General features: G+C 60.0%; 107 protein-coding genes, 1 pseudogene and 1 riboswitch (1 of these 109 cut by a window edge). Of the genes and pseudogenes, 60 read left to right on the plus strand and 48 right to left on the minus strand.

The window, feature by feature from the left end:
• Positions 1-164: 164 nt before the first annotated feature.
• Positions 165-1,028, minus strand: coding sequence for a glutamate racemase (gene murI / locus ACJ8J1_RS23690; RefSeq protein WP_025921004.1), 864 nt, complete (start codon positions 1,026-1,028; stop codon positions 165-167).
• Entirely contained in the window at positions 973-2,844 is a 1,872-nt protein-coding gene (gene btuB / locus ACJ8J1_RS23695) for a TonB-dependent vitamin B12 receptor BtuB (RefSeq protein ID WP_033645223.1), read from the minus strand. Before btuB ends, murI begins: the two co-directional genes overlap by 56 nt.
• Before the next feature lie 69 nt (positions 2,845-2,913).
• Positions 2,914-3,126: riboswitch (cobalamin riboswitch) on the minus strand.
• A 122-nt stretch (positions 3,127-3,248) separates the two neighbouring features.
• Between btuB and trmA the strand changes: the two genes are divergently transcribed.
• Entirely contained in the window at positions 3,249-4,352 is a 1,104-nt protein-coding gene (gene trmA / locus ACJ8J1_RS23700; RefSeq protein ID WP_033645222.1) for a tRNA (uridine(54)-C5)-methyltransferase TrmA, read from the plus strand.
• A 34-nt stretch (positions 4,353-4,386) separates the two neighbouring features.
• Here trmA and ACJ8J1_RS23705 read toward each other — a convergent pair whose 3' ends face one another.
• On the minus strand, positions 4,387-4,758 hold the full coding sequence (locus ACJ8J1_RS23705; RefSeq protein WP_025304650.1) for a YijD family membrane protein: 372 nt from the start codon (positions 4,756-4,758) through the stop codon (positions 4,387-4,389).
• A gap of 15 nt (positions 4,759-4,773) precedes the next feature.
• Entirely contained in the window at positions 4,774-5,406 is a 633-nt protein-coding gene (gene fabR / locus ACJ8J1_RS23710; protein ID WP_004931044.1) for an HTH-type transcriptional repressor FabR, read from the minus strand.
• Positions 5,407-5,624: 218 nt separating this feature from the next.
• Here fabR and sthA point away from each other — a divergent pair, with 218 nt between their 5' ends.
• The gene (gene sthA, locus ACJ8J1_RS23715) at positions 5,625-7,022 is read left to right on the plus strand and encodes a Si-specific NAD(P)(+) transhydrogenase (RefSeq protein ID WP_004931047.1); all 1,398 of its coding nucleotides are present in this window, start codon (positions 5,625-5,627) and stop codon (positions 7,020-7,022) included.
• On the opposite strand, the gene oxyR is transcribed toward sthA, so the two are convergent.
• Positions 7,005-7,922 carry a DNA-binding transcriptional regulator OxyR gene (gene oxyR, locus ACJ8J1_RS23720; protein ID WP_015379402.1) on the minus strand — a complete coding sequence of 306 codons (918 nt, stop codon included), beginning with the start codon at positions 7,920-7,922 and terminating at the stop codon, positions 7,005-7,007. The genes sthA and oxyR overlap by 18 nt on opposite strands.
• A 151-nt stretch (positions 7,923-8,073) precedes the next feature.
• Between oxyR and ACJ8J1_RS23725 the strand changes: the two genes are divergently transcribed.
• The 3 genes and pseudogenes from ACJ8J1_RS23725 to ACJ8J1_RS23735 form a co-directional block, all read left to right on the plus strand.
• Entirely contained in the window at positions 8,074-8,805 is a 732-nt protein-coding gene (locus ACJ8J1_RS23725) for a glutathione peroxidase (RefSeq protein WP_015379403.1), read from the plus strand.
• 72 nt (positions 8,806-8,877) lie between these two features.
• A complete protein-coding gene (locus tag ACJ8J1_RS23730; RefSeq protein ID WP_033645220.1) occupies positions 8,878-10,326 on the plus strand; it encodes a dihydrolipoyl dehydrogenase in 1,449 nt (482 codons plus the stop codon).
• Between the two features lie 208 nt (positions 10,327-10,534).
• Positions 10,535-10,615 (plus strand): annotated as a pseudogene (locus ACJ8J1_RS23735) (toxin-antitoxin system HicB family antitoxin); the annotation flags it as partial.
• A gap of 33 nt (positions 10,616-10,648) precedes the next feature.
• Here ACJ8J1_RS23735 and argH read toward each other — a convergent pair.
• The 4 genes from argH to argC all read right to left on the minus strand — a co-directional run bounded on the left by argH (position 10,649) and on the right by argC (position 15,136).
• Positions 10,649-12,022 (minus strand): argininosuccinate lyase, encoded by a 1,374-nt coding sequence (gene argH, locus ACJ8J1_RS23740; protein ID WP_004931059.1) that lies wholly within the window; start codon positions 12,020-12,022, stop codon positions 10,649-10,651.
• 69 nt (positions 12,023-12,091) lie between these two features.
• Entirely contained in the window at positions 12,092-13,312 is a 1,221-nt protein-coding gene (locus ACJ8J1_RS23745) for an argininosuccinate synthase (protein WP_004931061.1), read from the minus strand.
• A gap of 25 nt (positions 13,313-13,337) precedes the next feature.
• Positions 13,338-14,111: an acetylglutamate kinase gene (gene argB / locus ACJ8J1_RS23750; RefSeq protein ID WP_033645219.1), complete on the minus strand. Its 774-nt coding sequence runs from the start codon at positions 14,109-14,111 to the stop codon at positions 13,338-13,340.
• Positions 14,112-14,131: 20 nt separating this feature from the next.
• On the minus strand, positions 14,132-15,136 hold the full coding sequence (gene argC, locus ACJ8J1_RS23755; RefSeq protein ID WP_033645218.1) for an N-acetyl-gamma-glutamyl-phosphate reductase: 1,005 nt from the start codon (positions 15,134-15,136) through the stop codon (positions 14,132-14,134).
• 216 nt (positions 15,137-15,352) lie between these two features.
• Here argC and argE point away from each other — a divergent pair, with 216 nt between their 5' ends.
• On the plus strand, positions 15,353-16,498 hold the full coding sequence (argE, locus tag ACJ8J1_RS23760; RefSeq protein ID WP_442520433.1) for an acetylornithine deacetylase: 1,146 nt from the start codon (positions 15,353-15,355) through the stop codon (positions 16,496-16,498).
• Positions 16,499-16,759: 261 nt separating this feature from the next.
• Positions 16,760-19,396, plus strand: a complete 2,637-nt coding sequence (gene ppc, locus ACJ8J1_RS23765; RefSeq protein WP_004931070.1) for a phosphoenolpyruvate carboxylase — start codon at positions 16,760-16,762, stop codon at positions 19,394-19,396.
• Positions 19,397-19,502: 106 nt separating this feature from the next.
• Here the strand turns inward: ppc and metF are convergent, their stop codons facing one another.
• From metF to metB, 3 genes are all read right to left on the minus strand, one after another.
• Entirely contained in the window at positions 19,503-20,399 is an 897-nt protein-coding gene (gene metF / locus ACJ8J1_RS23770) for a methylenetetrahydrofolate reductase (protein WP_033645217.1), read from the minus strand.
• A 228-nt stretch (positions 20,400-20,627) separates the two neighbouring features.
• Positions 20,628-23,063, minus strand: coding sequence for a bifunctional aspartate kinase/homoserine dehydrogenase II (locus ACJ8J1_RS23775; RefSeq protein WP_033645216.1), 2,436 nt, complete (start codon positions 23,061-23,063; stop codon positions 20,628-20,630).
• A 2-nt stretch (positions 23,064-23,065) separates the two neighbouring features.
• Entirely contained in the window at positions 23,066-24,226 is a 1,161-nt protein-coding gene (gene metB, locus ACJ8J1_RS23780) for a cystathionine gamma-synthase (protein ID WP_033645215.1), read from the minus strand.
• A gap of 304 nt (positions 24,227-24,530) precedes the next feature.
• Here metB and metJ point away from each other — a divergent pair, with 304 nt between their 5' ends.
• On the plus strand, positions 24,531-24,848 hold the full coding sequence (gene metJ / locus ACJ8J1_RS23785) for a met regulon transcriptional regulator MetJ (protein WP_004931076.1): 318 nt from the start codon (positions 24,531-24,533) through the stop codon (positions 24,846-24,848).
• A gap of 77 nt (positions 24,849-24,925) precedes the next feature.
• Here the strand turns inward: metJ and rpmE are convergent, their stop codons facing one another.
• Complete coding sequence (gene rpmE / locus ACJ8J1_RS23790; protein ID WP_004931078.1) at positions 24,926-25,141, minus strand: 50S ribosomal protein L31; 216 nt, start codon at positions 25,139-25,141, stop codon at positions 24,926-24,928.
• Between the two features lie 200 nt (positions 25,142-25,341).
• Between rpmE and priA the strand changes: the two genes are divergently transcribed.
• The 7 genes from priA (at position 25,342) to rraA (ending at position 33,410) form a co-directional block, all read left to right on the plus strand.
• On the plus strand, positions 25,342-27,537 hold the full coding sequence (priA, locus tag ACJ8J1_RS23795; RefSeq protein ID WP_033645214.1) for a primosomal protein N': 2,196 nt from the start codon (positions 25,342-25,344) through the stop codon (positions 27,535-27,537).
• 291 nt (positions 27,538-27,828) lie between these two features.
• Positions 27,829-28,857: a DNA-binding transcriptional regulator CytR gene (gene cytR / locus ACJ8J1_RS23800; RefSeq protein ID WP_025304661.1), complete on the plus strand. Its 1,029-nt coding sequence runs from the start codon at positions 27,829-27,831 to the stop codon at positions 28,855-28,857.
• A gap of 65 nt (positions 28,858-28,922) precedes the next feature.
• Positions 28,923-29,855, plus strand: a complete 933-nt coding sequence (gene ftsN, locus ACJ8J1_RS23805) for a cell division protein FtsN (protein ID WP_033645213.1) — start codon at positions 28,923-28,925, stop codon at positions 29,853-29,855.
• A gap of 102 nt (positions 29,856-29,957) precedes the next feature.
• Entirely contained in the window at positions 29,958-30,488 is a 531-nt protein-coding gene (gene hslV / locus ACJ8J1_RS23810; protein WP_004931085.1) for an ATP-dependent protease subunit HslV, read from the plus strand.
• Between the two features lie 12 nt (positions 30,489-30,500).
• The gene (gene hslU / locus ACJ8J1_RS23815) at positions 30,501-31,835 is read left to right on the plus strand and encodes an HslU--HslV peptidase ATPase subunit (RefSeq protein ID WP_033645212.1); all 1,335 of its coding nucleotides are present in this window, start codon (positions 30,501-30,503) and stop codon (positions 31,833-31,835) included.
• Positions 31,836-31,931: 96 nt separating this feature from the next.
• Positions 31,932-32,849, plus strand: a complete 918-nt coding sequence (locus tag ACJ8J1_RS23820; protein ID WP_033645211.1) for a 1,4-dihydroxy-2-naphthoate polyprenyltransferase — start codon at positions 31,932-31,934, stop codon at positions 32,847-32,849.
• Positions 32,850-32,924: 75 nt separating this feature from the next.
• Positions 32,925-33,410, plus strand: a complete 486-nt coding sequence (rraA, locus tag ACJ8J1_RS23825) for a ribonuclease E activity regulator RraA (protein WP_004931090.1) — start codon at positions 32,925-32,927, stop codon at positions 33,408-33,410.
• A gap of 60 nt (positions 33,411-33,470) precedes the next feature.
• Here rraA and zapB read toward each other — a convergent pair whose 3' ends face one another.
• On the minus strand, positions 33,471-33,710 hold the full coding sequence (zapB, locus tag ACJ8J1_RS23830) for a septal ring assembly protein ZapB (protein ID WP_004931092.1): 240 nt from the start codon (positions 33,708-33,710) through the stop codon (positions 33,471-33,473).
• Between the two features lie 524 nt (positions 33,711-34,234).
• On the opposite strand from zapB, the gene ACJ8J1_RS23835 reads away from it, so the two are divergent.
• The 3 genes from ACJ8J1_RS23835 to glpX all read left to right on the plus strand — a co-directional run bounded on the left by ACJ8J1_RS23835 (position 34,235) and on the right by glpX (position 37,771).
• On the plus strand, positions 34,235-35,080 hold the full coding sequence (locus ACJ8J1_RS23835; protein ID WP_004931095.1) for an MIP/aquaporin family protein: 846 nt from the start codon (positions 34,235-34,237) through the stop codon (positions 35,078-35,080).
• Between the two features lie 42 nt (positions 35,081-35,122).
• Positions 35,123-36,631: a glycerol kinase GlpK gene (glpK, locus tag ACJ8J1_RS23840; protein WP_025304664.1), complete on the plus strand. Its 1,509-nt coding sequence runs from the start codon at positions 35,123-35,125 to the stop codon at positions 36,629-36,631.
• A gap of 129 nt (positions 36,632-36,760) precedes the next feature.
• Positions 36,761-37,771, plus strand: a complete 1,011-nt coding sequence (gene glpX, locus ACJ8J1_RS23845; RefSeq protein ID WP_033645210.1) for a class II fructose-bisphosphatase — start codon at positions 36,761-36,763, stop codon at positions 37,769-37,771.
• A gap of 193 nt (positions 37,772-37,964) precedes the next feature.
• Here the strand turns inward: glpX and emrD are convergent, their stop codons facing one another.
• Positions 37,965-39,149, minus strand: coding sequence for a multidrug efflux MFS transporter EmrD (gene emrD, locus ACJ8J1_RS23850; RefSeq protein WP_033645209.1), 1,185 nt, complete (start codon positions 39,147-39,149; stop codon positions 37,965-37,967).
• Between the two features lie 298 nt (positions 39,150-39,447).
• Here emrD and ACJ8J1_RS23855 point away from each other — a divergent pair, with 298 nt between their 5' ends.
• Complete coding sequence (locus ACJ8J1_RS23855; RefSeq protein ID WP_033631328.1) at positions 39,448-40,059, plus strand: helix-turn-helix transcriptional regulator; 612 nt, start codon at positions 39,448-39,450, stop codon at positions 40,057-40,059.
• A gap of 3 nt (positions 40,060-40,062) precedes the next feature.
• A complete protein-coding gene (gene fpr, locus ACJ8J1_RS23860; RefSeq protein WP_033645208.1) occupies positions 40,063-40,809 on the plus strand; it encodes a ferredoxin--NADP(+) reductase in 747 nt (248 codons plus the stop codon).
• 11 nt (positions 40,810-40,820) lie between these two features.
• Here fpr and ACJ8J1_RS23865 read toward each other — a convergent pair whose 3' ends face one another.
• Positions 40,821-41,240, minus strand: coding sequence for a DUF805 domain-containing protein (locus tag ACJ8J1_RS23865; protein ID WP_016929710.1), 420 nt, complete (start codon positions 41,238-41,240; stop codon positions 40,821-40,823).
• Positions 41,241-41,439: 199 nt separating this feature from the next.
• Between ACJ8J1_RS23865 and ACJ8J1_RS23870 the strand changes: the two genes are divergently transcribed.
• Together ACJ8J1_RS23870 and tpiA are read left to right on the plus strand one after the other, a co-directional pair.
• Positions 41,440-42,024 carry a DUF1454 family protein gene (locus tag ACJ8J1_RS23870; RefSeq protein ID WP_033645207.1) on the plus strand — a complete coding sequence of 195 codons (585 nt, stop codon included), beginning with the start codon at positions 41,440-41,442 and terminating at the stop codon, positions 42,022-42,024.
• Between the two features lie 127 nt (positions 42,025-42,151).
• Positions 42,152-42,919, plus strand: a complete 768-nt coding sequence (tpiA, locus tag ACJ8J1_RS23875; RefSeq protein WP_004931113.1) for a triose-phosphate isomerase — start codon at positions 42,152-42,154, stop codon at positions 42,917-42,919.
• Positions 42,920-42,984: 65 nt separating this feature from the next.
• On the opposite strand, the gene ACJ8J1_RS23880 is transcribed toward tpiA, so the two are convergent.
• From ACJ8J1_RS23880 to cpxP, 4 genes are all read right to left on the minus strand, one after another.
• Positions 42,985-43,974 (minus strand): sulfate ABC transporter substrate-binding protein, encoded by a 990-nt coding sequence (locus ACJ8J1_RS23880; protein ID WP_033645235.1) that lies wholly within the window; start codon positions 43,972-43,974, stop codon positions 42,985-42,987.
• A gap of 183 nt (positions 43,975-44,157) precedes the next feature.
• Positions 44,158-45,120, minus strand: a complete 963-nt coding sequence (gene pfkA, locus ACJ8J1_RS23885; protein WP_004931116.1) for a 6-phosphofructokinase — start codon at positions 45,118-45,120, stop codon at positions 44,158-44,160.
• Positions 45,121-45,351: 231 nt separating this feature from the next.
• Positions 45,352-46,254, minus strand: coding sequence for a CDF family cation-efflux transporter FieF (gene fieF / locus ACJ8J1_RS23890; RefSeq protein WP_033631333.1), 903 nt, complete (start codon positions 46,252-46,254; stop codon positions 45,352-45,354).
• A gap of 131 nt (positions 46,255-46,385) precedes the next feature.
• Positions 46,386-46,865, minus strand: coding sequence for a cell-envelope stress modulator CpxP (cpxP, locus tag ACJ8J1_RS23895; RefSeq protein WP_004931122.1), 480 nt, complete (start codon positions 46,863-46,865; stop codon positions 46,386-46,388).
• 148 nt (positions 46,866-47,013) lie between these two features.
• Here cpxP and cpxR point away from each other — a divergent pair, with 148 nt between their 5' ends.
• From cpxR to ACJ8J1_RS23920, 5 genes are all read left to right on the plus strand, one after another.
• A complete protein-coding gene (gene cpxR / locus ACJ8J1_RS23900) occupies positions 47,014-47,712 on the plus strand; it encodes an envelope stress response regulator transcription factor CpxR (protein ID WP_004931124.1) in 699 nt (232 codons plus the stop codon).
• Complete coding sequence (cpxA, locus tag ACJ8J1_RS23905; protein ID WP_015379421.1) at positions 47,709-49,103, plus strand: envelope stress sensor histidine kinase CpxA; 1,395 nt, start codon at positions 47,709-47,711, stop codon at positions 49,101-49,103. Before cpxR ends, cpxA begins: the two co-directional genes overlap by 4 nt.
• Before the next feature lie 43 nt (positions 49,104-49,146).
• Positions 49,147-49,620 carry a tRNA (uridine(34)/cytosine(34)/5-carboxymethylaminomethyluridine(34)-2'-O)-methyltransferase TrmL gene (gene trmL / locus ACJ8J1_RS23910; RefSeq protein ID WP_033645205.1) on the plus strand — a complete coding sequence of 158 codons (474 nt, stop codon included), beginning with the start codon at positions 49,147-49,149 and terminating at the stop codon, positions 49,618-49,620.
• Positions 49,621-49,681: 61 nt separating this feature from the next.
• Positions 49,682-50,455, plus strand: a complete 774-nt coding sequence (locus ACJ8J1_RS23915; RefSeq protein ID WP_103101909.1) for a CHAD domain-containing protein — start codon at positions 49,682-49,684, stop codon at positions 50,453-50,455.
• 104 nt (positions 50,456-50,559) lie between these two features.
• The gene (locus ACJ8J1_RS23920; RefSeq protein WP_033645203.1) at positions 50,560-51,231 is read left to right on the plus strand and encodes a DUF3313 domain-containing protein; all 672 of its coding nucleotides are present in this window, start codon (positions 50,560-50,562) and stop codon (positions 51,229-51,231) included.
• Positions 51,232-51,292: 61 nt separating this feature from the next.
• On the opposite strand, the gene cysE is transcribed toward ACJ8J1_RS23920, so the two are convergent.
• The 5 genes from cysE to ACJ8J1_RS23945 all read right to left on the minus strand — a co-directional run bounded on the left by cysE (position 51,293) and on the right by ACJ8J1_RS23945 (position 54,479).
• Positions 51,293-52,114 (minus strand): serine O-acetyltransferase, encoded by an 822-nt coding sequence (cysE, locus tag ACJ8J1_RS23925; RefSeq protein ID WP_025304676.1) that lies wholly within the window; start codon positions 52,112-52,114, stop codon positions 51,293-51,295.
• A 106-nt stretch (positions 52,115-52,220) separates the two neighbouring features.
• On the minus strand, positions 52,221-53,240 hold the full coding sequence (gene gpsA, locus ACJ8J1_RS23930) for an NAD(P)H-dependent glycerol-3-phosphate dehydrogenase (RefSeq protein WP_033645202.1): 1,020 nt from the start codon (positions 53,238-53,240) through the stop codon (positions 52,221-52,223).
• Positions 53,240-53,710: a protein-export chaperone SecB gene (gene secB, locus ACJ8J1_RS23935; RefSeq protein WP_004931139.1), complete on the minus strand. Its 471-nt coding sequence runs from the start codon at positions 53,708-53,710 to the stop codon at positions 53,240-53,242. Before secB ends, gpsA begins: the two co-directional genes overlap by 1 nt.
• Before the next feature lie 57 nt (positions 53,711-53,767).
• On the minus strand, positions 53,768-54,016 hold the full coding sequence (gene grxC, locus ACJ8J1_RS23940) for a glutaredoxin 3 (protein ID WP_004931142.1): 249 nt from the start codon (positions 54,014-54,016) through the stop codon (positions 53,768-53,770).
• Positions 54,017-54,044: 28 nt separating this feature from the next.
• Positions 54,045-54,479 carry a rhodanese-like domain-containing protein gene (locus ACJ8J1_RS23945; RefSeq protein ID WP_033645201.1) on the minus strand — a complete coding sequence of 145 codons (435 nt, stop codon included), beginning with the start codon at positions 54,477-54,479 and terminating at the stop codon, positions 54,045-54,047.
• A 297-nt stretch (positions 54,480-54,776) separates the two neighbouring features.
• On the opposite strand from ACJ8J1_RS23945, the gene gpmM reads away from it, so the two are divergent.
• From gpmM to ACJ8J1_RS23960, 3 genes are read left to right on the plus strand one after another with little or no spacing between them, the layout of a single operon-like run.
• Entirely contained in the window at positions 54,777-56,321 is a 1,545-nt protein-coding gene (gene gpmM / locus ACJ8J1_RS23950; protein WP_033645200.1) for a 2,3-bisphosphoglycerate-independent phosphoglycerate mutase, read from the plus strand.
• A 9-nt stretch (positions 56,322-56,330) separates the two neighbouring features.
• On the plus strand, positions 56,331-57,665 hold the full coding sequence (envC, locus tag ACJ8J1_RS23955; protein ID WP_028128084.1) for a murein hydrolase activator EnvC: 1,335 nt from the start codon (positions 56,331-56,333) through the stop codon (positions 57,663-57,665).
• A 2-nt stretch (positions 57,666-57,667) separates the two neighbouring features.
• Positions 57,668-58,621, plus strand: coding sequence for a divergent polysaccharide deacetylase family protein (locus ACJ8J1_RS23960; RefSeq protein ID WP_033645199.1), 954 nt, complete (start codon positions 57,668-57,670; stop codon positions 58,619-58,621).
• A 40-nt stretch (positions 58,622-58,661) separates the two neighbouring features.
• Here the strand turns inward: ACJ8J1_RS23960 and tdh are convergent, their stop codons facing one another.
• Entirely contained in the window at positions 58,662-59,687 is a 1,026-nt protein-coding gene (gene tdh, locus ACJ8J1_RS23965; RefSeq protein ID WP_033645198.1) for an L-threonine 3-dehydrogenase, read from the minus strand.
• A gap of 9 nt (positions 59,688-59,696) precedes the next feature.
• Positions 59,697-60,893 (minus strand): glycine C-acetyltransferase, encoded by a 1,197-nt coding sequence (gene kbl / locus ACJ8J1_RS23970; protein ID WP_033645197.1) that lies wholly within the window; start codon positions 60,891-60,893, stop codon positions 59,697-59,699.
• Between the two features lie 240 nt (positions 60,894-61,133).
• On the opposite strand from kbl, the gene rfaD reads away from it, so the two are divergent.
• From rfaD to ACJ8J1_RS24000, 6 genes are read left to right on the plus strand one after another with little or no spacing between them, the layout of a single operon-like run.
• On the plus strand, positions 61,134-62,063 hold the full coding sequence (gene rfaD, locus ACJ8J1_RS23975) for an ADP-glyceromanno-heptose 6-epimerase (RefSeq protein WP_033645196.1): 930 nt from the start codon (positions 61,134-61,136) through the stop codon (positions 62,061-62,063).
• A 22-nt stretch (positions 62,064-62,085) separates the two neighbouring features.
• The gene (gene rfaF, locus ACJ8J1_RS23980; protein ID WP_033645195.1) at positions 62,086-63,132 is read left to right on the plus strand and encodes an ADP-heptose--LPS heptosyltransferase RfaF; all 1,047 of its coding nucleotides are present in this window, start codon (positions 62,086-62,088) and stop codon (positions 63,130-63,132) included.
• A 2-nt stretch (positions 63,133-63,134) separates the two neighbouring features.
• The gene (rfaC, locus tag ACJ8J1_RS23985; RefSeq protein WP_033645194.1) at positions 63,135-64,100 is read left to right on the plus strand and encodes a lipopolysaccharide heptosyltransferase RfaC; all 966 of its coding nucleotides are present in this window, start codon (positions 63,135-63,137) and stop codon (positions 64,098-64,100) included.
• On the plus strand, positions 64,097-65,263 hold the full coding sequence (locus tag ACJ8J1_RS23990; protein WP_033645193.1) for a glycosyltransferase: 1,167 nt from the start codon (positions 64,097-64,099) through the stop codon (positions 65,261-65,263). Before rfaC ends, ACJ8J1_RS23990 begins: the two co-directional genes overlap by 4 nt.
• 28 nt (positions 65,264-65,291) lie before the next feature.
• The gene (locus tag ACJ8J1_RS23995) at positions 65,292-66,533 is read left to right on the plus strand and encodes an O-antigen ligase family protein (RefSeq protein ID WP_033645192.1); all 1,242 of its coding nucleotides are present in this window, start codon (positions 65,292-65,294) and stop codon (positions 66,531-66,533) included.
• Complete coding sequence (locus ACJ8J1_RS24000; RefSeq protein ID WP_033645191.1) at positions 66,530-67,510, plus strand: glycosyltransferase; 981 nt, start codon at positions 66,530-66,532, stop codon at positions 67,508-67,510. The genes ACJ8J1_RS23995 and ACJ8J1_RS24000 overlap by 4 nt, the downstream gene beginning before the upstream one ends.
• Positions 67,511-67,546: 36 nt before the next feature.
• On the opposite strand, the gene ACJ8J1_RS24005 is transcribed toward ACJ8J1_RS24000, so the two are convergent.
• Both ACJ8J1_RS24005 and ACJ8J1_RS24010 read right to left on the minus strand, forming a co-directional pair.
• On the minus strand, positions 67,547-68,641 hold the full coding sequence (locus ACJ8J1_RS24005) for a glycosyltransferase family 9 protein (RefSeq protein WP_033645190.1): 1,095 nt from the start codon (positions 68,639-68,641) through the stop codon (positions 67,547-67,549).
• A gap of 8 nt (positions 68,642-68,649) precedes the next feature.
• Positions 68,650-69,606, minus strand: coding sequence for a polysaccharide deacetylase family protein (locus ACJ8J1_RS24010; RefSeq protein ID WP_033645189.1), 957 nt, complete (start codon positions 69,604-69,606; stop codon positions 68,650-68,652).
• A gap of 210 nt (positions 69,607-69,816) precedes the next feature.
• Here ACJ8J1_RS24010 and rfaQ point away from each other — a divergent pair, with 210 nt between their 5' ends.
• From rfaQ to ACJ8J1_RS24025, 3 genes are read left to right on the plus strand one after another with little or no spacing between them, the layout of a single operon-like run.
• The gene (rfaQ, locus tag ACJ8J1_RS24015; RefSeq protein WP_033645188.1) at positions 69,817-70,899 is read left to right on the plus strand and encodes a putative lipopolysaccharide heptosyltransferase III; all 1,083 of its coding nucleotides are present in this window, start codon (positions 69,817-69,819) and stop codon (positions 70,897-70,899) included.
• Complete coding sequence (locus ACJ8J1_RS24020; protein ID WP_033645187.1) at positions 70,896-72,023, plus strand: glycosyltransferase family 4 protein; 1,128 nt, start codon at positions 70,896-70,898, stop codon at positions 72,021-72,023. Before rfaQ ends, ACJ8J1_RS24020 begins: the two co-directional genes overlap by 4 nt.
• Positions 72,024-72,025: 2 nt before the next feature.
• Positions 72,026-73,126, plus strand: a complete 1,101-nt coding sequence (locus tag ACJ8J1_RS24025; RefSeq protein ID WP_033645186.1) for a glycosyltransferase — start codon at positions 72,026-72,028, stop codon at positions 73,124-73,126.
• A gap of 44 nt (positions 73,127-73,170) precedes the next feature.
• Here ACJ8J1_RS24025 and ACJ8J1_RS24030 read toward each other — a convergent pair whose 3' ends face one another.
• Positions 73,171-74,184, minus strand: coding sequence for a glycosyltransferase family 9 protein (locus ACJ8J1_RS24030; RefSeq protein WP_033645185.1), 1,014 nt, complete (start codon positions 74,182-74,184; stop codon positions 73,171-73,173).
• A 125-nt stretch (positions 74,185-74,309) separates the two neighbouring features.
• On the opposite strand from ACJ8J1_RS24030, the gene waaA reads away from it, so the two are divergent.
• Genes waaA through coaD form a run of 3 tightly spaced genes read left to right on the plus strand, consistent with a single transcriptional unit; the run spans position 74,310 to position 76,850 of the window.
• A complete protein-coding gene (waaA, locus tag ACJ8J1_RS24035) occupies positions 74,310-75,587 on the plus strand; it encodes a lipid IV(A) 3-deoxy-D-manno-octulosonic acid transferase (RefSeq protein WP_019452200.1) in 1,278 nt (425 codons plus the stop codon).
• Positions 75,588-76,361, plus strand: coding sequence for a glycosyltransferase family 2 protein (locus tag ACJ8J1_RS24040; protein ID WP_033645184.1), 774 nt, complete (start codon positions 75,588-75,590; stop codon positions 76,359-76,361). It abuts the gene before it with no gap.
• Positions 76,362-76,364: 3 nt separating this feature from the next.
• A complete protein-coding gene (gene coaD, locus ACJ8J1_RS24045) occupies positions 76,365-76,850 on the plus strand; it encodes a pantetheine-phosphate adenylyltransferase (RefSeq protein WP_033645183.1) in 486 nt (161 codons plus the stop codon).
• Positions 76,851-76,853: 3 nt separating this feature from the next.
• Here the strand turns inward: coaD and mutM are convergent, their stop codons facing one another.
• The 4 genes from mutM to radC form a co-directional block, all read right to left on the minus strand.
• A complete protein-coding gene (gene mutM, locus ACJ8J1_RS24050; protein ID WP_033645182.1) occupies positions 76,854-77,669 on the minus strand; it encodes a bifunctional DNA-formamidopyrimidine glycosylase/DNA-(apurinic or apyrimidinic site) lyase in 816 nt (271 codons plus the stop codon).
• 81 nt (positions 77,670-77,750) lie between these two features.
• Entirely contained in the window at positions 77,751-77,918 is a 168-nt protein-coding gene (gene rpmG, locus ACJ8J1_RS24055; protein WP_002442576.1) for a 50S ribosomal protein L33, read from the minus strand.
• An 11-nt stretch (positions 77,919-77,929) separates the two neighbouring features.
• On the minus strand, positions 77,930-78,166 hold the full coding sequence (gene rpmB / locus ACJ8J1_RS24060) for a 50S ribosomal protein L28 (protein WP_004931195.1): 237 nt from the start codon (positions 78,164-78,166) through the stop codon (positions 77,930-77,932).
• A 262-nt stretch (positions 78,167-78,428) separates the two neighbouring features.
• The gene (radC, locus tag ACJ8J1_RS24065) at positions 78,429-79,112 is read right to left on the minus strand and encodes a RadC family protein (protein WP_016929682.1); all 684 of its coding nucleotides are present in this window, start codon (positions 79,110-79,112) and stop codon (positions 78,429-78,431) included.
• Between the two features lie 183 nt (positions 79,113-79,295).
• Between radC and coaBC the strand changes: the two genes are divergently transcribed.
• The 3 genes from coaBC (at position 79,296) to slmA (ending at position 81,797) form a co-directional block, all read left to right on the plus strand.
• Positions 79,296-80,513: a bifunctional phosphopantothenoylcysteine decarboxylase/phosphopantothenate--cysteine ligase CoaBC gene (gene coaBC, locus ACJ8J1_RS24070; RefSeq protein WP_033634306.1), complete on the plus strand. Its 1,218-nt coding sequence runs from the start codon at positions 79,296-79,298 to the stop codon at positions 80,511-80,513.
• Positions 80,491-80,949 carry a dUTP diphosphatase gene (gene dut / locus ACJ8J1_RS24075; RefSeq protein ID WP_033645181.1) on the plus strand — a complete coding sequence of 153 codons (459 nt, stop codon included), beginning with the start codon at positions 80,491-80,493 and terminating at the stop codon, positions 80,947-80,949. Before coaBC ends, dut begins: the two co-directional genes overlap by 23 nt.
• Before the next feature lie 251 nt (positions 80,950-81,200).
• Positions 81,201-81,797, plus strand: a complete 597-nt coding sequence (slmA, locus tag ACJ8J1_RS24080; protein WP_025304700.1) for a nucleoid occlusion factor SlmA — start codon at positions 81,201-81,203, stop codon at positions 81,795-81,797.
• Positions 81,798-81,828: 31 nt separating this feature from the next.
• Here the strand turns inward: slmA and pyrE are convergent, their stop codons facing one another.
• Together pyrE and rph are read right to left on the minus strand one after the other, a co-directional pair.
• Positions 81,829-82,470, minus strand: a complete 642-nt coding sequence (gene pyrE, locus ACJ8J1_RS24085) for an orotate phosphoribosyltransferase (protein ID WP_004931204.1) — start codon at positions 82,468-82,470, stop codon at positions 81,829-81,831.
• A gap of 96 nt (positions 82,471-82,566) precedes the next feature.
• Entirely contained in the window at positions 82,567-83,283 is a 717-nt protein-coding gene (rph, locus tag ACJ8J1_RS24090) for a ribonuclease PH (RefSeq protein WP_025160305.1), read from the minus strand.
• 126 nt (positions 83,284-83,409) lie between these two features.
• Here rph and ACJ8J1_RS24095 point away from each other — a divergent pair, with 126 nt between their 5' ends.
• Complete coding sequence (locus ACJ8J1_RS24095; protein WP_015379441.1) at positions 83,410-84,273, plus strand: YicC/YloC family endoribonuclease; 864 nt, start codon at positions 83,410-83,412, stop codon at positions 84,271-84,273.
• Positions 84,274-84,327: 54 nt separating this feature from the next.
• Here ACJ8J1_RS24095 and ACJ8J1_RS24100 read toward each other — a convergent pair whose 3' ends face one another.
• Positions 84,328-84,717 carry a hypothetical protein gene (locus ACJ8J1_RS24100; RefSeq protein ID WP_033645180.1) on the minus strand — a complete coding sequence of 130 codons (390 nt, stop codon included), beginning with the start codon at positions 84,715-84,717 and terminating at the stop codon, positions 84,328-84,330.
• Positions 84,718-85,091: 374 nt separating this feature from the next.
• Between ACJ8J1_RS24100 and ACJ8J1_RS24105 the strand changes: the two genes are divergently transcribed.
• Positions 85,092-86,276, plus strand: a complete 1,185-nt coding sequence (locus ACJ8J1_RS24105) for a NupC/NupG family nucleoside CNT transporter (protein WP_004931212.1) — start codon at positions 85,092-85,094, stop codon at positions 86,274-86,276.
• Positions 86,277-86,310: 34 nt separating this feature from the next.
• Here the strand turns inward: ACJ8J1_RS24105 and ACJ8J1_RS24110 are convergent, their stop codons facing one another.
• Entirely contained in the window at positions 86,311-86,745 is a 435-nt protein-coding gene (locus ACJ8J1_RS24110) for a DUF3574 domain-containing protein (RefSeq protein WP_033645179.1), read from the minus strand.
• A 253-nt stretch (positions 86,746-86,998) separates the two neighbouring features.
• Between ACJ8J1_RS24110 and ACJ8J1_RS24115 the strand changes: the two genes are divergently transcribed.
• The 6 genes from ACJ8J1_RS24115 to recG all read left to right on the plus strand — a co-directional run bounded on the left by ACJ8J1_RS24115 (position 86,999) and on the right by recG (position 93,690).
• Complete coding sequence (locus ACJ8J1_RS24115) at positions 86,999-87,616, plus strand: trimeric intracellular cation channel family protein (RefSeq protein WP_033645234.1); 618 nt, start codon at positions 86,999-87,001, stop codon at positions 87,614-87,616.
• A gap of 211 nt (positions 87,617-87,827) precedes the next feature.
• On the plus strand, positions 87,828-88,451 hold the full coding sequence (gene gmk, locus ACJ8J1_RS24120; protein ID WP_033636481.1) for a guanylate kinase: 624 nt from the start codon (positions 87,828-87,830) through the stop codon (positions 88,449-88,451).
• Between the two features lie 54 nt (positions 88,452-88,505).
• Positions 88,506-88,781 (plus strand): DNA-directed RNA polymerase subunit omega, encoded by a 276-nt coding sequence (gene rpoZ / locus ACJ8J1_RS24125; protein ID WP_004931221.1) that lies wholly within the window; start codon positions 88,506-88,508, stop codon positions 88,779-88,781.
• Between the two features lie 18 nt (positions 88,782-88,799).
• On the plus strand, positions 88,800-90,911 hold the full coding sequence (spoT, locus tag ACJ8J1_RS24130) for a bifunctional GTP diphosphokinase/guanosine-3',5'-bis pyrophosphate 3'-pyrophosphohydrolase (protein ID WP_015379445.1): 2,112 nt from the start codon (positions 88,800-88,802) through the stop codon (positions 90,909-90,911).
• 5 nt (positions 90,912-90,916) lie between these two features.
• Positions 90,917-91,612, plus strand: a complete 696-nt coding sequence (gene trmH, locus ACJ8J1_RS24135; RefSeq protein WP_004931227.1) for a tRNA (guanosine(18)-2'-O)-methyltransferase TrmH — start codon at positions 90,917-90,919, stop codon at positions 91,610-91,612.
• Positions 91,609-93,690 carry an ATP-dependent DNA helicase RecG gene (gene recG / locus ACJ8J1_RS24140; RefSeq protein WP_033645178.1) on the plus strand — a complete coding sequence of 694 codons (2,082 nt, stop codon included), beginning with the start codon at positions 91,609-91,611 and terminating at the stop codon, positions 93,688-93,690. Before trmH ends, recG begins: the two co-directional genes overlap by 4 nt.
• A gap of 42 nt (positions 93,691-93,732) precedes the next feature.
• Here the strand turns inward: recG and gltS are convergent, their stop codons facing one another.
• Positions 93,733-94,944: a sodium/glutamate symporter gene (gene gltS / locus ACJ8J1_RS24145; RefSeq protein ID WP_033645177.1), complete on the minus strand. Its 1,212-nt coding sequence runs from the start codon at positions 94,942-94,944 to the stop codon at positions 93,733-93,735.
• 240 nt (positions 94,945-95,184) lie between these two features.
• Between gltS and ACJ8J1_RS24150 the strand changes: the two genes are divergently transcribed.
• Positions 95,185-96,585: a nucleobase:cation symporter-2 family protein gene (locus tag ACJ8J1_RS24150; RefSeq protein ID WP_033645176.1), complete on the plus strand. Its 1,401-nt coding sequence runs from the start codon at positions 95,185-95,187 to the stop codon at positions 96,583-96,585.
• A 128-nt stretch (positions 96,586-96,713) separates the two neighbouring features.
• Entirely contained in the window at positions 96,714-98,375 is a 1,662-nt protein-coding gene (locus tag ACJ8J1_RS24155; RefSeq protein ID WP_033645175.1) for an AsmA family protein, read from the plus strand.
• 37 nt (positions 98,376-98,412) lie between these two features.
• Here ACJ8J1_RS24155 and fabY read toward each other — a convergent pair whose 3' ends face one another.
• The 5 genes from fabY to typA form a co-directional block, all read right to left on the minus strand.
• Entirely contained in the window at positions 98,413-99,360 is a 948-nt protein-coding gene (gene fabY, locus ACJ8J1_RS24160) for a fatty acid biosynthesis protein FabY (RefSeq protein ID WP_004931235.1), read from the minus strand.
• A 21-nt stretch (positions 99,361-99,381) separates the two neighbouring features.
• Entirely contained in the window at positions 99,382-99,819 is a 438-nt protein-coding gene (gene dtd / locus ACJ8J1_RS24165; RefSeq protein WP_016929644.1) for a D-aminoacyl-tRNA deacylase, read from the minus strand.
• Entirely contained in the window at positions 99,816-100,709 is an 894-nt protein-coding gene (locus tag ACJ8J1_RS24170) for a virulence factor BrkB family protein (RefSeq protein ID WP_025304713.1), read from the minus strand. Before ACJ8J1_RS24170 ends, dtd begins: the two co-directional genes overlap by 4 nt.
• 51 nt (positions 100,710-100,760) lie before the next feature.
• A complete protein-coding gene (gene yihX, locus ACJ8J1_RS24175) occupies positions 100,761-101,351 on the minus strand; it encodes a glucose-1-phosphatase (protein ID WP_033645174.1) in 591 nt (196 codons plus the stop codon).
• A gap of 166 nt (positions 101,352-101,517) precedes the next feature.
• The gene (typA, locus tag ACJ8J1_RS24180) at positions 101,518-103,341 is read right to left on the minus strand and encodes a ribosome-dependent GTPase TypA (protein WP_004931243.1); all 1,824 of its coding nucleotides are present in this window, start codon (positions 103,339-103,341) and stop codon (positions 101,518-101,520) included.
• Between the two features lie 370 nt (positions 103,342-103,711).
• Between typA and glnA the strand changes: the two genes are divergently transcribed.
• The 4 genes from glnA (at position 103,712) to ACJ8J1_RS24200 (ending at position 108,022) form a co-directional block, all read left to right on the plus strand.
• Positions 103,712-105,121, plus strand: coding sequence for a glutamate--ammonia ligase (glnA, locus tag ACJ8J1_RS24185; RefSeq protein WP_033645173.1), 1,410 nt, complete (start codon positions 103,712-103,714; stop codon positions 105,119-105,121).
• Between the two features lie 194 nt (positions 105,122-105,315).
• Positions 105,316-106,365 (plus strand): nitrogen regulation protein NR(II), encoded by a 1,050-nt coding sequence (glnL, locus tag ACJ8J1_RS24190; RefSeq protein WP_004931246.1) that lies wholly within the window; start codon positions 105,316-105,318, stop codon positions 106,363-106,365.
• Positions 106,366-106,373: 8 nt separating this feature from the next.
• Positions 106,374-107,786, plus strand: coding sequence for a nitrogen regulation protein NR(I) (glnG, locus tag ACJ8J1_RS24195; RefSeq protein ID WP_025304716.1), 1,413 nt, complete (start codon positions 106,374-106,376; stop codon positions 107,784-107,786).
• A 113-nt stretch (positions 107,787-107,899) separates the two neighbouring features.
• On the plus strand, positions 107,900-108,022 hold the full coding sequence (locus ACJ8J1_RS24200; protein WP_015379453.1) for a YshB family small membrane protein: 123 nt from the start codon (positions 107,900-107,902) through the stop codon (positions 108,020-108,022).
• 34 nt (positions 108,023-108,056) lie between these two features.
• Here ACJ8J1_RS24200 and hemN read toward each other — a convergent pair whose 3' ends face one another.
• Both hemN and yihI read right to left on the minus strand, forming a co-directional pair.
• Positions 108,057-109,430 (minus strand): oxygen-independent coproporphyrinogen III oxidase, encoded by a 1,374-nt coding sequence (gene hemN / locus ACJ8J1_RS24205; RefSeq protein ID WP_033645172.1) that lies wholly within the window; start codon positions 109,428-109,430, stop codon positions 108,057-108,059.
• Between the two features lie 182 nt (positions 109,431-109,612).
• Entirely contained in the window at positions 109,613-110,155 is a 543-nt protein-coding gene (gene yihI / locus ACJ8J1_RS24210) for a Der GTPase-activating protein YihI (RefSeq protein ID WP_015379455.1), read from the minus strand.
• A 734-nt stretch (positions 110,156-110,889) separates the two neighbouring features.
• On the opposite strand from yihI, the gene yihA reads away from it, so the two are divergent.
• Entirely contained in the window at positions 110,890-111,534 is a 645-nt protein-coding gene (yihA, locus tag ACJ8J1_RS24215; protein ID WP_004931258.1) for a ribosome biogenesis GTP-binding protein YihA/YsxC, read from the plus strand.
• 278 nt (positions 111,535-111,812) lie between these two features.
• Here yihA and ACJ8J1_RS24220 read toward each other — a convergent pair whose 3' ends face one another.
• Both ACJ8J1_RS24220 and polA read right to left on the minus strand, forming a co-directional pair.
• On the minus strand, positions 111,813-111,860 hold the full coding sequence (locus ACJ8J1_RS24220; protein ID WP_071892919.1) for a spot 42 RNA, inhibition of DNA synthesis: 48 nt from the start codon (positions 111,858-111,860) through the stop codon (positions 111,813-111,815).
• A gap of 191 nt (positions 111,861-112,051) precedes the next feature.
• Positions 112,052-114,322 carry the 3' portion of a DNA polymerase I gene (gene polA, locus ACJ8J1_RS24225; protein ID WP_033645171.1) on the minus strand. 528 nt of this gene lie beyond the right edge of the window, so 2,271 of the gene's 2,799 nt are visible here — the last part of the coding sequence; the start codon falls outside the window, past its right edge; its stop codon occupies positions 112,052-112,054.

Raw genomic sequence — 114,322 nt, forward strand, 5'->3', positions numbered from 1 at the left:
TCACCCGGAGAGTCAAGCGTTTATTTCGCTTTCTTCTCGCTGACCCGGCGGCTTGTCAGTCGTTGTTCCCGGTCAGTGGAGGCGCATTATAGGGAGTTCTCGGCGGGCCGCAACCCCTATTTTCAATATTTTTTCCGACCGTTGAATGTTTAACCAAAACACCGTTAAAGCGGCAGTTTTTTCAACGATTTAAAGCCGTAGCCCTGCAAAACGGGCAATAAAGCGTCAGTATCTTCATTTAGCGCCATGCAATACGCCAGATTCTCTTCCTGGCTCGAGACCAGATTTTCCTGCGTAGAGATGAGCCAGGCGGTGCGACGGGCAATCGCCGCGCCGGAATCCACCAATCGGGTGCCTTCCGGCAACACCTGCATCAGCTCTTCAGCTAATAGAGGGAAATGGGTGCAGCCCAGCACGACGGTATCCGGCGGCTCGCGCATGCTCAGCCACGGATGCAGGATCTTCTTCAGCACCGGTAGCGGCACGGCTTCGCCATGCAGCTTGGCTTCCGCCAGCTCCACCAGTTCTGAAGAGCCCAGCAGTTCAATCTTGCAGTCGGTGGCGAAACGGGAAATCAGTTCGTGGGTGTAGCTGCGCTGTACGGTACCGCGGGTCGCCAACAGGCCGACAATGCCGTTAACGGTAAGACGGGCCGCCGGTTTGATGGCGGGCACCACGCCCACGACAGGGAAACTGAAACGCTCGCGCAGGGCCGGCAAGGAGACCGTGCTGGCGGTGTTGCAGGCGATGACGACAATCGCCAGAGGATGACGCTGCTGCACCGCGCCGACAATCTCCAGCACGCGCTCAACGATAAACTCTTCTGACTTCTCGCCGTAGGGGAACGCCACGTTGTCGAACGCGTATATATAGTGGAGATCCGGCAGCAACTGCCGAATCTCTTGATACACCGACAGCCCGCCGACGCCGGAATCGAAAACCAGCACCGTCGGGCGAGGTGTGGCGGTGCTGTTAGAAGGTATAGCTTCCAGTGAGGTAGTATTCTCTTCCTGGAGTAGCGTAGCCATAGGCCGTCTCATAATCTTTATCAAACAGGTTGGCAATTCTACCACGAACTGTCAGATGAGATGTGACCGGATACGAAACTGCGAGATCCCACAGGCTCACGCCGCCGAGTTTAACGCTTTGTTCCGGATAGGTACTGTAATCCTTGTCATAACGTTGACCCAGATATTGATAAGTCACCGCCCAGTCAAAGTCATACAGCTGCCAGTCCAGCTCATATTTCACCTGCTGCTTGGCGCGCCGCAGCAGCACTTCATTGGTCTTGGCGTTGCGAGGATCGACATAGTCATAACCAATCTGATGCGTCAACGGGCCGGTATCAAACGAGGCCGTAGCTTCAATCCCTTTGATGGTCGCCTTACCCACGTTGTAATAGACGTAGTTGGTTTCCCCCGTGGAATCGATCAAATTGTCGATGTCGTTGCGATAACCGGAGATGCGCCAGGTCACCGGGCCGGTCAGCCCTTCAAAGCCACCTTCCCACTGCTTGCTTTCTTCCGGTTTCAGATCGGTGTTGTTACCGAAGTTGCCGTATAGCTGGCTCATATTCGGTGCTTTGAACGCCGTGCCATACGATGCGATAAAACGGTATCCCTCGACGAATTCCCAGGCCGCGCTGGTTTGCCAGGTGCCATGCCAGCCAAACTCGGAATGATCGTCACCTCGAACCGCACCTTCCAACGTTACCGGGCCAACCAGTTGCTGCGCAGTCAGATAGATGCCTGCATCACGTTGGCTTTTTTCACCCTTCACGGTGGTGGAATCCGGTTTGATTTTCTGTTGCTGCCAGTCGACGCCAGAGCTTACGGTACCCTGTCCAACCTGCAGCGTATTGCCCCACTGCAGGTTGTACTGTTCGGAATCCACCAGGCTGGCCGAGCTGTCATGCATGCCGAGGCGAGGATCGTAATCGTAATCCTTGCTATGGCTGTAGCTGCCAATCACTTGTGTTGCGTAAATGCCTTCTTTATAGCGCAATCCGGTATCCCAGGTTTGGCTATACAGTTTGCGCGTATCCAGCAGAGGGCTGGTCGGTGAGGAATAATAACTATCATACGCCGTGCGGTTGTCGTAACCATACCCGCGCACAAAACCGCTGACCGATTCGCTGAACTGGTGCTCAAGCGCACCATACAGCGACTTACTCATAAAGCCATCGCGATCCTGTTGGCTTTGCATGCCGGTGCTGCCGTAGGCCACCACGTCATACCCTTTGGTGTAGGTGTAGTCACCCGCCACCGTCGCCACGGTGCTGTCGCCCAACTGCTGTTGAGTCGACGCGTCATAGGATTGATAGCCGTTGGAGCCGACGCCGGCTGAGAGCGTAGTACCGTTCTTTTCGCGGGTGGTAATAATGTTGACCACGCCGCCGATGGCGTCGGAACCGTATACCGCCGAGCGCGGGCCGCGGATGTATTCGACTTTCTGCACCAACGAAATCGGGATTTGGCTAAGGTCAGAAGAGCCGCTGACGCCCGCCTGATTAAGGCGAATGCCGTCAATTAGCACCAGCACGTGGCTGGAGTTGGTGCCGCGAATAAACAGCGAGCTCTTTTGCCCCAACCCGCCGTTTTGGCCAACGTCCACGCCCGGCAAACGGCGCATCACGTCGGTCAGGCTCTTGGCCTGCCAGCGATCGATATCGTTGCGGGTGACGATGGTGGTCGGCGCCAGCACGGAAGAAACCGGCTGCGGGAAACGGTTGGCGGTAACCACCAGGTTATCGCCATTCGTGGCTGTGGTGTTGTCTTGCGCCCATCCAGAAAAAGCCGTGACGGAAGAGACCACCGCCAGCAGCGTATTTTTTGTAATTGTCATGAGAAAAGCATCCAAACTTAATTGGCGGATGCCGCAGGATCATGGCCGGTAGTTCGCGACGGCCACGGACATTGCGACGTAACACCGGCAGGTCTTCGGGCTTGGGATTTGCGGGCCGCAGGGCGCGACCGGCAACGGGCGATGACTTCCCATCCTGCAGTGGACAGTGTCTGCGTCGAAACGCTATCGCCGTGACTTCCCCTTACCGCTGCGCGTCAGCTCCGGATTCACACCGGATTCCCTTTTCACTCGCTGCTTGAGGCCGGACGGCAATGCTACGATCAATGCAAATAGATGTCTAGACTGCCATTAATGTTACAAATAATAAACGCGACAAAACTGGACTTCACGGGCTGATTCCCTACAATCCCCGCTGATCAAATTTGCCTGACGAGAAGAAACACATGACGCCCGAGAATTTGCCTATTGAACGTTACGATGACCAACTGGCGGAGAAAGTCGCCCGCCTGAAGACGTTGATGTCACCGTTCGCGGCGCCCGAGCCGGAAGTGTTCCGCTCGCCAGTCGACCACTACCGCATGCGCGCCGAATTCCGCATCTGGCACGACGCAGACGACATGTATCACATCATGTTCGATCAGCAGACCAAGCAGCGTATTCGCGTCGATCAGTTCCCGGCGGCCAGCGAGCTGATCAACCGCCTGATGACCGCCCTGATCGCCGCGCTGAAACCGGAGCCGATCCTGCGCCACAAGCTGTTCCAGATAGATTATCTGTCGACGCGAAGCGGCAAAATCATCGCTTCGCTGCTGTATCACCGCAAGCTGGATGACGTTTGGCAACAGCGCGCCGAGCAGTTGCGCGACGAGCTGCGCGCGCAGGGTTTCGACCTGCAGCTGATCGGCCGAGCGTCGAAGACCAAGATCATGCTCGACCAGGATTATGTTGACGAAGTGCTGCCGGTCGCCGGCCGCGACATGATTTATCGCCAGGTGGAAAACAGTTTCACTCAGCCCAACGCGGCCATGAACGTGCAGATGCTGGAGTGGGCGTTGGCGGTCACCGCCGGTTCCAAAGGCGATTTGCTGGAGCTGTACTGCGGCAACGGCAACTTCTCGCTGGCGCTGGCGCGCAATTTCGAGCGCGTGCTGGCGACCGAGATCGCCAAACCGTCGGTGGCGGCGGCGCAGTACAACATCGCCGCCAACCATATCGACAACGTGCAGATCATCCGCATGGCGGCGGAAGACTTCACTCAGGCGATGAATGGAGTACGCGAATTCAACCGGTTGAAAGGCATCGATCTGAGCGGCTACAACTGCGAGACGATTTTCGTCGATCCGCCGCGCAGCGGGTTGGACGATGAAACGGTGAAGATGGTGCAGGCTTACCCGCGCATTCTGTATATTTCATGCAATCCGGAAACGCTGTGCGCCAACCTGGAAACGCTGCAGGCCACCCACCGGGTCAGCCGTCTGGCGCTGTTCGATCAGTTCCCGTATACCCATCACATGGAGTGCGGCGTGTTGCTGGAAAAGCACCGCTGATATGACAGGGGCGCCATGATGGCGCCCCGTTTCATTACGATTCTTGAGTCGGCGCATCCGGCGCCTTGCGCGCCTTCAGTTTCATGCCGATCCACAGCACCAGCGCCACGCAGATCACCGACGGCAGGAAGTTGGAGCCGATCTGCGGATACTCGGCGCGCACGATGGCGCTGTACAACAGCAGCCCCAGCAGGAAACAGGCCGCCGCCAGCTTCGGCATGCCATCCGGCATGGCGCGGTTCAGGTAACGCTGATGCAGGCAGTACACCGCCAGCACCAACGCGATCAGCGGGAAGATCGAAAACGGCACCACCGAGCTGAACAGCGCGGCAAAGGAACCGTTGATCGAAAGGCCGGCAATCAACGCCAGCAGTAAGGTGCCATTTTCACGGCCTGGTTTTTCCATCATTTTTTACCTTTTTTATACGTGGGACACAGAAGCTTTTTCTTGTTCGCGACGATACCAGTAATACGCCCCTTTGGAGATCATCCGCAGCTGCAGCACCAGCCGTTCTTCCAGCTGCTGCCGCTGCTCGACGTCGATATCCAGCGCTTCCGCGCCGGCGCTGAACACGATGGTGACCATCGCTTCCGCCTGCGCTTCGGTAAAGCTGCGCGGCATGTGATTTTCCAACTCGAGGTAGTCCGCCAGTTCGGCGATGAAATGCTGGATCTCGCGCGCCACCGCCGCACGGAATGCCGCCGACGTGCCGGAGCGCTCGCGCAGCAGCAGGCGGAAGGCGTTCGGGTTGTTGCCGATAAATTCCATAAAGGTGGACACCGAGGTGCGGATCACGCTGCCGCCTTTGGCGATGCGTTGGCGCGCCTGGCGCATCAACTGACGCAGCATCAGGCCGCTTTCGTCCACCATGGTCAGCCCCAACTCGTCCACATCGCGGAAATGGCGATAAAACGACGTGGGCGCGATGCCCGCCTCGCGTGAAACTTCCCGCAGGCTCAGACTGGCGAAGCTGCGTTCGGCGCTCAGCTGGCTGAAAGCGGCTTCGATCAGGGAACGACGAGTCCGTTCTTTTTGTTGTGCTCTGACGCCCATATGCATATCCGGATAGGTTCCATTTTCTCAGTCTAACGCCCTAGACTCGGCAATATAGCAAATTTTATTGCAACAGCATTTATACTAACGCGCTCTATCACACTTCCGCCCTGAGCCGATTGTGCTTTGACTCAAAAAGCCTAATGGTGATTGGGTGAGCAGCGCTATGATGTTAAGATACCGTTGTAATCTTGTATAAAAAAACAGGTCTCTCCTACATGCAACAGCACTATCAATTTGATGCCATTGTGATTGGCTCGGGCCCTGGTGGTGAAGGTGCCGCCATGGGGCTGGTGAAACAAGGCGCCCGCGTGGCCGTTATCGAACGGTACAACAACGTAGGTGGCGGATGTACCCACTGGGGCACGATCCCTTCCAAAGCCCTCCGCCACGCCGTCAGCCGCATTATCGAATTCAACCAGAACCCGCTTTACAACAACTCGCGCACGCTCAGCGCGACCTTCCCTGACATTTTACGCCACGCCGATAACGTCATCAGCCAGCAGACCCGAATGCGCCAAGGGTTCTATGAGCGGAACCAGTGCAAACTGTTCGCCGGCGACGCGCGCTTCATCGACGCCAACACCGTCAGCGTCAGCTACATGGACGGCACCCAGGACACCATCCGCGCCGATCACATCGTGATCGCCTGCGGCTCGCGTCCTTACCATCCGGCCAGCGTCGACTTCAACCATCCGCGCATCTACGACAGCGATTCCATTCTCGAGCTGAGCCATGAGCCGCGCCACGTGATCATTTACGGCGCCGGGGTGATCGGCTGCGAGTATGCGTCCATCTTCCGCGGCCTGAACGTCAAGGTCGATCTGATCAACACCCGCGATCGTCTGCTGGCGTTCCTCGATCAGGAGATGTCGGATTCGCTCTCTTACCACTTCTGGAACAACGGCGTGGTGATCCGCCACAACGAAGAATTCGAGAAGATCGAAGGCACCGAAGACGGCGTGATCGTGCACCTGAAGTCCGGCAAGAAGGTGAAAGCGGACTGCCTGCTGTACGCCAACGGCCGTACCGGCAACACCGATTCGCTGGGGTTGGAGAACGTCGGCCTGGAGTCGGACAGCCGCGGGCTGCTGAAAGTGAACAGCATGTATCAAACCGCGCTGTCGCACATTTATGCGGTCGGTGACGTGATCGGCTATCCGAGCCTGGCTTCCGCCGCCTACGATCAGGGCCGCATCGCCGCGCAAGCGATCGCCTCCGGCGAAGCCAGCGGTCACTTAATCGAAGATATCCCGACCGGCATCTACACCATTCCGGAAATCAGCTCCGTCGGCAAAACCGAGCAGGAACTGACCGCGATGAAGGTGCCGTATGAAGTGGGCCGCGCCCAGTTCAAGCATCTGGCGCGCGCGCAGATAGCCGGGATGAACGTCGGCAGCCTGAAGATCCTGTTCCATCGCGACACCCTGCAGATCCTTGGGATCCACTGCTTCGGCGAGCGTGCGGCGGAGATCATCCACATCGGCCAGGCGATCATGGAACAGAAAGGTGAAGGCAATACTATCGAGTATTTCGTTAATACGACCTTCAACTATCCGACCATGGCCGAAGCCTACCGGGTGGCGGCGCTAAACGGCTTAAACCGCCTGTTTTAACGCGCTGTCGATGTAGCCCTGCATGTGTTCGCGGATCGCCTCGGCCAGTTGCTCATAACGGCTGCGCAAAGGGGAGCCGGGGCGGTACACCAGCGCGATGGTGCGCTTCGGCTCCGGCTTGTAGCAATCCAGATAGCAGACGCCGTCGCGTTCGCGCTGCGGCGGTACCGCCAGTGACGGCAGCAGGGTAATGCCGCTGCCGGCCGCGACCATATTGCGCAGCGTTTCCAGACTGGTGGCGCGGAAGTGGGTATCTTCGTCCGCGCCCGCCTGGAAGCAGAAGCCCATCGCCTGATCGCGCAGGCAGTGGCCATCTTCCAGCATCAGCAGCTTCTCTCCCGCCAAATCCGGCATCGCTACGCGCTCGCGCTGCGCCCACGGGTGATCGGAATACACCGCCAGCTTCATCGGTTCATCGAACAGAGGCACTTCGATAAACGCCTCGGTTTCCTTCACCAGCGCCAGAATGGCGCAGTCCAGCTTGCCGCTGTCGAGTTGCGCCAGCAGTTGGTGGGTTTGCGCTTCGTGCAGGTACATTTCCAGTTTCGGGAACGTTTTGTGCAGCGTCGGGATGATCTGCGGCAGCAGATAAGGCCCCACGGTCGGGATCAGACCGATGTGCAGCGGCCCGGACATGGCTTCGCCCTGCTGGCTGGCCATCTCCTTCAACACTTTCACTTCGCGCAGCACAGTACGCGCCTGCTCCACCAGCAACAGACCCGCCTGGGTGAACAGCACCTTGCGGCTGGTACGCTCGAGCAGCATGACGCCCAACTCGTCTTCCAGCTTGCGGATCTGCCCGCTCAGCGTGGGCTGGCTCACATGGCATGAATCGGCCGCACGGCGGAAGTGCCGGTGCTCGGCCAAGGCGACCAGATACTCTAAATCACGAATATTCATTGTTTCCCTCCATTCCATGATAGCTCATGGCGATAGATAAGATAGCAATGAGCGATTAGATCTATCAAGCCCCAGCGACAATAATGTGTCCCAACGAAGCGATATCGCGCTAAATGCTAAAAATTACTTTTCCTAATTAAGGGGTTAATCAATGTTTACCAGTCAAGAAGGCAAGAAAGTTCCTCAGGTTACTTTCCACACCCGTCAGGGCGACCAATGGATTGATGTGACCACTGATGACCTGTTCAAAAACAAAACCGTTATCGTGTTCTCGCTGCCGGGCGCGTTCACGCCGACCTGCTCTTCGAGCCATCTGCCGCGCTACAACGAACTGTCCAGCGTATTCAAGCAGCACGGCGTCGACAGCATTCTTTGCGTCTCCGTGAACGACACCTTCGTCATGAACGCCTGGAAAGCCGACCAACATGCGGAAAACATCACCTTCGTGCCGGACGGCAACGGTGAATTCACCAAAGGCATGAACATGCTGGTCGAGAAAGCGGATCTGGGCTTTGGCCCTCGCTCATGGCGCTACTCGATGCTGGTACGCAACGGCGTGGTCGAGAAAATGTTTGTTGAGCCGAACAAGCCGGGCGACCCGTTTGAAGTGTCCGACGCCGACACCATGCTGAAATACCTGGCGCCGGAATTCAAAGTGCAGGAATCGGTCTCCCTGTTCACCAAACCGGGCTGCCCATTCTGCGCCAAAGCCAAGCAGATGCTGCAAGAGCGCGGCATTCAGTATGAAGAGATTGTGCTGGGCAAAGACGCCACCACCGTCAGCCTGCGCGCCGTCAGCGGCCGCGCCACGGTGCCGCAGGTCTTCATCGGCGGCCGTCACATCGGCGGCAGCGACGATCTGGAAACATTCCTGTCAGCTTAATAAGTAATAACAAAGCCAACGTGAACTTTGGCGGGCTACGGCCCGCCTTTTTTTTACCTTTCAGGAGCGGATATGAAACTGTTGAACGTTGATGTCGCGGTCATCGGCGGCGGCACCGCAGGGCTCGGCGCCTATCGCGCGGCCAAACTGTCTACCCCCAGCGTGGTGATGATTGAAGGCGGGCCGTACGGCACCACCTGTGCGCGCGTTGGCTGCATGCCATCCAAATTACTGATCGCCGCCGCCGAAGCGGTGCATCAAATCGAACGTGCGCCGGGCTTTGGCGTGCACCCAACCGGCAAAACGCGTATCGACGGACGCGAGGTGATGGCGCGCGTCAAACGCGAACGCGATCGTTTCGTCGGCTTCGTGCTGGAAGGCGTGGACGAAATCCCGGCCGCCGACAAAATTCAGGGCTATGCCCGCTTTATCGACGACAACACGCTGCAGGTCGATGACCATACGCGCATCGTGGCGCAGCGCATCGTGATCGCCACCGGCTCTCGCCCCAGTTGGCCGGCGCCGTGGAATGAACTGGGCGATCGCCTGATCGTCAACGACGATCTGTTCAACTGGGATGACTTGCCGCAGTCCGTGGCGGTATTCGGCCCTGGCGTGATCGGGCTGGAGCTGGGGCAAGCGCTGCACCGCCTCGGCGTCGACACCAAAGTCTTCGGCATCGGCGGCGCCGTCGGGCCGCTGACCGACAGCGCCGTGCGCGATTACGCTGCGAAGGCGCTGGGGGAAGAATTCTACCTCGACGCCGACGTGAAAGTGGAGATGATGCAGCGCGAAGGCGACCGCGTATTTATCCGCTATCAGGATCTGCAGGGCCAGTCGCAGGAGATCCTGGTGGACTACGTGCTGGCCGCCACCGGCCGCCGCCCCAACGTCGATCGGCTGGGTCTTGAAAACACCGGCCTGCAGCTCGACGCTCGAGGCGTGCCGCTGGCCGACCGCCTGACGATGCAAACCAGCGTGCCGCATATCTTTATCGCCGGCGACGCCAGCAACCAACTGCCGCTGTTGCATGAGGCCAGCGATCAGGCACGCATCGCCGGCGCCAATGCCGGCAGCTTCCCGGAGATCAATCCGGGTCTGCGCCGCAGCGCGATTTCGGTGGTGTTCTCCGATCCGCAGATCGCCATGGTCGGCTCGACCTTCCGCGAGCTGAGCGAGAAGTTCAGCGCCTGCGGATGTTTTGAAGTGGGCAAGGTCTCGTTTGAGAATCAGGGCCGCTCGCGGGTGATGCTGCGCAACAAGGGCGTTCTGCACGTTTACGGCGAGCAAGGCACCGGCCGTTTCCTCGGCGCGGAAATGATCGGCCCGGACGCCGAACACATTGCGCACCTGTTAGCCTGGGCGCACCAACAGCAGATGACCGTCGATCAGATGCTGGACATGCCGTTCTATCATCCGGTGATCGAAGAAGGCTTGCGCACTGCGCTGCGCGACCTGCAGGCGAAGCTCAAACTCGGCACGGCCGAAATCGAACGCTGTCAGCGCTGTCCGGGCGAATAACGCCTTCTTATCCGTTCACACCTACCGGGCCTTCAGGCCCGGTTTTTTTGCGCAGCGCTTTCCAGATTTTCCTCCCTCCTCTTGCCTCACGGCCCTCCTGCGCTCATTTTTTATGCTTCGATATTGAAGTGATATCAATAACGATACTAAAACAAAGGCAACTGAACGAGATCAGGGATGACATCGCTGATTTGCAACAGCGGCAGAACAGCATCGCCGGCTGGCGATCGGCGCGATGGAAGAAGGCGTGAGCCTGAACCGTTATCTCTGCGCACGCCTGGCGGGGTAAAGGTTCAAGGGCGGCGCCAGGCCGCCCTCGTCGTCAAGCCAAACGCTGCTTCGCTGCGGCGATTGCCGCGGCCACCTGCTGCGGCGCGACGCCGCCTTTGGCCGCACGTTTGTCCAGGCAGGATTGCAACGCCAGGATCGGATAGACGTCGTCGCCAATCGTCGCGCTGAACTGCTGCAAATCCGCCAGCGGCAGCGCTTCCAGCGGTTTGCCCTGGCGAATGGCTTCTACCACCGCCTCACCGACGATATGGTGCGCTTCGCGGAACGGCACGCCTTTGGCGACCAGGTAGTCCGCCAACTCGGTGGCATTCGCATAACCCTGCTCCGCCGCTTCCCGGCAGCGCGGGCGCTTAACCTGAATGCCGTCCAGCACCAGCGCCGCCATCTGCAGGCAGTCCATCCAGGTGTCGAGCGCGTCGAACAGCCCTTCTTTGTCTTCCTGCATGTCTTTGTTGTACGCCAGCGGCAGGCCTTTCAGCGTCATCATCATGCCGGTCAGCGCGCCCTGTACGCGGCCGCATTTGCCGCGGATCAGCTCCAGCGCGTCCGGGTTTTTCTTCTGCGGCATCAGCGAAGAGCCGGAGGTCACGCGGTCAGACAGCTCGACAAACGCCGCCTCGCCGCTGTTGAAGAAGATCAGATCTTCGGCGAAGCGCGACAGGTGCACCATGCTGATGGCGGCGTTGGACAGCAGCTCCAGCACGTGATCGCGATCGGATACGCTGTCCAGGCTGTTGCGGGTCGCCGAGGCAAAACCCAGCCAGCCGGCCAGCTGCTCGCGATCGATAGGATACGCGGTGCCGGCCAGCGCGCCGCTGCCCAGCGGGCTGACGTCCAGCCGTTTCAGGGTATCCTGCAGGCGGCTTTCATCGCGCGCCAGCATCTCGACATAGGCCAGACACCAGTGCGCGAAAGTCACCGGCTGCGCGCGTTGCAGATGGGTATACCCCGGCATCACCGCATCCTGGTTGGCTTCGGCGGTCTCCACCAGCGCCTGCTGCAGCTGGACGATCGCCTGATGCAGATCGCCGATCTGCTGTTTGCACCACAGCTTCAGATCGGTCGCGACCTGATCGTTGCGGCTGCGGCCGGTGTGCAGCTTCTTGCCCAAATCGCCGACCTTCTCGATCAGCTTCTGCTCCACCCAGCTGTGGATGTCTTCGGCATCGCTTTGGACGATCGCCAAAGGATCGGCCTGGACTTCCGTCAGCAAGGCATTCAGCGCCTGCTCCAGCTGCTGTTGCTCCGTTGCCGTCAACACGTTAACGGTCACCAGCGCCTTCGACCAGGCCACCGAGCCCACGATATCTTGCTCCGCCAGGCGATAATCGAACCGCAGCGAATCGTTGAGTTGCTTGAACCGCTGATCCGCCGCCTGAGTGAACCGTCCGCCCCAAAGTGCCATACCTTTACTCCTGAATTTTTATGCGAAAGGGCGCAGCATGCTGCGCCCTTGCAGAGTCACGCCAATCGGTTATTTATTCTTTTTCTCGTTCAACGCGCGGATGCGTGAAGACAGAGAGAACAGGCGGATAAAGCCGCCCGCGTGGCTGTGATCGTAAACTTCGTCTTCGCCGAAGGTGGCGAACTCTTCGGAGTACAGGCTGTTGGCGGATTTTTTCTGGGTCGCCGTCACCTGGCCTTTGTACAGCTGCAGCACCACTTCACCGTTCACCTCTTCAGCCAATGCTTCGGCAGAGGCCTGCAGCGAGCGGCGCAGCGGCGCGAACCAACGGCCGTCGTACACCACATAGGACATCTCCAGGCCCAGCTGCTCGCGCCATTTGAAGCTGTCGCGATCCAGCACCAGCTGCTCGATGGCGCGCAGCGCCGCCACCATGATGGTGCCCCCCGGGGTCTCATAGCAGCCGCGGGATTTGATGCCCACCAGACGGTTTTCCACGATGTCGATACGGCCGACGCCGTGCTTGGCGCCCAGCGCGTTCAGGGTTTCCAGGCACTGGTACGGCGACAGCGCTTTACCGTTAACCGCCACGACGCGGCCTTTCTCGACGGTAACGGTCACCTGCTCAGGCTGGTCCGGCGCTTCCTGCGGATCGACGGTCCATACCCAGCAATCCTTGTTTGGCGCGTTCCACGGGCTTTCCAACACGCCGCCTTCGGTGGAGATGTGCCAGGCGTTCTCATCGCGGCTGTAGATTTTCTCCAGCGATGCGGTGGTCGGGATATTGCGCTCTTTCAGGTAATCCAGCAGCGCTTCACGGGAACGCAGGTTCCACTCGCGCCACGGCGCTACCACTTTCAGCTGCGGCGCCAGCGCGGTGTAGGTGGTTTCGAAACGCACCTGATCGTTGCCTTTGCCGGTCGCGCCGTGGCACAGCGCGTCTGCGCCCACTTTCAACGCCAGCTCGACCTGCGCCTTGGCGATGATCGGCCGCGCCATCGAGGTGCCCAGCAGGTAGCTGCCCTCGTACAGGGCGCCAGTCTGCAGCACCGGATAAACGTAATCGCGGATAAATTCTTCACGCAGATCGACCACGTGACATTCAGAGGCACCGGACTGCAGGGCTTTTTGCTCCACGCCTTCCAGATCGCTGCGCTCCTGGCCGATGTCTGCCACGAACGCCACCACTTCACAGCCGCCGTAGTTCTCTTTCAGCCATGGAATGATGGCCGAGGTATCCAGGCCGCCGGAGTACGCCAGAACGATTTTTTTGATGCCTTGGTTTTGCATGATCTATTCCTTTCTAATTCTAAAATTAAGCGAGGATCCGGGTGCCAATCGACACGCCGTTAAACAAAGCAGGAAGCTGATCGGCATGGCGCCAGCTGGCGATATCCACCGGGCGGCCGAGGGTGCGGGCAGCGTCGAGCGCCGCATTCACCTTCACCACCATACCATCGGTGATGATGCCTTGCGCGATCAGTTGTTCCGCTTTTTGCGCCGTCATTTCCGCAATGCGTTGGCCCTTGCCGTCGAGGATGCCGCTGACGTCCGACAGCAGGATTAGGTCCGCCCCCAGCGTCGCCGCCAGCGCCGTCGCCGCCTGATCGGCGTTCACATTCATTAACTGCCCTTCGGCGGTGATGCCGATGGAGCTGACAACCGGCAGGTAGCCGGCGCCCAGCAGGGTATTGAGCAGCGCGGGCGAACCGGGCTGCGCGTTGCCGACGTGGCCCAATGCCGGATCGAGCGGGGTCACTACCGCGCTGCCGCCGTCCGCCAGGCTCAGGCCGACGGCGTTGATTTGGTGTTTAATCGCCCACGCCAGCAGCGTTTTGTTGGCGGTGCCGGCCAGCGCCCCGGTGATGATGTCGATCTGATCGGCCGGCGTGACCCGCAGGCCGTTCTTTTTCACCACCGGCAAAGCGAGCTGCTTCATCAGTTCGTCCACCACGCAGCCGCCGCCGTGCACGATCACCAGCGGGCGCTGGTGCTGCTGCCGATAGCTGTCCAACGCGGTAAACAGACGCTCCAGCGCTTCTTCACTGTCTAATAACACGCCACCTAACTTGATAATTAACGGGTTCATTGCTGTTTACTCACGCTGGTTTAAAGGAGTGATTGGGTTTCCGGGAAGCCGAAACGGATATTCAGGCATTGCACCGCCTGCGCCGCCGCGCCTTTCAGCAGATTGTCTTCCACCGCCACGGCGATCAGATGCTCGCCCTGCACCGCAAAACCGATGTCACAGAACGGCAGCCCCACCACCGATTTCAGCGCCGGCACGCCCTGGTCGTACAGCCGCACCAGCGGCTTGTCGTCATAGGCGACATGATAGGCGGCCGCGACGTCCTGCGCGGTCACCCCGGCTTTCAGACGGCAGGTGATGGTTTCAAGGATGCCGCGCGGGAAATTGCCCAGGTGCGGCGTAAAGATGACCGGCACGCCGAGGTGCGCGGCGATCTCCGGCTGGTGCCGGTGAGTGAAAATACCGTACGGCTGCAGGCTCACTTCGCAGAAGCTGGTGGTCATGCTGGCCTTGCGCCCGGCGCCGCTAACGCCGCTGGTGGCGTTGATCACCGGCCACTGATCCAGATTCAGCAGCTGTTTTTCGATCAACGGTTTCAGCGCCAGCTGCGCCGCCGTCGGGTAACAGCCCGGCACCGCGATCAGCTGCGCCTGTTTAATCTTGTCGCTCTGCCACTCCGCCAGGCCGTACACCGCCTGCTCCAGCAGAGCGCCATGCTGATGCTCGAAACCGTAGTACTGGCTATAAAAACCGGCGTCCTGCACGCGGAAGGCGCCGGACAGATCGAACACCACGCAGCCCGCCGCCAGGAAAGCCGGTGCAATATCGTGGCTGACTTCATGGGCGGTGGCGAGGAACACCACGTCGATGCCCTGCGCCGCCTTGGCGACGTCAGTCAACGGCTGCAGCGGCAGATCGACGATGCCTTTCAACTGGGGATGGAGATCGGAAAGCAACTTTCCTGCATCTGCACTTTGCGCTGAAACCGCTAAAGCGGTTATGTTCATGTGTGGGTGGCGATTCAGGTAAGCCGTGAGCTCCGCTCCGGCGTAACCGCTGGCACCAACGATCAGCGTATTCAACATGTGGCCTTTCACCTTCTAAACTGACGTGCGGTCGCTTGCGACCCAGGTAACAGGGCTAGCCAGCGTTGTTGCGCCGTTCACCCACGGAGCCAGGCGTTGATGCTTTTATAAACATCCGGGCATCGGGTTCCCTTACGCTTCGGCTTACTGTATTTTTATTCAAAATAAATGCATGAATATTGATACTATCCTAACCTAAGGCTGTCAACAGTGAAGATGAAATTACCTCCATTTATTGAGCTGTACCGGGCGTTGATCGCCACTCCGTCAATCAGCGCCACCGATGCCGGCCTCGATCAGAGCAATGAGGCGTTAATCAACTTGCTGGCCGGATGGTTTGCCGACCTGGGCTTTCGCGTCGACGTACAGCCGGTGCCGGAGTCGCGCCACAAATTCAACCTGCTGGCCAGCATCGGCGAAGGCAGCGGCGGCCTGCTGCTGGCCGGCCACACCGATACGGTGACTTACGACGAAGGCCGCTGGACGCGCGATCCCTTCACCCTGACCGAGCACGACAACAAGCTCTACGGGCTGGGCACCGCCGACATGAAAGGCTTCTTCGCCTTTATTCTGGATGCGGTGCGCGATATCGACGCGAGCAAGCTGACCAAGCCGTTGTACATTTTAGCCACCGCAGATGAAGAAACGACGATGGCCGGCGCGCGTTACTTCGCCGCCTCTACCGCCATTCGTCCGGATTTCGCCATCATCGGCGAGCCGACCTCGCTGCAGCCGGTGCGCGCGCACAAGGGCCACATGGCCAACGCCATTCGCATCGTCGGCCAGTCCGGCCACTCCAGCGATCCGGCGCGCGGCGTCAACGCCATCGATCTGATGCACGAGTCCATCGGCCGCCTGATGGAGCTGCGCAAGACCCTGCAGGAGCGCTACAACAACCCGGCGTTCGCCGTGCCTTATCCCACCATGAACTTCGGCCATATCAGCGGCGGCGACGCGGCCAACCGCATCTGCGCCTGTTGCGAACTGCACCTGGATATCCGCCCGCTGCCCGGCATGACGCTCGACAACATCAACGAACTGATGCATCAGGCGCTGGAGCCAGTGAGCCAACGCTGGCCGGGCCGCCTGACCATCGAAGAGCTGCACGCGTCGGTACCGGGCTACGAATGCCCGACCGACCACCGCATGGTAGCGGTGATCGAGGAGCTGCTGGGCACCCGCACGCAGGTGGTCAACTACTGCACCGAAGCGCCGTTCGTGCAACAGGTCTGCCCGACGTTGGTGCTCGGCCCCGGTTCCATCGATCAGGCCCACCAGCCGGACGAATACATCGACACCGCGTTTATCGAACCGACGCGCAAACTGTTGGGCCAGCTGGTCAATCACTTTTGCCGGCAATAAACCCGACATTTAGCAGGGGAAATGCTTTATGCTTCCCCTAACTCAAAATAAGTAGAAAGCAGCGAAATAAGCCACGCTGATAACCCACGCGGCGTAATTAAATTTCAGAAAATGCGCCGATTTTGATGTTTTTTTGCTAAAAATAGTGTCAATTGACGATTGGACAGGAACGCGATGGGATCAGGCAGGCGGTCTGCGCCTGACGCGTGAAATTTATTTACAAGATAAAAATCATACATACAGAACTGGGTCAGGGGTTATATGAACGAACAATATTCGGCAATGCGCAGTAATGTCAGTATGCTCGGCAAATTGCTCGGCGATACCATCAAAGAAGCGCTGGGCGAGCATATTCTCGATCGCGTTGAGACCATCCGTAAGCTTTCCAAATCCTCACGCGCCGGCAACGAAGCGCATCGCCAGGAGCTGCTCTCCACCCTGCAGAACTTGTCCAACGACGAGCTGCTGCCGGTGGCGCGCGCCTTCAGCCAGTTCCTCAACCTGACCAACGTCGCCGAGCAGTACCACAGCATTTCGCCCAACGGCGAAGCCGCCAGCAACCCGGAAGCGCTGGCCCAACTGTTCAGCCGCCTCAAAGACAAAAAGCTCAGCGACAAAGAGCTGCAGCACGCGGTGTCGCAACTTTCCATCGAGCTGGTGCTGACGGCGCACCCGACGGAGATCACCCGCCGCACCCTGATCCACAAGCTGGTGGAGGTCAACACCTGCCTCAGCCAGCTCGATCACAACGATCTGGCCGACTACGAGCGCAACAAGATCATGCGCCGCCTGCGCCAGCTGGTAGCCCAGTCGTGGCACACCGATGAAATTCGCAAACACCGCCCTTCCCCGATCGACGAAGCCAAATGGGGTTTTGCCGTCGTGGAAAACAGCCTGTGGGAAGGCGTGCCGGCGTTCCTGCGCGAATTCAACGAACAGCTGGAAAACTCCATCGATTACAGCCTGCCGGTAGAAGCGGTGCCGGTGCGCTTCACCTCCTGGATGGGCGGCGACCGCGACGGCAACCCGAACGTCACCGCCGAAATTACCCGCCATGTGCTGCTGCTCAGCCGCTGGAAAGCCTGCGACCTGTTTACCCGCGACATCCAGGTGCTGGTCTCCGAGCTGTCGATGACCGAGTGCACCCCTGAGCTGCGCGCCCGCGCCGGCGGCGATGAGGTACAGGAGCCTTACCGCGAAATCATGAAGCAGCTGCGCAGCCAGCTGATGAGTTCCCAGGCTTATCTGGAAGGTCGCCTGAAGGGCGAGCGCGTGCTGAAACCGCACGACCTGCTGGTGAACAACGAGCAGCTGTGGGAGCCGCTGTATGCCTGCTACCAGTCGCTGCAGGCCTGCGGCATGGGCATCATCGCCAATGGTCAACTGCTGGATACCCTGCGCCGCGTGCGCTGCTTCGGCGTGCCGCTGGTGCGCATCGACGTGCGCCAGGAGAGCACCCGCCATACCGAAGCCATCGCCGAGCTGACCCGCTATCTGGGGCTGGGCGACTATGAAAGCTGGTCGGAAGCCGATAAACAGGCGTTCCTGATCCGCGAACTGAACTCCAAACGCCCGCTGGTGCCGCTGAAATGGCAACCGAGCGCCGACACGCAGGAAGTGCTGGAAACCTGCCGGGTGATTGCCGAAGCGCCGCAGGGCTCGATCGCCGCCTATGTGATTTCTATGGCGCGCACGCCTTCCGACGTGCTGGCGGTGCACCTGCTGCTGAAAGAGGCCGGCTGCCCGTTCGCGCTGCCGGTCGCCCCGCTGTTCGAAACCCTCGACGACCTGAACAACGCCGACGACGTGATGACCCAGTTGCTGAACATCGACTGGTATCGCGGCTTCATCCAGGGCAAACAGATGGTGATGATCGGCTATTCCGACTCGGCGAAAGACGCCGGCGTGATGGCCGCTTCCTGGGCACAGTACCGCGCGCAGGACGCGCTGATAAAAACCTGTGAAAAGGCCGGCGTGGCGCTGACGCTGTTCCACGGCCGCGGCGGTTCCATCGGCCGCGGCGGCGCTCCGGCGCATGCGGCGCTGCTGTCGCAGCCGCCGGGCAGCCTGAAGGGCGGCCTGCGCGTCACCGAACAGGGCGAGATGATCCGCTTCAAGTTCGGCCTGCCGGAAGTCACCATCAGCAGCCTGGCGCTGTATGCCGGCGCGATCCTCGAGGCCAACCTGCTGCCGCCGCCGGAACCGAAGAAAGAATGGCGGGCGCTGATGGACGACCTGTCCGAGACCTCCTGCCGAATGTATCGCGGCTACGTGCGTGAAAACCCGGACTTCGTGCCTTACTTCCGCGCGGCCACGCCGGAGCTGGAGCTGGGCAAACTGCCGCTGGGCTCGCGCCCGGCCAAGCGCAAACCGAACGGCGGCGTAGAGAGCCTGCGCGCCATTCCGTGGATCTTCGCCTGGACGCAGAACCGCCTGATGCTGCCGGCCTGGCTCGGCGCCGGCGCCGGATTGCAGGAAGCGGTGAAAGCCGGCAAACAGGCGGAGCTGGAGGCGATGTGTCGCGATTGGCCGTTCTTCTCCACCCGCATCGCCATGCTGGAAATGGTGTTCGCCAAAGCCGACCTGTGGCTGGCGGAATACTACGATCAGCGCCTGGTGGATAAATCGCTGTGGCCGCTGGGCCAACAGCTGCGCGATCAGCTGGAAAGCGACATCAAGGTGGTGCTGACCATCGCCAACGATGCGCACCTGATGGAAGACCTGCCGTGGATCGCCGAATCCATCGCGCTGCGCAACGTCTATACCGACCCGTTGAACGTCTTGCAGGCCGAATTGCTGCACCGTTCTCGCCAGCAGGAGCAGCCAGACGCCCGCGTGGAGCAGGCGTTGATGGTTACCATCGCCGGCGTCGCCGCCGGGATGCGCAACACCGGCTAGTGAGCCTCATCGCGGCCCCGTTTATCGGGGCCGCTTTTTTATGCCTTTCCCCCACAAAAAAAGGGCGCCGCGGTAAAGCGGCGCCCTTTTCAATGGAACAAGCCCGTCAGGCGGCGGCCACCGGGCGCACGCCCAGCGTGTGGCAGATGGCGTAGCTCATCTCTGCACGGTTCAGGGTATAGAAGTGGAAATCTTTCACCCCTTCGCGGCTCAGGATCTTCACCATGTCCATGGCGATGTTGGCGCCGACCATTTTGCGGGTCTCCGCATCGTCGTCCAGCCCTTCGAACATGCTGGTCATCCAGCTTGGCACCCGCACGTTGGTCATGGTGGCGAAGCGCTGCAGCTGCTTGAAGTTGGACACCGGCAGAATGCCCGGCACGATTTCCACGTCGATACCGGCGGCGACGCAGCGGTCGCGAAAGCGCAGGTAGCTCTCAACGTCGAAGAAGAACTGGGTAATCGCGCGACTGGCGCCGGCATCGATCTTGCGTTTCAGGTTAATCAAATCGGCCTGGGCGCTCTTCGCCTCCGGATGCACTTCCGGGTAAGCGGCGACGGAAATGTCGAAGTCACCCACGTCTTTCAGCAGCGCCACCAGATCGGTCGCGTACATTTCCGGCTTGCCGCCGCCCGGCGGCAGATCGCCGCGCAGCGCCACGATATGGCGGATGCCGCTGTTCCAGTAATCGGTCGCGATGTCGCGCAGCTGCGCCGGGCTGGCGTCGATGCAGGTCAGGTGCGGCGCCGCCTCCAGGCCGGTGCGTTCCTTGATCCCTTTGATGATGCTGTGGGTGCGATCGCGCTCGCCGGAGTTGGCGCCGTAGGTGACGGAAACGAATTTAGGTTTGAGGATGCTCAGACGATCGATCGACTGCCACAGGGTCTCTTCCATCTCGCTGGTGCGTGGCGGGAAGAACTCGAATGATACGTTAATCTGGCCGTTCAACTCCGCCAGACTCTGATTCAGCGCTTCCCGCTGGTTTGCGTGGAAAAAACTCATACCCTGCTCACCTCTTATCGATCACTGTTTTTATTTCATCTTGATGAGCGTCTATACGTTTAGACGTCTAGATAGAAAATGCCGCATGTTGGCTAAAGAGTCAACAGGAAAATGAGGGGAATAAGATGATTAATCCTCACCCGCTCAACGAGGGAATTTCATGATCGCGACAAAGATAAGTATGGCAGGAAAAGCCAAGGGGCGCGGTGAGCCCGCGCCCGCAGAGGATTAAAGCAGCTGCGCCAATCGGTTAAGGTCTGACTGGATCGCGCCGGCGGTCACATCGCGGCCGGCGCCCGGCCCGCGGATCACCAGCGGATTATCGCGATACCAGCGGCTTTCGATGGCGAACACGTTGTCGCACGGCAGCAGCGAGGCCAGAGGATGCTCAGGGCGCACCGCCTCTACGCCGACCCGCGCCTTGCCGTTGGCGTCGAAACGCGCCACATGGCGCAGCACCAGGCCCATTTCGCTGGCGGCCTCAAAGCGCTGTTGCATCTGCTGATTCAGCGCCTCACCGTTCTCGAAGAACTGATCGACGGAGCCCAGCTCGCACCCCGCCGGCACCAGCGACTCGACCCGCACCTGGTTCGGTTCGATGTCGTAGCCCGCCTCGCGCGCCAGGATCACCAGCTTGCGCATCACGTCCTGGCCGGAGAGATCGACCCGCGGATCCGGTTCGGTCAGCCCCTGCTGCCAGGCCTGATCCACCAGCTCGGTGAACGGCACCGTGCCGTCATACTGCAGGAACAGCCAGGAGAGCGTGCCGGAGAAGATGCCGCTGATCGCCAGAATGCTGTCGCCGCTGTCGCGCAGATCGCGCACCGTGTGGTTGACCGGCAGGCCGGCGCCGACGGTGGCGTTATACAGCCAGTGGCGGCCGGTTTTGGCGAAGGCGTCGCGTATTTGGCGATAGCTGTCGCTGCACGAGGCCCCCGCCAACTTGTTGGCGCTGATCACGTGGAAACCGTAGCTGGCGAAATCCAGATACTGCCCGGCCAGCTCTTCGCTGGCGGTCACGTCGAGCACCACCAGATCGTCGAACGGGTGCGCGCGCATCCACAGGAACAGCGATTCTTCATCCAGCTCCTGCGCTTCGTCCTCAAAGAATGCCAGCGCGCGGCTGGCGTCCAGCCCGTCATAGTTCAGCAGGCTGCGGCGGCTGTCCACCACCCCCGCCAGGATAAATTCGAAGCCGCTGCGCGCGGAGATATTGGTCTGCTCACGGGCGAACAGCTCCAGCCAGCGCGACCCGATATTGCCCTTGCCGAACAGCACCAGACCGATGCGCTTCTCGGCGCGGAACAGGCTTTGGTGCAGCCCCTGGATCAGCAGCGCGGTCGGCCCCTGGCGCAATACCGCCACCAGGCTGATGCCATCTTCCGCCTGCCAGATAAACTCGACCGGCTGATCTTTCAGCTGCTGATAGAAACGGTGGCTGTGCAGCGGGTTCTTGCACACCCCGGCGCCGACCATCGCCACCAGCGCCAACCCTTCGCGCAGGCGCAGCTCGCCTGGCAGCACCGCGGCCTGCAGCGTCGCCAGCGCGCTGTTGACCACCTCGGAGGTGTAGCACAGCTGCACCAGGTTGCGGTCTGGGTGGATGCCCACCGCCAGCGGTTTGATCTGCGCGCGCTTGAGCACCAGATCCAACTCTTTCTGCGCCAGTTTGAAGTCATGCTGAGCGGCAACGTGCAGTTCAATCAGGCACACATCGTCGTGGCTGGTGACAATCTTGGCGCCGGTGCCGGAAGCCAATACGCGCTCAATGCGCGTCGAGCCCTGCTCCGGCTGATAGCTGCAGCGCAGCTGAAGATCGATATCGCTACCGGAGACCGGCTGCAGGGTACGGGTGTGCAACACCGGCGCAGCCAGACGCGCCAGCTCGCTGGCTTCGTCCAGACGCAGCAGCGGCAGCAGGCAGGCGTCTTTCACCTTGCGCGGATCGGCGCTGTAAACCCCGGCCACGTCGCTCCAGATGGTGACGCGCGCAGCGCCGGCCAGCGCGCCGACCTGAGTAGCGGAGTAGTCACTGCCGTTACGCCCCAACAGCACGGTTTCCCCGGCGTCGTTGCGCGAAATGAACCCGGTCACCACCAGGCGTTTACCCGGGTGTTGGGCCATCAATTGTTGCAACAGCGGGTAAGAACGGCCTTCATCCACCTGCGGCTGCGCGGCGCGCTCGGCGCGCAGGAAGTCACGCGCATCCAGCCAGGCCGCCTGCATGTCCAGGTGGTTGAGCACCGCCGCCATCAGGCGCGCCGACCAAATCTCGCCGTGCCCGACCACTTCGGCGTAGCACACCTCGTCGACATTGCCGTCCAGCAGCGCCGCCAGGCGTTCCAGATCCTGAATGAACTCGGCGATCAGCGGCTCGGCGCTTTCCGGCGGCAACAGGCCGCTGATAAGATCGCTGTGATAACGACGCAACGTCTGCTGCACCTGGTGCGCAGACAGGCGATCGCTCTGGCTGAGCTTCAGCCAGTTGATCAACTGGTTGGTGGTACTGCCGGCGGCCGATACCACCATCATGTCGCCCGGCTGGCTGTATTCCGCCATAATCCCGGCCACACGCAGATAACACTTCACATCCGCCAGACTGCTGCCGCCAAACTTGTGCAGTTGACGCCCGCTCACCGGCCCTGCTACAGCAATTGCATTCATGCTTACCTCGTTGCCGCCGCCTGGAAAGCGCGTTCCAGATCGGCAATCAAATCTTCACTGTCTTCAATACCCACGGAAATGCGCAGCAGGCTCTCGGAGATGCCGGCCGCTGCCCGCGCCTCCGCCGCCATGCCGGCGTGAGTCATGGTCGCTGCATGCGAGATCAGGCTTTCTACGCCGCCCAACGATTCTGCCAGAGTAAACAGCTCAAGGGCAGAGAGAAAACGGCGCAGCACCGCTTCATCGCCGTCCAGTTCAAAACTCAGCATCGCGCCGAAACCGCGCTGCTGACGACGGGCGATCTCATGCCCCGGATTCTCCGGCAGGGAAGGATGATACAGCTTTTTCACCAGCGGTTGCTGCTGTAAATAGTCAACAATCGCTTCAGCGTTTTGTTGCGCCGCCTTGATGCGTGGCGACAACGTGCGCATGCCGCGCAGCAACAGATAGCTGTCGAACGCGCCGCCGGTCACGCCGATGTTGTTCGCCCACCAGGCCAGCTCGACCGCCAGCTCAGGATCTTTGGCGATCACCGCGCCGGCCACCACGTCCGAATGCCCGTTCAGGTATTTGGTGCAAGAATGGACCACCAGATCGGCACCGAGTTCGATCGGCTGTTGCAGGGCCGGGCTGAGGAACGTGTTGTCCACCACCGTCAACGCGCCCGCCGCGTGCGCGGCAGCGCAGATCGCCGCGATGTCCACCACCCGCAGCAGCGGATTGCTGGGGCTTTCTATCAACACCAGCTTCGGCTTTTGCGCCAGCGCCTGTTGCAGGGCGGCCTCATTGCCTTGATCGACGAACAGCACGCGATAAGCGCCGCGCTTGCTCAGGCTGTCGAATAACCGATAGCTGCCGCCGTAACAGTCGTGCGGCGCCACCAGCAGATCGCCGGGCTTCAGCAGTACGGTGGTCACCAGATGGATCGCCGACATCCCGCTGCCGGTCATCACCGCGCCGGCGCCGCCTTCCAGCTCCGCCAACGCGCGCTGCACCACGTCGCGCGTCGGGTTGCCGCGGCGCGAGTAGTCATGAGCTCGGGGTTGATTGAAGTCGGTAAAGTTATAGGTGCTGGACAGATGAATCGGCGGGACAACGCAGCCGTACTGTTCGTCGTCGTTCAGGCCGCTGCGTACGGCAATCGTGGCTGGTTTACGCGTCATGGGCTCGCTCGGCTCTCGGTTCGGTGAATGAGGCCTAAAGAGTAATCGCAGGATTGATAGACGTCAATACATCTGGACATCTAAACTTCTTTGCGTATAGATTGAGCAATGACACAATACCCGCTAAAATTATGCCGATATGACATGACGATAAGATGTTAAGCGGCAATGCCTGGTCGAAGCGGGGCATTCAGTGACCCTGGTCGCGTAAAATTGACATTTATTTAGTGAGAACAGTGAAGATCGGGCATAATTGGCCGGTTTTTAGAATTTTGTAATTTTTCTGACAAAGTTAAGGTGTCCCATGGCTGAGTGGAACGGCGAGTATGTCAGCCCTTACGCTGAACACGGTAAAAAAAGCGAGCAAGTCAAAAAGATCACGGTATCCATTCCGCTGAAGGTCCTGAAAATCCTCACCGACGAACGGACCCGTCGCCAGGTGAACAACCTGCGCCACGCCACCAACAGCGAACTTCTGTGCGAAGCGTTTCTGCATGCCTTTACCGGCCAGCCGCTGCCGAACGATGAAGACCTGCGCAAAGAGCGCAGCGATGAAATCCCGGAAGCCGCAAAAGCGTTGATGCGCGAACTGGGTGTCGATCCCGATACCTGGGAATATTGAGAACCGCCCGGCGAACGCCGGCGGCAGAAAAGAAAAAAGGCGCCCAGGGCGCCTTTTTCATCGGTCGATAAGAAATCTTATTTCTTAGCGCCTGGTACGCTGAAACGCTTGTTGAAGCGGTCAACGCGGCCACCGGTAGCAACGTCACGCTGCTTGCCAGTGTAGAACGGGTGGCATGCGCCACAAACGTCCAGGTTCAGATCGTGGCCCACGGTGGAGCGGATCTTCATCACGTTACCGCAAGAGCAGTTAGCAGTAACTTCTTCGTATTTTGGGTGGATACCTTGTTTCATGGGAAACCTCAGTTAAGGCCGTGTCGCTATCCAGCCCTGTTTCGCCAGACACCACACGTGGTTGATAATAGAATTTTGGTATCGAATTATACCAAAGGCGGCAAATTATACAGCATTAGTCGGGGCGCGCAATCGGAACCGTACATTTGCCGATGCGCCGTGTAAACTGATGCCCACTTTTTTTCAATTTGGATGAGATCATGCCCGTCGTACACGTTGCTTTGCCGGTCCCCCTCGCCCGCACCTTCGACTATCTGCTGCCGCCCGGCATGCAGCCGGTGGCCGGCGCGCGCGTGGGCGTGCCCTGGGGCAAGCAGCATGCAATCGGCATCGTCACCGGCTGCAGCGACACCAGCGAACTGCCGTTGGACAAGCTCAAACCGATCGACAGCGTGATCGACACGGAATCGCTGTTCTCCCCCAGCCTGTGGCGCATCCTGCGCTGGGCCAGCGATTACTACCACTATCCCATCGGCGAAGTGCTGTTCCACGCGCTGCCGATCCTGCTGCGCCAAGGCAAACCGGCCGAGGCCGCGCCGCTGTGGCAGTGGTTCGCCACCGAAGAGGGGCGCGCCACGCCGCCCGAAAGCCTGAAACGCGCGCCGAAACAGCAGCAGGCGCTGGCGGCGCTGTTGCAACGCCCGGTCTATCGCCATCAGGTCAGCCAGCTTGAGCTGACGGAAAGCGCCCTGCAGGCGCTGCGCGCCAAAGGGCTGATCGATCTGCGCGCTCAGGTCGCGGCCACGCAGGACTGGCGCCCCAACTTTGCGGTGCTCGGCGAGCGGCTGCGGCTGAATACCGAACAGGCCACCGCCGTCGGGGCGATCCGAAGCGAAGATGAGCAGTTTGCCGCCTGGCTGCTGGCCGGGGTCACCGGCTCCGGCAAGACCGAGGTGTATCTCAGCGTGCTGGAAAACGTGTTGGCCAAAGGCCGGCAGGCGCTGGTGCTGGTGCCGGAAATCGGCCTGACGCCGCAAACCATCGCCCGCTTTCGCGAGCGCTTCAACGCGCCGGTGGACGTGCTGCACTCCGGGCTGAACGACAGCGAACGGCTGGCGGTTTGGCTGCGCGCGCGCAGCGGCGAAGCCGCTATCGTCATCGGCACCCGCTCGGCGCTGTTCACGCCGTTCCGGCAACTGGGCGTTATCATCATCGACGAAGAGCACGACAGCTCTTATAAACAGCAGGAAGGCTGGCGCTACCACGCCCGCGATCTGGCGGTGTTCCGTGCCCGGGAAGAAGATATCCCGATGGTGATGGGCTCCGCCACGCCGGCACTGGAAACACTGCACAACGTGCAGCTGGGCAAATATCGCCAGTTGAAGCTCACCCAGCGCGCGGGCAACGCCAAACCGGCGGCGCAGCATCTGATCGATCTGAAAGGGTTGCCGCTGAAGGTCGGCCTGTCGCAGCCGCTTTTGAAAAGCATGCAGCACCATTTAAAAGCCGGCAATCAGGTGATGCTGTTCCTCAACCGCCGCGGTTACGCCCCGGCGCTGCTGTGCCACGAGTGCGGCTGGATCGCCGAGTGCCAGCGCTGCGATCACTATTACACCTTCCACCAGCATCAGCGCCAGCTGCGCTGTCACCACTGCGACAGCCAGCGACCGGTGCCGCACCAATGCCCGCAGTGCGGCTCCACCCACCTGGTATCGGTCGGCGTCGGCACCGAACAGCTGGAACATGAGCTGGCGCCGCTGTTCCCCGACACGCCGATCACCCGCATCGATCGCGACACCACCAGCCGCAAAGGGTCGCTGGAGCAGCATCTGGCGGATATTCATCGCGGCGAAGCGCGCATTCTGATCGGCACGCAAATGCTGGCCAAGGGCCACCATTTTCCCGACGTCACGCTGGTGGCGTTGCTGGACGTGGACGGCGCGCTGTTCTCCGCCGACTTCCGCTCCGCCGAGCGTTTTGCTCAGCTCTATACCCAGGTCTCCGGGCGCGCGGGGCGAGCGGGCAAACAGGGTGAAGTGCTGCTGCAAACCCACCACCCGGAGCACCCGTTATTGCAGGTGCTGCTGCAACAAGGTTACGACGCCTTCGCCAAACAGACGCTAGCGGAGCGCAACAGCGTGTTTCTACCGCCCTACACCAGCCACATCATCGTGCGCGCCGAAGATCACGATAACCAACAGGCCCCGCTGTTCCTGCAGCAGCTGCGCAATCTGTTGGAAGCCAGTCCGCTTAAGGACGATTCGCTGTGGGTGATGGGCCCGGTGCCGGCGCTGCAGTCCAAACGCGGCGGCCGTTTCCGCTGGCAGCTGCTGCTGCAGCATCCGACACGGCGCGTCCTGCAACAGCTGATGAAAAGCTCGCTGCCGCTGATCGGCACCCTGCCGCAAACGCGCAAGGTGAAATGGACGCTGGATGTCGATCCGATCGACAGCTGATCCCGGAAAAGTCCGATTTAGCTGCCGTCATGCAAACGTTTACCCTTTAAATTGCGAGTGAACGCTAAAAAACCTTCTCAGGTCACATTTTTTATGCAAATTAGGTAACAAAGGCGGGGCGTATTCTGTTTAGAATGTCTGCGAGGGCAAATTTTGTCGCCACATCGCAGCGCGACGGAGTGCTCGAACGCGAGTGGCGCTCAATGACAACAATCCCGCCACCGCATGCCGGACATTGTGAGCAAACAGCAGTAGTGGCGTCGGCATGGGGCTGACGCAAGGAGAAAGGCGTTGGAACACAAGAAAGAGTTATCCATGGCGACCATGAAAGACGTCGCCGAAATGGCGGGCGTTTCAACGGCTACCGTATCGCGTGCGCTGATGAATCCGGAAAAGGTGTCAACGCCAACGCGTCAGAAAGTGGAACAGGCCGTGCTGGCCGTGGGTTATTCTCCTCATGCTCTGTCACGCAATATCAAACGCAACGAATCTCGCACCATCCTGGTGATCGTGCCCGACATCTGCGATCCGTTTTTCGCGGATGTGATCCAGGGGATCGAACAGACCGCCGCCCAACAAGGCTATCTGGTGCTGATCGGCGACTGCGCGCAGCAGAACCAGCAAGAACGCACCTTCGTCAATCTGATCATCACCAAACAGATCGACGGCATGCTGCTGCTGGGCTCTAATCTACCGTTCGACGCCAGCAAGGAAGAGCAGCGCAACCTGCCGCCGATGGTGATGGCCAATGAGTTCGCGCCCGAGCTGGAACTGCCGACGGTGCATATCGACAACCTGACCGCCGCCTTTGAAGCCGTGCATTATTTGCATCAATTGGGCCACCGGCAGATCGCCTGCGTCGCCGGGCCGGAACAGATGCCGCTGAGCCATTATCGGCTGCAAGGTTATGTTCAAGCGCTACGCCGTAATGGCATTACCGTCGAAAGCAGCTATATTACCCGGGGTGATTTTACCTACGAAGCCGGCGCGCAAGCGCTGACCCAGTTGATGGCTCAGCCGAAACCGCCGACGGCGGTGTTCTGCCACAGCGACGTCATGGCGATCGGCGTGCTGTCCCAGGCGAAGAAAATGGGGCTGCGGGTACCGCAGGATCTGTCGATCGTCGGCTTTGACGACCTCAAGCTGGCGCAGTATTGCGATCCGCCGCTGACCACGGTGGCGCAGCCGCGCTTCCAGATCGGCCAGCAGGCGATGTTGTTGCTGTTGGAGCAGTTGAACGGCCAGACGGTGGCCAGCGGCTCCCGACTCTTGGACAGTGAATTGATTATCAGAGGCAGCACCGCTGCTCCGAAACGCTAGTCAAATATTTTAGGGTTCAGTAACATGACGGACTTATCCTCTCATCAGGACACAGCGGAATAATAGTGGCACAAAAAGACTATGTAAGCCGTGGGCGCGCAGCAGGAGCTAAGCGCAAAACCCCCAGCCGTAAAAAACGCAGTTCTCCGAAGGTTTCCAAAACCGTGCTGGCGTTAGCCGTCGCGTTGCTGGTTGTCTTTGTCGGTGGCCTCTATTTCATTACGCACAACAAGCCGGAAGACGCGCCGTTGTTGCCTGCGCACACCACTCGCCCAGGCAACGGCCTGCCGCCGAAGCCGGAAGAGCGCTGGCGCTATATCAAAGAGCTGGAAAACCGACAGATCGGCGTGCAAACCCCGACCGAACCGACGGCCGGCGGCGAGCTCAATTCCAAAACTCAGCTGACCGCCGAACAACGGCAACTGCTGGAGCAGATGCAGGCCGACATGCAACAGCGCCCGACGCAGCTGAATGAAGTGCCGTATAACGATCCGGGCCAGGCCAACGCGCGCGGCAACCGCCAGCAGCAGATGCAACAACCGCAAATGCAGCAGCAGCCGGTACAGCAACAGCAGCAGGTCACTCAGGCGCCGCGCAACCCGTTCAACAACGGGGCCACCACCGCGCCGGTGCAGCAGCACCAGCAGCCGAAGCAAGTCACCCCGCCGCCGGCGCAGGTGAAACAGCCTGAGCCGAAGCCGCAACCGAAGCCGGAGCCCAAACCGGAAGTGAAACAGGAAACGGCCAAGCAGGACACCAAACCGGAATCGAAACAGAAGTGGATGGTGCAATGCGGTTCGTTCCGCGCCACCGATCAGGCTGAATCCGTGCGTGCGCGCCTGGCGTTCGAGGGCATCGAGAGCCGCATCACCGCCGGTGGCGGTTGGAATCGCGTGGTGCTCGGCCCCTACAGCAGCCGCGCCGCAGCGGACAAAACCCTTTCGCGCCTGAAGGGCGTCGGCATGTCGAGTTGCATTCCCCTCTCCGTTGGGGGTTGAAAAGCGTCAATCCCCCCCCATCTATACTCTCAATATGCCTCGTAGCGTCTGCGAAAGCAGGCGCTGCGGGGACTTCTTTCCGTCTTTAACGAGGGTCTGCTCGTGACAACAATTGTAAGCGTACGCCGCAACGGCCAGGTCGTCATCGGTGGTGATGGCCAGGCAACCCTGGGTAATACGGTGATGAAGGGTAACGTCAAGAAAGTGCGTCGCCTGTATAACGACAAAGTGATCGCCGGTTTCGCCGGTGGCACCGCTGACGCCTTCACGCTGTTTGAACTGTTTGAACGCAAACTGGAAATGCATCAGGGCCACCTGGTGAAAGCCGCCGTCGAGCTGGCGAAAGACTGGCGCACCGACCGCATGCTGCGCAAGCTCGAAGCGCTGCTGGCGGTCGCCGATGAAACCGCCTCGCTGATCATCACCGGCAACGGCGATGTGGTGCAGCCGGAAAACGATCTGATCGCCATCGGCTCCGGCGGCCCGTACGCCCAGGCCGCCGCCCGCGCCATGTTGGAAAATACCGAGCTGAGCGCCCGCGACATCGTTGAGAAATCCCTCAACATCGCCGGCGACATCTGTATTTACACCAACCATTTCCACACCATTGAAGAATTGCCTTCCAAAGCGTAAGGATCGAATACCATGTCTGAAATGACCCCGCGCGAGATCGTCAGTGAACTGGACAGCTATATCATTGGCCAAAACAAGGCCAAACGCGCTGTCGCCATTGCCCTGCGCAACCGCTGGCGCCGGATGCAGCTCAACGAGATGCTGCGTCACGAAGTGACCCCGAAAAACATTCTGATGATCGGCCCGACCGGCGTCGGTAAAACCGAAATCGCCCGCCGTCTGGCGAAGCTGGCCAACGCGCCGTTCATCAAGGTTGAAGCCACCAAGTTCACCGAAGTGGGCTATGTGGGCAAAGAAGTGGACTCCATCATTCGCGATCTGACCGATGCCGCCATCAAAATGGTGCGCATGCAGTCGATCGAGAAAAATCGCACCCGTGCCGAAGAGTTGGCCGAAGAGCGCATTCTCGACGTGCTGATCCCGCCGGCCAAAAACAACTGGGGCCAGCCGGAAGAAGGCCAGGAACCGTCCGCCGCCCGCCAGGCATTCCGCAAGAAACTGCGCGAAGGCCAGCTGGATGACAAAGAGATCGAAATCGATCTGGCCGCCGCGCCGATGGGCGTGGAAATCATGGCGCCTCCGGGCATGGAAGAGATGACCAACCAGCTGCAGTCGATGTTCCAGAACCTCGGCGGCCAAAAGCAAAAACCGCGCAAGCTGAAGATCAAAGAAGCCTTCAAGCTGCTGGTGGAAGAAGAAGCCGCCAAGCTGGTGAACCCGGAAGAGCTGAAAGAGCAGGCGATCGAAGCGGTTGAGCAGCACGGCATCGTGTTTATCGATGAGATCGACAAAATCTGTAAGCGCGGCGGCCAAAGCTCCGGCCCGGACGTTTCCCGCGAAGGCGTGCAGCGCGATCTGCTGCCGCTGGTGGAAGGGTGCACCGTGTCCACCAAGCACGGCATGGTGAAGACCGACCACATTCTGTTCATCGCTTCCGGCGCGTTCCAGACCGCCAATCCGTCGGATCTGATCCCGGAACTGCAGGGCCGTCTGCCGATCCGCGTTGAGCTGCAGGCGCTGACCACCGAAGACTTCGAGCGCATCCTGACCGAGCCGAGCGCGTCGCTGACCGAACAGTACAAAGCGCTGATGGGCACCGAAGGCGTCAATATCGAGTTCACCGCCGACGGCATCCGCCGCATCGCCGAAGCCGCGTGGCAGGTCAACGAAAGCACCGAGAACATCGGCGCGCGTCGTCTGCACACCGTGCTGGAGCGTCTGATGGAAGATATTTCCTACGATGCGAGTGAAATTAATGGCCAATCCATTACAATTGATGCGGATTACGTGCGCAGTCATCTGGATGAACTGGTGGCGGATGAAGATTTGAGTCGTTTTATCCTATAATCGCTCAATCATTGTCTTGTCAGTCATCTGTGTGGGAGGCATTGCCTCCCACAATTATTTCTAACGGACACCGCAACTTACTGACAGAAGCGAAACATGAGCTCATCAACCTCCACCACCCCGATTTCCGCCTGGCTCGAAAGTCTACGCCCCCGCACCCTGCCGTTGGCCTTTGCCTCCATCGTGGTCGGCTCGGCGATCGCCGCCTGGCACGGCAGCCTGAAACCTGAAGTGGCGCTGCTGGCGCTGGTGACCGCCGGTCTGCTGCAGATCCTCTCCAACCTGGCGAATGACTACGGCGATGCGGTCAAAGGCAGCGACAAAGAAGATCGCATCGGGCCGTTGCGCGGCATGCAAAAGGGCATGATCACCCAGGCGCAGATGAAACGGGCGCTGGTGGTGACGGTAGTGCTGATCGCCATCGCCGGCTGTTCGCTGATCGCCGTCGCCTGCGAGCAACCCAGCGACGTGGTGGGCTTCCTGGTGCTGGGCGGGCTGTCTATCGTGGCGGCCATCACCTACACCGTCGGCAACAAACCCTACGGGTATTTGGGGCTGGGCGACATCTCGGTGCTGGTGTTCTTCGGCTGGCTGAGCGTGGCCGGCACCTACTATTTGCAGACGCACACCTTCGACAGCGTCGTGATGCTACCGGCCACCGCCTGCGGCCTGCTGGCGACGGCGGTACTCAACATCAACAATCTGCGCGATATCGAAAGCGATCGCGAAAACGGCAAGAATACGCTGGCGGTGCGTCTCGGCCCGCACAAGGCGCGCATTTACCACGCCCTGCTGCTCGGCGGCGCGGTGCTGTGTTTCGCGCTGTTTACGCTGTTCAACCTCCACAGCCTGTGGGGTTGGCTGTTCGTGCTGGCGATCCCGCTGCTGGTGCGCCACGGCCTGCGCGTGCTGCGCGATCCGACGCCGGTCGGCATGCGGCCGATGCTGGAGCATATGGTCAAGGCGGCGTTGCTGGCCAACCTGCTGTTCGCCATCGGCGTGGCGCTCAGTTAAAAACTGATGATTTTGCCAACAGGGCGAATAAAGGGATATACTGAACATTCCTGCGGCAAACAGACGTAAAATCCTATGAAATACGATACTTCCGAACTTTGCGACATCTATCATGAAGAGGTGAACGTTGTTGAACCTCTGTTCTCCAATTTTGGCGGGCGTACTTCATTTGGCGGGCAGATCACCACGGTGAAATGCTTTGAGGATAACGGCCTGTTATTCGATCTGCTTGAAGAAAACGGTCGCGGCCGCGTGCTGTTGGTCGACGGCGGCGGTTCGGTACGCCGGGCGCTGATCAACGCCGAACTGGCGCGCCTGGCCGCCCAGAACGAATGGGAAGGCATCGTGGTGTACGGCGCGGTGCGCCAGGTGGACGATCTGGAAGAGCTCGACATCGGCATTCAGGCGATGGCGGCGATCCCGGCGGGTGCCGTAAGCGAAGGCGTGGGCGAAAGCGATATCCGCGTCAACTTCGGCGGCGTCACCTTCTTCTCCGGCGACCACCTGTATGCCGACAACACCGGCATCATCCTCTCCGAAGACCCGCTCGACATCGAGTGATTTTCGGACATGAAAAAGGGCGCCTCAGGCGCCCTTTTCGTTGCTGCATGGCGTAAGGAATCAAACCTCTTCCATTTTGCCCAGCAGCGCGCGCAGGCGATCTTGCCATACGTGCTGTTCTTCTTTCAGCTGTTGGTTTTCGCGCACCAGCGCTTCGTGGTTGCCGGAGGCAGCCTGCACTTCCTGCGACAGAGAGTTGTTTTTGTCTTTCAGCTCTTCAATTTCCATCTGCAACAAGGTGATGGTATCAATCGCCTGCTGTACTTTTGCTTCCAGTTTCTCAAATACTTCAAATGACATGCTTCAGTCCCCTCATGATAGCAAGGCGTACATCTATAAGTAGCGGCCGCAACGTCGGCTGCAGCTACTGCGAATATTGCATCGCGCTCAGTGACGCGCGCCGTTACGGAAGGCGCGCCAGTCTCGATTCGTTAAAAACGATTGTAAGTAGCCAGTCTCCGCCTGTCTAGCAACATACCGGATCATCGCGCAGTCTGTTGCAATTTTCCTGCCCTCGCCATCAGTAAAAACTGAAAATCCCCGCCGCCGCCGCCGCGAGTTGTTAACGCCACTCGCCAAACCACTGGTCAGATCACACTTTTATGGCTCAGAAAGAACACTGAACGACGCGAAATCGCTCAATTTTATGACGCGCCACACACATTTTGATTTCGCTATTTCTCGTTTATGTTCGTTAACGATAAATTTACATCACGTCCTCATTCAATAATTGGACGAGATGAAAAAAACTGTGCCCATAGGTCAGATGTATACCTGGCTGAACCTATAAACCAACAACCGCCGTTTTGCAGGACACCAACATTATGAGCCAAACCACCAGTCCGACATTAAAAGGCCAGTGCATCGCCGAGTTCCTCGGCACGGCGCTGCTGATCTTCTTTGGCGTAGGCTGCGTTGCCGCACTGAAACTGGCGGGCGCCAGCTTCGGCCAGTGGGAAATCAGCATCATTTGGGGCCTCGGCGTCGCCATGGCCATCTATCTGACCGCCGCCATTTCCGGCGCGCATCTCAACCCGGCGGTCACCCTCGCCCTGTGGCTGTTCGCCTGCTTCGACGGGCGCAAAGTGGTGCCTTACATCATTGCGCAGATCGCCGGCGCCTTCTGCGCCGCCGCCCTGGTCTACGGGCTGTACTACAACCTGTTCTTCGACTTCGAAGCGGCTCACCATATGGTGCGCGGCAGCAACGAAAGCCTTGAACTGGCCGGCATCTTCTCGACTTACCCTAACGCGCACATCTCCGTCGGCCAGGCCTTCCTGGTAGAAATGGTGATCGCTGCGATCCTGATGTGCCTGATCCTGGCGCTGACCGACGACGGCAACGGCATTCCGCGCGGCCCGCTGGCGCCGCTGCTGATCGGTATTCTGATTGCCGTGATCGGCGCCTCCATGGGACCATTGACCGGCTTTGCGTTGAACCCGGCGCGTGACTTCGGGCCGAAACTGTTCGCCTACCTGGCCGGCTGGGGCAAAGTCGCCTTCACCGGCGCGCGCGACATCCCGTACTTCCTGGTGCCGATCTTCGCCCCTATCGTCGGCTGTGGCCTGGGCGCTTTCGGTTACCGCGCGCTGATTGGCCGCCACCTGCCGTGCGACGTCTGCGTGACGGAAGAAGAGCCCGACGCCAAGACCCAGCAGCGTAAAGCGTGATGGGTGCAGTTTTAAACGGTTAACAACAGCAGGATAATTACCATGACTGTAGAAAAAAAATACATTGTCGCACTCGACCAAGGGACCACCAGCTCACGCGCCGTCGTGCTCGATCACGACGCCAACATCGTTGCGGTATCGCAACGCGAATTCCCGCAGATCTATCCAAAGGCCGGCTGGGTTGAGCATGACCCGATGGAGATCTGGGCGTCGCAAAGCTCGACGCTGGTAGAAGTGCTGGCGAAGGCCGACATCAATTCCGATCAGATCGCCGGTATCGGCATCACCAACCAGCGCGAAACCACCATCGTCTGGGAAAAAGAGACCGGCAAGCCGGTCTACAACGCCATCGTCTGGCAGTGCCGCCGCACCGCCGACATCTGCGAGAAGCTCAAGCGCGACGGCCTGGAAGAGTACATCCGTCACAACACCGGCCTGGTGGTTGACCCCTACTTCTCCGGCACCAAGGTGAAATGGATCCTGGACAACGTCGAAGGCGCCCGCGAGCGCGCCAAGCGCGGCGAACTGCTGTTCGGCACCGTCGATACCTGGCTGGTGTGGAAGATGACCCAGGGGCGCGTACACGTCACCGATTACACCAACGCCTCACGCACCATGATGTTCAACATCCACGAACTGGACTGGGACGAACGCATGCTGGAAGTGCTGGACATTCCGCGCGCCATGCTGCCGAAAGTCCGTCCTTCCTCCGAGGTATACGGCCAGACCAACATCGGCGGCAAGGGCGGCACGCGTATTCCTATCGCCGGTATCGCCGGCGACCAGCAAGCGGCATTGTACGGCCAGCTGTGCGTTCAACCGGGCATGGCGAAGAACACCTACGGCACCGGCTGCTTCCTGCTGATGAACACCGGCAAAGAAGCGGTGCGCTCGAAAAACGGTTTGCTGACCACCATCGCCTGTGGCCCGCGCGGCGAAGTGAACTATGCGCTGGAAGGCGCGGTGTTCATCGGCGGTGCGTCTATCCAGTGGCTGCGCGACGAGCTGAAACTGATCAGCGACGCCGCCGACTCCGAATATTTCGCCACCAAGGTGAAAGACAGCAACGGCGTCTATGTGGTGCCGGCCTTCACCGGCCTGGGCGCGCCCTACTGGGATCCGTATGCCCGCGGCGCCATCTTCGGCCTGACCCGCGGAGCCAACAGTAACCACATCATCCGCGCCACGCTGGAATCCATCGCCTTCCAGACGCGCGACGTGCTGGACGCCATGCAGGCCGACGCCAACACCCGCCTGCAATCGCTGCGCGTGGACGGCGGCGCGGTCGCCAACAACTTCCTGATGCAGTTCCAGTCCGATATCCTCGGCACCCGCGTAGAGCGCCCTGAAGTGCGTGAATCGACGGCGTTGGGCGCCGCGTTCCTGGCGGGCCTGGCCATCGGCTACTGGAACGATCTGGATGAAGTGAAGAGCAAAGCGGTGATTGAGCGTGAATTCCGCCCAAGCATCGAAACCACCGAACGCAACTACCGCTACAGCGGCTGGAAAAAAGCGGTGGCTCGCGCGCAGGCGTGGGAAGATCACGATTAAACCCAGCCTTGCCGTTACCCCCAAATTGCGCTGCCTGCGGGCGGCGCTTTTTTTTGCCCCGCCCCGCCGCCGCCGCGCTGTGATAGACTTTGCCGATATTTTCTTCCCTTTCTCACAGACAGGTTTGCCATGAAACGTGAATTAGCCATCGAATTTTCCCGCGTTACCGAAGCCGCCGCGCTGGCGGGCTACAAATGGCTGGGACGCGGCGACAAGAACGCCGCCGACGGCGCGGCGGTCCACGCCATGCGCATCATGCTCAACAAGGTGGATATCGATGGCCGCATCGTGATTGGCGAAGGCGAGATCGACGAAGCGCCGATGCTGTATATCGGCGAGCAGGTCGGCAGCGGCCAGGGCGACGCGGTCGACATCGCGGTCGATCCGATCGAGGGCACCCGCATGACCGCCATGGGCCAGTCCAACGCGCTGGCGGTCTTGGCGGTGGGCGATCGCGGCACCTTCCTGCACGCGCCGGACATGTATATGGAGAAGCTGGTGGTCGGCCCGGCGGCGCGCGGCGCCATCGATCTCAATCTGCCGCTGGCGGAGAACCTGCGAAACGTCGCCGCGCGGCTGGACAAACCCTTGTCACAGCTGACGGTCATCGTGTTGGCCAAACCGCGCCACGACGGCGTCATCGCGCAGATGCAGCAGTTGGGCGTGCGGGTGTTCGCCATTCCTGACGGCGACGTGGCGGCCTCCATTCTCACCTGCATGCCGGAAAGCGAAGTCGATGTGATGTACGGCATCGGCGGCGCGCCGGAAGGGGTGATCTCCGCCGCGGTGATCCGCGCGCTGGACGGCGACATGCAGGCGCGTTTGCTGCCACGCCATGAAGTGAAAGGCGACAGCCCCGAGAACCGCCGCCTCGGCGAGCAGGAGCTGGCGCGCTGCCGTGAGATGGGCATTGAGGCCGGTCAGGTCTTGCGCCTGGACCAGATGGCGCGCAACGACAACGTCATCTTCTCCGCCACCGGCATCACCAAGGGCGATTTGCTGGAGGGCATCAGCCGCAAGGGCAACATGGCCACGACCGAAACGTTACTGATCCGCGGCAAGTCGCGCACCCTTCGCCGTATCCGTTCGACCCACTATCTGGATCGCAAGGACCCGGCGCTGCACGAGTTTCTGCTGTAACGAAACAGGGCGCCGAAGGGCGCCCTGATGATTGATGACAAACCTCATGCCCTTGCCGGGTTGGCAGAGAGCAGCGAATAGAAAACAAGGAAAATCAATTTATTGATTTTCGGCTGATCCCCGCAAAGGGGGAAAAACCACGCTTTTTCTTCCCTTTGTCAACGGTATGAGGGCGCCGAATGGCGCCCTGTCGTTATGCGGTGTGTCCCTGATGCTGCATCCGGTTGGACAGCGGCCACCAGCACAGCAGGATCAGCACCGCCATCGCGAACATCAGCAAGCCGAGGCTGAACTGCCCGGTTTGCGGCAGCATGGCGGAAAGCCAGGTCGCCAGACCGGAGCCCATGTTCTGCATGCCGCCCACCAACGCGCCCGCCGCGCCGGCCAGATAGGGAAACGGCTCCATCGCCCCGGTGGTCGCCAGCGGGAACAGCATGCCGGCGCCGAAGAAGAACAATGCAGCCGGCACGATCAGCGTCCAGATGTTCATTACGCCGAACCAGCCCGGGATCCACATCATCGCTCCCGCCAGCAGGCAGCTAATCACCGAATGCCACATCAGGGTGTGGAAGGTCTTGCCGTCGCGCCCGGCGTACCAGGCGCCGAAAAACGCCGCCGGGATCGGCAGAATGAACAGGATACTGACGGTCAGGCCGCTCAGCCCCAACACACCGCCCATCAACACGCCGCAGCTGGCTTCAAATACCGCAATCCCCGCCAGCGCGCCGATCAGCATCACCAGATAGCAGCTGAAGGTGCTGTCGCTCAGCAGCTGGCGGAAACTGGCCAGCATGCGGCGTTTTTCCGTCTGGACCGGACGGGTCTCCGGCAGCCAGCGGAACATCGCGAAGGCGACGCAGGCGCACAGCGCCAGCAGGAAGGCATAGCAGGCTCGCCAGCCGAACACCATCGCCAACGCGCCGCCGATCACCGGCGCCAACAGCGGGCTGACCAAAATCCCCATATTCAGCAGGCTGTTGGCATAGCGCAGCGCGGTGCCGGCATACAAATCGCGCGGCATGGTGCGCGCCATCACGCCCGCCACGCCGGTGCCCATGCCCTGGATGGCGCTGGCGGCGACCAGCATCGTCAGGTTGGTGGACAGCAGCGCGCCCAGCGCCCCCACCAGGAAGATCATCATGCCGGTCAGGATCACCGGACGGCGCCCGATACGATCCGATATCGGCCCGTAAATCAGCTGGGAGAAACCGTAGGTCAGCAAATACGCCGCCATCACCCGCTGCACGGCGCCGGTGCGCACCGACAGATCGTGAGCGATGTCAGCAATAACGGGAACATAAATGGTTTGCGCCATCTGACCGACGGCGACCAACAGGATAAGCATCACCAGCAGGTGAAAGTTCTCTAGTTTTCTCATTATCTTCGTTAACGTTTCAACTCGTCACAGCGTCCCGGTATGGCCGTTGCAGCAGCCAGAACGGCGAGCAGCCCTCTATGGCGGCATAAGCTAATCAAATCTGATTTTTTTAGCGAGTTTCAGACAAATATTGATCCAGGTCACACTGGCAGCAAACCCGACCAGGCTCGTAAATTAAACTGTACGTCTAACGCTTTGGGGGTAAAAATTAGCGCGTTTGCAGTGGCTGCGCTTTAGCATTTAATCGATAATTATTTTCATCAACTTGAAATAAAATAACACCATAGGGATTTGGTTCATGAAAACACCTGAGCTGATTTTATTGCAGTTAAAGGCTCTCGGCCCGCACTCCGCCAAAATGCTGGCGGAGCGTCTGGACATCACGCCGATGGGCATCCGACAACATCTGCAATCCCTGGAAAAACGTGAGCTGGTTTGTTACGAAGAAGCGCGCAGCAAGGTCGGCCGCCCGACGCGCTACTGGTCGCTGACCGAGCGGGGGCACGCCTACACGGCCGACGATCAGGAGCGACTGCGGGAATCCGCGCTGCAGCTGTTTGGCGGCGCCGGCGTGGAACCGTTGCTCATCGCGCGCGAAGAGCAGCTTTATCTGCGCTATGCCGAAGAGCTGTCCGCCGAGCGCAGCCATCAGGATCGGCTAACCCGCCTGGTTCGCCTGCGGCAACACGACGGTTACATGGCCGAATTGCTCGATCATCCGCACGGTGCGCTGCTGGTGGAAAACCACTGTCCGATCGGCGTGGCCGGTTCCAACTGCAGCAGCCTGTGCAATTCCGAGCTGCAGCTGTTTCACCGGCTGTTCGGCAACGACTACCGGGTAGAGCGCACCGCGCACGCCATTTCCGGCTCACGACATTGTGCTTATTTGATTCGACCACGGGAGCTTTAGAGTATGGCTGAATGGGTAAACGGCAAGGTTACGCAGGTAAAACAATGGACCGACGGGCTGTTCAGCCTGGTGGTCAATGCCCCCATCGATCCTTTCACCGCCGGGCAATTCGCCAAGCTGGCGCTGGAGATCGACGGTGAACGGGTGCAGCGCGCCTACTCCTACGTCAATGCCCCCGATGACGCCAACCTGGAGTTCTATCTGGTCACGGTGCCGGAAGGTAAACTGAGCCCGCGTCTCAATCAGCTGCAGCCGGGATCGGACCTGATGGTGACCAAAGAAGCCGCCGGCTTCTTCGTGCTGGACGAGGTGCCCGACTGCGACACGCTGTGGATGCTGGCGACCGGCACCGCCATCGGCCCCTATTTATCGATTCTGCAGCAAGGCGCCGGCCTTGAGCGCTTTAACAACCTGGTGCTGGTGCACGCCGCGCGTTTTGCGCGCGACCTGAGCTACCTGCCGCTGATGCAGCAACTGCAGCAACGCTACAACGGCAAGCTGCGCATCCAGACCGTCGTCAGCCGTGAAGAGACGCCCGGCTCACTGACCGGCCGCGTGCCGGCGCTGATCGAGGACGGCCGACTGGAAGCGGCGATCGGCTTGACCATCGACGCCGAAACCAGCCACGTGATGCTGTGCGGCAACCCGCAAATGGTGCGAGATACGCAGCAAACGCTGAAAGACCAACGCCAGATGCGCAAGCACCTGCGCCGCAAGCCGGGCCATATCACCAGCGAACACTACTGGTAACCCGGCGGGGATCAGCGGAACTTCACCGGTTCGGCTTCCGGGCCGAACCGATTGTCTCCCGGCGTGCCGACGAAGGCACCCAAATCGATCATCATCATCACGATAATCAGCGTCGGAATGAAACGCCCGACGCCCCATTGCCAGATCGGCGCCAGCATCTGCCAGTTCCCCGCCGCCAGCATCCACGCCAGGATCAGCAGCAGCGCCCACCAGCCGGCCTTGTTGCGATCGTGCAGGCGCTTGACCAGCACCGCCGCCGTCGGCCACAGCAGCGCCACGATAAAGAAAGCGATGGATTGGATGGCGATCAGCTGATAGTTGGCCAGCGTAAACGCCGCCGCCATCAGCACCAGCCACAGCCCCATCCAGATCCAGAAGTCGCGCCGCCCGATGCGGCCCTTAAAAGAAAAACACCACTGTTGTAACGTCATCGATTCCTGCGCTCTAAGCCTGCCCATATTCTGCGCCGCAGTGTAACATAGGCGCTGCCGGGCCGAGTTTTCCGCCTCGCATAACGCGGCGCGCCGCACAGCTTTCTCGTCAGCGAACCGATAATGGCGTGGGATCTTTGACAAGGCCTGCGGGTTATCGCTTTAATCGGAGCCATCTTTGTCCTTGATGCCATACGCCATGCTGAGAAAAACCCTCGCCATCGCCTGCCTGCTGCAGGCCGCCGCCAGCGCCTGGGCCGAACCGCCCGCCGCCGAAGCGAAACCGACCGCGCCTTACCTGCTGGCCGGCGCGCCGACGTTCGACCTGACGGTGATTAAATTCCGTGAAAAGTACAACCGCGATAACCCGAAGCTGCCGATTGGCGAATTCCGCGCCATTCCCGCCGCCGAAGACGATTCGCCGCTGCTGACGCGCGCCGCCAGTAAACTCAACGAAAACCTGTACGCCTCCACCGCACTGGAGAAAGGTACCGGTAAAATCAAAACGTTGCAGATCACACATCTGCCGCTGCAGCAGGCCAATGAAGAAAAAGCCGCGCGCGCCATCGCCATCAACTACATGGCGGCGCTGATGCGTCAGTTCGAACCGGCGCTGACGGTGGAACAGAGTCAGAACAAGGTGAACAGCCTGCTGGAAAAAGGCAAAGGCTCGCGTTTTTACCAACAGCAGGTCGGCGCCATTCGCTATGTCGTCTCGGACAACGGCGATAAAGGGGTCACCTTCGCGGTTGAACCGATTAAGCTGGCGCTTTCCGAGCCGTAACGGCGCGGCATTTAATGACGAAAAGCAAAGCCTTCGCGCTTAATGATCTCTATACTGTTGGGCAGGTAAACTGCCGGTCCGGCAGTTGTCATTTCGACTCTCGCGTTCCCTAGTTGGAGGAAAAAACATGCGTCATCCATTAGTTATGGGTAACTGGAAGCTTAACGGCAGCACCCACATGGTCAACGAACTGATCGCCGGTCTGCGCAATGAGCTGAGCAGCGTTGACGGCTGTGGCGTCGCCATCGCCCCGCCGGTGATGTATCTGGATCAGGCCAAGCACGCGCTGGCCGGCAGCCGCATCGCGCTGGGCGCGCAGAACGTGGACGTTAACCTGTCCGGCGCCTTCACCGGTGAAGTTTCCGCCAACATGCTGAAAGACGTCGGCGCTCAGTACATCATCATCGGCCACTCCGAGCGTCGCACCTACCACAAAGAAAGCGACGAAGTGATCGCCGAGAAATTCGCCGTGCTGAAAGAAGCCGGTCTGATCCCGGTGCTGTGCATCGGTGAAACCGAAGCGGAAAACGCAGCGGGCAAAACCGAAGAAGTGTGTGCGCGCCAGATCGACGCCGTACTGAAAACGCTGGGCGCACCGGCGATGAAAGGCACCGTGATCGCCTATGAGCCGGTCTGGGCCATCGGTACCGGCAAATCCGCCACCCCTGCGCAAGCGCAGGCCGTGCACAAATTTATCCGCGATCACATCGCCAAACACGATGCCGCGGTCGCCGCTGAAATCATCATCCAGTACGGCGGTTCGGTGAACGACAAGAACGCCGCGGAGCTGTTCTCCCAGCCGGACATCGACGGCGCGCTGGTGGGCGGCGCCTCGCTGAAAGCCGACGCTTTCGCCGTGATCGTCAAGGCCGCTGCCGCAGCGAAAAAAGCCTGATTGTCTTAGGCTTGCCATAAAAAAACCCCGGCTTGCCGGGGTTTTTTATTGCCGCTCAAACGGGATCAGCGTTTGCTTATCTCGTCGAAGACGCCGCCGGTGGCGAAATGCACCTTCTGCGCTTCGGTCCAACCGCCGAAGGTGTCATCCACGGTGAACAGCTTCAGCTGCGGGAACTGGCCGGCGAACTTGGCCGCCACCGCCGCATCGCGCGGGCGATAATAGTGCTGCGCCGCGATAGTCTGCCCTTCCGGCGAATACAGATACTTCAGGTAGGCGGTCGCCACGTCGCGGGTGCCGCGTTTATCGACCACCTTATCCACCACCGACACCGTCGGTTCGGCCAGAATCGATTCGCTCGGGGTGATTATCTCGAACTTGTCTTTGCCCAGTTCTTTCTCCGCCAGCAGCGCTTCGTTTTCCCAGGCGATCAGCACGTCGCCGATGCCGCGCTCAACGAAGGTGTTAGTCGAGCCACGCGCGCCGGAATCCAGCACTTCTACGTTCTTGTACAGGTCTTTGACGAACGCCTGCGCCTTGGCCTTATCGTTGTTGTTGTGATGCAACGCGTAGCCCCAGGCGGCGAGGTAGTTCCAGCGGGCGCCGCCGGAGGTTTTCGGATTCGGGGTGATCACCGACACGCCCGGCTTGATCAAGTCAGGCCAGTCATGAATTTGTTTCGGGTTGCCTTTGCGCACCAGGAAGACGATGGTCGACGTGTAAGGCGCCGAGTTGTCCGGCAGGCGTTTTATCCAGTCTTTCTCAATGCGCCCGCGTTCGGCGATAGCGTCGACGTCATAGGCCAACGCCAGCGTCACCACGTCGGCCTCGATACCGTTGATCACCGAGGTCGCCTGTTTGCCGGAGCCGCCGTGCGACTGACGCACCGTCACCTTGTCGCCGGTTTCCGCCTGGTAGTGCTTGCTGAATGCCGTGTTGTAAGCCTGATAGAACTCACGCGTCGGATCGTATGACACGTTCAGCAACTGAATATCCTTCGCCATGGCGCCGGACGCCAACAGCACCAATGTCAGACCTACACCCCATTTACGCATCGACAGGCTCTCCCAGAAAATTAACGCAACCTCAATCGGTTGATTTAGCATCAGAGCCTGCCAGAAACTTTCCCGGCAATTAAAGAATAAAAAATTTTGGGCTAGATGATTCTGGAATATGTCACCGGCGAGCATAAAAAAGCCCCCGCAAGCGGAGGCTTTCGGCGCGCGGTGAGCGGCGAATCAGTACAGCTTTTTCGCCGTTTCCAGCCAGTCGCCCTTGAACGGACGCTTCATGTTTTCGATCGCGTCGATGATGTCGTGATGCACCATCTTTTCGTTCTGGATACCGACGCAGCGGCCGCCGTAACCCTGCAGCAGCAGTTCGATGGCGTAGGCGCCCATGCGCGAGGCCAGGATGCGGTCATAGGCGACCGGTGAACCGCCGCGTTGAATGTGGCCCAGCACGGTAGCGCGGGTTTCACGCTTGGTTTCCTGCTCGATGTGGCGCGCCAACTCATCGATGTCGCAGATGTGCTCGGTGATCGCTACGATGGCGTGCTTTTTGCCCTTGGCGATACCGGCCTTGATTTCGCACACCAGATCTTCGCGATTAAATTCGATTTCAGGCAGCACGATGAATTCGCAGCCGCCGGCAATCGCCGCCGCCAGCGTCAGATCGCCGCAGTAACGGCCCATCACTTCCACGATAGAGATGCGCTGGTGCGACGAGGAGGTATCGCGCAGGCGGTCGATCGCTTCCACCACGGTTTCCAGCGCGGTGAAGTAACCGATGGTGTAGTCGGTACCGGCGACATCGTTATCGATGGTGCCTGGCAGGCCGATGCACGGGAAGCCTTCTTCCGTCAGGCGTTTGGCGCCCATGTAGGAACCGTCGCCGCCGATCACCACCAGCGCGTCGATACCGCGATTCTTCAGGTTTTCAATCGCCTTGGCGCGCACGTTTTCATCCCTGAATTCCGGGAATCGGGCAGAGCCGAGGAAGGTGCCGCCGCGATTGATCATGTCGGACACGCTATAGCGGTCCAGCTGCTCCATGCGATCTTCGTACAAGCCAAGGTAGCCATCGTAAATACCAAAAACTTCCAGACCTTCTGAAAGCGCAGAACGCACAACGCCGCGGATTGCAGCGTTCATACCCGGCGAATCACCGCCGCTCGTCAGTACACCGATTTTCTTGATCATGACTACCTCTGAACTGTGTAGATGCAATTTCTTAAGAATTCTGTCTCCGCCGATCGTCTTGAAACCTCTCCGGCTGCAGAAAACCAGCTTTACGGCTTATTGCTGGATATTATATCAAAAACACCCAGCTGAATTGATTCAAGTCACGCAATATAACGGTTAAAACACCGCATGGCACGCTGAGCTAACTCAGATATTCATGATAATACGTTGCGCTATGCCTCTATATGATTATAGCTCCCAATGCCCCTGCCTACCCGGCGGCACCACGGAGCACGGATCCAGGTGAATGATGACGTCCGCCCCTGCAAAACGTTGCCGCAGGGCTTGTTCCACCTGATCGGCCAACCGGTGCGCCTCGCGCAGCGGCAGCGTGTCCTCCATCTCCAGATGCAGCTGGATGAAACGCGTCGGCCCCGACTGACGCGTGCGCAGATCGTGTGCGCCTTTCACGCCGGGCCAGGAGGAAACCACGGCGATAATCGCCTGGCGCTCGTCATCCGGCAACGCCCGATCCAACAGCGACTGCACCGCTTCATAGCCCATGCGCAACGCGCTATAGAGGATGTAAACGCCGATGCCCAGCGCGAACAACGCATCCGCCCGTTGGAAGCCGTACCAGCTTAGCCCAAGAGCGATAAGAATAGCACCATTCATCATGACATCTGACTGATAATGCAGCATATCTGCGCGTACGGCCTGACTGCGCGTTTTTCTGACCACCCAGCGTTGATAGGTGACCAGAATCAGCGTGCTGACCAACGCGATCACCGTCACCACGACCCCGACGCCGGGATCGCGCAGCGTTTGCGGCGCATACAGGTGCTGGAAGCCGGTGAGGAACAAAAACAGGGCGGAGCCGGAAATAAACATGCTTTGCGCCAGCGCCGCCAGAGATTCCGCTTTGCCGTGGCCGAAGGTGTGCTCGGCATCGGCCGGCTGTAGCGAATAGCGCACCACCAGAAGGTTGGTCAGCGAGGCGGCGATATCGACCAACGAATCCACCAGCGCCGCCAACAGGCTGACCGAACCGGTGTGGTACCAGGCGACGATTTTAATCAACAGCAGCGACGACGCCAGCGCGGTTGCGGCCAACGCGGCGGACTTTACCAGGCGTGCATAGCGCTGTTCCATAAGGGGCCCCGGCCAAAAGGTGTGGCGCTCAATATAGCGAAATGTCGGATAAAAAAAACCCCGCCATCATGGCGGGGAAGACAGGGATGGTGTCTATGGCAAGGAAAAACAGGGGACTACTCAGTCGTACTTCACTTCTGGGCAGAAGCTTGCTGCAAACCAGAAATTTGTTGCTCCATCTGCTGCATGCGCTGCTGATGTTTCTGGTCTAAAACACTTTTTTGCTCTGGCGTCAGCAGGTTATACATTTGGTTGCGCACCCGGGCCATTTCGACCTGGCGCTTGACCTGCTGTTGGGCCATCTTTTCCGCCTGGGCGTACACGGCGGCTTCGTCAAATTTCTCTGCGGTCACCAGTTTATGCATGGCTTCCATTTCAGCTACATTGACACCAGGCAAATCGTGCCGGGCCTGGCGCATCAAATCGCGCATTTGCTGGCGCTGCTGTTCGCTGAGGCTGACACCGTCGAACATATGGTGCTGGCCGGGTATTCGGGTCATCGCGTCGTTGCCGGGAGGTTGGGCTGTGTCCGGTATAGTGTCGGCAGCGAAGGCAGCGGTCGAACCAATTGCCAGCAGTGATGCCATAACTAATGCGGTCACCTTACGCATTTCAACTCCTCAAGCTTTCTCACTTTGCGAATCAACGAGGAGCAGTGTACCGCCACACCTGAAAACCTGCGTCAGTGCATGTAAAACTACGTAAAGTCATGGAATGGCAACAGTTGATGACGTATTTTGCGTCTGGAGGTAAATCATAATGAACAAGATTCTGTTAGTTGACGACGACCGCGAGTTGACCTCGCTGTTAAAAGAACTGCTTGAAATGGAAGGTTTTAATATCGTCGTCGCGCACGATGGCGAGCAGGCGTTGTCGCTGCTGGACAGCTCCGTCGATCTGCTGCTGCTCGACATCATGATGCCGAAGAAAAACGGCATCGATACGCTGAAAGAACTGCGCCAACATCACCAAACGCCGGTCATCATGCTGACCGCGCGCGGCAGCGAGCTGGACCGCGTGCTGGGCCTGGAGCTGGGCGCCGATGATTACCTGCCGAAACCCTTCAACGATCGCGAGCTGGTCGCGCGCATTCGCGCCATTCTGCGCCGTTCTAACTGGAGCGAACAGCAGCAACAGGTCGACAGCGGCGCCCCGACGCTGGATGTCGATGGCCTGCAGCTGAACCCCGGCCGCCAGGAGGCCAGCTTCGACGGCCAGGTGCTGGATCTGACCGGCACCGAGTTCACCCTGCTGTATCTGCTGGCGCAGCATCTCGGCCAGGTGGTGTCGCGCGAACTGCTGAGCCAGGAAGTGCTGGGCAAACGCCTGACTCCGTTCGATCGCGCTATCGACATGCACATCTCCAACCTGCGGCGTAAGCTGCCGGATCGCAAAGACGGGCATCCGTGGTTCAAAACCCTGCGCGGGCGTGGTTATTTGATGGTATCTGCAACATGATCAACAGTTTGACGGCACGCATCTTCGCCATTTTCTGGTTCACGTTAGCCCTGGTGCTAATGCTGGTGCTGATGGTGCCCAAGCTCGACTCCCGCCAAATGACCTCGCTGCTCGACAGCGAGCAGCGGCAGGGGTTGATGCTGGAACAGCACGTCGAGGCCGAGCTGCAAAACGATCCGGCCAACGATCTGATGTGGTGGCGCCGCCTGTTCCGCGCCATCGATAAATGGGCGCCGCCGGGCCAACGCCTGCTGCTGGTCACCAGCGAAGGCCGGGTGATCGGCGCGCAGCGCAACGAAATGCAGATCGTCCGCAACTTCATCGGCCAATCCGATAACTCGGATCATCCGAAGAAGAAAAAATACGGCCGCGTCGAGCTGGTCGGGCCGTTCGCGGTACGCGACGGCGAAGACAACTACCAGCTGTACCTGATCCGTCCCGCCAACAGCCCGCAATCCGATTTCATCAACCTGATGTTCGACCGGCCGCTGCTGCTGCTGATCGTCACCATGCTGATCAGCGCCCCGCTGCTGCTGTGGCTGGCCTGGAGCCTGGCGAAGCCGGCGCGCAAGCTGAAGAACGCCGCCGATGACGTGGCGCGCGGCAACCTGAAGCAGCATCCGGAGCTGGAGGCCGGTCCGCAGGAGTTCCTGGCCACCGGCGCCAGCTTCAACCAAATGGTCAGCGCGCTGGAGCGCATGATGAACGCGCAGCAGCGGCTGATCTCGGACATCTCGCACGAGCTGCGCACGCCGCTGACTCGCCTGCAGCTGGCCACCGCGCTGATGCGCCGCCGCCACGGCGAAGGCCACGAACTGGCGCGCATCGAAACCGAAGCGCAGCGGCTGGATTCGATGATCAACGATCTGCTGGCGCTGTCGCGCGGGCAGCAGAAGGGCGAGCTGGCGCGCGAGCAGCTGAAGGCCAACGAACTGTGGGCCGACGTGCTGGACAACGCCCGTTTCGAAGCGGAACAGATGGGCAAGCAGCTGGAGATCGCTGCGCCGCCCGGCCCGTGGACGCTGTTCGGCAACGCGAGCGCGCTGGACAGCGCGTTGGAAAACATCGTGCGCAACGCCCTGCGTTATTCGCACACCCGCATCGCCGTGGCGTTCAGCGCCGACAATCAGGGCGTGACCATCCAGGTTGACGACGACGGCCCCGGCGTCAGCGCCGAAGATCGCGAGCAGATTTTCCGCCCGTTCTACCGCACCGATGAGGCGCGCGACCGTGAGTCCGGCGGCACCGGCCTTGGCCTGGCTATCGTCGAGGCGGCGGTCAATCAGCATCGCGGCTGGGTGAAGGCCGAAGACAGCCCGCTTGGCGGCCTGCGGCTGGTGCTGTGGCTGCCGCTGCATCATCAACGCCTATCGTCTAAGACAGAACAGTAAGAGTTTGCTATCCTGCGCCCCTCGTTCACGAGGGGCCTGCAACATGCTGAACATCGTTTTATTTGAACCCGAAATTCCACCCAATACCGGCAATATCATCCGCCTGTGCGCCAATACCGGCTTTAATCTGCATCTGATCGAACCGCTGGGTTTTCCGTGGGACGACAAGCGTCTGCGCCGCGCCGGGCTGGATTACCATGAGTTCACCCGCGTCCACCGTCATGCCGACTACGCCGCTTTTCTCGCCGCCGAGGATCCGCAACGGCTGTTTGCTCTCACGACCAAAGGCACGCCGGCGCACAGCGCCGTCAGCTATCAGGCCGGCGACTACCTGCTGTTCGGCCCGGAAACGCGCGGGTTGCCCGCCGACATCCTCGATGCGCTGCCCGCGCAGCAAAAAATCCGCATCCCGATGCAGGCGCAAAGCCGCAGCATGAACCTGTCGAATGCCGTCGCGGTGGTGGTTTATGAAGCCTGGCGGCAGTTGGACTATGCCGGCGCGCTGATCAAGGCGTAATCCACAACGACGCGCCATACTGAAGGAGGCATCGTTGCGATGCTCTCTCCAGGAACGGCACATGGCTTTCGTCGAGGATATTGTCACCCCGCTTCGCCGGCTCGAGTCGGCGCTGAACGAGGCGCTACAGCGGCTGCAACAGGCGCCGGACAGCGAAGCGCTGCACGATTTGCGCGTCAGTCTGCGCCGTATCCGCAGCCTGCTGCGCCCGTTGCACGGTTGCCCCGGCGCAACGCGGCTCGATCGGGCCGCCGCCCAGTTGGGCAGGCTCACGACGCCGCTGCGCGATCTCGAGGTGCTGATCGCTGAACTGGCGCACCATCATCTGGATTGGCAGGCCAACGTGCGCCAGAGCGATTTTCAGGCCCGCTGCCGCCAACTGCTCGCCAACCCGCAGCTCATCAGCTTCCCTTCGCTATTGCACGCCTGGCCGCACCGCTTTCGCCGCACCGCGCAACGCGCCGCCAAACACCGTGTGAACCGACGCCTGCAGCGCCAGCAGCGGCAATTGCGCCGGGCATTGGCTGATACCGGCTACGATCGCCACCGTCTGCGGCTGCTGGTTAAACGCCTGCGTTACGCGGCCGAAGCCTACCCGCAACGCCTTCCCCTTTCTCCCGCCGCGATGGCGAGCCTGAAAGCGGCGCAAAATGCCCTCGGTGATTGGCACGACCGGGAGGTTTGGTGCCTGCAAGCCGAACATCAGGCGGATCTCTGGCCATTGTTGCCACAGTGGCAAGCTGAGCTACGCCTGACGCTGGCCAGAGCGGATGCCTCACTCGCCGCCTTATCACCGACGCTGGCGACAAAAACCGGCGGCGCATCACGATCCTGAAAAAAGGCCGCGACAGGGCACGCCCGGCCCCGAAAATGCCCGCTACGCCGCAGATAATGCGCTATGTTTTGTAAGGGTAATCACCACTCATCATAGGAAACCACATGAAAAAACAACGCTTGAGCGTTGCCATGGCCGTTCTGGCAGCGGGCCTGTTGCTGGCGGGCTGTTCGTCCAAAGTCACCCAAACGTCGCAATATTCGGGCTTCTTGTCCGATTACAGCAAACTGCAGGAAACCACCTCGCCAAGCGGTCATAAAACGCTGCGCTGGGTAGATCCGAGCTACAAGGAATCCAACTATCGCGGCATCTATTTCCAACCGGTGGTCTATTTCCCGGCGGAGAAACCCACGGCGCGCGTCAGCCAGGACACGTTGAACAAGATTAAGGCCTACGCGACCCAGCGGATCAAAACCGCGCTGCAGAACCGCTTTACCATTCTGCCAAGCCCGGCGGGCTCGCGCGTGCTGGTGGCCAAACTCGCCATCACCGCCGTTTCGGCCGAAAACGAAGACATGAAGTTCTATGAGGTGGTGCCGGTCGCTGCGGTGGTTGCCAGCACCATGGCGGCTACCGGGCACCGGACGCAAAATACCGCGCTGTATATCGAAGGCGAGTTGATCGACCAGGATACCGGTAAAACGGTGATGGAAGTGGTGCGCAAGGCCTACGGTAAAACCGTCAACAACGACAGCACGCCGGTCACGGCGGATGACGTCAAGGCGGCGATCGACGATATCGTTACCGATATCACCCAGTTCCCGAAACAGGGCTGACCGCCGCTTGAAAAACACAGGGGGAGCCGAAGCTCCCCCTGAATGGACCCGCAGGCACGGCTTAGATGCCGTCGCCGTACTCGAATCCGTGGTTGGTGCCGTTGAAGTATTGATCCATATCCATCGACGGCGTATCGCTCTCCGGGCGCCCGACGATACGCGCCGGTACGCCGGCGGCAGTGGTATGCGGCGGCACCGCCTGCAAGACCACCGAGCCCGCGCCAATCTTGGCGCCCTTGCCCACTTCGATATTGCCGAGAATTTTGGCGCCGGCGCCAATCATCACCCCTTCGCGAATTTTCGGGTGACGGTCGCCGCTGGTTTTACCGGTACCGCCCAGGGTGACCGACTGCAGAATAGAGACGTTGTTTTCCACCACCGCCGTTTCACCAATCACGATGCCGGTGGCGTGGTCGAGCATGATGCCGCAGCCGATGGTCGCCGCCGGGTGGATGTCTACGCCGAAGGCGACGGAAATTTGATTTTGCAGGTAGATCGCCAGCGCTTGCCGCCCTTGCTGCCACAGCCAGTGGCCGATGCGGTAAGCCTGCAGCGCGTGGAACCCTTTCAGGTAAAGCAGCGGCGTGGAGTATTTATCGACCGCCGGGTCACGCAGCCGCACCGCGAGAATATCGCGCGCCGCCGAAACGATCATCTGATTGTCGGACTTGTAGGCCTCTTCCACCACCTCGCGCACCGCGATGGCGGGCATGATCGGCGTCGCCAGCTTGTTGGCCAACATATAGCTGAGCGCGCTGCCCAGGTTCTCATGCTTGAGCAACGTCGCATGGAAAAAGCTGGCCAGCATCGGTTCACAATCAGCCAGTGCTCGCGCTTCTGATTTAATGCTGTTCCAGACCTGTTCCAACTCTTCTGACGACATCACATACCCCTTTGCCTTGCCAAACGGGCCGCTTCACACGGTGGCGCGGAGCGGCCCAGGTCATTTGCGGGGTCAGCATTCCGCTGCCCCGACATATCTTTTTATGTCACGCGCTGGGTTTTTCGTCCTTTCGGGCTCGCCCCAGCAGGCTCAGCGCCGCTTCGCGGGCGTCCTTGTGGCAGTAAAGCACCTGATAGATCTGTTCGGTGATCGGCATTTCCACGCCGTGCCGCTGCGCCAACGCCAACACCTCTTTGGTATTGCGATAGCCCTCGACCACCTGACCGATGCTGTCCTGCGCTTCCTGCACGCCTTTGCCCTGCCCCAGCATAATGCCGAAGCGGCGGTTGCGCGACTGGTTGTCCGTGCAGGTTAGCACCAGATCCCCCAGCCCCGCCATGCCCATGAACGTCGAAGGATCGGCGCCCAGCGCAGAACCCAGACGGCTCATTTCCGCCAGCCCACGCGTAATCAACGCGGTGCGGGCGTTGGCGCCGAAACCGATGCCGTCGGACATGCCAGCGCCGATGGCGATCACGTTCTTCACCGCGCCGCCAAGCTGAACGCCGATGAAGTCGGGATTGCTGTAGACGCGGAAGCTCTTGCCGCAGTGCAGCAGCTGTTGCAGATCGTCGGCGAACTGCGCATCGGTCGCCGCCAGCGCAATCGCCGTCGGCAGGCCGGCGGCCAGCTCTTTGGCGAACGTCGGCCCGGAGAGCACCGCCAGCGGGATCGCCTCGCCCAATGCCTCACGCGCCACGTCCTGCAGCAACCGGCCGGTTTCGGCCTCCAGCCCCTTGGTGGCCCACACGATGCGGGCGTCAGGGCGCAGATGCGGCTTCAGCTGGCGCAACACGTCGCCGAACACATGGCTCGGCACCACCACCAGCACGTCGCGGCTGGCGGCCAGCGCACGCGCCAAATCGGCTTCAAGCAGCAGGGTATCGGGGAAAGGAACGTCGGGCAGAAACGCCTGATTGCAGCGATCGCGCTGCAACGTTTGAATTTGCGCGGGGTTATGCCCCCACAACACCACGGTGTGGCCGTTACGCGCCAGCGTGATGGCCAATGCGGTGCCGTACGAGCCGGCACCGATGACAGTCATTGAAGCATTGACGGTGTTCATCAGGCATCCTGATGTGGTGCGGCACCTTCGCCTTCCGCCTGCTGCTGCAGATAGTTCATGAACAGCGCGTCAAAGTTGACCGGTGCCAGGTTCAGCTGCGGGAATGTGCCGCGGGAAACCAGGCTGGTGATGCACTCGCGCGCATACGGGAACAGGATGTTCGGGCAGTATGCGCCCAGGCAATGCGCCAGCTGCGTGCCTTCGATGCCTGCTACCGAGAAGATGCCCGCCTGTTGCACTTCGCACAGGAACGCCGTCTCTTCGCCCAGGGTCGCCGTCACGGTTACGCGCAGTACCACTTCATACACTTCGTCAGCCAGTTGGCTGGACGCGGTATCCAGATCAAGTTTAACTTCCGGCTGCCATTCCTGCTGGAAAACCTGCGGCGCGTTCGGCGCTTCGAAGGAGATGTCCTTGGTATAAATACGTTGGATCTGGAAAGCCATTTCAGTGCTGTTTTGTTCTGACATGTGAGTAATACCCTTGGTTAAACGTCCTTATTGACACTCGGTGAACCGGCAAGCTGCTTAAAGCAGCGGATCCAGGCCGCCGCGAGCATCGAGTTCATATAAATCATCACAGCCGCCGATATGCCGGCCGTCGATGAAAATCTGCGGCACGGTGGTGCGCCCGCTGCGCTCGATCATCACTTCGCGCTTGGCGTTATCGCCATCGATGGCGATCTCGTTAAACGCCGCGCCCTTGCTGTTCAACAGCGCCTTGGCGCGATGGCAGAACGGGCAAGTCGCTTTGGTGTAGATATCAATGTTAGCCATGGATTGCCACCTCAAATAGGTTTAACGGTTACTTGCCGCGCACCAGCGGCAGGTTTTCTCCGCTCCAGCCGGCGATGCCGTCTTTCAGCATCGTCACCTTTTCAAAACCGGCCTTGCTCAGGTTCTCCGCCGGTTCGCGGGAGGCGGTGCCGTTGGCGCACACGACGATGATCGGCTGCGCTTTGTGTTTTTCCAGCTCGCCCAGGCTGCCGCTTTTGATTTCGCTGGCGGTCAGGTTGATGGCGCTGGCCAGGTGACCACGGCGAAAATCGTCGCGGCTGCGGGTGTCGACCACCACGGCATCTTCTTTGTTGATCAGGCGGATAGCTTCACCGCGAGCGATCTCTTTGACCTTGGAGAAACGGCTTTTGAAGGTCATGACGATCACGGCGACCAGCAGAGCGATCCAAGCCAGGCTCAGAATAGGGTGTCTGCTTACGAATGGCATAATTTCTTGCAGCATGGGGTGTAACAACTCCCGTCAGTTAAGGGATAAATAAGTCAAGGTTCCAGAGTATACCTGCCGAGTGCGGCAAATACAGCCAATAAGCAAGCGCGATTGTAGAAACTGCGGGCTGCGCTGAGAAATTCCCGAGGTCAGAGCATAAAAGCCCGCGCGATTCGCCGCAACCTTGATCTCTTTGGGCTATTTATCGCCGGCGGCGGTGTAAAATCAGCCGGTTTTTCGAGGGCGAACAGCCATGCTTCCGGCGGGCGCATGGCTATTCGCAGCTTAAAAAGTTCATAAGAGGTCAATGCAATGTCGAGCAACAAAAAACCGATGGTACTGGTGATCCTGGACGGTTACGGCCACCGTGAAGAGCGGCAGGACAACGCGATCCTGAACGCCGGCACCCCGGTGATGGATCGCCTGTGGCGGGAGCAGCCGCATACGCTGATCGCCGCTTCAGGACTGGATGTCGGCCTGCCCGACGGCCAAATGGGCAACTCCGAAGTCGGCCACGTCAACCTGGGCGCCGGGCGCATCGTATACCAGGATCTGACCCGGCTGGACAAAGCGATCGCCGACGGCGACTTCTTCGCCAATCCGGTCCTGACCGCCGCCGTCGATAAGGCCGTGGCGGCCGGCAAAGCGGTGCATATCATGGGCCTGCTGTCGCCGGGCGGCGTGCACAGCCACGACGAGCACATCCTGGCCATGATTAAACTGGCCGCCCGGCGCGGCGCCAAAGCCGTCTATCTGCATGCCTTCCTCGACGGACGCGACACGCCGCCGCGCAGCGCCGAAGCCCCGTTGCAGCGCTGCCGCGAGGCCTTCGCCACGCTGGGCGTCGGGCGCATCGCTTCACTCATTGGGCGCTACTACGCCATGGATCGCGACAACCGTTGGGATCGCGTGCAGCTGGCCTATGACCTGCTGACCGCGGCTAAAGGCGACTACGTGGCCGACGATGCGGTAGCCGGTTTGCAGGCCGCCTACCAGCGCGGTGAAAACGACGAGTTCGTCAAACCGACCGTCATTCGCGCCGCCGGCGAGGCCGATGCCGCGATGCAGGACGGCGATGCGTTGATCTTCATGAACTTCCGCGCTGACCGCGCGCGCCAGATCACCCGCGCCTTCGTGAACGCGGATTTCGACGGTTTCCCACGCGCCAAACAGGTGCAGTTCGGCGATTTCGTGATGCTGACCGAGTACGCCGCCGACATCGACACCGCCTGCGCCTATCCGCCGGCGTCGCTGGCCAACACCTTCGGCGAATGGCTGATGAAGCACGACAAAACCCAGCTGCGCATCTCGGAAACCGAAAAATACGCCCACGTCACCTTCTTCTATAACGGCGGCGTGGAAGCGCCGTTCAAAGGGGAAGACCGCGTGCTGGTCAATTCGCCGAAGGTCGCCACCTACGATCTGCAGCCTGAGATGAGCGCCGCCGAACTGACCGACAAACTGTTGACCGCCATCCGCAGCGGCAAATACGACGCCATTATCTGCAACTACCCGAACGGCGACATGGTGGGGCATACCGGTGTGTATGAAGCGGCGGTCAAAGCGGTGGAAACGCTGGACGCCTGCATCGCCCAGGTGGTTGACGCGGTGCGCGACGTCGACGGTCAGTTGCTGATCACCGCCGATCACGGCAACGCCGAGCAGATGCGCGATCCGGCCACCGGCCAGGCGCATACCGCCCACACCAGCCTGCCGGTGCCGCTGATTTACGTCGGCAAACCGGCGCAGGCGGTCGAAGGCGGCAAGCTTTCGGACATCGCGCCAACCCTGTTAACGCTGATGGGAATGGAAATCCCGCAAGAGATGACTGGTAAGCCGCTGTTCATCGTGGAATAATCCTTCTCCATGAGGGAGAAGGCGTTTTTTGCACTATCAAGGGTAACCCGAAGCGCAAACGCAGGCAGCCGGCCGCTGCCTGAACGCACCGCGCCAAGGACGTTCACCGCCATGTGCGCCAGCGTATTTTGCGCTGGCGTCTTGCTGTTGCCGCTCGCCGGCCAGGCGGCGGAAGACAATAAATCCCAGCTGAAAGACATTCAGCAGAGCATCGCCGAGAAAGAAAAAGCGGTGAAGCAGCAGCAACAGCAGCGCAGCTCGCTGCAGGATCAGCTGCGGCAGCAGGAAAAAACCATCGCTCAGGCCAGCCGCCAGTTGCGCGACACCCAGGGCACGCTCACCCAGTTGGGCAAGGACATTTCCGGCCTGAACGCCTCGATCGCCAAGCTGCAAAAGCAGCAATCGACCCAGCAAAACCTCCTCGCCAAACAGCTTGACGCCGCCTTCCGGCAAGGGCAGCACAGCGCCGTGCAGCTGATCCTCAGCGGTGAAGAAAGCCAGCGCAGCGAACGTATTCTGGCCTATTTCGGTTATCTGAACGAAGCGCGCCAGAAAACCATCGAAGAGCTGAAACAGACCCGCGCCGAGCTAGCGAAGCAAAAAACCACGCTGGTGGCCAAACAGGGCCAGCAAAAATCCTTACTGAGCGAACAACAGACGCAGCAGCAGAAGCTGGAGCAGGCGCGCGGCGCCCGCAAGAAAACGCTGACCGCGCTGGAAGCCTCGCTGGAAAAAGACCAACAACGCCTGGTGGAACTGCGCCAAAACGAAGCCCGCATGCGCGACAAGATCGCCCGGGCGGAGCGCGAAGCCCGTGCGCGCGCCGAACGCGAAGCGCGTGAAGCGGCCAAGGTGCGCGAACAGGTGCGCATCAAGGAACAGCAGGCGAAGAAAACCGGCACCACCTACAAACCTAGCGAAGCCGATCGCTCGCTGATGGCGCGAACCGGCGGCCTCGGCCGTCCGGCCGGCCAGCTGATGTGGCCGGTGCGCGGCCGCACGCTGCACGGCTTTGGCGAGCAGCAGCAGGGCGAGCTACGCTGGAAAGGCATGGTGATCGAAGCCCGCGAAGGCAGCGAAGTGAAAGCCGTCGCCGATGGCCGCGTGCTGCTGGCCGACTGGCTGCAAGGCTATGGCCTGATGGTGGTGGTCGAACACGGTAAAGGCGACATGAGCGTGTACGGCTATAACCAAAGCGCGTTGGTCAACGTCGGGGCGCAGGTGCGCGCCGGCCAGCCGATCGCTCTGGTCGGCACCAGCGGCGGCCAGGGAACGCCGTCGCTCTATTTCGAAATCCGTCGTCAGGGACAGGCGGTTAACCCACTGCCGTGGTTGGGAAGATAGATTTGCGCTATGTCAAAACCCGTACAGCTCTGTTAATGGGCTGTCTGCTGCAGGCTTACGCTGCGCAGGCAGGAAAACTCTCCATCGTCATCGATGACGTGGGCTACCGCCCCCACGAAGAAAACGCGGTGCTGCAAATGCCGACGGCGATCTCGGTCGCAGTCTTGCCCAACGCGCCGCATGCCCGCCTGATGGCCACCCGCGCCCACAGCCAGGGCCGCGAAGTGCTGATCCACATGCCGATGGCGCCGCTCAGCAAGCAGCCGCTGGAACGCGATACCCTGCAGCCCGCCATGAGCAGCGACGAGATCCAGCGCATCATCCGCAACGCGGTGAACAACGTGCCTTACGCGGTCGGCATGAACAACCACATGGGCAGCGCCATGACTTCCAGCCTGCCGGGCATGCAGAAAGTGATGCAGGCGCTCGAAAGCTACCGTCTGTACTTCCTCGACAGCATGACCATCGGCAACAGCCAGGCGACCCGCGCCGCGGCCGGCACCGGCGTGAAGGTGATCAAACGCAAGGTGTTCCTCGACGATACCGCGAACGAAGCCGATATCCGCCGTCAGTTCAACCGCGCGGTTGAATTGGCGCGGCGCAACGGTTCCGCCATCGCCATCGGCCACCCGCGCCCGGCAACGGTGAAAGTACTGCAGCAGATGCTGCCGTCGCTGCCCGCCGATATCGTGCTGGTCAAACCGAGCGCGCTGCTGAACGAACCGCAGGGCAACGGTGGCGGCAGCTACGTCCCGCCGCCGGTCAAACCGCAAAAACCGCAGCCGAAGAACCCGTTCAGCGGCGGCATCAAACAGTGCAAGGTCAAACCGCCGAAGGAAAAAGCCAACGCCGGCACCGCGCTGGGCGTCATCGCCGACAGCATTGCCACCTCGCCGCCGGTGACCTTCATCAAGCGTCATTGGCAACACTGGACGCAAGCCAAACCGCAAGCATAAAAAAAGGCCGGAATTCCGGCCTTTTTCACGTCTGCCGAGATTAATCCCAGCTCAGCACCACTTTGCCCGACTTGCCGGAGCGCATGGCGTCGAAGCCCTGCTGGAACTCGTCGATCGAGAAACGGTGGGTGATGATCGGGGTCAAATCCAGACCGGACTGGATCAGCGCCGCCATCTTGTACCAGGTCTCAAACATTTCGCGGCCGTAAATCCCTTTGATAAACAGCCCTTTGAAAATCACCTGGTTCCAGTCGATCGACATATCCGAAGGCGGAATGCCCAGCATGGCGATGCGCCCGCCGTGGTTCATGGCGTTCAGCAGCGTGCGGAACGCCGGCGGCGCGCCGGACATTTCCAGACCGACATCGAATCCTTCGGTCATGCCCAGCTCGGCCATCACGTCGTTGAGGTTTTCCTTGCTGACGTTCACCGCGCGGGTCACGCCCATCTTGCGCGCCAGTTCCAGACGGTATTCGTTAACGTCGGTGATCACCACATGACGGGCGCCGACGTGTTTGCACACCGCCGCCGCCATGATGCCGATCGGACCGGCGCCGGACACCAGCACGTCTTCCCCGACCAGATCGAACGACAGCGCAGTATGCACCGCGTTGCCAAACGGATCGAAGATCGAAGCCAGTTCGTCGGAGATGTTATCCGGGATCTTGAAGGCGTTGAACGCCGGGATCACCAGATATTCCGCGAAGCTGCCCGGACGGTTCACGCCCACGCCGATGGTGTTGCGGCACAGGTGCGTGCGGCCGCCGCGGCAGTTGCGGCAGTGGCCGCAGGTGATGTGGCCTTCGCCGGACACGCGATCGCCGATGCTGAAGCCTTTGACTTCCTGACCGATCGCCACCACTTCGCCCACGTATTCATGGCCGACCACCATCGGAACCGGAATGGTTTTTTGCGACCACTCGTCCCAGTTGTAGATATGCACATCGGTGCCGCAGATCGCGGTTTTGCGGATTTTGATCATGATGTCGTTGTGGCCCAGCTCCGGCTGAGGCACGTCGGTCATCCAAATCCCTTCTTCCGCTTTCAGTTTTGACAGTGCTTTCATGGTTTTACCTTATGCAATAACGCCAAGATCCTTACCGATACGTGTAAACGCCGCCACTGCGCGTTCGATTTGCTCCGGGGTGTGGTCGGCGGACATCTGGGTGCGGATGCGCGCCTGGCCTTTCGGCACCACCGGATAGAAGAAACCGGTCACATAGATGCCTTCCTTGAGCAACGCATTGGCGAATTCCTGCGCCAGCTTCGCCTCCCCCAGCATGACCGGGATGATGGCGTGATCGGCGCCGGCCAGGGTGAAGCCGGCGGCGGTCATTTTTTCGCGGAACAGACGCGCGTTGGCCCACAGGCGATCGCGCAACGCATCGCCCTCTTCCAACAGTTCCAGCACTTTGATCGACGCGGCGACGATCGCCGGCGCCAGCGAGTTGGAGAACAGGTACGGGCGCGAACGCTGGCGCAGCCACTCCACCACTTCTTTCTTGGCGGCGGTGTAGCCGCCGGACGCGCCGCCCAGCGCCTTACCTAACGTACCGGTAATGATATCGACGCGGCCCATCACTTCGCAGTATTCATGGGTGCCGCGCCCGTTGGCGCCGACAAAGCCCACCGCGTGGGAGTCATCCACCATCACCAGCGCCTGATACTCGTCCGCCAGATCGCAAACCCCTTTCAGGTTGGCGATCACGCCGTCCATCGAGAACACGCCGTCGGTGGCGATCAGAATGTGGCGCGCGCCGTCGGCTTTGGCCTGTTTCAGCTGCGCGGCCAGCTCGGCCATGTCGTTATTGGCGTAGCGATAGCGCTTGGCCTTGCACAGCCGCACGCCGTCGATGATCGACGCATGGTTCAACGCATCGGAGATAATGGCGTCTTCCGGTCCGAGCAGGGTTTCGAACAGCCCGCCGTTGGCGTCGAAGCAAGAGGAGTACAGGATCGCGTCTTCCATGCCCAAAAAGGCCGCCAGTTTCTGTTCGAGCTGCTTGTGGCTGTCCTGGGTGCCGCAGATGAAGCGCACCGACGCCATGCCGAAACCGTGGCTGTCCATCCCCGATTTGGCGGCGGCGATCAGCGCCGGATGGTTGGCCAGGCCCAGGTAGTTATTGGCGCAGAAGTTGATCACATGGCTGCCGTCGGCGACGGCGATGTCCGCCTGTTGCGCGGAGGTAATGATGCGTTCTTCCTTGAACAGCCCTTCACTGCGCGTGGCGGCAAGCTGTTGTTCCAACTGCTGATAAAAAGACGCTGACATTCGGTTATCTCCAGGATTGGGCTAATTGCGGCATATTTTACTGATTTGTAACCAAACTGACGAGAATGCGCGGGAGAGAATATTAAAATTGCAGCAGATATCACGGCAATCGGCGGACTTCAATGGCAATGCGGGATATTCGGAGCCCTTCCGCTGTTTGCCGCGGCATGAAATGCTATGATAACCGCCATTGAGCGTGGGGCATTGTGCCCCACCAGGCAGCTTAGCAGGGGTAACCCAATGATTATCGTTACTGGCGGCGCCGGCATGATCGGCAGCAACATCATTAAGGCACTGAACGACAAGGGATATCGCGATATCCTGGTGGTGGACAACCTGAAAGACGGCACCAAGTTCGTCAACCTGGTCGATCTGGACATCGCCGACTATATCGATAAAGAAGACTTTATCGCCAGCATCGTGGCCGGCGACGATCTGGGCGAGATCGAAGCGGTGTTCCACGAAGGCGCCTGCTCTGCGACCACCGAGTGGGACGGCAAGTACATGATGGACAACAACTATCAGTACTCCAAAGACCTGCTGCACTACTGCCTGGATCGCGAAATTCCGTTCCTGTACGCCTCCTCCGCCGCCACTTACGGCGGCCGCGAAGAGTTTATCGAAGAGCGTCAGTATGAAGCGCCGCTCAACGTGTACGGTTATTCCAAATTCCTGTTCGATCAGTACGTGCGTGAGATCCTGCCGGAAGCGGACTCGCAGATCTGCGGCTTCCGCTACTTCAACGTTTACGGCCCGCGCGAAGGCCACAAAGGCAGCATGGCCAGCGTCGCCTTCCACCTGAACACCCAGATCAACCGCGGCGAAAACCCGAAACTGTTCGCCGGCAGCGAAAACTTCAAGCGTGACTTCATCTACGTCGGCGACGTGGCGGCGGTCAACCTGTGGTTCTGGGAAACCGGCAAATCCGGCATCTTCAACTGCGGCACCGGTCGGGCGGAAACCTTCCAGGCGGTGGCTGACGCGGTGGTGGACTTCCATCAGCAAGGCGCGGTGGAATACATCGAGTTCCCGGAGAAGCTGAAGGGCCGCTATCAGGCGTACACCCAGGCCGATCTGACCAAGCTGCGCGCCGCCGGCTACGACGCACCGTTCAAAACGGTCGCCGAAGGCGTGAAAGAGTACATGGCCTGGTTGAACCGCACCGCATAAGCTGAAGGAATTAACGCTGGGTATGAAAATACTGGTTATCGGCCCTTCTTGGGTTGGCGACATGATGATGTCGCAAAGTCTCTATCGCACCCTGAAGGCCGAATATCCGACGGCGGAGATCGATGTGATGGCGCCGGCCTGGTGCCGCCCGTTGCTGGCGCGCATGCCGGAAGTCAATCAGGCGCTGGCGATGCCGCTGGGCCACGGCGCGCTGGGGCTCGGCGAACGCCGCCGCCTGGGGCGCGCTCTGCGCGCCAACCGTTACGATCGCGCTTACGTTCTGCCCAACTCGTTCAAATCCGCGCTGGTGCCTTTCTTCGCCGATATCCCGCAGCGCACCGGCTGGCGGGGCGAAATGCGCTACGGCCTGCTGAACGACGTGCGCGTGCTCGACAAGGCGGCTTTCCCGCTGATGGTGCAGCGCTATGTGGCGCTGGCCTATGACAAAGGCCGCGTTCAGCGCGCCGACGATCTGCCGCAGCCGCTGCTGTGGCCGCAGCTGCGGGTGAGCGACGAAGAGATCGCCGAAACCACCTCAGCCTTCAACCTGACCGACAGCCGCCCGATCGTCGGCTTCTGCCCAGGCGCGGAGTTCGGCCCCGCCAAGCGCTGGCCGCACTATCACTACGCGGCGCTGGCTCAACGGCTGATCGAGAGCGGCTATCAAATCGCGCTGTTCGGTTCGGCAAAAGACCATGAGGCCGGCGAACAGATCCGCGCCGCGTTGCAGGACGACGCGCGCGATTTCTGCCTTAATCTGGCCGGAAAAACCCAGCTGGAGCAGGCGGTGATCCTGATCGCGGCCTGCCGGGCGGTGGTCAGCAACGACTCCGGTTTAATGCACGTTGCCGCAGCGTTGAACAAACCGCTGATAGCCTTGTACGGCCCAAGCAGCCCCGACTTCACGCCGCCGCTCTCCGACAAGGCGCGGGTGATTCGCTTGATCAGCGGCTACCACAAGGTGCGTAAGGGCGATGCCGAACAGGGGTATCACCAAAGTTTGATCGATATTCAGCCGCAGCAAGTGTTGGATGCGCTGACGCCGTTGCTTGTCGCCAGCGAGGAATAGTCATGCAGGTGTTAATCGTAAAAACGTCCTCGATGGGAGACGTGCTGCATACGCTGCCCGCCCTGACCGATGCGCTGCAGGCCATTCCCGATATCCGCTTCGACTGGGTAGTGGAAGAAGGTTTCAGCCAAATCCCCACCTGGCACCCGGCGGTGGATCGCGTGATCCCGGTGGCCATTCGCCGCTGGCGCAAAAACTGGTTCGGCAGCGACACCCGACAGCAGCGCTGCGACTTCAAGCGCGCGCTGCAAGAACGCCGTTACGATGTGGTGATCGACGCGCAGGGCCTGATGAAAAGCGCCGCGCTGATCACGCGCGTCGCCAAGGGCAACAAACATGGCCCGGACTGCAAAAGCGCGCGCGAACCGTTCGCCAGCTGGTTCTACAACGTGCGCCATGAGATAGACAAACGGCAGCACGCGGTGGAACGCACGCGCGAGCTGTTCGCCAAAAGCCTCGGCTACGATAAACCGGGCAGCTACGGCGACTATGCCATCGCCGCGCGTTTTCTCAGCCAGCCGCCGGTCGATGCCGGTCAATATCTGGTGTTTTTGCACGCTACGACCCGCGACGACAAGCATTGGCCGGAGCAGAACTGGCGCGAGCTGATCGCGCTGACGGCCGACAGCGGGCTGAAGATCAAACTGCCCTGGGGGGCGGAGCATGAACATCAGCGCGCGCTGCGGTTGGCGGAAGGTTTCCCACATGTCGAGGTGCTGCCGAAGCTCAGCCTGCAGCAGGTGGCTGACGTGCTGGCGGGCGCCAGGGGCGTGGTCTCGGTCGACACCGGGCTAAGTCATCTGACCGCCGCGCTCGACAGACCGAACATCACGCTGTTCGGGCCAACCGATCCCGGCCTGATCGGCGGCTATGGGCAAAATCAGCACTCGCTGATTTCGCCGGAAAAAAGCATGGCGACAATCGACGCCGATACGGCATGGCAGGCGTTGCAAAAGGTTATAGCATGAAAAAACTGCATATTATCAACCTGGGTAAAATGGGCGGCGTCGAGCGCCTGTTCCTGCAGTACATCAACGATACCACCGACGGCAGCAACCAGGTCTTGTGCATCAGCGGCGACATTGGCGAAGAGATCCGCCGCCAGTTGCCTGCGCACCAGCCCGTCACCTTCGCCAACCGCCTGATCAATGCACTGCCGCTGCGCTGCCCGCAGTTCCTGCGAAAATTTCTGTTGAAGTGGAAAATCGAGCGGGCCAACGCCGACGTGGTGATCGTCTGGGATCTGGTGCCGGGGCTGGCAGCCAAACCCAAGCGCGGCAAGCTGGTTTACTACGATCACGGCTGCTCCTGGCGCTACCCGAAAAATCAAAAGACGCTACGTTTCTTCGCCATGCTGGACGGCGTGATTTCCGCCTCACACGCGTCGAAGCGGGTGATGGAGCTGCGCTTTAATCTGCCTTGCCCCAATCACGTGGTGATCAACCGCATCAAGACGCCGGCGGGGATCGACACTGCGCCGAAAACGCTGTCGCAACCGGTCAGGATCGGCACGGCCTCACGCCTGGTCAGCCTGAAAGGCATCAGCGTTTCATTATTGATGATGCAGGAGCTGCGGCGGCGCGGGCATGACGTCACGCTGGAAGTGGCCGGCAAAGGGCCGGATCGCGCGGCGTTCGAGGCGCTGGCGACTCGGCTTCAGCTCGGCGACCGCATCACTTTCAGCGGTTATCAGGATGACGTCGCCGGCTTCTTCAATCGCACGCACATCTACATGAGCACGCCGATCACCGAGCCGTTCGGCTTGTCCTGCATGGAATCGCTCTATTTCGGCGTGCCGGTCATCTTCCCGCAGGTTGACGGCCAGCCGGAAGCGGTGAAAGACGGCGTCTGCGGCATTGGCCTGGTTCCGTCGGTCACCATCGAACAACACCGGCAGCTCACCGATATCGAGGTCGACTTCCCGCATGAAGTCTACGATCCGTTAACCGACAGCCTGGTGTCGCCCAAGCTGTTGTCGCATATCGACTGTGCGGATGCCGTTGAGACATTGCTGGCGGGCGAAACCTACCAGACGTTGAGCCGAAACGCGCAGCGCTATCCTGCTGAACATTTCAACTATGCTCAGTTCAAAGCTGAGTTTGACGACACGCTGCGATCCTTCATCGTTTAATCAACACGTGAGCCGGAAAACACGCCCGATGCTAAAACAAAAAACGCCGCACCCTGCCTTCAGTTATTTGATTTATCTGGGATGCGCCATCGCTTTTTGCACCATTCCTTTCGGTTCCGCGACCGGACGCAATCTGTTTTACGTTTCCAGCTACATCGCCTTTATCGCCGTTTGCCTGTATCCGCGCTACTACTTCAGCAACGTTAAAAATCTGCTGTTGCCCGCGCTGATGTTCTGCGTCGGCATGGGCACCATCCTGTGGATGCATCACTTCAAACAGCCGGGTGAGTACATCAACATTTATCGCTCTTATATGTCGACCGGCAAACTGCAGCTCGCAACCGCTTTCATCTTGCTGATTGCGCTCAATGAGCGGCTGTGCGTGCAGCGCCTACTGATCGTCGTGGCCCTCGTTACCGGCCTGGCGATCAACGGCTATTCTCTCTATCAGGGATTGCGGCTGGATATTCCTCGCGTGGAGCTTAACTTCGATCGCGCCACGGTCGCTGCCTATCTGATGACCGCCATCGATCTGGTGATGATGCAAGCCATCCTGATGCTGCGCACCCGCTACCGCCTGGTGCTGTACATTGCGGCGTTCCTGCTTTCCTTCTCTGCGTTGGTGCTGACCGGCACCCGCGCGGCGATGCTGGTTTACCCGGTGGCGATTTGTCTGTCGCTGCTGGCGACCAAGCATCTGGTTTCCAGGAAACACAAGCTCGCGTTGATGGCCTCGGTACCGCTGCTGCTCGTAGCCTGCGGCCTGGTGTTCAAACCGCAGATAGAAGAACGCATTCAGGCCTTTGAGACCGACATGCGTCTGATGGATCAGCCACAGACTGAAAACTCGATCATTTCCCGACTGTCGATGCAAACGCTGGCATGGCGCACCGGCTCACAAGCTCCTTGGGGTCAATCCGCCGAGCAGCGCGGTGAAGAGATCCGCGCCATCGTCGCGCAGCAACCTCGCCTGTCTGGCGTCATGCCTTACATCAACGTGCATCTGCATAACGAGCTGCTGGAAACCTATTCGCTCAAGGGGGTCTGGGGGACGTTGCTGTTGCTGGCGCTGTATATCGGCCTGTTCTTCTCTTCATTCCGGCCGCAGCGCAACGCGCTGTTGCTGAGCGTGAGCGCCAGCCTGTTCGTTTACGGTCTTAGCGATGTCATCTTCTTCAGCACGGAAGGCACCGTCATGTTCTGTCTGGCGCTGATCGCCGCCGTGCTCTCCGTGGCGAAACCGCCTTCCGCCCAGGAGCAGACCGCGTGAAAACTCATCAGCTACCGCTGCTCAGCGTTATCGTGCCGTTTTACAATAACGAAGCGTTCGTCATCGCTGCGCTGGATTCGTTATTTACGCAGATTTCTGATGAGATTGAGGTGGTCATCATCGACGATGGCTCTACCGATGCGTCAGGGGCGCTGGTCAGCCGGTATCTGGCGCAGCGGCAGCATCCGCGCGTGGCTTTTATTTCACAGGCCAACGGCGGCATTGCGCACGCCCGCAATGTCGGCCTGCAGCATGCCGCCGGCCGCTACGTCACCTTTCTCGACGGCGACGATCTGCTGAGCGACGACTATCTGGCGATCCTGCGGCCCCTGCTGATCGCCGATGAATATGACCTGATCGATTTTAATTATCAGAAGTTCACCGAACAACCGCCGAAACCCGAGAACCGCGCGACGCAGCCCGCAGCCTACGACTTTTCCTCGTTGGGGCTGGGCAGCCTGCAACCGCTGTTCGCACGCTCGATGTGGCACCTCTGGAGCCGGGTATATAAGCGCACGCTGCTGGCAGGGGAAACGTTCGAAGACGGCAGGCGTTATGAAGACGTGATTTTCACGCCTTTTCAGTATTTCAAAACTCGCCGCATCGCCCATCTTGACTGCGAACTCTATTTCTATCGGGATAACAGCCAGGGCATCACCCGCAATATCAAACCCAAAGATATTGAAGATTTGCTGTTCGCCATGGAGAAGATGCTGCGCTTTGTGGCGCAGCATCCTGGGGATGAGCCGCTGCGCCGGTTGGCCGCCCTGATGCTGGCCAACTGCTTTTCCGAGGTGAAAAGCATGTCGAAGGCGGTGTACGGTTATTATCATTACGCGCCGGCAACGCTGCAAATTCTGCGCCGCGCCGCCGCTGTCTGCCGCAACAGCGACGTGCCGGGCAAAAAAGTCCGCCAGATGCGCTATGCGCGAGTGGATACCTTTCTTTCGAAGCTGCGCGGGCGCAAACCACGCTAACCGCATCGGCCTGGCGGCCGATGCGTCGCCGCACCTCTAGCGCGCTAAAGGCACGTGCGCGACCAGTTCGTCATAAATCCGCTGCGGCTGAATGACCCCCATCGGGCTTTCCGCCTCCAGCGGCATCGTATAGCCGGTACGCGACACCTGAATGATGCGGTGCAGTTCAGGATCCTGAATCGGCCCGGTGGAGCGTGAATCGGCGGTCACGAACAGGCTGATGGTTTTCACCTTCAGCGCCACCGCCAGATGCAGCGGCCCGGTGTCGCCGGTGACCAGAACATGGAAACTGTCGAGCAACGTCAGCAAGCCTTGCAGCCCCGTTTTACCGATCTGATTATCCACGCAGGCCAGCGTTTGCGGGCCGATCAGGCTCATAAACTGTTGGGCTTTGCCGTCGTCAAGCGGTGCGCCAATCAGCACGATGCGCACATTGGGGTGCTTCGCCACCAGCTCATCGGCCAGGCGCGCATAGTGCGACACCGGCCAGCAACGCGACTCCGTCGATGCCCCAAGTTGAAAACCGATGGTGGGATGGTCGCTGCTTTTGACGCCGCGCTGATAGTCCACGGGAATTTCCATCGTCGGATCGTCGCTGCGGCAACCCAAAATGGAAATCAGCTCCAGCTTGCGGCGCACGAAATGGCCGTAATAATGGAAGATATAGTTGGTTAACCAAGGTTCCAGCCCGCAAATGCCCGAGCTGTAGTTATCCCTGATGATGTACTTTGCCCCCGCCATGACGGCGCTGATGATGTCATAAGGCAGGTGAGAGTGCAGGATCAGCGCCAAATCCGGCTGATGTTCGCGCAGCGATTTCAGCAATGGGCGTATCGTCTTGATCTTGCTGTCCCAATACACCACGCGATCGTAATAGCGGCCGTTTTCCACCAGTTCGCGGTTTTTCTTGTGCACCACCAGCGTGATGTGCGCGTTGGGATAGCGTTCCCTCATCGCCCTCAGTGCCGGCGTGTTGAACATGAAGTCGCCCAACGCCGTGGTGGAATAGATGACGATATTGTCAAACTGCTGGGCGCCGTCGAACGTCGCCTTGTCCTGAAAACGGCCGTACTTCGCCGTATAGCGCCGCAAAAACCAGTCGGCAACCTTGATTTTCCATTTCTTCGACATGTGCGTGCTTAGTTCGCTTTAAGTTGATAATACTCGGCCAGCGTCATGCCCACCGTGCGCTGCTGCAGCCAGTCAAACAGCTGCTCCAGATCGCGGTACAGCACTTCGATATCCTGCTCGGTTTTGAACGTCGGGCTGCCGCCCGGCATAAACTCGGAGGAGTGCAGCATAAACTCGACGTAGTCATGCCCCTGCGCCAACGACGTCTCGGCCACGCTTATCATCTTGGCCACGTTGCCGCCACTCGGCCGCAGCCAGTTGACGGACGGCGAACGCCGCTTGCCGCGCAGCCGATCATAGCCCTGCTTGAACGCATTCATCAGCGCCGAATGCTTGTACTGGATGCTCATCGGCACTTCCAGCAGCGACGAAGCGCCCGGCTTGGCGATGTTCTGCGGATCGATGAAATAGGCCTGCGACGGGAACCGGCTGTAATCGGTACCGCCGTTGCCCTGCGGGTTGCCCGGCGAAAACTGCCAGTTGACCCGCGGCGTGACCGAACAATCCACCTGATAGCCGTATTCCAGCAGCAGTGAGGCATAGTATTCGTTGAACGCCCAACGGCCGGCGCGATGGCTGAGCATTTTGGTCTGGAAGGCGTCCTCCAGCAGTTTGGTCATGTGGTCGACTTTGGCGCGTATCTGATCGGCGGGATACTCGATCAAATAAGGCTTGTGGCGCCAGTCGTCATCGGTGAGCGGCGTCAGCGGCGGGCTGTTCCAGGCGTGCAGATGCATGCCGACTTCACCGGCACCGCGGGCGATCACGTCACGCGCGAACTCGACGTAAGCCGGATCCATCGCCATTTCATAGTTGGTGAGATAAACCGGCTTGAAGGCATATTTCTCGCACAGCGCCTGAAAGCGCGGCAAGAAACGCGTGTTTTCGGTCGCGATGCGATCGTGGTTTTGCCACAGATTATCGCCTTCGGTATCAATGGTGATGAGAAACGCCGGTTTAGTCATGAATATCGAACCTGATATCAACAGAATACGCTATGTTACGCAGCCCGTTTCGCCAGGGCAAACGACTTTGCTGCCTGGTTTGGACAACGTTGAAGCGCATTCGTCCCCGGCTCGGCGATTTTTTTGCGGCCCGGCAAGAAAACCGTGCAACAGTAGCCACATGCGATCGGGTCATTTAGAATCAAAGATTGGTTTCCCAGAAAGCGACTCATGATGAACGACGCGCCAGCCCCAACTTCCGCCCCATCCGTACAGCGTATTTTGATCATAAAACTGCGCCATCACGGCGATATGCTGCTGGTCACGCCGGTCATCAGCAGCCTGCGGCAACACTACCCGCAGGCGCAGATCGATGTGCTGCTGTATCAGGAAACGCAGGAGATGCTGGCCAGTAATCCGGAATTGTCGACGCTGTTGGCCATCGACCGCCAATGGAAAAAACAGGGCGCCCGCGCGCATCTGGGGCACGAGCTGGCGCTGCTGCGTCGTCTGAAGGCGCAGCGCTACGATCTGGTAGTCAACCTGGCCGATCAGTGGCGCAGCGCCATTATCACGCGCCTGACCGGCGCGCGCATCCGTCTGGGCTTCGATTTCCCTAAACGCCGCGGCTTCCTGTGGCGCCACTGCCACACGCAGCTGGTGCCGGTCGACAATCACGCCCACCTGCATACCGTCGAACAAAATCTCTCGCTGCTGGCGCCGCTGAACCTGCCCGCGCTCAGCGAACATGTGACCATGAGTTATGAGCCACAAGATTGGCAGGCTTGTGAGCAACGGTTGCAGAAACAGGGCGTCGCCGGCAGTTATATTGTGGTGCAGCCCACCTCGCGCTGGTTCTTCAAATGCTGGAGCGAAGAGAAAATGGCCGCCACCCTCACCGCCTTGCAGGCCGACGGCCACCAGCTGGTGATCACCTCCGGCCCCGACGCCAGAGAAAAAGCCATGGTCGAGCGCATTTTGGCGCTCTGCCCGCCGCAGGGCGTGATCTCGTTGGCCGGCCAGCTGACGCTGCGCCAGCTGGCCGCCCTGATCGACCACGCCAAGCTGTTTATCGGCGTGGATTCGGTGCCGATGCACATGGCCGCCGCGCTGCAAACGCCGTGCGTGGCGCTGTTCGGCCCTTCCAAGCTGACTTTCTGGCGGCCATGGCAGGCTACCGGCGCCGTGATCTGGGCCGGCGACTTCGGCGAACTACCCGATCCGGACGCCATTGATACCGGCACCGACGAACGGTATCTCGACCTTATTCCTACAGACGCGGTGATTGCAGCCGCGCGGAGCACGCTGGCATGAAAGCATTTCGTTTGGCGATCGTTCGCCAAAAATACCGCCCGGACGGCGGAGCCGAACGTTTCGTTTCCCGCGCCCTGGAAGCGCTGGAACAACAGGATCTCGATCTGAACGTCATCACCCGCGAATGGCAGGGTGACGCCAATCCCAACTGGCATATCCACCTGTGTAACCCGTTGAAACTAGGCCGCATCAGTCGCGAACGGGGCTTCGCCGTGGCGGCCAGGGCGCTGTGGCAGAAAGAGCGCTTCGATCTGGTGCAAAGCCATGAGCGCATTCCCGGCTGCGATATCTACCGCGCCGGCGACGGCGTACACCGCCGCTGGCTGCTGCAACGCGCGCGGCTGCTGCCCGAGTGGCGCCGCAAGTGGCTGTTTTCCAACCGTTATCACCGCTATGTGATGTGCGCCGAGCGCGCCATGTACGCCGCACCGGAGCTGAAAGCCGTCATCTGCAACGCCGAAATGATCAAACGGGAAATCATCGCCGACTTTGGCGTGCCCGCCGACAAAATCACGGTGATCTATAACGCCATCGACAATCAAAAGTTCCTGCCCGCCGACGAGGCCCAGCGCCGACGCCTGCGTGAGCAATATCAGATCCCGCAACAGGCGCACTGCCTGATCTTCGTCGGCTCCGGTTTCGAGCGCAAAGGGCTGGCCGCCGCCATCCGCGCCGTGGCGGCGACCGACAGCCACCTCTTGGTGGTCGGTAAAGACAAAGCCGAAAAGCGTTACCGGGCGCTGGCGCAGTCGCTGGGCTGCGGCGATCGCATTCACTTTATGGGCGTGCAGAAGCAGACTCTGCCGTTCTATCAGGCCGCGGATGCGCTGCTGCTGCCGACGCTTTACGATCCGTTCCCGAATGTGATTCTGGAAGCGATGTCCTGCGGCCTGCCGGTTATCACCAGCACCACCTGCGGCGGCGCCGAGTTTATCACCCCGGGCCAGAACGGCTTCGTGACCGACGCGCTCGACGTGCCGGCCATCACGGAAGCCATTCGGGCGCTGCCGCGCCAGGCGCTGGGATCCTCCATGGGCGAAGCGGCAAGATTGCGCATTATGACGGCTACGCCGGCGCATCTCTCCGAACAGCTCATTTCCCTCTATAACCGGTTACTGGATTAGCTATGCGTATTCTGATGATCATCGATGGCCTGCCGGGAGGCGGCGCGGAAAAAGTGGTGCTGACCCTGTGCCAAGGCATGCAGCAACAGGGGCATGACGTCAGTCTGATCTCGCTGCGTGACGTCTGCAATTACCCTATCCCGTCAGGCATTGATTATCAGGTGGTGGCCGATCGCAGCCGTGCCCCCTGGCGCAAGCTGACCGAGCTGTCGCGCCGCGCCGCCGCGCTGGATCGGGCGGTAGCCGAACACGAGCGCCAAAACGGCGCGTTCGATCTGGTGTTCTCCAACCTGCACAAAACCGATCGCATCGTCAGCCGCAGCAAGCGGCTGGCTTCGGATCGCCTGTGGTTCTGCATTCACGGCATTCTCTCCACCTCCTACCTCGGCCACCGCAAAGGCCTGGATCGCTGGCTCAAGCAACGTAAAATCGCCAACGTTTACCAGGGGAGAAATATCGTCGCCGTTTCACAGGCGGTCGGCGGCGATCTGCAGCAGAATTTGCCGATCCACCCGCGTCGGCTGGCGGTCATCAATAACCCGTTCGACATCGACGCCATCCGGCAACAGGCGGCGGCACCTTGCGAACTGGCCGGTCAGGACTATCTGGTGCACGTCGGCCGCTTTCACGCCACCAAGCGGCATGACCGCCTGCTGAAAGCCTATGCGCAATCCGGTATTCAGGCGCCGCTGGCTTTGATCGGCACCGGGGATGACGCCCGCGTCGCCGAGGTCAAGCGTCTGGCGGCAGACTTGGGTATCGCAGAGCGCGTGCTGTTCCTCGGCTTCCAGGCCAATCCCTATCCGTTTATCCGCCATGCCTCGCTGTTGGTGCTCAGCTCCGATAGCGAAGGGTTTGGCAATGTGCTGGTAGAATCGCTGTTGTGCGGCACGCCGGTGGTCAGCACCCGCTGTCCGGGCGGCCCTGCGGAAATTCTGGAAAAAGCCGGCATGGCTAACGCGTTGGCGGAATTAAACGAAGCGTCGCTGGCAGAAAAAATGGCGGAAATTTACGCCAATCCGCCGCAGATAAATCAACAGCAATTGCTGAGCTATGGGCTGGAGCCTATTTGCCGTCAATATATTGAGCTGAAAGAAAAATAATAAAGTAATAAATAAGGCAGGTGATACCTGCCTTATTTTCTTCGCTAGCTTAGCGCCTGCATTTTCTGCCAAACCTCATCGACAGAAACATCTTCACAGTGCCCCGACTCACTCTGCAAAATATGATGACGGCCGGTCCATGGATGCCAGGACGTTTTATCGGTATCGCCAAAGAACACCACCATATCCTTATTCAGCGCGGCGGCAAGATGCATCTGCCCGCCGTCGCTGCACAGCACCCGGTCGCATAAATCGAACCCGCCCAACAGCTCGCGCACCGAGGCCGTCGGATAAAGCGCAACGCGTTCGTTTTGGCACAACGCCAACAGCTGTTCTGCGCGCTGCTGATCGCCGATGTCGTCCGGCGCCAGCGTGCCCTGCGGCGACCAGAAGATCAGCACGCCGGTGCGGGGATCGGCGGTCAGGCGGTTGATGATTTCGGCATAGCGTTCAACCGGCCAGCGCCTTTTCGGGCTGCGGCTGCTGATATGCACGGCGCAAACCCGTTCGACCGACGGCAGGCGTTCCTGCAGCCGCTGCGCCGCCAGCTGCCGCTCTTCCGGCGTCAGGAATACCCGCACCGGCGGGATCGGAATGGCTTGATCGGTTATCGCCGATAAATAGCTGTAGGTGTGTTCGACCTGATGTAGACCGCGGAAATCGTCCTTGCGGAACGGGCGCTGAATATCTTTCGTGCCCAAATCGGCGCCGATGATATGGGTGGCGCCGGCCATTTTCGCTAAACGCAGGCTGTATTTGCAAGGCACCGGGTTAGCCAGAATGACCGCATCGAACTTTATTTTGCGCAGCTTCAGGAAGATCATCAGACGTTCGAAATAAACGCCCAACGTCGTTTCATTTTTCGCCTTGTGCTTGGCCTTTTTATAGACAAAGACTTTCTCGAGATGAGGGTTGTTTTTAACAACGTCCTGGCTGACTTTATTGATCAGCAGATAAACTTTTGCGTCTGGATAGGCAATTTTCACCCCTTCAATCAGAGGCGTGGTGCAAACAAGATCGCCGATGTTGTCGCGGCGAATAATTAAAATATTCTTCATTCCGAGCCTATCGGCGAAATCGCTCGCCGGTTGTCTGAAACTGACACCCAAGGTTACCAAATTAGCGCCTTTCCCTTCCAGTTATGGTACTATTCCGAATAACCCATATAAATGAAATTGATAGAATGTTGCTGCGTTTATATCAGGTACTACTCTACCTCATCCAACCCCTGATCTGGCTCCGCTTACTGCTGCGCAGCCGCAAAGCTCCAGCCTACCGTAAACGCTGGGCGGAACGCTATGGCTTCTGCGCCGGGAAAGTCGTGCCGGGCGGCATTATGCTGCATTCCGTCTCCGTCGGCGAAACGCTGGCGGCCATCCCGCTGGTGCGGGCGCTGCGCCATCGTTACCCCGCTTTGCCGATAACTGTGACCACAATGACCCCGACAGGTTCAGAACGCGTCCAGTCCGCTTTCGGCAAAGACGTGCATCATGTCTATCTGCCCTACGATCTGCCCGGTTCCATGAACCGCTTCCTCGACCAGGTGAATCCCAAGCTGGTGATCATCATGGAAACCGAGCTATGGCCTAACCTGATCAACGCACTGCATCAGCGGCAAATCCCCCTGGTGATCGCCAATGCGCGCCTGTCGGCGCGATCCGCCGCCGGCTATAAGAAAATTGGCGGATTCATGCGCGATATGCTGCGCCGCATTACGCTGATCGCCGCACAGAACCAGGAAGACGGCGATCGTTTTATCGAACTGGGCCTGAAACGCTCGCAGCTGGCCGTTACCGGCAGCCTGAAATTCGATATCTCCGTCACCCCGGAACTGGCCGCCCGCGCCGTTACGCTGCGCCGCCAATGGGCGCCGCGCCGCCCGGTGTGGATCGCCACCAGCACCCATGAAGGTGAAGAAACCATCCTGCTCGAAGCGCACCGCAAGCTGCTGGAAAAACACCCCGACCTGCTGCTGATCCTGGTGCCGCGTCACCCGGAACGCTTCCCGACCGCCAAGGAACTGGTACAGAAGGCCGGCTTCAGCTACACCCTGCGCAGCAGCGGCGAAATCCCGTCCGGCAGCACCCAGGTGGTGATCGGCGATACCATGGGCGAACTCATGCTGCTGTACGGCATCGCCGATCTGGCCTTTGTCGGCGGCAGCCTGGTGGAACGTGGCGGGCATAACCCGCTGGAAGCCGCCGCCCACGCCATCCCGGTGCTGATGGGCCCGCACACCTTCAACTTTAAAGACATCTGCGCCAAGCTTTCGCAGGCCGAAGGCCTGATCACCGTGACCGACGTGGATTCGCTGGTAAAGGAAGTGGAAACCCTGTTGACCGACGAAGACTACCGCCGTTACTACGGCCGCCATGCGGTGGAAGTGTTGTATCAGAATCAGGGAGCGTTGCAGCGCCTGCTGCAGCTGCTGGAACCGCACCTGCCGCCCCGGAGTCACTGAATGAGCAGCCGCAAAAGCCTGTCGGTGGTGATGATCGCCAAAAACGAAGCCGGGCTGTTGCCGGACTGCCTGCGCTCTGTCGCCTGGGCCGATGAAATCATCGTGCTGGACTCCGGCAGCGAGGACGACAGCGTCGCCGTCGCCGAAAGTCTGGGCGCCAAAGTCTTCACGCACACCGACTGGCAAGGATTCGGCAAGCAGCGCCAGCTGGCGCAAAGCTACGCCAGCCATGACTACGTATTGATGATCGACGCCGACGAACGCGTCACCCCCGAACTGCGGCAATCCATCGAGCGGGTGTTGAACGCGCCGGACGACGGCGCCGTTTACAGCTGCGCGCGGCGCAACCTGTTCCTTGGCCGCTTCATGCGCCACAGCGGCTGGTATCCCGACCGCGTCAACCGCCTGTACGCCAATTCACGCTATCGCTATAACGACGATCTGGTGCACGAGTCGCTGAACATCGGCGACGCCAAAGTCATCCCCCTCAGCGGCGATATGCTGCACCTGACCTGCCGCGACTTCTTCGCCTTTCAGCGCAAACAGCTGCGCTATGCCGAAGAATGGGCCACACAGCGCCACCGGGCCGGCAAGCGTTGCGGCTATCTGTCCATCCTGACCCACACGCTCGGCGCCTTCGTCAAAACCTGGCTGCTGCGGGCCGGCTTCCTCGACGGTAAACAGGGGTTGCTGTTAGCGGTGGTCAACGCGCAATATACCTTCAATAAATATGCCGCATTATGGGCATTGGGCCGCAACTACTCAGAGAAATGAATCATGACCAGCAAAGCCATCTATCCCGGGACGTTCGATCCCATGACCAACGGCCACCTGGATTTAGTGACGCGCGCGTCGCTGATGTTCGATCACGTGATTCTGGCCATCGCCGCCAGCCCGAGCAAAAAGCCGCTGTTCAGCCTGGATGAGCGTGTGGCGCTGGCGACGCAGGTCACCTCGCATCTGGACAATGTGGAGGTACTGGGCTTCAGCGAGCTGATGGCGCATTTCGCCGCTCACCAGAATGCCAATATCCTGGTGCGCGGCCTGCGGGCGGTGTCTGACTTTGAGTACGAACTGCAGCTGGCGAACATGAACCGCCATTTGATGCCGACGCTGGAAAGCGTGTTCCTGATGCCTTCCGAAGAGTGGTCGTTCATCTCCTCCTCACTGGTGAAGGAGGTCGCCCGCCACGGCGGCGATATCGCGCCTTTCCTGCCCGATGTGGTCACTCAGGCGCTGATGGCGAAGCTCGCCGCCGCGTGATGCTCAGCGCTGGCAGCGTCGGCAAAAGAAGGTGCTGCGCTGCCCGTGCTTGGCGGATTCAATCGGCGTGCCGCATGTGCGGCACGGTTCTCCCGCCCGCCCGTAAACCTGCAGCTCCTGCGCGAAGTACCCCGGTTTGCCGTCCGACTGCAAAAAGTCGCGCAATGTGGTGCCGCCCTGCTCGATGGAGCGTTGCAACACCGCCTTGATGGTCTTCGCCAACAGCGCCGCTTCGGCTTTGGTCAAGGATCCCGCCGGACGATCGGGCAGGATCCCGGCGCTGAACAGCGATTCACTGGCGTAAATGTTACCGACCCCGACCACCAGCTTATTATCCATCAGCCACGGTTTGATCAGCGTGCGCTTATTACGTGATTTTTCATACAGGTAGTCGCCGTTGAACGCCTCACTCAGCGGTTCCGGCCCCAGATGCGACAACACGCTGCTGGTCGCCAGGTCTTCGCACCACAGCCAGGCGCCGAAGCGGCGCGGATCGGTATAGCGCAGGATCATACCGTTGTTGATCACCAGATCGACGTGGTCGTGTTTGCCGGCTTCGTCTTCGTTTTCCTCACGCAGCATGCGCAGGCTGCCCGACATGCCCAGATGCACGATAATCCAACCGCGCTCCAGCTCAATCAGCAGGTATTTGGCCCGACGCTGCACGCTGAGCACCGGCTGATCGCTCAGCGTCAGGATCTGCTCGGAAACCGGCCAGCGCAGGCGCGCGTTGCGCACCACCGCATACTGAATGCTGTGGCCGACAAGATAAGGCTCTATACCGCGTCTGCTCGTCTCAACTTCCGGTAATTCAGGCATCTGGCTTCCCCTCCGATGTTTTCTACCCTTTATAAAACAAAAAACCCGGCCAAGGCCGGGTTTTTCATTAATCCACTAAAATTATTTAATTTTAGCTTCTTTGTATACTACGTGCTGACGGACAACTGGATCGAATTTCTTCAGTTCCAATTTTTCCGGCTTAGTACGCTTGTTCTTCGTGGTGGTATAGAAGTGACCAGTACCAGCAGAAGAAACCAGCTTGATCTTCTCGCGAACACCTTTAGCCATGATTCAGTTCCTTAATACTTCTCACCACGGGCACGCAGATCGGCCAGAACCGTCTCAATACCCTTCTTATCGATAACACGCATACCTTTAGCAGATACACGCAGAGTTACAAAGCGCTTCTCAGCCTCAACCCAAAAACGGTGTGAGTGCAGGTTAGGCAGAAAACGGCGTTTGGTCGCGTTCATTGCGTGGGAACGGTTGTTACCGCTCACCGGGCGCTTGCCAGTAACTTGGCAGACTCGGGACATGTCTATTCTCCAAAAATCAAATCAGCTCGAGCTTCGTATAGGGTATGGCCGCCTCGTCAGGCTTTTAGAGCCCATCTCAGCAAACTTCATACTGAGGAGACTCTCGTCATCAGGTAGAAACCACACATCAGGTCAGAAACCTGCTGAGATAGGCTCTTGCGCCAAACCCAAGATTCTCAAAGGTGGCGTAGTATACGCTCTGAAGCGTAAGTGCTCAAGTCCCGAACAGCTAAAGATCCCACAAGGATCGCGAAAAAATCGCTTAAAGCCATCCGCGCTCGGCAAAAGAGACGCATTCACCCCGACCGATCACCAAATGATCGAGCACTCGGATCTCCAATAACTGGCAGGCTTTCACCACCTGTTCAGTTATCAAACGGTCGGCATGACTGGGTTCAGCCTTACCCGAGGGGTGATTATGCGCGAGAATCAGCGCGGCGGCATTAGCCTTCAACGCTTCACGCACAATTTCTCTCGGGTAGACGACGACGCTGCTGATGGTACCAGCAAACATCTCCTGATGGCGAATAACCCGATGCTGATTGTCTAAAAACAATACCAAAAAGACCTCTCGCTCACGATGCGCCAGCAGGCTTTGCAGATAATGCTGGGTGACGCGCGGGTTAAGCATGGCGTTTTCCTGCGAGAGATGGCTGGAAAAGAAGCGAAGCGCCAGCTCGGCAATCGCCTGCAGCTGCGTATAGCTGGCGTCGCCCAGGCCTTTTTGACTGCAAAACGCCTGATGATCGGCCGACATCAGATGGTAAAGCGAGCCGAATCGGCGCAGCAGCTGCTCCGCCAGCTGCATTACGTGCACGCCGGGCAACCCGGTGCGCAAGAAAATGGCCAACAGCTCTGCGTCGGACAGCGCCGCGGCCCCCTGCATCAACAGCTTTTCACGCGGCGCCAGCGCGCCCGGCCAGCACGCCACAGTCGGGTTGCTCATCGTGTTCCTCCCTGAAAGGGCTACAGCATGCCATGCGCCCCCCGGCGCGTTCGACAGGTGTTTGATAACATTGCGAAGTGTTTCGCAAAGCACAATGTAACGCCCTGCAGCCATTGCGGAATCGCTCACCTGAACAGCGGATATGCTAAAATGGCGCATCTTTCGGCTTTCAATCGGACAATGATGATGACGGGACTTTCCGGCAAACATATTGTGCTTGGCATCAGCGGCGGCATTGCCGCCTACAAATGCCCAGAGCTGGTGCGCCGCCTGCGCGACAGGGGCGCAGAAGTGCGCGTGGTGATGACTCACGCCGCCAAGGCGTTCATTACGCCGCTGACGCTGCAGGCCGTTTCCGGCCACCCGGTGTCCGACGATCTGTTGGATCCCGCCGCCGAAGCCGCCATGGGCCACATCGAACTCGGCAAATGGGCGGATCTGGTGATTCTGGCGCCGGCGACCGCCGATCTGCTGGCGCGCGTCGCCGCCGGCATGGCCAACGATCTGCTGACTACCGTCTGCCTGGCGACCGACGCCCCTATCGCCGCCGCCCCCGCCATGAACCAGCAGATGTATCGCGCCGCCGCCACGCAGGCCAACCTGCAAACGCTGCAGGCGCGCGGCATGCTGCTCTGGGGGCCGGACAGCGGCAGCCAGGCCTGCGGCGACGTCGGCCCGGGCCGCATGCTGGATCCGCTGGACATCGTCGAGCTGGCGAACGGTCATTTCTCCGCCCCGCAGGATCTGCAACATTTGCAGGTTATGATCACCGCCGGCCCGACGCGCGAAGCGCTGGATCCGGTACGCTTCATCAGCAATCACAGCTCCGGCAAAATGGGCTTCGCCATCGCCCGCGCCGCCGCCGCCCGCGGCGCGCAGGTGACGCTGATCGCCGGGCCGGTGAGCCTGCCGACGCCGCCGAAGGTCACACGCGTGGACGTCACCAGCGCGCTGGAGATGGAGCAGGCGGTGCAACAGCGCGCCGCTCAGCAGCAGATTTTCATCTCCTGCGCCGCCGTAGCCGACTACCGTCCCGAGCGGATCGCCGATGAAAAAATAAAAAAACAGGGTGATGAAATCGTCCTCAAGATGGTAAAAAACCCCGATATCGTCGCCGGCGTGGCGGCGATGACCAAAAATCGACCGTTTGTCGTGGGGTTTGCCGCCGAAACCCAGAATGTGGAAGAATACGCGCGGCAAAAACTGGCGCGTAAGAAGCTGGATTTGATTTGCGCTAACGATGTATCGCTTGCAGAGCACGGGTTCAACAGCGACACCAATGCCCTGCACCTTTTTTGGCAGGATGGAGAGAAACGCCTGGCGCTGAGCGACAAGGCACTCCTTGGCCAACGTTTAATAGACGAGATAGTCAGCCGTTATGATGAAAAAAATCGACGTTAAGATCCTCGACCCGCGCATCGGTCAGGATTTCCCGCTACCGGCCTACGCAACTCCGGGCTCAGCCGGTCTCGACCTGCGCGCCTGCCTGGACAGCGCGGTGGAGCTGGCGCCGGGTGAAACCACGCTGCTGCCTACCGGTCTCGCGATCCATATCGCCGACGCCGGCCTGGCGGCGGTGATCCTGCCGCGCTCAGGCCTGGGCCATAAGCACGGCGTCGTGCTGGGCAATCTGGTCGGCCTGATCGACTCCGATTACCAGGGCCAGCTGATGGTGTCCGTTTGGAACCGCGGCCAGAAGCACTTCACCATCGAGCCGGGCGAACGCATCGCGCAGATGGTCTTCGTGCCGGTGGTGCAGGCCGAATTCAACCTGGTGGAAGAGTTCGACAGTAGCGAGCGCGGCGAAGGCGGCTTCGGCCACTCGGGGCGCCACTAAGCGCCACCCAATGCACGATGGCCGGCAGGGAAACGTCGCCTGAACCTTGCCTTTCCGGGGAGAAGGATGTCTCTGCGGCAAGGTTTTACCGCGACAATTGCAGCGCACACCAGGCAGCGCGGAAAAAGGCCGTGAAGGCCGCTGACCCCAGCATCGTAAAAAAGCTATCACATAAGCCGCACAGAGCCTGCTCTGCAGCGGCCGGTGCCCGGGTTTCCGTCAGTTAAGTTTTAGCAAGGGTCTAATCAGACATGGCAGAAAAAGAAAATACGAAAAGGAATCGGCGCGAGGAAATATTGCAGGCGTTAGCCCAGATGCTGGAATCCAGCGACGGCAGCCAGCGCATTACCACCGCCAAGCTCGCCGCAAACGTGGGTGTTTCTGAAGCTGCGCTGTACCGGCATTTCCCCAGCAAGACACGGATGTTCGACAGTCTGATCGAGTTTATCGAAGACAGCCTGATCACCCGCATCAACCTGATCTTGCAGGACGAGAAAGAGACGTTTAATCGTCTGCGCCTGATTTTACTGCTGATTCTGGGCTTTGCGGAACGTAACCCGGGGCTGACGCGCATCATGACCGGCCACGCGCTGATGTTTGAACAGGATCGCCTGCAGGGCCGCATCAACCAGCTGTTCGAACGTATCGAGGCGCAGCTGCGTCAGGTGCTGAAAGAGCGCAAATTGCGCGAAGGCAAAGGCTTCATCGTCGATGAAACGCTGTTGGCCAGCCAACTGCTGGCCTTCTGCGAAGGCATGTTGTCGCGCTATGTGCGTTCGGAATTCCGCTATCGTCCAACGCAGGAATTCGACGCCCGCTGGCCGCTATTGGCGGCACAGCTGCAATAACGAAAACGCCGGGCATGCCCGGCGTTTTTATTTATACCCCGTACTGCTCGCGGTAAGCGCGCACCGCCGCCAGGTGGTCCGCCATTTCCGGTTTCTCTTCCAGATAAGCGATCAGGTCCTTCAGCGTCACGATCGAAATCACCTTGCAGTGATAGTCGCGTTCCACTTCCTGAATGGCTGAGATATCCGCGCGGCCGCGTTCCTGACGGTCGAGGGAGATCAGCACGCCCGCCAACGAAGCGCCGCTGGCGCCGATGATTTCCATCGACTCACGGATCGCGGTACCGGCGGTGATCACATCGTCCACCAGCATCACGCGGCCCTGCAGCGGGCTGCCCACCAGCGAACCGCCCTCGCCGTGGGTCTTGGCTTCCTTGCGGTTAAAGCAGTAAGGCACGTCGCGCTCATGGTGTTCCGCCAGCGCAACCGCCGTGGTAGTGGCGATAGGAATGCCTTTATAGGCCGGGCCAAACAGCAGATCGAAATCGATGCCGGAATCCATCAGGGCTTCGGCATAGAAGCGCCCCAACAGCGCAAGATCGCGCCCGGTATTAAACAGGCCGGCGTTGAAGAAATACGGGCTGGTGCGGCCGGATTTCAGGGTGAACTCGCCGAATTTCAATACCTGCTTGTTAAGCGCGAACTCGATAAACTGGCGCTGATAGGCTTTCATTACTGCTTCTCCTCGTCTGAATCTGCTTGGGTCTTGTCATTACTGCCGCCCGATCGGCGGGCATAAAAAAGGCGACTTCTCAGTCGCCTTGAAAAATTAGTCCGCCAGCGCCGCTTTCTGCGCCTGGAAGATGGTTTCGATGCCTCCTCGGGCCAGCGCCAATAGCGCCAACAGCTCATCGTGGCTGAACGGCTCGCCTTCGGCGGTGCCCTGCACTTCAATCATGCGGCCGTCTTCCATCATCACCACGTTCATGTCGGTTTCCGCCGCGGAATCTTCCACATACTCCAGATCGCACAGCGCTTCGCCGTTGACGATGCCGACGGAAACCGCCGCCACCATGCCCTTCATCGGATTGGCTTTCAGCTTACCGTTGGCCACCAGGGTGTTCAGCGCATCGGCCAGCGCCACGCAGGCGCCGGAGATGGAAGCGGTGCGGGTACCGCCGTCGGCCTGCAGTACGTCGCAGTCGAGAGTGATGGTGAATTCACCGAGCTTTTTCAGATCCACCGCGGCGCGCAGCGAACGGGCGATCAGGCGCTGGATCTCCAGCGTGCGGCCACCCTGTTTGCCTTTGGCGGCTTCACGGGCGTTGCGGCTGTGGGTGGAGCGCGGCAGCATGCCGTACTCGGCGGTGATCCAACCTTGCCCCTGGCCTTTCAGGAAGCGCGGAACGCCCTCTTCTACCGTGGCGGTGCACAAGACTTTGGTATCGCCAAACTCAACCAGCACTGAACCTTCAGCGTGTTTGGTATAGTGACGGGTCAGTGTCAGGGGGCGAACTTGCTGTGGTGCTCTGCCTGCAGGACGCATGGGCTCTCTCCGGCTTCAAATCAACTATTGGCTGCGCATTATACGGGCTTCGTGACGTAATGCCTATCCTGCCCGCAGCCGCGACGCTATAATCGCCCCATCTTTTCCTATTACGGGTACGCATCAATGATCCGCAGCATGACCGCCTACGCCCGGCGTGAAATCAAGGGTGAATGGGGCAGCGCAGCCTGGGAGCTGCGTTCCGTTAACCAGCGCTACTTAGAAACCTACATCCGCCTGCCGGAACAATTCCGCAGCCTGGAGCCGGTGATCCGTGAACGTATCCGTGGCCGCCTGACCCGCGGCAAAGTCGAATGCAACCTGCGTTTTGAACTGGATCCAAGCGCGCAAAGCTCGCTGATCCTGAACGAAAAACTGGCCAAACAGCTGGTCGAAGCCGCCAACTGGGTGAAAATGCAGAGCGACGAAGGGGAAATCAACCCGATCGACGTGCTGCGCTGGCCGGGCGTGATGTCCGCGCAGGAGCAGGATCTGGACGCCATCAGCGCCGAGCTGATGCAAGCGCTGGACGGCGCGCTGGATGACTTTATCGTCGCACGCGAAAGCGAAGGCGCCGCGCTGAAAACGCTGATCGAACAGCGCCTCGACGGCGTCAGCGCCGAAGTGGTCAAAGTGCGCGCCCAGATGCCGAACATCCTGCAATGGCAGCGCGAGCGCCTGGTCAGCAAGCTGGAAGAGGCGCAGGTGCAGCTGGAAAACACTCGCCTGGAGCAAGAGCTGGTGCTGATGGCGCAGCGCATCGACGTCGCCGAAGAGCTGGACCGCCTGGAAGCGCACGTGAAAGAGACGCACAACATCCTGAAGAAGAAAGAAGCCGTCGGCCGCCGCCTCGACTTTATGATGCAGGAATTCAACCGCGAATCGAACACCCTGGCCTCCAAGTCAATCAATGCCGACGTCACCGCCTCCGCCATCGAGCTGAAGGTGTTGATCGAGCAAATGCGCGAGCAGATCCAGAACATCGAGTGATCCGCTCCGCACGCCATCAAGCCCGCGCCACGCGGGCTTTTTTATGGCTATAGATCAGCGATAGGCGGCCGCCTGTTCCTCACCGATCAACCCCATTTTCTGCAGTTGCACCGCAATGCTCCAGGTTGAACGCTCGAACTCATCGCTCAGCGCCTCCAGCGTCGCCCCGGCCGCATGGCTCTCGCGCAGCCGCAGTTTTTCTTCTTCCGGCCAGGGGAAGTAGGCATTGGCCGGCCGGCCCTCGGCCAGATTCTTCTGCCGCTTTTCTTCCGGCGTCAGCCTGGCTTTTTTCTGCAGTTCAGATTCACCGTCAAACTCGTCGGCCAACGCGAACAGCAGGCGGATAGCCTCCGGCGCGCAGGCCGCTGAAGCCGGTCTCAATAGCTCGCCGGTGTCGGGATTAACGCCGTTGGCCAGCGCCCTAAGCAACATGCCGGTATTCATCGTTCGCCTCCTTGTTCGATAAAATGCGCACCGATCGCGACCGGCGCCTTGTCCAAACATGTTTCTCTTCCTCAGCCGAGAAAACCACGCTTTGCGCCGGGAAAAATCGCCCATTGCGAGCCAGATTCCAGGCGCCTGAACGTGCGGGACGGTGGTTGCATCAGGCTGCGAGCCGGCAGGCATCATGGAAGACAGCCCACTAAGGAACGTCGGGGACTTATGAAAAACTGCCGAGCAGCGCGTGCGGATGACAATCGGCAAGATATCCCGCACGCCATAAGTATTTTGTTCTAATTATCACGCAAGGTAATGAAAGGACGGCGATGCTGTGGCTAAATGTGTTTTTTCCTGCCCGTGAACCGTACGGACCGTTTATGCCACAAATTCTGCAATTTATTATGGCCCTGGTGGTGATCATCGCCCTGGCGCTGCTGGTCAGCAATAATCGCAAGAAAATCCGCCTGCGCTATATCATCCAGCTGTTGGTGATCGAAGGCGCGCTGGCCTATTTCTTCCTGCACTCCGCCAGCGGGCTCAGCGTGATCAAACACGTCGCCGGCTTCTTCGACACTCTGCTCGCCTACGCCGCCCAAGGGTCGGAGTTCGTGTTCGGCGGCATGAGCAAAGATGGCCTGGCGTTTATCTTCCTCGGCGTTTTGTGCCCTATCATCTTTATTTCCGCCCTGATCGGCATTTTGCAGCATTTCCGCATCCTGCCGCTGATCATCCGCCTGGTGGGCACCCTGCTGTCCAAGGTCAACGGCATGGGCAAGCTGGAGTCGTTCAACGCCGTCAGCACGCTGGTGCTGGGGCAGTCGGAGAACTTCATCGCCTACAAGGGCATCATCGGCGACATCTCGCCGCGCCGCATGTACACCATGGCCGCGACCGCCATGTCGACGGTATCGCTCTCCATCGTCGGCGCCTACATGTCGATGATCGACGCGCAGTACGTGGTGGCGGCGTTGATCCTTAATATGTTCAGCACCTTCATCATCCTGTCGATCATCAACCCGTATCAGGTCGAAGACGAGCCGGAGCTGAAGCTGAACAAGCTGCACGAAGATCAGAGCTTCTTCGAAATGTTGGGCGAGTACATTCTGGCCGGCTTCAAAATTGCGATGATCATCGCGGCGATGCTGATCGGCTTTATCGCGCTGATCTCCGCCGTCAATGCGCTGTTCTCGGCGGTGCTCGGCATCAGCTTCCAGCAAATCCTCGGCTACGTGTTCTATCCGCTGGCCTGGCTGATCGGCATCCCGGCGGAAGAGGCCCTGAAGGCGGGCAGCATCATGGCGACCAAACTGGTGGCCAACGAATTCGTGGCGATGATTGAGCTGAAGAAAATCGCGGCGGAGCTGTCGCCGCGCGGGCTGGGCATTCTGTCGGTGTTCCTGGTGTCGTTCGCCAACTTCGCCTCCATCGGCATCGTCGCCGGCGCCATCAAGGGGCTGAACGAGCAGCAAGGCAACGTGGTTTCCCGTTTTGGCCTGAAGCTGGTTTACGGCTCGACGCTGGTGAGCCTGTTGTCGGCGGCCATCGCCGGCCTGGTGCTGTAATCCCCACTCCCGGCCGCAGGGCCGGGAGTTTGCTTTAAAACGCCACGCACACCGGCGCATCCACCCGCATTACCGAATCCTGCGCAAACTGCTGCTTATAGCCGCTGCGCAGCGCCTCGATATTCGCCTCGCTCTCTTTGCCCGGCGCATGGATCAACAGCAGCGCCTTGCTGTTCTCGCGCGCCAGCTTGCCGTCGTGACCCAGCCACTGCCCTTTGGCATCAAACACCGTCAGCCCGTCTTTAAAACGCGGCGTCACCTGGCTATCGACGAAGGTTTGCCACTCGGCGGCGGTGATCGCCGGCCCCGCCGGCCGGTTCAGGCCGAAGTAGAGCGTTGTCTGCACTAGCGGATCGCCGGTGCGACAAGTCGGGGCGGGGGAAACAGCCTGGTGGCCTGGCGCCACGCAGCCGCTCAGCAGCAGGGCGGCCACCATGGCGCCGGCGGCCAGTCTCGGGGAGTTTTTCATCTGCAGTCTCGATTTTTCGGTTGAAGGATTCGCTGCAAAAGTCATAGTCAGCGATGGAAATTAGCGCGAAATTTCTAATGCTTTCATTAACAGCCAGATGTTAAAAAAGGCTGGTTATCGGCAATAAAAATGGAGTTTGGATTAGCTATATTAATCCGAAACGCCATCGGTGAAAAAAACTCAGTGGCGCGCGTCCTCGGCGGCGATTACCCTGCCGGCCATCATTCTGACGCAATTACGCTGTGAACCCCTTATGTTACTGAGCATCCTTTATATCATCGGCATCACCGCCGAAGCCATGACCGGCGCGCTGGCGGCCGGCCGCCGCCAAATGGACATGTTCGGCGTGATCATCATCGCCTCTGTCACCGCAATCGGCGGCGGGTCGGTGCGCGATATGTTGCTCGGGCATTTTCCGTTGGGCTGGGTCAAACACCCGGAATACATCGTCATCGTCGCGATAGCGGCGATCGTCACCACCTGGGTGGCTCCTCTGATGCGCCATCTGCGCCGCCTGTTCCTGGTGCTCGACGCCGTCGGCCTGATCGTCTTCTCCATCATCGGCGCTCAGGTGGCCCTGGATATGGGGCACAGCGCCATTATTGCCGCCATCGCCGCGGTGATCACCGGCGTCTTCGGCGGGGTGCTGCGCGATATGTTCTGCAACCGCATCCCGCTGGTTTTCCAGAAGGAGATCTACGCCGGCATCTCCTTCAGCGCCGCCTGGCTGTATATCGGCCTGCAGCACCTTAGCCTGCCGCACAATCTGGTGGTGATCCTCACCTTGATCGCCGGCCTGAGCGCGCGTCTTATCGCCCTGCGCTTCCGCCTCGGCCTGCCGGTGTTCAACTACCAGCATCCGGATCACTGATCTCGGGGCGGCAACGCGCCGCCGCCGAGGCCAAAACTGCAAAAATGTCGCCCTTCAGCGCGCATATTCGCCCTTTCGGCGCTTTTTCCACGCAAAGCCGCGGGCAAAATGCGAGCTAACGCTGCACCCGGCGCGTTAGCCGTGTATACTGTGCGGAGAAAATACACATCCGCTGTTTTTGGCATATCAACCGTTATCAACGAACATCATCATGGCTCAAGGCACGCTTTATATTGTCTCTGCTCCCAGTGGCGCAGGTAAATCAAGTCTGATTCAGGCTTTGTTAAAGACGCAACCGCTGTACGACACGCAGGTTTCGGTTTCGCACACCACGCGCGACAGTCGCCCGGGTGAAAATCACGGCGAGCACTATTTCTTCGTCTCGAAAGACGAATTCCGCCGGATGATCGAGCAGGACGCGTTTCTTGAGCACGCCGAAGTGTTCGGCAACTATTACGGCACCTCGCGCGCCGCCATCGAACAAGTCTTGTCGACCGGCGTGGATGTGTTTCTGGATATCGACTGGCAGGGCGCGCAGCAAATCCGCGCCAAAATGCCGCAGGCGCGCAGCATCTTCATTCTGCCGCCGTCGAAGGAAGAACTGGGCCGCCGCCTGCGTGGGCGCGGGCAGGATTCCGAAGAGGTGATCGCCAAACGCATGGCTCAGGCCGTGGCGGAAATGACGCATTACGCGGAGTACGATTACCTGATCGTGAACGATGATTTCGATCTGGCGCTGTCCGATCTGAAGACCATCATTCGCGCCGAACGCCTGCGTTTGGGCCGCCAGTTGCTGCGGCATGACGCTTTAATCAGCAAACTATTGGCAGACTGAAGGCAGTTTCAGTATCATGCCCAGTCTTTTCGTCACCTGTGGAGTAGCACAAATATGGCACGCGTAACTGTTCAAGACGCTGTAGAGAAAATTGGTAACCGTTTTGACCTGGTGTTGGTCGCTGCTCGTCGGGCGCGTCAGATCCAGACCGGCGGCAAAGATGCACTGGTTCCGGAAGAGAACGACAAGTACACCGTTATCGCCCTGCGCGAAATCGAAGAAGGCCTGATCACCAGCCAGATCCTCGACGTGCGTGAGCGCCAGGAACAGCAAGAGCAGGAAGCCGCAGAGATTCAAGCGGTTACCGCGATTGCTGAAGGTCGTCGTTAATTAGACTGCGAGTCCGCCTTGTACCTGTTTGAAAGCCTGAATCTGCTGATTCAACGTTACCTGCCCGAGGAGCAGATTAAGCGCCTCAAACAGGCATACCTCGTCGCGCGCGACGCGCACGAGGGCCAGACACGCTCCAGCGGTGAGCCCTACATTACTCACCCGGTCGCCGTGGCCTGCATCCTGGCGGAAATGCGTCTCGATCACGAGACGCTGATGGCGGCGTTGCTGCACGACGTCATCGAAGACACCCCAGCCACCTATCAAGATATGGAACAGCTGTTCGGCAAGAGCGTCGCCGAACTGGTTGAGGGCGTCTCCAAGCTAGACAAGCTGAAGTTCCAGGACAAGAAAGAAGCGCAGGCGGAAAACTTCCGCAAGATGATCATGGCGATGGTGCAGGATATCCGCGTCGTGCTGATCAAGCTGGCCGACCGTACGCACAACATGCGCACCCTCGGTTCGCTGCGCCCCGACAAACGCCGGCGCATCGCGCGTGAAACCCTGGAAATCTACAGCCCCCTCGCCCACCGTCTGGGTATTCATCACCTGAAAACCGAGCTGGAAGAGCTGGGCTTCGAGGCGCTGTACCCAAACCGTTATCGCGTGATCAAGGAAGTGGTGAAAGCCGCGCGCGGCAACCGCAAAGAGATGATTCAAAAAATCCTCTCCGAGATCGAAGGGCGGCTGACCGAGGCCGGCATCGCCTGCCGCGTCAGCGGAAGGGAAAAACACCTCTACTCCATCTACCTCAAGATGCACCTGAAAGAACAGCGTTTCCATTCCATCATGGATATCTACGCGTTCCGGGTGATCGTGAAAGAGGTCGATACCTGCTACCGCGTGCTCGGCCAGGTGCACAGCCTGTATAAACCGCGCCCGGGGCGGGTGAAAGATTACATCGCCATTCCCAAGGCCAACGGCTATCAATCGCTCCATACCTCGCTGATCGGTCCGCACGGCGTGCCGGTCGAAGTGCAGATCCGCACCGAAGACATGGACCAGATGGCTGAGATGGGGGTGGCCGCGCACTGGGCTTACAAGGAAAGAGAACAGGGCGAAACCGGCACCACGGCGCAGATCCGCGCCCAACGCTGGATGCAAAGCCTGCTGGAGCTGCAGCAAAGCGCCGGCAGTTCGTTTGAATTTATCGAGAGCGTCAAATCCGATCTGTTCCCGGATGAGATTTACGTTTTCACCCCGGAAGGCCGCATCGTCGAGCTGCCCGCCGGCGCCACGCCGGTCGACTTCGCCTATGCGGTGCATACCGATATCGGCCATGCCTGCGTCGGCGCACGCGTCGATCGTCAGCCATACCCGCTGTCGCAGTCGCTGACCAGCGGCCAGACCGTCGAGATCATCACCGCGCCGGGCGCACGGCCCAACGCCGCCTGGCTGAACTTCGTGGTCAGCTCGAAAGCGCGCGCCAAGATTCGCCAGATGTTGAAGAACCTCAAGCGCGACGACTCCGTCGGCCTCGGCCGCCGTCTGCTCAACCATGCGTTGGGCGGCAGCCGCAAGCTGGCCGAAATCCCGCAGGAAAACATTCAGCACGAGCTGGACCGCATGAAGCTGGCGACGCTGGACGATCTGCTGGCGGAAATCGGCCTCGGCAACGCCATGAGCGTAGTGGTGGCGAAGAACCTGCAGGGCGATCAGTCCAGCCTGGGCACCACCTCCGGCGTACGCAACCTGGCCATCAAGGGCGCCGACGGGGTGTTGATCACCTTCGCCAAGTGCTGCCGTCCGATTCCGGGCGACCCGATTATCGCTCACGTCAGCCCGGGCAAAGGGCTGGTGATCCACCATGAATCCTGCCGCAATATTCGCGGCTATCAGAAAGAGCCTGAGAAGTTCATGGCGGTCGAGTGGGATAAAGAGACCGAGCAGGAGTTCATCGCCGAGATCAAGGTGGATATGTTTAACCACCAGGGCGCGTTGGCCAACCTGACGGCGGCAATCAACGCGGCCGAATCCAATATTCAGAGCCTGAACACCGAAGAGAAAGACGGTCGGGTTTATAGCGCCTTTATCCGCTTGACCACCCGCGATCGCATCCATTTGGCAAACATTATGCGTAAAATCCGTATCATGCCGGATGTGATCAAAGTTAACCGCAACCGAAACTAGCGCTTATGAGTCCTGAACGCTATGCGCGGATTTGTGAAATGCTCGCGACCCGGCAGCCGGATTTGACGGTCTGCCTGGAGCAAGTGCACAAACCGCATAACGTCTCCGCCATTATCCGCACCGCCGACGCCGTCGGCGTGCATCAGGTCCACGCCGTGTGGCCCACCACCCGCATGCGCACCCTGGTTTCCTCCGCCGCCGGCAGCAACAGCTGGGTCAGCGTCAAGACCCATCGCACCATCGGCGACGCGGTCGGCCACCTGAAAGCGCAGGGCATGCAAATTCTGGCCACCAACCTGTCTGCGCGCGCGGTCGATTTCCGCGAGGTGGACTACACTCGGCCAACCTGCGTGCTGCTCGGCCAGGAAAAAACCGGCATCACCGAAGAAGCGCTGGCGCTCGCCGATCAAGACATCGTCATTCCGATGATCGGCATGGTGCAATCGCTCAACGTCTCCGTGGCTTCGGCGCTGATCCTGTATGAGGCGCAGCGCCAGCGGCAAAACGCCGGCCTGTATCGCCGCGACAACAGCATGCTGGACGAAGAAGAGCAGCAGCGTCTGCTGTTCGAAGGCGGCTATCCGGTGCTGGCCAACGTGGCCAAGCGCAAGGGGCTGCCGCGTCCGCAGATCGACGAACAGGGCCAGGTGGTCGCCAGCGCCGAATGGTGGGCGGCCATGCAGGCGACGGTGCGCAAATGAAAGGCCGCCTGCTGGATGCTGTCCCACTCACCACGCTTTCCGGGGTTGGCGCCAGCCAGGCGGGCAAACTGGCCAAGCTTGGCCTCGACACCATTCAGGATCTGCTGCTGCACCTGCCGCTGCGCTACGAAGACCGCACCCGCCTCTACCCGATCAACGATCTGCTGCCAGGCATCTACGCCACGGTAGAAGGGGAAGTGCTGCGCAGCGACATCAGCTTCGGCCGCCGCCGCATGCTGACCTGCCAGATCAGCGACGGCACCGGCATCCTCACCATGCGGTTCTTCAACTTCAACGCCGCAATGAAGAACAGCCTGGCCACCGGCCGCCGCGTGACCGCCTACGGCGAGATCAAACGCGGCAACCACGGCGCGGAGATCATCCATCCGGAGTACCGTATTCAGGGCGAAACCAGCGAGGTTGAGCTGCAGGAGTCGCTGACGCCGGTCTACCCCACCACCGAGGGGGTGCGGCAGGCCACGCTGCGCAAGCTGACCGACCAGGCGCTGGAGCTGCTGGATACCTGCGCCATCGCCGAACTGCTGCCGCCGGAGCTGAGCGGCGGCCTGATGAGCCTGCCGCAGGCGCTGCACACCCTGCATCGCCCGCCGCCGGACATCCAGCTGGCGGATCTGGAGCTGGGCAAACACCCGGCGCAAAAGCGTCTGATCCTCGAAGAGCTGCTGGCGCATAACCTCAGCATGCTGGCGGTGCGTGCCGGCGCGCAGAGTTATCAGGCGCAGCCGCTGCTGCCGGACGATCGGCTGAAAAACCGTTTTCTCGCCCAGTTGCCGTTCTCGCCAACCGGCGCGCAAACGCGCGTGGTGGCCGACATCGAAGCCGATATGCAAAAAGACTTCCCGATGATGCGGCTGGTGCAGGGCGACGTCGGCTCCGGCAAAACGCTGGTGGCGGCGCTGGCGGCGCTGCGCGCCATCGCGCACGGCAAGCAGGTGGCGCTGATGGCGCCGACCGAGCTGCTGGCCGAACAGCATGCCAACAACTTCCGCCAGTGGTTCGAGCCGCTGGGGCTGGAGGTCGGCTGGCTGGCGGGCAAACAGAAAGGCAAGGCGCGCATCGCGCAGCAGGAAGCCATCGCCAGCGGCCAGGTGTCGATGGTGGTCGGCACCCACGCCATCTTCCAGGAGCAGGTTCAGTTCAACGGCCTGGCGCTGGTGATCATTGATGAGCAGCACCGCTTCGGGGTGCATCAGCGGCTGGCGCTGTGGGAGAAAGGCGAAGAGCAAGGCTTCCATGCCCATCAGCTGATCATGACCGCCACACCGATCCCACGCACGCTGGCAATGACCGCCTATGCCGATCTCGATACCTCGGTCATCGACGAGCTGCCGCCGGGCCGTACGCCGGTGACCACCGTCGCCATTCCCGATACCCGCCGCGCCGACATCATTCAACGGGTGAAAAACGCCTGCCTGGAAGAAGGACGACAGGCTTACTGGGTGTGTACGCTGATCGAAGAGTCCGAGCTGCTGGAAGCGCAGGCGGCGGAAGCCACCTGGGAAGAGTTGAAAGCCGCGCTGCCGGAGCTGAAGGTGGCGCTGGTGCACGGCCGCATGAAAGCGCAGGAAAAGCAGGCGGTGATGCAGGCGTTTAAACAGGGCGAGCTGCAGCTGTTGGTCGCCACCACGGTGATTGAGGTCGGCGTCGACGTGCCGAACGCCAGCCTGATGATCATCGAAAACCCGGAGCGGCTGGGCCTGGCGCAGCTGCACCAGCTGCGCGGCCGCGTAGGGCGCGGCGCGGTGGCTTCACACTGCGTGCTGCTGTACAAAACGCCGCTGAGCAAAACCGCGCAAACGCGCCTGCAGGTGCTGCGCGACAGCAACGACGGCTTCGTCATCGCGCAGCGCGATCTGGAGATCCGCGGCCCGGGCGAGCTGCTCGGCACCCGCCAGACCGGCAGCGCCGAATTCAAGGTGGCGGACCTGTTGCGCGACCAGGCGATGATCCCCGAAGTGCAGCGCGTCGCTCGCCATCTCCATCAGCACTACCCGGAACACGCCCAGGCGCTGATCGAACGCTGGCTGCCGGAGAAGGCGCGCTACTCCAACGCATAAAAAAGGGCGCCGCAGGCGCCCTTCTCATGATGACTCGCGATATCACCCCACCGCCGGGAACACCGGCAACAGCAGATACAGCTTGATGACGATGGCGTTGGCGATATCGATAAAGAACGCCCCCACCATCGGCACCACCAGAAATGCCAGGTGCGACGGGCCGAAGCGATCGGTGATCGCCTGCATGTTGGCGATCGCCGTCGGCGTGGCGCCCATGCCGAAGCCGCAGTGGCCGGCGGCCAGCACCGCCGCATCGTAGTTCTTGCCCATCACCCGGTAGGTGACGAAGATCGCGTACAGCGCCATCACCAGCGTCTGTACGGCCAGGATCGCCAGCATCGGCAGCGCCAGCGAAGCCAGCTCCCACAGGCGCAGGCTCATCAACGCCATCGCCAGGAACAGCGACAGGCTGACGTTGCCCAGCACCGATACCGCCCGCTCGAACACGGTATAGAAACCGGTGAAGGCCAGCGTGTTGCTGAGGATCACCCCGACGAACAGCACGCAAACGAAGTTAGGCAGTTCAAACACCGTACCGCTCAGCAGACCGGCAATCAGTTGCCCCAGGCTCAAACAAATGGCGATCATAGCGATGGTTTCAATCATCACCAGCGAGGTGATCAGGCGGCCACTTTCCGGCTTCTCGAAGCCGCTCGGCTGCACGCTGTCTTCCGGCGTGCCTTCCGGCGTAGAGGAGTGTTTAACCAGATAGCGCGCCACCGGGCCGCCGATCAGGCCGCCCAGCACCAGGCCGAAGGTGGCGCAGGCCATGGCGACTTCCGTCGCGTTTTCAAAGCCGTAGCGCTCGATGAACAGCTTGCTCCAGGCCGCCCCGGTGCCGTGGCCGCCCGACAGGGTGATCGAACCGGCGATCAGGCCCATCAACGGATCCAGCCCCAGCATTTTCGCCATGCCGATGCCGATGGCGTTCTGCACCAGCAGCAGCCCCAACACCACGAACAGGAATACCATCAGCGCTTTGCCGCCGGCGCGCAACCGCGCCAGGTTGGCGTTCAGGCCGATAGTGGCGAAGAAGGCCAGCATCAGCGGATCCTTCAACGACATGTCAAAGCTGATTTCCCAGTTGGCGAATTTTTTCAGGACTAACAGCAGGAGGGCCACCAGCAAACCGCCGGCGACGGGAGCGGGAATGGTATATTTTCGCAGCAGAGGAATGCTTCTGACGCACTTGCCCCCAAGGAGCAAAACCAGCGTCGCCGCGACTAACGTGCCATAAGTATCAAGATGAAACATCCAGGTACTCCATGTAAGGGAAAAGATCCAAATAAAAATAATAAGTTATAGAAAACCACGTAGTTTTTAAACTTGATGAGTGCAGGATTAGAAGTAAAAAACGCTGAGATGACAAGAAAAAATGAATGAAAATGCGACATAAACGGGAAAGTCGGCAACATAATATTTAGGCGCAACCGTTTGCTTTTGCGGGGCGGCGCATTAAAATGCCTGCTTTGCCGTATCTGGAAACGCCACACCATGAGCATGTCATCCTCCGAGCTTGATGCCGCACGCCAAACCGCCTCTGAACCCCGCGCCAGCGAACTGATTTATCGCCTCGAAGACCGCCCGCCGCTGCCGCAAACGCTGTTTGCCGCCGGCCAGCACCTGTTGGCGATGTTCGTTGCGGTGATCACTCCGGCGCTGCTGATCTGCCAGGCGCTGGGTCTGCCGGCGCAGGATACCCAACACATCATCAGCATGTCGCTGTTCGCTTCCGGTCTGGCTTCCATTCTGCAAATCAAAACCTGGGGGCCGGTGGGCTCCGGGCTGCTGTCGATTCAGGGCACCAGCTTCAACTTCGTTTCGCCATTGATCATGGGTGGCCTGGCGCTGAAAAACGGCGGCGCCGACGTGCCAACCATGATGGCCGCGCTGTTCGGCACCCTGATGGTCGCCTCCTGCACCGAAATTTTGCTGTCGCGCGTGCTGCATCTGGCGCGCCGCATCATCACCCCGCTGGTTTCCGGCATCGTGGTGATGATCATCGGCCTGTCGCTGATTCAGGTCGGCCTGACCTCGATCGGCGGCGGCTACGCCGCGATGAACGATCACAGCTTCGGCTCACCGAAAAACCTGCTGCTGGCCGGCGCGGTGCTGGCGGTCATCATCCTGCTGAACCGCCAGCGCAACCCTTACCTGCGCGTCGCCTCGTTGGTGATCGCCATGGCGGTCGGCTACCTGCTGGCCTGGGCGATGGATATGCTGCCCGCCGACGCACCGGCGGCCCCCACGGCGGCGATCACTATCCCCACGCCGCTCTATTACGGCCTGGGCTTCGACTGGAACCTGCTGCTGCCGCTGATGCTGATCTTTATGGTCACGTCGCTGGAAACCATCGGCGACATCACCGCCACCTCCGACGTCTCCGAACAGCCGGTCAGCGGGCCGCTGTATATGAAGCGCCTGAAGGGCGGCGTGCTGGCCAACGGCCTGAACTCGATGCTGTCGGCGGTGTTCAACACCTTCCCCAACTCCTGCTTCGGCCAGAACAACGGCGTGATCCAGCTGACCGGCGTCGCCAGCCGCTACGTCGGCTTCGTGGTGGCGCTGATGCTGATCGCGCTGGGGCTGTTCCCGGCGGTGGCCGGCTTCGTGCAGCACATCCCCGAACCGGTACTGGGCGGCGCGACCATCGTGATGTTCGGCACCATCGCCGCCTCCGGCGTGCGCATCGTGTCGCGCGAGCGTCTGAACCGGCGCGCCATCATGATCATGGCGCTGTCGCTGGCCGTCGGCATGGGCGTCTCCCAGCAGCCGCTGATCCTGCAGTTCGCGCCGGACTGGCTGAAAACCCTGCTCTCTTCGGGCATCGCCGCCGGCGGCATTACCGCCATCGTGCTGAACCTGGTGTTCCCGCAGGAACACGAGAAAAAGTAACCCGCCCATTGGCGTTCAAACGGCCGCTTGCGGCCGTTTTTTATTGTCTATCAGACCATTGCCCTTGAGATGCCCGGCCAATTGCGGCATAAACAGGGTATCTTTTTTGACCGATGCGGATGTAGACGATGAAATTTATCGGAAAGCTGTTGCTGACGTTGCTGCTGCTGATCGTGCTGGCGGCGGTGGTGCTGTATCTGGTGGGGCAAACCCGCTGGGCGGCAGGCCGTCTGAGCGCCTGGATCAGCGACAACAGCGAATACCGCCTGTCGATAGGAAAAATCACCCACTCGTGGAATCAGCCGGGCCAGATCGGTCTGGAAGACGTGCAGCTGGCGCGCAGCGGCCAACCACAGGCGCTGGTCGCCAAACGCGTCGATCTCGGCCTCAGCCTGCGCCAAATCACCGAACCGCGCTATTTTTACAGCGTCACGCTGCGCGACGGCACGCTGAACGTGCAGCCACAGGCTGCTGCGCTGCCCGTACAGGCCGACGTGCTGCAACTGAGCAACATGGCGCTGCAGTCCAACGATAGCGAGTGGCAGCTCAACGCGCAGCAGGTCAATGCCGGCATCACGCCGTGGCGCCCGCTGGCCGGCCATCTGCTGGGGGACAACAACCAGTTCCAGTTCAGCGCCGGTTCGATGACGCTGAACGGCATCCCCGCCTCGAAGGTGTTGGTGCAGGGGGAGCAAAAACAGGGCCAGTTGCTGTTGAACAACTTCGGCGCCGATCTGGCGCAGGGCGACCTGACCGGCGTGGCCAGCCGCGCCACCGACGGCAGCTGGCAGGTGGATCGCCTGCGGCTGAGCGGCGTGCGCATGCAGACCCCGATGACGTTGGCGGAATTCATGCGGCGCTTCACCGCTCTGCCGCCGGTCACCCTCAAGCGTTTCGATCTGATCGATGCGCGCCTGGAAGGCAAGGCGTGGGCGGTTAACGATCTCGACCTGTCGCTGCAAAACGTCAGCGTCGAAAAAGGCGACTGGCGCAGTGAAGACGGCTCGCTCAACGTCAACGCCGGCGACGTGGTCAACGGCGGTTTCCACCTGATCGATCCGATCGCCACCCTGCGACTCTCCTCCGCCGGCATCGCCATTCAGCAGTTCACCACCCGCTGGGAAGGCGGGCTGCTACGCACCTCCGGCAACTGGCTGCGCGCCGGCAAACGCCTGCAGCTGGATGAAGTGGCCATGGCGGCGCTGGAGTACACCCTGCCGCTCGACTGGCGCGAGCTGTGGCTGAAACCGCTGCCGGACTGGCTGGCGGAGGTGTACGTCACCAAGCTGACCACCAACCGCAATCTGATTATCGATATCAACCCGGCCTTCCCGTTCCAGATCACCGCGCTGGACGGTTACGGCAGCAACCTGCTGCTGGCGCGCGACCACCAGTGGGGCATTTGGTCCGGTTCGCTGAACCTGAACGGCAGCGAGGCCACCTTCAACAAAATCGACGTGCGACGCCCTTCGCTGGCGCTGAACGCCGACGCCAACCAGATCGCCGTCACCGAGCTCAGCGCCTTTATGCCCAATGGGTTGCTTGAGGCCAAAGCGACCGTCGATCAGCTGCCGGGCAAGCCGTTCCAGCTGACGCTGCACGGCCGTTCGGTACCGATCAACACCTTGCAGCAATGGGGATGGCAGCCGGTGCCGCTGACGGGTGACGGCAACCTTGAGCTGCAGTTGAAAGGGCTGCTGAACAGCGATGGGCCGTTCAAGGCCTCATTGAAAGGCAATCTGCAGGCCACCGCCGGCGACGGCCAAGCGGTGAACCAAAAACTGCCGTAGTGCACTGCGCGGCCCGCCCTCAGGGCAGGCCGCCGCCTTACTCCTCCAGCGCTTCAGAGCCGCCCTGATCCAACGGCACATCCGGCTCGGCTGGCAACACCATATAGGTGCCTTCGAACACTGCGCCCTTGTCCTCGTCACCGAACAGATGCACTTCGGCGTGTACGCGCGCGCGGCGGCCGCGCGCCAGACGCGCCAAATCGCCGCTCAGCGAGCCGAGATCCGCCACCGCCCGCGGCCTGCCGGTAATCGGTTTGCTGTAGCGAATGTGCGCGTCCGCCAGAATGATGGTGCCGCCCAGATGGCGCTCGCGCAGCAGCAGCCAAATCAGCCCCCAGGCGGTCAGCGTCGCCAGTGAGAACAGGCTGCCGGCAAACAGCGTATGGTGCGGATTCTGGTTGCCGATCTCCGGCATGGTGGTGACGAAGCGCTGGCCGGTGTATTGGCTGATGCGCACGCCCATCTTTTCGCTCAGCGGGATGTGTTCATACCAGGCCTGCTGCAATTGGCCGCACCAGTCGGGGCGATGCAGAATATCGTCCAGCGTCGCCACCGGTTTGATCATCAAAAAGTGACGGATCGGGGTGGTCTGCGGCGCGGTGATCTCGCCCTGATTGACGAAGCCCAGTTTGGCGAAGAAATCCACCGCGTCTTCACGGGCGCTGCACACCACCCGCTTCACGCCTTCCTGCCGCGCGACGGACTCCAGCGTCATCGCCACCAGCGTCCCCAGCCCTTTATCCTGCAGCGTCGGATCTACCGCCAGAAAACGGATCGCCGCCTCGTTGTCGGCATTGATGTACAGCCGCCCGATGGCGACGATTTTACCGGCCTCGTCCACCACCATTTGGTGATGGGCCATGGCGTCATAGGCATCCTTTTCCGAACCCACCGGCTGGTGCAGCGGCTTGCGCAGCATTTCCCAGCGAAACTGGTAATACTCCTTCAGTTCTTGCTCTGTTACGGGTACTCGTAGGTGATACATAGACGCCTGTTCTCCGAATGCTTAGACCTGTAGCCAGAATGTCACCGGACCATCGTTGACCAGCGCCACCTGCATGTCGGCGGCGAACTCGCCGGTCTGGGTCTCTACGCCGCGTTCGCGGCACTGGCCAACAAAATATTGATACAACCGATCGGCGACCAAAGGCGCGGCGCCGCGCGAGAAGCTGGGCCGCATGCCCTTCTGGGTGTCCGCCGCCAGGGTGAACTGCGAAACGACCAGCACGCTGCCCCCGGCCTGCTGGACGTTGAGATTCATCTTGTCGTTCTCGTCGCCGAAAATGCGGTATCCCAATACGCGTTCGCACAGGCGCTGCGCTTTTTGCTCGTTATCGCCCTGCTCCACGCCCAATAACACTAACAAACCGGGGCCAATCTTGCCTACTGTCTCGCCACCCACCGTGACGCTGGCGTTTAACACCCGTTGAATCAACGCAATCATTCCTGCTGCCCTTCTGGTTTTTGTTCCTGTTGCTCCGCCTTCTGCCGGCGGTAGTCGCGGTATTCGCCGATGGTCACGGTGATTTCCGCGCCGAGTAACACGATACACCAGCTCCAGTAGACCCACAGGAATAAAATCGGGATCACCGCCAGCACGCCGTAAATCAGCTGATAGGAGGGGAACATGGTGACGTACAGCGCGAATCCCTTCTTACCCAGCTCGAACAGCAATCCGGCCACCACCGCGCCAATCAGCGCGTCTTTGGGCGGCACGCGCACCGTCGGCACGATGCAATACAGCAGCCAGAAGGAGATGCACGACAAAATTAGCGGAAAGATGCGCAGCACCTGATCCACCAGGCCGTTGACGCCGGTCTGCGCCAGCCAGTTGAGCGACAGCAGGTAGGAGCTGATGGCCATGCTGGCGCCCACCAGCAGCGGCCCCAGCGTCAGCACCATCCAGTACACGGCGAAGGAGAAGACGATCGGCCGTTTGTTCTTGCTGCGCCAGATGGTGTTCAGCACGCTGTCCACCGAGGAGATCAACAGCAACGCGGTAACGATCAGCCCGCAGGTGCCGACGGCGGTCATCTTGTTGGAATTGGCGACGAACTGTTCCAGGTAGTTCTGTATGACGTTGCCGGCGGCCGGCACGAAATTGGAAAAGATAAAGCTCTTCAGCTGTTCGCTGATGTCGGAAAACATCGGGAAAGCGGCGAACAGGGCGAACACCACGGTGACCAGCGGCACCAGCGACAGCAGGGAAACGTAGGCGAGATGGCCCGCCAACATCGTCAGGCCATCGTGGTCGATGCGTTGGTACAGCAGCCGTCCGAAGGTGACGCTTGGCTTAATCGCAGAAGGCAGCTTCTTGCGGCGGAAAAACGACATGGTCACTCCTTGATGTCCGTTGATACGCCTTAAGCTTAACGCGCCCAGCGCTCATTGAGCAAAATAGGCCGGCACCACGTCGCGATCGGTGACGTGCACCGTCTTGATCCCCAGCGCCTGCGCGGCGAGGACGTTCGCCGGGTGATCGTCAAAGAACACCGCGTCGGCGGCGGCGGTGTTTTCCGCAGCCAGCACATGCCGGTAGATGTCAGCTTCAGGTTTGCGCATGCCGAGATCTTGCGACAAATAGAGATGATCGGCGGCGGCGGCCACTTCAGGATAGTGCTGCGGCCAGTAGTTGCAGTGCAGACGGTTGGTGTTCGACAGCACCACCACCCGGTGGCCTTCGTTGCGCAGGCGCTGCATGATGTCGATCACTTCCGGGCGCAGCGCGACGAATACCGCCTGCCAGCCGGTGGCGAATTGTTCGAAGCTGAGCGCGATGCCCATTTCATCGCACAGCTTGCCGGCGAAGTCTTCGTCGCTGATTTCACCGCGCTCATGCTGCTGGAACACCTCACCCATGGTGAAACGATCGGACAGCACCGCCAACGGCGTGCCGCTCAAATTGCTCCACACGCCCAGCACACGCTTGAAATCGATATCGACGATCACATTACCTAAATCAAAGATATACAGCATAGTCCTCTCCTGATGGGCCGGTGAGATTTCACTGTAGCGGGAAAAGGAACAGCTGAACAGGGAGCGAACGGAAAAGCGCATAGCGCGCCGCACAAACGGGGAACAACAGAGGAAAAAACTCAGGGCGCGAGAGCCGCGCCCTAAGCATGAGACACTCAATCAGCGATTAAGCGTCTTTTGGACCGCGGCTGGCACGCTTACGATCGTTTTCCGTCAGGTGACGCTTACGGATACGGATCGAGGTTGGCGTCACTTCTACCAGTTCGTCGTCATCGATGAACTCCAGAGCTTGCTCCAGGGTCATTTTGATGGCCGGAACCAGGGTAGTCGCTTCGTCGGTACCGGAAGCACGCATGTTGGTCAGCTTCTTACCGGTCAGGCAGTTTACGGTCAGGTCGTTGGAACGTGAGTGAATACCGATGATCTGGCCTTCATACACTTCCGCACCGTGGCCCAGGAACAGCTTGCCGCGATCCTGCAGGCCGAACAGCGCGAACGCGACCGCTTTGCCCTGGCCGTTGGAGATCAGCACGCCGTTCTGACGCTGGCCCACTTCGCCCGGACGCACATCGTCGTAGTGGCTGAAGGTGGAGTACAGCAGACCGGTACCCGAAGTCATGGTCATGAATTCGTTACGGAAGCCGATCAGACCGCGGCTTGGGATCACGTAGTCGAGACGCACGCGGCCCTTACCGTCCGGATCCATGTTTTTCAGGTCGGCTTTACGCTCACCCATCGCCTGCATCACGGAACCCTGATGCTGCTCTTCGATATCCAGCGTCACGTTCTCGAATGGCTCCTGCTTGCGGCCATCGATTTCGCGGAAGATAACTTTCGGACGGGAAACCGCCAGCTCGAAACCTTCACGGCGCATGTTTTCGATCAGCACCGACAGGTGCAGCTCGCCACGACCGGATACGCGGAAGGCGTCAGCATCGTCGGTTTCTTCAACGCGCAGCGCCACGTTGTGCACCAGCTCTTTGTTCAGACGGTCAAGGATCTGACGCGACGTCACGTACTTACCTTCTTTACCGCAGAACGGCGAGGTGTTGACGTTGAAGAACATGGTTACGGTCGGTTCGTCGACGGACAGCGCCGGCAGCGCTTCTACGGCGTTGGTGTCGCAGATGGTGTCGGAGATGTTCAGCTCGCCCAGACCGGTGATGGCGATGATGTCGCCCGCTTCCGCCAGGGTGCTGTCGATACGCTCCAGACCCAGGTGACCCAGCACTTTACCCACTTTACCGTTGCGAGTTTTACCTTCGCTGTCGATGATGGTGACCTGCTGGTTCGGCTTCACTTTACCGCGCTTGATGCGGCCGATGCCGATAACGCCCAGGTAGTTGTTGTAGTCCAACTGGGAGATCTGCATCTGGAATGGCGCTTCCAGCTCAACCTGCGGCGCAGACACGTGGTCGACGATCGCCTGATACAGCGGGGTCATGTCTTCCGCCATGTCGGTGTGGTCGACGCCGGCGATGCCGTTCAGCGCAGAAGCGTAGATGATCGGGAAGTCGAGCTGCTCGTCGGTCGCGTCGAGATTTACGAACAGGTCGAACACCTGATCCACAACCCAGTCAGGGCGTGCGCCAGGGCGGTCAACCTTGTTGATTACCACGATCGGCTTCAGACCGTTGGCGAACGCCTTTTTGGTCACGAAGCGGGTTTGCGGCATAGGGCCATCCATTGCATCCACAACCAGCAGCACCGAGTCAACCATCGACATCACGCGCTCTACCTCACCGCCGAAGTCGGCGTGTCCTGGGGTATCCACGATGTTGATGCGGTAACCATTCCAATTAATGGCGGTGTTTTTTGCGAGGATGGTAATCCCACGCTCTTTCTCCAAATCGTTGGAGTCCATTACGCGTTCGGTGGCTTCCGCACGCTCTCCGAAAGTACCGGATTGTTGCAGCAGCTTGTCAACCAGGGTGGTTTTACCATGGTCAACGTGGGCAATAATGGCGATGTTACGCAAATTTTCGATCACAGCTTTGCCTCGGGCATTAGAAATAGCGCGCTATTGTACACGTATTAAGCGAGGGACTAAACAAGATCACAACCATCTCTTATAAACAACCGCGTACCGGTCAGTTTGTGATCCCTTTCACGGTGCAAAAAGCCGCAATCGTTGCACTTTTGCACCATTTCAGTGCCCACCCCCACCCTTATTGCACCATGACGGTGCAAATTATCGCTGATGGTGCATACTGTGTCTGGGTAAAACCCGCGCAGAAAGGCGATGAAAGCCTTTTTAAAAAGTTGGCACGCTTTTCGCTTTAGTCTTTTCAAGGCGAAAAAAAGCCAGTTCCACAGATTCGTTCCACGACGACGACAATGATAAACCGGGAGAGTTAAGTATGTCCGCTGAACACGTTTTGACGATGCTGAATGAGCATGAAGTGAAATTCGTAGACCTGCGTTTCACTGACACCAAGGGTAAGGAACAGCACGTGACTATCCCGGCTCATCAGGTAAACGCCGACTTCTTCGAAGAAGGCAAAATGTTTGACGGCTCCTCTATCGGTGGTTGGAAGGGCATCAACGAATCTGACATGGTACTGATGCCGGATGCCAGCACGGCGGTTCTGGATCCGTTCTTCGAAGAACCTACGCTGATCATTCGCTGCGACATTCTCGAGCCGGGCACCATGCAAGGCTACGATCGCGACCCGCGCTCCATCTCCAAACGCGCCGAAGACTTCCTGCGCTCCTCCGGCATCGCGGACACCGTGCTGTTCGGGCCAGAGCCTGAGTTCTTCCTGTTCGACGACATCCGCTTCGGCAGCAGCATCCGCGGTTCCCACGTGGCCATCGACGACATCGAAGGCGCCTGGAACTCCGGCACTCAATACGACGGCGGCAACAAAGGCCACCGTCCGGCGGTGAAAGGCGGTTATTTCCCGGTTCCACCGGTCGACTCTTCGCAGGATCTGCGTTCCACCATGTGTCTGACCATGGAAGAGATGGGCCTGGTGGTTGAAGCGCACCACCACGAAGTGGCGACCGCCGGTCAGAACGAAGTGGCGACCCGCTTCAACACCATGACCAAGAAAGCCGACGAAATTCAGATCTACAAGTACGTGGTGCACAACGTGGCGCACGCCTTCGGTAAAACCGCGACCTTCATGCCGAAACCCATGTTCGGCGACAACGGTTCCGGCATGCACTGCCACATGTCGCTGTCCAAGAACGGCACCAACCTGTTCGCCGGCGACAAATACGGCGGCCTGTCTGAAACCGCGCTGTTCTACATCGGCGGCATCATCAAGCACGCCAAGGCGATCAACGCGTTGGCAAACCCGACCACCAACTCGTACAAACGTCTGGTGCCAGGCTACGAAGCGCCGGTGATGCTGGCCTACTCCGCCCGTAACCGCTCCGCGTCCATCCGCATCCCGGTGGTCGCCAGCCCGAAAGCGCGCCGCATCGAAGCCCGCTTCCCGGATCCGGCGGCTAACCCATACCTGTGCTTCGCCGCACTGCTGATGGCCGGCCTGGACGGCATCATCAACAAGATCCACCCTGGCGACGCCATGGACAAAAACCTGTACGACCTGCCGCCGGAAGAAGAAGCCGAGATCCCAAAAGTGGCCGGCTCGCTGGACGAAGCGATGGCCGCGCTGAACGAAGACCGCGAGTTCCTGACCCGCGGCGGCGTGTTCACCGACGATGCGATCGATGCCTACATCGAACTGCGCAAAGAAGAGATGGACCGCGTTCGCATGACGCCACACCCGGTCGAGTTCGAACTGTACTACAGCGTCTAAGCCCTACCCGCGCCGTCTGCAAAGGCGGACGGCGCCCACAATTTTTGTTATCGCTTTTTTGTTGCCGTGGAAACTTTCAGCCCATCTTCGGATGGGTTTTTTTCTCCACCGTATTTTCTGCAAAACTATTCCATACCGCGCCGATCCCGGATGGAGTAGGATAGATGCACTAAAAAGGTGCAGGAGTCTGCTGTATGGCAACTGGCAAGCTGCCCGATGCTGGGCAGATCCTCAATTCACTCATCAACAGCATCCTGCTGTTGGATGACTCACTGGCGGTTCACTACGCCAACCCTGCGGCACAGCAGCTGCTGGCGCAAAGCTCCCGCAAACTGTTCGGCACGCCGCTGCCCGACCTGCTCGGCTATTTTTCGCTGAACGTCTCTCTGATGCGTGAAAGCCTGCGCGCCGGTCAGGGCTTCACCGACAACGAAGTGACCCTGGTGGTCGATGGCCGCGCGCATATCCTTTCCCTGACCGCTCAGGCGCTGCCGGAAGGCTATATCCTGGTCGAGCTGGCGCCGATGGACAATCAGCGCCGCCTGAGCCAGGAACAGCTGCAGCATGCCCAACAGGTGGCGGCCCGCGATCTGGTGCGCGGTTTGGCGCACGAGATTAAAAATCCGCTGGGCGGCCTGCGCGGCGCGGCGCAGCTGCTGGCCAAGGCGCTGCCCGATCCGGCTCTGACCGAATACACCAAGGTGATCATCGAGCAGGCCGATCGGCTGCGCAATCTGGTGGATCGCCTGCTCGGCCCGCAGCGGCCCGGCCAGCACATCACCCAGAGCATTCATCAGGTCGCGGAGCGCGTCTGCCAGCTGGTGTCGCTGGAAATGCCGGATAACGTCACGCTGGTGCGCGACTACGATCCGAGCCTGCCGGAAATGGCTCACGACCCGGATCAGATAGAACAGGTGCTACTGAACATCACCCGCAATGCGCTGCAGGCCTTGGGTGAGGCGGGCGGCACCATCACGCTGCGCACCCGCACCGCGTTTCAGATTACGTTGCACGGCACCCGCTACCGCCTGGCGGCGCGTATCGACGTCGAAGACGACGGCCCCGGCGTGCCGGCGCAGCTGCAGGACACGCTGTTCTACCCGATGGTCAGCGGCCGTGAAGGCGGTACCGGCCTGGGATTATCCATCGCCCGCAATCTGATCGATCAGCATTGCGGAAAAATTGAATTCAACAGTTGGCCAGGTCATACCGAATTCTCGGTCTACCTGCCCATTCGTCAGTGAGGTTTGCTATGCAACGAGGGATAGTCTGGATCGTCGATGACGATAGCTCCATCCGCTGGGTGCTTGAGCGCGCGCTCACCGGCGCGGGCCTGAGCTGCGCCACCTTCGAAGGCGGCAATGACGTGCTGGAAGCCTTGGCCACGCAAACTCCCGACGTGTTGCTGTCCGATATCCGCATGCCGGGCATCGATGGTCTGGCGCTGCTCAAGCAGATCAAACAGCGCCACCCGATGCTGCCGGTGATCATCATGACCGCGCATTCGGATTTGGACGCGGCCGTCAGCGCCTATCAGCAAGGGGCCTTCGACTACCTGCCGAAACCGTTCGACATCGACGAAGCGGTGGCGCTGGTCGAGCGCGCCATCAGCCATTATCAAGAGCAGCAGCAGCCGGTGCGCAGCCAGCCGGCCAGCGATCCGGCAGCGGACATCATCGGCGAAGCGCCGGCGATGCAGGACGTGTTTCGCATCATCGGCCGGCTGTCACGTTCGTCGATCAGCGTGCTGATCAACGGCGAATCCGGCACCGGCAAGGAACTGGTGGCGCATGCGCTGCACCGCCACAGCCCGCGCGCCAAGTCGCCGTTCATCGCCCTGAACATGGCCGCTATTCCCAAGGATCTGATCGAGTCCGAGCTGTTCGGCCACGAGAAAGGCGCCTTCACCGGCGCGAACCAAATCCGTCAGGGACGCTTTGAACAGGCCGACGGCGGCACGCTGTTCCTCGACGAGATCGGCGATATGCCGCTCGACGTGCAAACGCGTCTGCTGCGGGTGCTGGCGGACGGCCAGTTTTACCGGGTCGGCGGCTATGCGCCGGTGAAGGTCGACGTGCGCATCATCGCCGCCACGCACCAGAACCTGGAATTGCGGGTACAGGAAGGCAAGTTCCGCGAGGATCTGTTCCACCGCCTGAACGTGATCCGCGTACACCTGCCGCCGCTGCGCGAGCGTCGGGAAGACATCCCGCGGCTGGCGCGCCACTTCCTGCAGATCGCCGCCAAGGAGCTGGGCGTAGAGGCCAAGAACCTGCATCCGGAAACAGAAACCGCGCTGACCCGCCTGCCTTGGCCGGGGAACGTGCGCCAGCTGGAGAATACCTGCCGCTGGCTGACGGTGATGGCCGCCGGGCAAGAGGTGCTGATTCAGGATCTGCCGAGCGAACTGTTCGAAACCGCCGCACCGGAGAGCCCCAGCCACAGCCTGCCGGACAGCTGGGCCACGCTGCTGGCGCAGTGGGCCGATCGCGCGCTGCGTTCCGGTCATCAAAATCTGCTGTCGGAAGCGCAGCCGGAGATGGAGCGTACACTGCTCACCACCGCCTTGCGTCACACCCAGGGGCACAAACAGGAAGCCGCACGCCTGCTGGGCTGGGGGCGCAATACCCTGACCCGCAAGCTCAAAGAACTGGGCATGGAATAGGCGCTGAGGTTGATGATAAAAAACGCAGCCCAGCGCACAAAAAAACGCCAACCGCAGACTTTACAGCCGGTGCGGGCGCAGTATGATCGTGTCGCACACTCCGGAGGTTGACGATGCTGGACTCATTCATCGTGTTCATTTCTCAGGGCGCGGAGCTGGGCTCCGCCGCCAGCCACACCCCGCAGGCGGCGGTCGCCGCGGTGTTGTGCGCCGCGCTGATTAACTTCTTCAGTTAAAAAAACAGCCGCATCAGCGGCTGTTTTTTCATCCTCAGATCACCCGAGAGAACTGCTGGCTGCGCGCCTGTTGCCGCAGATAGCGGTCGAAGCACATGCAGATATTGCGGATCAGCAAGCGCCCGCGCGGCGTAACGCGAATGCCTTGCTCGTCGCGCTCCACCAGCCCATCGCGTTCAAACGGCGCCAGCAGCTGCAGGTCTTCGGCGAAGTAAGCGGTGAAATCGATGCCGTATTGCCGTTCAAGTGGCTGATACGCCAACCGGAAGTTGCAGATCAACGTTTTGATCAGATCGCGCCGCAGGCAATCGTCGTCCGTCAGCGCCAACCCGCGCCACAGGGCGTTGCCCTGCGCCGGTACGCTCTCATAGTAACGCTTCAGCTCTTTCTGGTTCTGCGCATAGCTGTCGCCGAGCATGCTGATGGCCGACACGCCCAACCCCAGCAGATCGCTGTCGCCCTGGGTGGTGTAGCCCTGGAAATTGCGGTGCAGCTTGCCTTCGCGTTGCGCAATCGCCAGCTCATCGTCCGGGCGTGCAAAGTGATCCATGCCGATAAACTGATAGCCGGCGTCAGTCAGGAACGCGATGCTTTGCTGCAGGATATCCAGCTTCTGCTGCGCGCTGGGCAGATCGGCATCTTTGATTTTGCGCTGGGCTGCGAATAAATTCGGCATATGCGCGTAGTTGAACACGCTGAGGCGATCGGGATTCAGTTCAGCCACCCGCTGCAGCGTGAAGGCGAAGCTTTCCGGCGTCTGTTTCGGCAGGCCGTAGATCAGATCAATATTGGTCGAGCGGAAGCCCAGCACTTTGGCCCGCTCGATCAGGGCGAAGATAAAGGCTTCATCCTGCTCGCGGTTGACCAACGCCTGCACCTGCTTGTTGAAATCCTGCACCCCCATGCTCAGGCGGTTAAAGCCTTCGGCGCGTAAATGATCGAGCACATCCAGCGCTATCTCGCGCGGATCGACTTCGATCGACATCTCCGCATCGGGCAGAAAATCAAAATGTTCGCGCAGCAGCGCCACCAGCCGGCTGATTTGCGCTTTGTCCAGGTAGGTTGGCGTACCGCCGCCCCAGTGCATCTGGCCAACCTTGCGGCCGGCGAACAGCGGCGCACGGCTGGCGATCTCTTGCGCCAGGACATTCAGGTATTCATCGGCCTTGTGCGTCTGACGCGTCACCAGTTTGTTGCAGCCGCAGAAGTAGCACAGCTTATGGCAGAAAGGGATATGCACGTACAGCGACAGCGGGCGCTCAGGGTAGCGCGCCGCGGCGCGTTGAAACGCCGCTTCGTCGTAGCGCTGGTTAAACTCCAGCGCCGTGGGGTATGAGGTATAACGCGGCCCTGAGTAGTTATATTTTTGGATCAGGGCCAAATCCCAGACAATCGTCTGCTCTGACATGCTCACTCCTTCCGATATCTTTTTCTACCGGGCCGGGAGAGAGGCGGTTGTCTGCGCTGTCTGGCCACGGAAGCGCTGCGAAAACGCGCTTTGCGCTTAGACAGCCGCCATAGTTTACCGAATAACCACAGCAGATAACACATCAAGAGTAGGGCTATTGTCGGGATCAGCCACATGGCGCGTTAAAAAGCGTCCTTCGGGTTGCCGCCTTTCAGCAGCTTCAGAATATCTTCCTGCTTCTCTTCTTCTTCCTCGTCGTCTTCATCGCCCAGCTCGATGCCCAGCACGTCCATCAGCACATCGATGCGATCCAGCGTCTTGTCGACATACGCCTGCTCTTGCGCGTTCAGCGTTTCGCCATCGTCGATGCGATCCAGCAGCGCGTTCAGACGTTCGTCATTTTCCAGCTTCGCCAGCTCTTCTTCCGGCGACAGGCGCGGTTTTGCTTCAGCCTTTGGCTTCGGCTGCGGTTTGGCCTTCACTTTGGTTTCGTCGACCACCAGCGCAACCGGCACTTTACTGCCGATACGCGGATCTTTGGCTTCCGCCGCCGATTTGTTTTTCTGGCTGCCGGACTCGACCTGAGTGCGCGAACCGGAAGCGTGGCCGCGGCGTTTTTTCAGGCGTTTGCGCTCACGCGCTTCCTGATCGAGCTCCATACGGCTTTTCTTTTTCGTTTTTGACTTCGCCGCGCTGCCGCGAGGTGCTTTTGATGGCTGGTTCATAGCGTGTGCTCTTAGGTATGTAGATTCAGTATAGAATTGCGGCGGAATCTAGCAGAAAGCGGACAAAGAAAAAAGGCGGCAGGTTAAACCTGCCGCCTATTTCGCACCTTCTTGCGAAGGGTATTCCTGTTACGCGCTCCTTGCGTACATGCAACATCCCGGTTTTTCCTTCTGCTATAACCGCATTCCCTGCCACTACGTCCTTCATCCTGAAAGGAAAATCGTCCATGGCGCAATCCATTCGCATCCGCTCTTCCCGAGCGCGCTTCCTGCGGGCATCCAAACTGCCGATACTTCACCATCCGATGTGCCTGCCGCCTATTCCGGTGCGAAAGGGTCACTTCCTTTTGCGTTCATCCTGGCACTCATTGCACGCCCTGTGCATTCCCTGAGATTTGTCATCCTTCCCGGATGTTCCCTAATCCTGCGCAACCCTGCGTTAACGAGTACTTTACGTTATTGTTGCGAAGGCTCAAGGCACCGGAGGCCGATTTGACTGACATTTCCACACAACGAAAAAACAACACATTGTTTTTAAAAAAGAAACAGAAATATCGCTTTCGAATAAAGCGACATTACCCGCGATTCGAATGGCAAATGTCTCACAACGTACGAGCAGCTTAACCGTCGTTTTATCGCGCCCCGCCGCTTAAAAACGGAGAAACACGCCATTTTTACCGCTGATGCAGTTATAATCGCCAACCAGTTAGCCATCCTCACGGAGACGAAAAATTTTGACCAGCAAGAACTACAACTATCATGTGACCCATTTCGTCACCAGCGCACCCGATATTCGCCATCTTCCGGGGGATGCAGGAATTGAAGTCGCCTTTGCCGGCCGTTCCAACGCCGGTAAATCCAGCGCGCTGAATACGCTGACCAACCAAAAGAGCCTGGCGCGCACCAGTAAGACGCCGGGGCGCACCCAGCTGATTAACCTGTTCGAAGTGGAAGACGGCATTCGTCTGGTCGACCTGCCGGGTTATGGCTACGCCGAAGTGCCGGAAGAAATGAAGCGCAAATGGCAACGCGCGCTGGGCGAATACCTGCAGATGCGCAACAGCCTGAAAGGGCTGGTGGTGCTGATGGATATCCGCCATCCGCTGAAAGATCTCGACCAACAGATGATCCAGTGGGCGGTCGACGTCGGCACGCCGGTACTGGTGTTGCTGACCAAGGCCGACAAGCTGGCCTCCGGCGCACGCAAGGCGCAGCTCAACATGGTGCGTGAAGCGGTGCTGCCGTTTATGGGGGATATCCAGGTCGAAGCCTTCTCATCGCTGAAAAAGATCGGCGTCGACAAGCTGCGCCAGAAGCTGGACACCTGGTTTAACGAGATCCCGCCGGAAGTGCTGCCGGAAGAGGACATCGGCGAATAAGCCCTGATCGCACGTTTGAGCCGATGCCTTACCGCATCGGCTTTTTTATGCCCGCAGATCGGCCGCAGGCGGGATTTTTCGTTATCTAATTACATTTTTGAAATAAAGCCATCATAAAGACTTATCGCCAAAACGGGCTTGTTTCGCCGAATTACGCGGATTGAGGGAGCGGAAGTTGAAATGAAAGTCGGGGCTGAGCGATAGGAAAAACGTATGGTTTGCTGCTGTTTTTACAATAAAAAACGCCCCAGTCAATACTGACTGGGGCGGCTAAATATTCAGCCAAATCCGATTACGTGAAGTAAAAGGTCTGAAAGATAGAACATCTTACCTCTGTACCCTACGCCTGTAACTCTACATCATTTTTTCGCAGGGCAAAAGAATTTTTTGTAGTTTACTTACACAATTTGAGACACAAGAACGGCGAAGTTGGGGAAACTATCGCCGCATCTTGTAGCTTAATTACGAAAAGTGCTTAGCTTCTCGCCAGTTAGCGCATACGGCGATAACCCGGCGATCAGTGCGCCTCATCCCAGTTCATGCCGACGCCCACATCGACCTTCAGCGGCACCGCCAGCGTCATGCTGCCTTCCATCAGTTGGCGGATACGTTGGCTGGCTTCGTCGATCACCGACTCGTGCACCTCGAACACCAATTCATCGTGCACCTGCATGATCGCGCGCACCAACGGCTTCTCTTGCCCCTGCAGCCAGGCGTCGACCTCTATCATCGCACGCTTGATGATATCGGCCGCCGTGCCCTGCATCGGGGCGTTGATGGCGGCGCGCTCGGCCGCCTTGCGGCGCATGGCGTTGCTGGAGCGGACGTCCGGCAGATACAGACGGCGGCCGTCCAGCGTGCTGACATAGCCCTGCTCGGAAGCCTGCTGACGGGTGCGCTCCATGTAATCCAGCACGCCCGGGTAACGTTCGAAGTAGAGATCCATATAGCGCTGGGCTTCCCCACGCGGGATCCCCAGCTGACGCGCCAGGCCGAAGGCGCTCATGCCGTAAATCAAACCAAAGTTAATCGCCTTGGCGCTGCGGCGCTGCTCGCCGGTCACTTTATCCAACGGCACGCCGAAAACTTCCGACGCCGTGGCGCGGTGAATGTCTTTCCCTTCGGCGAAGGCCTTCAGCAGCCCTTCATCCTGAGACAGATGCGCCATGATGCGCAGCTCGATCTGCGAGTAGTCGGCCGCGACAATGCGGTAGCCTTCCGGCGCAATAAAGGCCTGGCGAATGCGCCGCCCTTCTTCGTTGCGCACCGGGATGTTCTGCAGGTTCGGATCGCTCGAGGAGAGACGGCCGGTGGCGGTCACCGCCTGATGATACGAGGTATGCACCCGCCCGCTGACCGGATTGATCATCAGCGGCAGCTTGTCGGTATAGGTGGTCTTCAGCTTCGCCAAACCACGGTATTCCAGAATCACCTTCGGCAGCGGGTAGTCGAGCGCCAGCTCGGCCAGCACTTCTTCGTTGGTGGATGGCGCCCCGCCCGGAGTTTTCTTCAGCACCGGCAGCTTTTGTTTTTCGTACAAGATAGCCTGCAGCTGCTTGGTCGACGCCAGGTTGAACGGCTCTTCCGCCAGCTCGTGGGCCTGCGCCTCCAGCTCAGCCAGACGCTTGGCCAGCTCCTGGGAGTGGGCCGATAAAATGGCCGGATCGATCAGCACCCCGGTGCGTTCAATATGCGACAGCACCGGCAGCAGCGGCATTTCAATCTCGTTGAACACCGTCAGCAGTTCCGCGCTCTGTTTCAGCTGCGGCCACATCGACAGATGCAGCTGCAGCGTGACATCGGCGTCTTCGGCAGCGTATGGCGCCGCCTGCTCAAGCGCGATCTGATTGAACGTCAGCTGGTTCTTGCCCTTGCCGGCGATCTCTTCGAAAGTGATGGTTTTGTGGCCAAGATAACGATCGGCCAGGCTGTCCATATCATGACGGCCGCCGACGCTGTCCAGCACATAGGACTCCAGCATGGTGTCGTAGGCGATGCCGCGCATCTCGATGCCGTAACGCGCCAGCAGGCTCATATCGAACTTCAGATTTTGCCCGACCTTGAGCGCTTTCTCGTCTTCCAGCAGCGGCTTGAGCGCCTCCAGCACGTAAGCGCGATCCAGCTGCGCCGGCGCATCCAGATAATCGTGCGCCACCGGCAAATAAGCCGCTTCGCCCGGCGCGATCGCAAAGGACAGGCCGATCAGATTGGCGGTCAGGGTATCCAGGCCATCGGTTTCGGTATCGAAGGCAAACACGTCGGCTTTTTTCAACCGCGCCAGCCAGTCGGTAAAGGTCGCTTCGTCCAGGATGGTGACATAACCGTCCTGAGACAGCTTGGCCTCCGCCAGCGCTTTCGGCGCTTCCGCGGCTACGGCTGGTTTGGCGGTGCCGGCAGCTTTCGCGCCCGCGCCTTTCTTGTTTTCCAACCAGACGCCGGCTTCTACGTCCGCCAGCCAGCGTTTGAACTCGTACTGTTTGAACAGCTGTTGCAACGTGTCGACATCCGGCGCGGAGACCGTCAGGTCCGCACAGGTCAGATCCAGCTCGACGTCGGTTTTGATCGTCGCCAGCTTATAGGAGAGGTACGCGACCTCTTTATTCTGTTCCAGCTTGGCCGCCATGGTTTTGGCGCCGCGGAAGCTCAGCGTGGCGATGTTCTCCAGATTGCCGTACAGCGCATCCAGGCCGCCGATACCCTGCAGCAACGCCTGGGCGGTTTTCTCGCCCACGCCCGGCACGCCGGGAATGTTGTCCGATGAATCGCCCATCAGCGCCAGGAAGTCGAT

The organism is Serratia sp. CY37869, from assembly GCF_052168895.1.
GTDB lineage: Bacteria > Pseudomonadota > Gammaproteobacteria > Enterobacterales > Enterobacteriaceae > Serratia > Serratia ureilytica.

Bases quoted from the DNA above. Each gene is read 5' to 3' on its own strand.
- murI (WP_025921004.1), bottom strand. From the start codon at position 1,028: ATGGCTACGCTACTCCAGGAAGAGAATACTACCTCACTGGAAGCTATA.
- btuB (WP_033645223.1), bottom strand. From the start codon at position 2,844: ATGACAATTACAAAAAATACGCTGCTGGCGGTGGTCTCTTCCGTCACG.
- trmA (WP_033645222.1), top strand. From the start codon at position 3,249: ATGACGCCCGAGAATTTGCCTATTGAACGTTACGATGACCAACTGGCG.
- ACJ8J1_RS23705 (WP_025304650.1), bottom strand. From the start codon at position 4,758: ATGGAAAAACCAGGCCGTGAAAATGGCACCTTACTGCTGGCGTTGATT.
- fabR (WP_004931044.1), bottom strand. From the start codon at position 5,406: ATGGGCGTCAGAGCACAACAAAAAGAACGGACTCGTCGTTCCCTGATC.
- sthA (WP_004931047.1), top strand. From the start codon at position 5,625: ATGCAACAGCACTATCAATTTGATGCCATTGTGATTGGCTCGGGCCCT.
- oxyR (WP_015379402.1), bottom strand. From the start codon at position 7,922: ATGAATATTCGTGATTTAGAGTATCTGGTCGCCTTGGCCGAGCACCGG.
- ACJ8J1_RS23725 (WP_015379403.1), top strand. From the start codon at position 8,074: ATGTTTACCAGTCAAGAAGGCAAGAAAGTTCCTCAGGTTACTTTCCAC.
- ACJ8J1_RS23730 (WP_033645220.1), top strand. From the start codon at position 8,878: ATGAAACTGTTGAACGTTGATGTCGCGGTCATCGGCGGCGGCACCGCA.
- argH (WP_004931059.1), bottom strand. From the start codon at position 12,022: ATGGCACTTTGGGGCGGACGGTTCACTCAGGCGGCGGATCAGCGGTTC.
- ACJ8J1_RS23745 (WP_004931061.1), bottom strand. From the start codon at position 13,312: ATGCAAAACCAAGGCATCAAAAAAATCGTTCTGGCGTACTCCGGCGGC.
- argB (WP_033645219.1), bottom strand. From the start codon at position 14,111: ATGAACCCGTTAATTATCAAGTTAGGTGGCGTGTTATTAGACAGTGAA.
- argC (WP_033645218.1), bottom strand. From the start codon at position 15,136: ATGTTGAATACGCTGATCGTTGGTGCCAGCGGTTACGCCGGAGCGGAG.
- argE (WP_442520433.1), top strand. From the start codon at position 15,353: ATGAAATTACCTCCATTTATTGAGCTGTACCGGGCGTTGATCGCCACT.
- ppc (WP_004931070.1), top strand. From the start codon at position 16,760: ATGAACGAACAATATTCGGCAATGCGCAGTAATGTCAGTATGCTCGGC.
- metF (WP_033645217.1), bottom strand. From the start codon at position 20,399: ATGAGTTTTTTCCACGCAAACCAGCGGGAAGCGCTGAATCAGAGTCTG.
- ACJ8J1_RS23775 (WP_033645216.1), bottom strand. From the start codon at position 23,063: ATGAATGCAATTGCTGTAGCAGGGCCGGTGAGCGGGCGTCAACTGCAC.
- metB (WP_033645215.1), bottom strand. From the start codon at position 24,226: ATGACGCGTAAACCAGCCACGATTGCCGTACGCAGCGGCCTGAACGAC.
- metJ (WP_004931076.1), top strand. From the start codon at position 24,531: ATGGCTGAGTGGAACGGCGAGTATGTCAGCCCTTACGCTGAACACGGT.
- rpmE (WP_004931078.1), bottom strand. From the start codon at position 25,141: ATGAAACAAGGTATCCACCCAAAATACGAAGAAGTTACTGCTAACTGC.
- priA (WP_033645214.1), top strand. From the start codon at position 25,342: ATGCCCGTCGTACACGTTGCTTTGCCGGTCCCCCTCGCCCGCACCTTC.
- hslU (WP_033645212.1), top strand. From the start codon at position 30,501: ATGTCTGAAATGACCCCGCGCGAGATCGTCAGTGAACTGGACAGCTAT.
- ACJ8J1_RS23820 (WP_033645211.1), top strand. From the start codon at position 31,932: ATGAGCTCATCAACCTCCACCACCCCGATTTCCGCCTGGCTCGAAAGT.
- rraA (WP_004931090.1), top strand. From the start codon at position 32,925: ATGAAATACGATACTTCCGAACTTTGCGACATCTATCATGAAGAGGTG.
- zapB (WP_004931092.1), bottom strand. From the start codon at position 33,710: ATGTCATTTGAAGTATTTGAGAAACTGGAAGCAAAAGTACAGCAGGCG.
- ACJ8J1_RS23835 (WP_004931095.1), top strand. From the start codon at position 34,235: ATGAGCCAAACCACCAGTCCGACATTAAAAGGCCAGTGCATCGCCGAG.
- glpK (WP_025304664.1), top strand. From the start codon at position 35,123: ATGACTGTAGAAAAAAAATACATTGTCGCACTCGACCAAGGGACCACC.
- glpX (WP_033645210.1), top strand. From the start codon at position 36,761: ATGAAACGTGAATTAGCCATCGAATTTTCCCGCGTTACCGAAGCCGCC.
- emrD (WP_033645209.1), bottom strand. From the start codon at position 39,149: ATGAGAAAACTAGAGAACTTTCACCTGCTGGTGATGCTTATCCTGTTG.
- ACJ8J1_RS23855 (WP_033631328.1), top strand. From the start codon at position 39,448: ATGAAAACACCTGAGCTGATTTTATTGCAGTTAAAGGCTCTCGGCCCG.
- fpr (WP_033645208.1), top strand. From the start codon at position 40,063: ATGGCTGAATGGGTAAACGGCAAGGTTACGCAGGTAAAACAATGGACC.
- ACJ8J1_RS23865 (WP_016929710.1), bottom strand. From the start codon at position 41,240: ATGACGTTACAACAGTGGTGTTTTTCTTTTAAGGGCCGCATCGGGCGG.
- ACJ8J1_RS23870 (WP_033645207.1), top strand. From the start codon at position 41,440: ATGCTGAGAAAAACCCTCGCCATCGCCTGCCTGCTGCAGGCCGCCGCC.
- tpiA (WP_004931113.1), top strand. From the start codon at position 42,152: ATGCGTCATCCATTAGTTATGGGTAACTGGAAGCTTAACGGCAGCACC.
- ACJ8J1_RS23880 (WP_033645235.1), bottom strand. From the start codon at position 43,974: ATGCGTAAATGGGGTGTAGGTCTGACATTGGTGCTGTTGGCGTCCGGC.
- pfkA (WP_004931116.1), bottom strand. From the start codon at position 45,120: ATGATCAAGAAAATCGGTGTACTGACGAGCGGCGGTGATTCGCCGGGT.
- fieF (WP_033631333.1), bottom strand. From the start codon at position 46,254: ATGGAACAGCGCTATGCACGCCTGGTAAAGTCCGCCGCGTTGGCCGCA.
- cpxP (WP_004931122.1), bottom strand. From the start codon at position 46,865: ATGCGTAAGGTGACCGCATTAGTTATGGCATCACTGCTGGCAATTGGT.
- cpxR (WP_004931124.1), top strand. From the start codon at position 47,014: ATGAACAAGATTCTGTTAGTTGACGACGACCGCGAGTTGACCTCGCTG.
- cpxA (WP_015379421.1), top strand. From the start codon at position 47,709: ATGATCAACAGTTTGACGGCACGCATCTTCGCCATTTTCTGGTTCACG.
- trmL (WP_033645205.1), top strand. From the start codon at position 49,147: ATGCTGAACATCGTTTTATTTGAACCCGAAATTCCACCCAATACCGGC.
- ACJ8J1_RS23915 (WP_103101909.1), top strand. From the start codon at position 49,682: ATGGCTTTCGTCGAGGATATTGTCACCCCGCTTCGCCGGCTCGAGTCG.
- ACJ8J1_RS23920 (WP_033645203.1), top strand. From the start codon at position 50,560: ATGAAAAAACAACGCTTGAGCGTTGCCATGGCCGTTCTGGCAGCGGGC.
- cysE (WP_025304676.1), bottom strand. From the start codon at position 52,114: ATGTCGTCAGAAGAGTTGGAACAGGTCTGGAACAGCATTAAATCAGAA.
- gpsA (WP_033645202.1), bottom strand. From the start codon at position 53,240: ATGAACACCGTCAATGCTTCAATGACTGTCATCGGTGCCGGCTCGTAC.
- secB (WP_004931139.1), bottom strand. From the start codon at position 53,710: ATGTCAGAACAAAACAGCACTGAAATGGCTTTCCAGATCCAACGTATT.
- grxC (WP_004931142.1), bottom strand. From the start codon at position 54,016: ATGGCTAACATTGATATCTACACCAAAGCGACTTGCCCGTTCTGCCAT.
- ACJ8J1_RS23945 (WP_033645201.1), bottom strand. From the start codon at position 54,479: ATGCTGCAAGAAATTATGCCATTCGTAAGCAGACACCCTATTCTGAGC.
- gpmM (WP_033645200.1), top strand. From the start codon at position 54,777: ATGTCGAGCAACAAAAAACCGATGGTACTGGTGATCCTGGACGGTTAC.
- envC (WP_028128084.1), top strand. From the start codon at position 56,331: ATGAGGGAGAAGGCGTTTTTTGCACTATCAAGGGTAACCCGAAGCGCA.
- tdh (WP_033645198.1), bottom strand. From the start codon at position 59,687: ATGAAAGCACTGTCAAAACTGAAAGCGGAAGAAGGGATTTGGATGACC.
- kbl (WP_033645197.1), bottom strand. From the start codon at position 60,893: ATGTCAGCGTCTTTTTATCAGCAGTTGGAACAACAGCTTGCCGCCACG.
- rfaD (WP_033645196.1), top strand. From the start codon at position 61,134: ATGATTATCGTTACTGGCGGCGCCGGCATGATCGGCAGCAACATCATT.
- rfaF (WP_033645195.1), top strand. From the start codon at position 62,086: ATGAAAATACTGGTTATCGGCCCTTCTTGGGTTGGCGACATGATGATG.
- rfaC (WP_033645194.1), top strand. From the start codon at position 63,135: ATGCAGGTGTTAATCGTAAAAACGTCCTCGATGGGAGACGTGCTGCAT.
- ACJ8J1_RS23990 (WP_033645193.1), top strand. From the start codon at position 64,097: ATGAAAAAACTGCATATTATCAACCTGGGTAAAATGGGCGGCGTCGAG.
- ACJ8J1_RS23995 (WP_033645192.1), top strand. From the start codon at position 65,292: ATGCTAAAACAAAAAACGCCGCACCCTGCCTTCAGTTATTTGATTTAT.
- ACJ8J1_RS24005 (WP_033645190.1), bottom strand. From the start codon at position 68,641: ATGTCGAAGAAATGGAAAATCAAGGTTGCCGACTGGTTTTTGCGGCGC.
- ACJ8J1_RS24010 (WP_033645189.1), bottom strand. From the start codon at position 69,606: ATGACTAAACCGGCGTTTCTCATCACCATTGATACCGAAGGCGATAAT.
- rfaQ (WP_033645188.1), top strand. From the start codon at position 69,817: ATGATGAACGACGCGCCAGCCCCAACTTCCGCCCCATCCGTACAGCGT.
- ACJ8J1_RS24020 (WP_033645187.1), top strand. From the start codon at position 70,896: ATGAAAGCATTTCGTTTGGCGATCGTTCGCCAAAAATACCGCCCGGAC.
- ACJ8J1_RS24025 (WP_033645186.1), top strand. From the start codon at position 72,026: ATGCGTATTCTGATGATCATCGATGGCCTGCCGGGAGGCGGCGCGGAA.
- ACJ8J1_RS24030 (WP_033645185.1), bottom strand. From the start codon at position 74,184: ATGAAGAATATTTTAATTATTCGCCGCGACAACATCGGCGATCTTGTT.
- waaA (WP_019452200.1), top strand. From the start codon at position 74,310: ATGTTGCTGCGTTTATATCAGGTACTACTCTACCTCATCCAACCCCTG.
- ACJ8J1_RS24040 (WP_033645184.1), top strand. From the start codon at position 75,588: ATGAGCAGCCGCAAAAGCCTGTCGGTGGTGATGATCGCCAAAAACGAA.
- coaD (WP_033645183.1), top strand. From the start codon at position 76,365: ATGACCAGCAAAGCCATCTATCCCGGGACGTTCGATCCCATGACCAAC.
- mutM (WP_033645182.1), bottom strand. From the start codon at position 77,669: ATGCCTGAATTACCGGAAGTTGAGACGAGCAGACGCGGTATAGAGCCT.
- rpmG (WP_002442576.1), bottom strand. From the start codon at position 77,918: ATGGCTAAAGGTGTTCGCGAGAAGATCAAGCTGGTTTCTTCTGCTGGT.
- rpmB (WP_004931195.1), bottom strand. From the start codon at position 78,166: ATGTCCCGAGTCTGCCAAGTTACTGGCAAGCGCCCGGTGAGCGGTAAC.
- radC (WP_016929682.1), bottom strand. From the start codon at position 79,112: ATGAGCAACCCGACTGTGGCGTGCTGGCCGGGCGCGCTGGCGCCGCGT.
- coaBC (WP_033634306.1), top strand. From the start codon at position 79,296: ATGATGACGGGACTTTCCGGCAAACATATTGTGCTTGGCATCAGCGGC.
- dut (WP_033645181.1), top strand. From the start codon at position 80,491: ATGATGAAAAAAATCGACGTTAAGATCCTCGACCCGCGCATCGGTCAG.
- slmA (WP_025304700.1), top strand. From the start codon at position 81,201: ATGGCAGAAAAAGAAAATACGAAAAGGAATCGGCGCGAGGAAATATTG.
- pyrE (WP_004931204.1), bottom strand. From the start codon at position 82,470: ATGAAAGCCTATCAGCGCCAGTTTATCGAGTTCGCGCTTAACAAGCAG.
- rph (WP_025160305.1), bottom strand. From the start codon at position 83,283: ATGCGTCCTGCAGGCAGAGCACCACAGCAAGTTCGCCCCCTGACACTG.
- ACJ8J1_RS24095 (WP_015379441.1), top strand. From the start codon at position 83,410: ATGATCCGCAGCATGACCGCCTACGCCCGGCGTGAAATCAAGGGTGAA.
- ACJ8J1_RS24100 (WP_033645180.1), bottom strand. From the start codon at position 84,717: ATGAATACCGGCATGTTGCTTAGGGCGCTGGCCAACGGCGTTAATCCC.
- ACJ8J1_RS24105 (WP_004931212.1), top strand. From the start codon at position 85,092: ATGCCACAAATTCTGCAATTTATTATGGCCCTGGTGGTGATCATCGCC.
- ACJ8J1_RS24110 (WP_033645179.1), bottom strand. From the start codon at position 86,745: ATGAAAAACTCCCCGAGACTGGCCGCCGGCGCCATGGTGGCCGCCCTG.
- ACJ8J1_RS24115 (WP_033645234.1), top strand. From the start codon at position 86,999: ATGTTACTGAGCATCCTTTATATCATCGGCATCACCGCCGAAGCCATG.
- gmk (WP_033636481.1), top strand. From the start codon at position 87,828: ATGGCTCAAGGCACGCTTTATATTGTCTCTGCTCCCAGTGGCGCAGGT.
- rpoZ (WP_004931221.1), top strand. From the start codon at position 88,506: ATGGCACGCGTAACTGTTCAAGACGCTGTAGAGAAAATTGGTAACCGT.
- trmH (WP_004931227.1), top strand. From the start codon at position 90,917: ATGAGTCCTGAACGCTATGCGCGGATTTGTGAAATGCTCGCGACCCGG.
- recG (WP_033645178.1), top strand. From the start codon at position 91,609: ATGAAAGGCCGCCTGCTGGATGCTGTCCCACTCACCACGCTTTCCGGG.
- gltS (WP_033645177.1), bottom strand. From the start codon at position 94,944: ATGTTTCATCTTGATACTTATGGCACGTTAGTCGCGGCGACGCTGGTT.
- ACJ8J1_RS24150 (WP_033645176.1), top strand. From the start codon at position 95,185: ATGAGCATGTCATCCTCCGAGCTTGATGCCGCACGCCAAACCGCCTCT.
- ACJ8J1_RS24155 (WP_033645175.1), top strand. From the start codon at position 96,714: ATGAAATTTATCGGAAAGCTGTTGCTGACGTTGCTGCTGCTGATCGTG.
- fabY (WP_004931235.1), bottom strand. From the start codon at position 99,360: ATGTATCACCTACGAGTACCCGTAACAGAGCAAGAACTGAAGGAGTAT.
- dtd (WP_016929644.1), bottom strand. From the start codon at position 99,819: ATGATTGCGTTGATTCAACGGGTGTTAAACGCCAGCGTCACGGTGGGT.
- ACJ8J1_RS24170 (WP_025304713.1), bottom strand. From the start codon at position 100,709: ATGTCGTTTTTCCGCCGCAAGAAGCTGCCTTCTGCGATTAAGCCAAGC.
- yihX (WP_033645174.1), bottom strand. From the start codon at position 101,351: ATGCTGTATATCTTTGATTTAGGTAATGTGATCGTCGATATCGATTTC.
- glnA (WP_033645173.1), top strand. From the start codon at position 103,712: ATGTCCGCTGAACACGTTTTGACGATGCTGAATGAGCATGAAGTGAAA.
- glnL (WP_004931246.1), top strand. From the start codon at position 105,316: ATGGCAACTGGCAAGCTGCCCGATGCTGGGCAGATCCTCAATTCACTC.
- glnG (WP_025304716.1), top strand. From the start codon at position 106,374: ATGCAACGAGGGATAGTCTGGATCGTCGATGACGATAGCTCCATCCGC.
- ACJ8J1_RS24200 (WP_015379453.1), top strand. From the start codon at position 107,900: ATGCTGGACTCATTCATCGTGTTCATTTCTCAGGGCGCGGAGCTGGGC.
- hemN (WP_033645172.1), bottom strand. From the start codon at position 109,430: ATGTCAGAGCAGACGATTGTCTGGGATTTGGCCCTGATCCAAAAATAT.
- yihI (WP_015379455.1), bottom strand. From the start codon at position 110,155: ATGAACCAGCCATCAAAAGCACCTCGCGGCAGCGCGGCGAAGTCAAAA.